The sequence below is a fragment of the Amycolatopsis ultiminotia genome (assembly GCF_039536925.1).
GTDB lineage: Bacteria > Actinomycetota > Actinomycetes > Mycobacteriales > Pseudonocardiaceae > Amycolatopsis > Amycolatopsis ultiminotia.
Genome location: NZ_BAAAZN010000021.1, coordinates 56,807 through 160,924 on the forward strand (window position 1 = coordinate 56,807; position 104,118 = coordinate 160,924).

The window sequence follows — 104,118 nt, forward strand, 5'->3', positions numbered from 1 at the left end:
AGAGGCGATCCTCTCCTACGTGCGGGGCCTATGCGCTCGCGGGCTCGTCGATCGCAGCCTGATCCGGACGTTCACCCTCCCGCTGCCGGACTCACAGATTGCGGGCCGCTTGCGTCGCCAGCTCCGGCAGCGGCAACTGAAGCTCATCAGGGCTGGGCAGGATGCGGGTGTGCTGAGGGCGGGTGTGGTTCCCGAAGATCTTCTTCTCGTTCTCCTGGCTGTGCAGCGCAGCATGGAGAGCACGACCGGAAGCGCTGCGTGGCAACGTACGCTGGCAATACTTCTTGCCGGGCTATCCGATGCCGCCACCGATCACGAGTTGCCGAGACCCCCTCGGCTGGACGACCTCATTCAACCTGCCGACGGTCCACGACCGGGGCGACGGCCCAGCTCGCTCTCGAAACCTTGACACCAAGGCGTGCCGGCTGACGCCCGCCCGGACGGCAGGCGGGTAACCGGCTTCCGGCGATCCCGACGGGGCCCGAACCGCAGGTCGGCGTCCGGAGGGAAGTCCAGTATGGGCCACCCGTTCCGGTCCCGGCCAGATCGTCGGTGAGAGGCATGTGCGAGAGCACCGTGATCCGCGCGTTCCGCAAGTTCTTCACTCGTTGTCTACGCCGTCCGGCATGAGGGTGGTATCCGTCGCTGGTTTGGCAGGGTCGGGGCGCTCTACTCCGCGGGGGACCGCACCTCCTGGATGGCTTCGGCGAACGTCCGTGGCGGGCGGCTGAGGGCGCGCTGCACGCCGTCCGATACGGGTGTGTCCTTTCCGGATCGGAGGGATTCGGCCACGTTGGCGAGCGCTTCGGCGTCGGTGGCCGGTACGCCCTGTCCCGTCAACTCGGTGATGTACTCCTGCGTCGAGAGCGGCACGTAGCGGATGGTGCGTCCGGTGGCTTCGGTGAGGGTGGCGGCCACTTCCGTGAGGGTCACGGCGCGGGGGCCGGACAGCTCGTAGATCTCGCCCGCATGGCCCTTTTCGGTGAGGGCGGCGACGACTACCGCGGCGACGTCGTCGGCGTCGACGAAGCTGGCGGCACCGTCGGCGGCGGGCAGCCGCAGCTCACCAGCGCGGACAGCGCCGGCGTAGATGCCCTCGGTGAAGGTCTGCGCGAACCAGCCGGGGCGGCTGATCGTCCATTCCAGCCCGCTGTCGCGTACGGCGGCCTCGCTGTCGAGTGCCGCGTCCTGGATCTTGCCGCTGCCTTTGATGTAGTCGGGATCGTCGAGGCCGCGGCCCGAGGCCAGGACGATGCGCCGCACTCCGTGGCGTGCCGCGCTGTCGAGGAACGGGCGGACCAGCCGGCTGCCGTTGAGCTGCACGAGGTAAACCGCGCGTACGCCGTCGAGCGCGGCGTCCCAGGTGCTGGGGTCGGTCCAGTCGAAGCGGTGCTCGCTGGTGCGGGATGCCGCGCGCACCGGTATCCCGCGGGTGCGTAGCCGGGCGACGACGCGGCGACCGGACTTGCCGGTGGCCCCGGTGACGAGGATCGGTTGTGCGTTCATGACCCGAGCCAACCGGTACGTGGCGGGAGGATCCATGTTCGGGACGATCCGGCCGATGTCGTGCCGTCTACACTCGGACCGGTGGACGTCGTGTCCGAGCTGCTGACGGACGTGTGGGGTCGCGGTGCGGTGTTCCGGCCGGCGGTCCTGCGAACGCCGTGGGCGCTGCGGATGTCCACCGGCGCCCCGCTGATGGTCGCCACGATGCTGCGCGGCCATGCCTGGGTGGTTGCCGACGGGCGGGATCCGGTGCGTATCGCCGAGGGCCAGATCGCCGTCGTGCGGGGTGACGTGCCTTACGCCGTGGCCGACGCCCCTTCGTCGGTTCCGACGTGGACGGTCACCGCAGCCGACTACTGCCCCGGCGGTACCGGGCCGACGCGTTCTTGCGGCAGACCGGTCGGCGAGGGCACCGGCGAGGGACCTGTGCTGCTCACCGGCGCGTTCGAACGCCGTGGTGGATTCAGCCGGCACCTGCTGCACGCCCTGCCCGCCGTCCTGGTCGCTCCGGCCGCCGGAAGCGCGGTCCCGTCGGCGGAAGCGATGGCCGAGGAGGTGACTCGCACCGGGCCGGGGCAGATGCTGGTACTGGAACGGTTACTGGATCTGATCCTCGTCTCGGCGTTGCGCGGCTGGTTCGACGAGGCCCCGGACTGGTGTCGGGGGATGGACGATCCGTGGACGGGCACCGCTCTGCGGCTGATGTACGACAGTCCGGCGTACCCGTGGACGGTGGCCGAGCTCGCCGCGAAGACCGGGGTGTCGCGGGCTGCGTTCGCCCGCCGCTTCACGGCGCTGGTCGGCGAACCCCCGATGACCCACCTGACGGGCTGGCGGATCGCCCTCGCCGCCGAACTGTTGCGCGACACCGACTTGACCGTCGACGCCATCGCCAGGCGGGTCGGTTACTCCGGGGCGTTCGCGTTGAGCGTGGCCTTCAAACGAGTGCGGGGGTCGCGGCCAAGCGATCACCGCCGACCACCCCTCGATGAGCGAACGGGGGAACGGTAGGCCGCGTTCCGCGGAGGCGGTCAGTGCGTGAACGCGACTGACTCGGCGAGCTCCTTCTGGGCTTCCAGCGCGGAAAGCCGCTCGGACAGTGCATTGTGGACGGCGGAGTAGCTGTCCGCGCCGAGGGTGATCCGCAGTGGCGGGTCCGGATCGAGGACGGTGTCGCGGATGGCTGCGACGACTTTGGCCGGATCGCCGGTGAAGACGCTGTCGTCCGCGGTTTCCAGCTGGCGGCGCATCCGGCCGACGGTGGTGTCACGGTAGGCGGTCGTTTCCTCGGTGTAGCGCAGTGCCGAGCCGAAACCGGTACGGGTGCCGCCCAGTTCGACGAGGGTGAGGTGGACGCCGAACTCGGCCACCTCTCGGGCCACGCTCTCGGTGAAGCCTTCGAGTCCCCACTTGCCCGCGTGATACGAGCTGTGCGTCGGGATGCCGAGCTGCCCGCCCATGCTGGAGATCTGCACGATCCGGCCGCTGCCGCGTTCGCGCATCGGGGCGAGGAAGGCGCGGGTGATCAGCATCGGCGCCAGCAGCAGGACTTCCACCTGGTCGCGGATCTGCTCGACAGTCATCTCCTCCGCCGCGCCGACGACCGCGTAGCCGGCGTTGTTCACCACGACGTCCACCGGGTCGGTCCGGGCGATGCGGCTGAGCACCTCCTGCACTTCGGCGGGCCGGGCGAGGTCGAGCAGTTCGACGGTCAGCCGGCCGGGGTGGGCCGCCCGCAGGTCGTCCAGTGCGCCGGCGCGGCGGACCGTGGCGGTGACGTGCTCGCCGTGGTGGAGGGCGTGTTCGGTGAGCTGCCGTCCCAGTCCGCCGGAGGCCCCGGTGATGAACCAGTGGCGGAGGTCCTTGCTGGTGGTGGCGGGCATGTGACCTCCGGGGCTAGGCTTTAACGGAATCTGTTCCGCTTACCAGTTAACCGGAACGTGTTCCGGAATGCAACCAGTGAAGGACCCGGTATGCCTGCCACACCCCGTCGGACCCGCAGTGACGCACTGGAGAACCGGGCACGCCTGCTGGAGGTCGCTGCGCAGGTCTTCGCCGAGGAGGGGCTGGATACCGCGCCGGCGGCGATCGCCAAGCGGGCCGGGGTCGGGGTCGGCACGCTCTACCGGCACTTCCCGACCCGCGAAGTGCTCGTCGACGCGGCCTACCAGCACCAGCTCAGCCGGGTGTGCGAGCGGGCGGCCGAACTGGTCGCCCGGCACCCGCCTGCGGAGGCCACGCGACGGTGGCTGGCCCACTTCATCGGCTACGCCACGGCGAAGCGCGGGATGTCCTCGGCACTGAACGCGGTGATCACCTCCGGTGTGGACCCGTTCGCGAACAGCCATGCATTGCTCGTCGAAGCCGTCGGCACCCTTCTCGAAGCCGGTGCCGGTGACGGCAGCCTGCGTGCCGACGTCCGCGCGGACGACGTCCTGCTTCTCCTCGGCGGTCTCGCCTACGCCGCCCAGCACGGCACCCGGAAACAGGCCGATCGGCTCGTCGATCTGACCATGGACGCGCTGACCGCGGGCGCAGGCTGAATGCTCTGCAGCGGACTGCCCGCCTCGGCCGATCGGCCGAGGCGCGGGCGCGGACACTGGCCATTCGGCTGTGTGCGGTGGTACTTCCGGGTGAGCCGGGCACGGTCCCGGCATTCCTAGCATCTGCCGCATGACGATCCTGCTGGCCGATCCCAGGGTGCATGCGATGCACGTGCGCGACAACGGCGACCCCCTGATCCCGCTGGAGTTCGCCCCTGCCGTCCGGGTGCGGGCCGGCCTGGCTGCGCGGCTGGCCGAGGCGAGGTCCGCCCTGCCGCCGGGAGTGCACCTGCGGATCATCGAAGGCCACCGGAGCGTGGCCGACCAGCGCGCCATCCTCGACGAGTACACCGGACAGCTGCGCGCGCTGCACCCTGACGCGGACGAGGCCGAACTGAACCGGCTCGCCAGCCGGTTCGTCGCACCGGTCGCAGTCGCTCCGCATGTGGCCGGGGCGGCAGTCGATCTCACCCTGGTCGACGACGCGGGCGAAGAGCTGTGGATGGGCACGCCGGTCGACGCCACTCCGGAACAGAGCGACGGCGCCTGCTGCTTCGCCGCCGAGGTCGACCCGACCGCCCGGGGCAACCGGACGCTGCTGGCAGATGCGCTCGGCGGAGCCGGATTGGTCAACTATCCCACCGAATGGTGGCACTGGTCCTACGGCGATCGGTACTGGGCGCTGCTCACCGGAGCCGGACACGCCCGCTACGGGCCGGTGGAAGCCGAGGCGACGGTATGAGCGCGGCAGTGCCGAACGTCAGCAGACTGCGAATCCCGGCGTCCGCACCGACTTTGGCAATCGACCTGGCCGCGATCGCCGCCAACACCCGCCGATTCGCCGAGACCACCCGCGGCGAGCTGATGGCTGTGGTGAAGGCGGACGGATTCGGGCACGGACTCGCCGACGTGGCCAGGACCGCACTCGGGAACGGGGCGACGTGGCTTGGCGTCACGTCGATCGAGGAGGGCGTCGCGGTGCGTGCGGCCGGTGTCGCCGCACCGGTGCTGAGCTGGCTGAACCCGGTGGACTGCGACATCGAGACCGGCTACCGGCACCAGCTCGACCTGGCCGTGCCGAGCGTCAGCCACCTCGACGCCATCATCCGCTCCGGGTGCCCGGTCCGCGTGCACCTCCAGCTCGACACCGGAATGGCCCGCGACGGCGCCGCTCCGGAGGAGTGGTTCGAACTCGTCGCCGCCGCACGGCGGGCCGAGGTGGCCGGGCGGATCACGGTCGTGGGAGTGATGGGGCATCTCGCGATGGCCGACCGTCCGGGGCATCCGGCGAACGCGGCCGGGCGGACGGCGTTGCTGTGCGGGGCGGAAATGGTCACCCGGGCCGGATTGCGCCCCAAGGTACGGCATCTGGCCGGCACCGCCGCCACCCTGACCGATCCCAGTACGCATCTGGACCTGGTGCGGATCGGTGTGGGGCTGGTGGGCATCGACCCGTCCGGCAGCACGCGTCTGCGGTCTGCACTGCGGCTCACCGCGCCGGTGGTCCAGCTGCGGCGAGTGCCGGCCGGAACCGGAATCGGGTACGGCCACACCGAAGTAACCGAACGCCCGACGACCTTGGCGCTGCTGCCGCTCGGCTACGCCGACGGACTGCCCCGCACCGCGTCCGGCCGGGCGGAGGCACTGGTGGCCGGTCGCCGCCGCCCGGTCGCCGGGCTGATCTCGATGGACCAGACCGTGCTCGACCTCGGGGACGAGCCGGTCGATCCGGGTACGGACGCGGTGCTGTTCGGTCCGGGCGACGACGGTGAACCGACCGTCGACGACTGGGCGGAGTGGGCGGGCACCATTCCGCACGAGATCGTGACCCGCATCGGTTCCCGCGTGCGGCGGTGCGTGCGATGAGCGGGCCGATCCGGGTGGCCGTGATCGGCGGTGGGCAGAACTGTGAACACGAAGTCTCGCTCGCTTCGGCGGCTTCGGTGCGCGCGGCACTCGACCCCAGCCGGTACGAGGCGGTGGGATTGACCATTCTCCGAGACGGCCGGTGGCTCGGTCCGATCGGCCGGCCGCTCGGCGGCTCGCCGTCGGAAAGCCTCGCGGCCGCACTCACCGTACTGGCCCGGTGCGACGTCGTGCTGCCGGTGCTGCACGGGCCGCGTGGGGAGGACGGCACCATCGCCGCACTGTGTGAACTGGCCGGAATCCCTTGTGCCGGCTCGCCCGCGCGGGCAGGTGCACTCGCGATGGACAAGTGGGCGACAAAACTGGTGGCGGAGGCGGTCGGCGTGCGCACTGCGCCGGGCCGACTGGTCACCGCGGCCGACCTGCCGATCGTTTTCGACGGGCCGGTGGTGGTCAAGCCGGTCGCCGCGGGATCGAGCTTCGGCGTCCGCCTCGTCGACACGGCGCGGGATTTCGAACCGGCTCTGCAGGCGGCACTGGAGCTGGACGAACGGGTGCTGGTGGAACAGGTGGTGACCGGCCGCGAAATCGACGTCGCGGTGCTCGACGACCCGGATCGCGGACGCCGGACTGCGCCACCGCTGGAAATCGTCGTCGACGACGGCCTGTTCGACACCACGACCAAGTACGACGGAAGTGCGGTGTTCGTGATTTCACCGCAGCTGGAGGAAAAAGAGGCCGATGCGCTGACCGATGCGGCCCTGCGCGTCTATGCGGCGCTTGGCTGCCACGGTATCGCACGGGTCGACTTTTTCCTGACCACGGACGGACCGGTGCTCAACGAGGTCAACACGATGCCGGGGATGACCGCCAATTCACAGGTGCCGAAGATGTTCGACGCCGACGGGCTGGGTTACCCGCAGCTGCTGGACCGGATCATCCGCTCGACCCCGGGAGTTGCCCTGTAACCGTCGCAAGTGGACGGATGGCCGGTCTGGACGTGGTGCGCGGCATCGCGATTCTGCTCGCGCCGCTACGGCAAGCGTTCCCCGACGAGCTCGTGGTCACCGCGGGGCGTCTGCGTGGCGACGTTGGTCTGGCTATGGCCCTTCGCCGACGGCGCATACTCGTTGCCCACTTCCTGGTTCGTGTTCGGTGTGGCGCTCCAAGACGCTTGCCGACGGCACGCTGCTGCCGCGGCCGGTCCGCTCGCGGCGGCACTGACCATCACGGATCCGGGCGGGAACGGCCGCCGGACTGACCTGGACGGACGTCGGCACCCCGTCCTCGGCTGAAGCCCGGCAAGAGGTCGTATCAAACAGAAGTCAACACGACTTTCGTTGGACTGTGCGCAGAAGTGTTGACTTCATCTGGTCGAGAGGTAACTCTTTGAGGGGTCGAGGAACGGGGTGGTTGCACGATGTCACATATGCCGCCGGAGCCGGTCGCGTCGCGGAGATCGGTCAGCCGCCGCGCTTTTCTCGGTGGCGGGGCCGCGCTGCTGAGCACCCTCGCCCTTCCGGCCACGCTCTCCGCACTGGCCTGTCCCGCCGCCGCGGCGACGAGGGGCTTGACCGCGCCGCCCAACGGTTTTCCCGAATGGAACAACAACATCGGGATCTTCGACGTCGGCAGTGAACCACCGCACGCCACCCTGATGCCCTACGCCGACCTCGGCCAGGCACTGGACGGTGACCGCACCCGCTCACCGTACCGGCAGGACCTCGACGGCGACTGGAAGTTCCGGCACTACGACCGGCCCGACGCTCGCGATCCGGACTTCTACCGCGAGGACGTCGACGACAGCTCGTGGGCCGAGATCCCGGTTCCGGCCGACTGGCAGCTGCACGGCTACGACTTCCCGATCTACGTCAACATCACCTACCCGTGGTGGGGCGCCAACGGGCAGAACGAGAACGCCCAGCCGCCGTTCGCCCCGACCCGGTTCAACCCGGTCGGCCAGTACCGGCGGTCCTTCCAGGTTCCGGCCGGCTGGTCGGACCGTCGCACGTTCCTGCACTTCGAGGGCGTGAAGTCCGGCTTCTACGTGTGGGTCAACGGCACGCTGCTCGGGTACCGCGAGGATTCACGCACCCCCGGCGAGTTCGACATCACCGAACATCTCCGCGCGGGGAGCAACCAGCTCGCCGTGGAGGTCTACCGCTTCCCGGACGGCGACTGGCTCGAGGACCAGGACATGATCCGGCTGTCGGGCATCTTCCGGTCGGTCTACCTGTTCTCCACGCCGGCCGTGCACCTGCGCGATTTCCGCCTCGAAACGCGGATGCGCGACAGCTACACCAACGCCGACCTCGCGGTCACCGCGAACGTCCGCAACTACGGCGCGGCGGACGACCGCGACTACACTGTGGAAACCCAGCTCTACGACGCGAACCGGAAACCGGTCTGGCCACAGCCGCTGCGTCAGCCGGTCGGCCTCGGTTCGGCGCCTGCCGGGCAGGACGTGACGGTGCAGGCGGCCCAGAGCGTGTCCGGGCCGAAGCTCTGGTCGGCGGAGCAGCCGAACCTCTACACCGCCGTGCTGGTGCTGCGTGATCCGGCGGGGAAGGTCGTCGAGACGCTGTCGGCCCGGGTCGGCTTCCGCGAGTTCGTGCTCGCGGACGGGCTGATGCGGATCAACGGCCGGCCGGTGTCGTTGCGCGGCACGAACCGGCACGAAGCCCATCCGGTCCGCGGTGGTGCGCTCACCCGAGCCGATCTCGTCGAGGACATCCGGCTGATCAAGCGGATCAACATCAACGCCGTCCGGACCTCGCACTATCCCAACGATCCCGGCTGGTACGAGCTGGCCGACGAGTACGGGCTCTACCTCGTGGACGAGACGAACCTGGAGACGCACGGCGTCCGCGATCAGTACCCCGGTTCGGATCCGGCCTGGACGGCCGCATGCGTCGCGCGCGCCAAGGCGATGGTGCACCGGGACAAGAACCATCCGAGCGTGGTGCTCTGGTCGCTCGGCAACGAAGCCGGTACCGGCAGCAATTTCGTCGCGATGCACGACTGGATCCACTCCTACGACGCGACGCGCGTGATCCAGTACGAGGGCGACGACCGGCCGGAGATCAGCGACATCCGCTCCGAGATGTACCCGACCCCGGAGACGATCGAGAAACGCGCGCTCGATCCGGCCGACCCCCGGCCCTACCTGATGATCGAGTACGCGCACTCGATGGGGAACTCCACCGGGAACCTCAAGGAGTTCTGGGACGTCATCCGGGCGCATCCGGTGCTGCAGGGCGGATTCATCTGGGATTTCGTGGACCAGGCACTGCACTGGCCCACCCCGAAGCGCAAGCTGCTGACCGAAACCGGCCCCGCGGCGCGCACCGCCGAGCTGGCCCCGTCCTCGACGTTCGACCGGGCGCACGGTCTCGCGGGCGCCGCGGTCTTGCCGCCCGCCCGAAGCCTTGACCTGACCGGTTCGCTGACCCTGGAGGCATGGGCCACCCCCGACGCGATCGGCGGCCATCAGCCGTTCATCGCGAAGGGCGACCACCAGTTCGCGTTGAAGCAGACCGAAGACAGCATCGAGTTCCACATCTACTCCGGCGATTGGATCGCTGCGAGTGTGCCGTTGCCCGCGGATTGGGTGGGCCGCGAACACCACGTGGCAGGCGTGTTCGACCACGAGGCGAAGAAGCTGACGCTCTACATCGACGGCAAGGCGGTGGCGCACGCGGACACCGACCGGGTCCCGGACAGCACCACCGTCCAGCTCACGCTCGGCACCGATTTCGAGAACGCCGAGCGGGTGTTCAGCGGGCACATCCGGGTCGCCCGGGTCTACGCGCGGGCGCTCAGCGCCGCGGAACTCGAGGCAGGCAACCGTGATCCGCACGAGGCGGCGGTCCGGCTCTGGTTCGACTCGGCCACCGCGGGCTACGTCGAGCAGCAGCCGGCCGAACGGACTTTCCTGTCCTACGGCGGCGATTGGGGGGACAACCCCAACGACGGCAACTTCAGCGGCAACGGCATCGTCACCGCCGACCGGCGGCTCAGCGGGAAAGCCGCCGAGGTCAAGCAGGTCTACCAGGCGATCAACGTCTCCGCGGGCGACGACGTGGCCGCAGGCCGGGTGACGATCACGAACGAAAACCTGTTCACCAACGTCAATTCCCACGACGGCGTTTGGGAGCTCAGCGCAGACGGCGAGGTCGTGCAGCGCGGGCGGCTCACCCCCGCGCAGCTCGACGTGCCACCCCGGTCGAGCCGGGCGATCACCGTGCCACTGCGCAGACCGGCCGATCCGGCCGGCGAGTACTTCCTCCGGCTTTCCTTCACCACCAAGGCGGCCACGGCGTGGGCGGAGCGCGGCTTCGAGGTGGCCAAACAGCAGCTGCCGGTCGACTTCGGCAGTCCGGCCGTCCGTCCGGTGCCGCTGGCACAGGTGCCGCCGCCGACCGTGCACGAGACCGATCAGGCCGTCGAGATCACCGGCAGCGATTTCGGCCTGTCGATCGCCAAGGACACCGGGCTCATCACGTCCTACCGGGCCGGTGGTGTGTCGCTGGTGACTTCCGGTCCGGTGCCGAACTTCTGGCGCGCGCCGACCGACAACGACGTCGGCAACGGGCAGTCGAGCCGCAACGCCACCTGGCGGTACGCGGGCGCCGACCGTCAGGTCACGAAGGTTTCGGTGACCGCCGGTGAAGCGGTGGTCGTCACGGTCAGCGGTACCCTGCCGACCACGGTTGTTTCGACTTACACCACCACGTACACGGTTTTCGGCAACGCCGAGATCAACCTGGACCACGTCGTGCATCCCGGTGCACCGGATCTGCCGTATCTGCCCGAGGTCGGCACGATCCTGCTTCTGCCCGGCGAATTCGGCACCCTCGACTACTACGGCCGTGGCCCGGAGGAAAACCACTGGGACCGCAACACCGGTTCCGACGTCGGCCGGTATTCCGCGACGGTGGCCGGTCAGTGGACCGGGTACCTCCGTCCACAGGAGAACGGCAACAAGACCGATGTGCGGTGGGTCGCGCTGACCAACGCGAGCGGCGCCGGGCTCCTCGTTGCGGGAGAGGCGCTGCTGGAGATCAACGCTTCGCACTTCACCCCGGAAGATCTCTCGAGCGGGGCACTGCACGACTACCAGCTCACCCCGCGTCAGGAGGTCGTGCTGCGGGTGAACCACCGGCAGATGGGTATCGGCGGCGATGACAGCTGGGGTGCGCAGACACACGACGCGTACAAGCTGTTCGCCGACCGGGACTACCGCTACAGCTACCGGTTGCGCCCGCTGCCGAAGCGGGAGCAGGCCCCGGAGCTGTTCCGCCGCCCGACCGCGATGCCCTGATTCTTGTCCGATCCACTTTTCGGCCGCCACTCCGCCACCCCGCCCATTCGCCCTGCCGACACGGCCAAATGGGATTCGGTCTTAGGATTGCGCCGTGGAACTGGAATTCGTGCGGACCTTCGTGGCCGTGGTGGACGAGGGGCAGTTCCAGGAAGCCGCGTTCGAGCTCGGGATCACCCAGCAGGCGGTGTCGAAGCGGGTCGGTGCGCTGGAACGTGAACTCGGCGTGCGGCTGTTCACGCGCACTGCGCGCGGTGCGCGGCTGAGCGATGACGGTCGGGCCTTCCTGCCCCACGCCCGCGCGCTGCTGTTGGCCGGAGAACGAGCCGTCGCCGCGGTCCGTCCGGGGCGACGGCCGCTGCGGGTCGACGTGCTCAACCGCCGGATTGCGCCGTCGGCGTTGCTGCGCAAGTTCCACCGCGCTTACCCCGAGGTGGAGCTGGACGTGGTGACCCTGCCGGAGCTGGACGCGGCGGGTGCGGTCGCCGCCGTCGCGGAAGGCGTGGTGGACGTGACGTTCCGGGCGGTGCCCGCCGGTGAACGGCCGGGTGGGGTGGTGAGCGCACGGGTGTACGACGACCGGCACCAGGTGCTCGTGGGCCCGCGGCACCCGTTGGCGTCCGCGGCTTCGGTGACTCCGGCGGACCTGGCCGGGTACCGGATCTGGATGCCGGGAATGGCGCCCGGCACCGAATGGGCGGCGTACTACGCCGAGCTGTCGGCCGCTTTCGGGCTTTCGATCGACGTGGCCGGCCCGGATTTCGGCAACGATGCACTGCTCGACGAACTTGCCGCGTCGCCGGACCTGGCGACTTTCGTGGGCATCGGCTCGCGGTACGTGTGGCCACCCGGCTACGCCCTGCGGCGAATCCCGGTCGTCGACCCGACGCCGGTGTACCCGCACTCGATGCTGTGGCGACGCGAACACGCACATCCGGCGCTGGCGAAACTGCGTGACCACCTGGTGCCCGACCGGCGACAGGACGCCGGGGTGTGGCTACCGGAATGGGCCCGCGGGTAGCGGACCGACGTCGGCCACCGCAAGGTTCGCGGCGACGCGGATGAAAGGGACCGGCGAGGTCAGCTGAAGCTGCGGCGGTAGGTATTGGGGCTGACGCCGGTGGTCTTCTTGAAGCGGTCGCGGAATGCGGTGGGCGAGCCGAAACCGACTTGGCTGCCGATGCGTTCCACGGAGTGGCGGGTGGTTTCCAGGAGATGCTGGGCCTGGCGGATGCGGGCGCGGTGGAGCTCCGGCGACCGGGCATCGGTGACTGTGTTCCGGTGGCCGTGGCGTGCCGGGTCCCAGCGAGCGGGCTCTGGCTACCGGTTCAGGTGAGCGGGTTCCGGTGCCCTGGTCCTGGCGACCGGATCCTGATCACCGGACCCCGGCGACCGGCCGCTGCGACCGGGCATCGGTGACCGGGTTCCGGTGGTCCCGGCGACCGGGCTCCAGCGAGCGGGTCCCGGTGACGCGGTTGCGGTGCGGGCCTCCGGTGGCGGTTGCGGTGGTCGGCCGGGGTGCCGCGGTGGGCACGGGTTGGCGGGCAGCTGTGCTGGAAGCTGCTTTCCCGGTTGTTGTCTAGCGGGCGGGCAGGGCCGGGCGGTGGCGGGTCAGTGCGGCCGGGTCCAGGGTTGCCCGGGTGCCTGCGCGGTGGCCTTCTCGGTAGCCCGTGCCGGAAAGACGGCGTGGGGTGGCGGTGCGGAGGTCGCCGTACTCGCGGTCGAAAGCCTGCTGTACCACCGCCGTGCGGTCGCGGATGATCAGTTCCGCCGACGGTTGTCCCGGGGCCGTCGGGCGGTGCGTGCGGGCGGCTTCCGCCTCGGCGTGGTCAAGGCGCTCGTGTACCGCGCGCGCGAAGCCGTGCAGCCAGGTGCGCCGGTAGGCGGCCAGTGACTCGTGGAACATGCGCGGCTCGGGACGCACCCGGTTGAGCTGGGTGCTCGCCTGCAGCAGCAGGCTGGTGAACAGCAGCTCGACTCTGGCGAGGTCGGAGCGGAAACCGAACACGGTGACGGATTCGACGCCCTGGCCCACGCGGTGCAGCAGGGTGCGGCAGCGCAGCGGGTACGCGATGCTGGTGAGCAGGCTCGCCTTGTCGCGGCTGTACGGGTTGTCGATCGGCAGCTTCAGCACAGTGATCTCGTCGCTACGCTGACCGGCCGCGGCGAGCACCGCGTCGTCGATGCCGTGGCGGGCGATCAGCTCCGCGGCCTTCGTGTTGTACAGCTCCGCTTCTTCCGCGGTGACCCCCGGGTCCTCGGCCTTCGCCAGCAGCTTGCGCACGCGCTCCAGCTGCGAGTCGTAGTCGGGCATGATCCCCCTCTCTGGCGGGTGCGGCCCGGGTGGGCCGGCGTGGGGTCCCACGGTAGGCGTGGGGTACGACAATATTCGATCAGGTGTTCGGCCACGGCACCGGGCACCCTCCGTCGCCGAAGGCCTACGCTCGGGGCATGTCGCGGACTCGCACACTGGACGCCGCTGTCGTGGGTTCAGGTCCGAACGGACTGGCCGCGGCGGTGTTGCTCGCCCGCTCGGGACTGTCAGTGGCGGTGTACGAAGCTGCTGTGGAGCCGGGCGGCGGCGCGCGCTCGGCGCGGTTGTTCGACGCCGACGTGGTGCACGACGTGTGCTCCGCGGTCCATCCGATGGCGGCTGCGTCGCCGTTCTTCCGGCAGTTCGATCTGTCGGCGCACGGCGTCGAGCTGTGCCATCCCGAGGTTGCCTACGCCCATCCGATCGACGAGCACCGCACAGCGATCGCGTACGCAGATCTCGAACGCACCTGTGCCCGTCTTGGCGTCGACAGTGCGCGTTGGCGCCGCTTCATGACGCCGCTCGTCGCGCACACCGATGAGGTCACCGAGGCGCTTCTCGGCGATCGCAGGCACCTTCCGCAACCCCGTACGGCGGCGTTGCTGGCTTCGCGCATTCTCGGGACCGGAGCGTTCCGGAGCACGGAAGCGCAGGCGTTGCTCGCAGGGTTGGCGGCACACACACTCGGCCGACTGCCGTCGCCAGTGGGCAGCGGAATCGCAGTCCTGCTAGGACATCTCGCACACACCACGGGTTGGCCCGTCCCGCGCGGCGGCTCCGAGACGCTCACCGACGCGTTGGTGGCCGACCTATGCGCACACGGTGGCCGCGTACACACCGACGCCCGCGTCACAGATCTCCGACAGCTCGCGCACGCACGCGTCGTAATGCTCGACCTCGCGCCACGCGGTTTCCTCGACATCGCGGCGTCGCTGTTGCCGGACGGATACCGCCGGGCACTGCAGCGGGTCAAGTACGGACCGGCTGCAGCGAAGGTCGATTTCCTCGTGTCGGAGCCGATCCCGTGGCGGGATCCGGAGCTGCACCACGCCGGAACCGTCCACCTCGGAGGAACGCGAGAAGCCGTGTACGCCGCGGAGAACGCCGTGGCCGCCGGGAGACGTGCACCCGATCCGTTCGTGCTGCTCGCCCAGCCGATGGCGGCGGACCCGTCGCGCGGGCTCCCGCAGAAACAGCCGATTTGGGCCTACGCCCATGTGCCGCACGGTGATCCGCTCGACGCCACTGAGGTCGTCCGGCGTCGCATCGAGCAGTTCGCCCCCGGTTTCGGCGATACCGTCCGCGCTTCGCGCGCTGTGCCGGCGAGCGAATTGGAGGCGTACAACGCGAACTACGTCGGTGGCGACATTGCGGCGACGGCTGTCACCGTGCGGCAGGCGCTCGCCCGCCCGATCGCGCGCTGGAACCCGCACCGCACTCCGCTGAGCGGTGTCTACCTTTGTTCCGCGGCCACCGCGCCCGGTCCCGGTGTGCACGGGATGTGCGGGTGGTACGCCGCGAAAGCCGCGCTGCACCGGGAATTCGGGCTCGACCTGCCGCCCGGCTACCGATTCGGCCGCACCAGCCCGGTCTCGTAGGCGACCACCACGGCCTGTGCCCGGCTGGAGATGCCGAGCTTGGTCATCAGCCGGTTGAGATGCGTCTTCACGGTCGCTTCGCTCACGTACAGCTCGCGCGCGATGTCCCCGTTCGGCATGCCGGTGCCGACCAGCCGGAGCACTTCCAGCTCGCGATCGGTGAGTCCGGCCAGTGCGGGGGCCGGTTCGTTCGGCGGGGTGTGCGTGTACGCCTCGACGAGCCGCCGGGTGATCGTCGGGCCGAACAGCATGTCCCCGCGGGCCACTGCCTGGATGCCGGAGATCAGCGTGTCCGGCGGGCTGTCCTTGAGCAGGAACCCGGCCGCGCCCGCGCACAGTGCTCGGTACACGTACTCGTCCAGGTCGAACACCGTGAGTATCAGTACTCGCGGCTTGCCGGTGCCGGGACCGGCAAGGATCCGGCCGGTGGCCGACACGCCGTCGAGGCCGGGCAGCCGGATGTCCATCAGGACCACCTCTGGCCGCAGCCGCACGGCTTCGGCCACCGCCTCGTTCCCGTCCCGTGCCTCGCCGACGACCTCGATGCCCGGCGCGGCGCCGAGCAGTGCGACCAGACCCGCGCGGATCAGGTCCTGGTCGTCCACCACGAGCACAGTGGTCACGTCGGTTCTCCGGCTTTCCGCCCGGCGGCCGGGTACGGCAGGGTCAATTCGATCGCGAACCCCGCCGGTTCGCGGGGGCCGATCTCGATCTCGCCACCGTACATACGGGCCCGCTCGCGCATGCCGACGAGGCCGTGCCCGGCAGGGTTGCCGACCGGTGCCGACGTGCCGCCGGTGTCGGTGACGCGCAACCGCAGTGCGTCCCCGAGGTAGTCCACACCCAGTTCGGCAGCGGCACCGGGGGCGTGCTTCAACACATTCGTGAGCGCTTCTTGTGCAACGCGGTAGGCGCACAGCTGTTGTCCCGAAGGGAGCGAACGTGGGGTGCCTGTGATGCATAGTTGCACAGTGAGTCCTGCGTCGCTCAGACGGTCGACCAAAGCGGGAAGGTCCTTCAACCCGGGTTGCGGTCGGTACTCACTTGCCTCTTGGTGCGGCGGCCGTAGCACGCTGAGCAGGCGACGCAGTTCGTCGAGCGCTTCGGTGGTGGTACCGGTGATTGTGTCGAGCGCGTCGCGCGCAGTGTTCGGTGCGGACCCGAAAACGTACTGTGCGAGGTTGGCTTGCACCGAGATCACCGACAGGTGATGGGACACCACGTCGTGCAGCTCGCGCGCGATGCGCAGCCGTTCCTCGGCAACGGCCTGCTGCGCTTCGAGCTCCACTTCGCGTTCCGCGCGCTCGGCACGTTCTGCAGTCTCGCGAAGGCGATTCGCGCGCACGTACACGGAGTGTCCGATCAGGACGGTCGCGGAACTCTGCAGGGCGGCGATCACGGTGTCGGTCAACGGGTTTGTCCCGTCACCGAGCAGCATGGTCACTTCGTACCCGGCTGCGGCGAACAGCGACGGTGGCCAAGCCGTTCGCACCGGATACCGCGCCCACACCGTGTACGCGGCGATGAGCAGATCCGGGCGGCCGAGCGTCGCCCGGAACCCGCACAGGGAGAACGCCCCGATCAGGACGGTGGCCGTCAGCAGCGCGCTGATCGGGTACCGCCGGCGCACCAGCAGCGGCAGAGCGCCGGCTGCGGCCAGCGCCAGCCCGAACGGGCCGGGCAGCTCGCCCAGTTGACCACGGTGGACCGCGGCACCGGCGAGCAGGAACAGCGCGACCGCGACGGCCAGCAGCGTGTCCGCCAGGACCGGCCGCGCCCGCAGTGCGCGCAGGACCCGTTCCCCGAACACCAGCACGCGCCGAAACTACCTTCCTGACCGGCACTTTCCCAACTTGCTACCGCAGCCGCGGTAGCGCGCATACCGCCAGGGTTTACGGCCGGATGCGGCTGCGGGTGGATCCGTACGGAGCAACGAGCCGCTATCTTGATCTGCGAATGGTCACCCATTCCCGCAGCTCGGCGGAGAGCCCCGGGGCGGGGAGAAACCCCGGTGCGGCTCTCTGCCGAGCCTCGAACGGCTACGAGCCCAGGTACGCATCGAGCGTCACGGCGAGCGCTGCTTCCGGCGAAGGCGCGAAGCTGGCTCCCGCCAATCCGCCCCACAGCCACAGCTGCGCCAGCCCGTGCAACGCAGCCCACAGCGAGGCCGCGACGAGCCGTGGATCTGTCCCCGGCCGTACGCGGCTCACGCTCGCCTCTTCGAGATCGAGGCGCACAAGTTCGGCGAAGTAGTCGAAAACGGCACTGCTGGCTGCGACAAGCTGTGGCTCGTCCGGATCGATCAGGTCGCGTCGGAACATCAGCTCGAACATCGCCGGGTTGGTGACTGCGAAGTCGACGTACGCATGGCAGGCCGCCGTGACGCGCTCGCGGGGGGTACCTGTCGGCAGGCGCGTGCCGCGGTCGAGCAACTGGTCGAAGCCGACCGTCGCGACGGCCGACAGCAGTTCGGCACGACCGGAAAAGTGCCGCAGCGGAGCGCCGTGTGACACTCCCGCCGCCTTCGCGATACCGCGCAACGTCACGGCCTCCACGCCGGAGCCGGTGAGCAGTTCCGAGGCAGTCCGGATCAACCGCTGCCGGGTAGTCAATGCGGGGCTCATCCTGGTGCTCTCAGACCGGTGCTTCGGAGAACGCCACCGGCTGCAGTTCGGGCCGCTTCGGCAGGAATCCGTCGCCGGGGGAACGGCCGGTCAGCCGGTTGCGCAGCCGGGTGAGCCCTACCGGCAGGACCTCCTGCCACAGCCAGCGAAGATCGGCGAGCGGGCTCGGCTGTCCCGGCGGCCCCGGCAGCGGCTGCAGCCAGGTGCCGTCGTGCGGCACGCCGAGCCGGTCGAGCACGTGCCCGGCCACCCGCAGGTGTCCCGCCTCGGACAGGTGCAGCCGATCCGGGCCGAAGTACCGGGCATCGTGCGCGGCCTGGTCCGGCCAGAGGTCCACGAGGGTCGTGCCGTAGCTGACCGATGCTTCGCGGATGGCGTCGTTGAGCGCGGTGACCCGCGGGCCCATCCGCCTGCCGAGCGGCATCCGGTGCGTGAGGTCGCTCAACGTGAAGGTGACGACGGCCGGTGCGATTTCCGCGCACTGGCGGATCGCGGTGTCCACGCGACGGGCGACCGTGCGCGCGTCCCAGCCGCGGCTCAGCACGTCGTTGCCGCCGCCGAACAGTGCGATCAGGTCCGGCGCGTGCCGCCGCGCGGCGGGCAGCTGCTCCACCGTGATCTGGTCCAGCCGCCGCCCGCGGATGGCGAGGTTCGCATAGCGGAACCCGGGTTCGTCCATGGCCAGCCGGTTCGCGACGAAGTCGGCCCAGCCGCGGTACTGGCTCCGGTCGGGATACGGGTCGTCCAGCCCCTCGGCGCAGCTGTCGCCGACGGCGACGAACGTGCGGTAACCCATGTCGAACTCCCCGTAACCTCTGATTCATCTGGTGGCCACTGTCTATCAAACTCAGGTAGACGCTGTCTACCTGAGAGGATCTTCGGCATGAAGATCCTGGTGGTGGGTGGCAGTGGCCTGTTGGGCCGGCACGTGCTCGACGAACTACGGACGCGAGGACACGAGACGACCGCAGTGGCGCGCACAGCGCGCGAGGACGTCGACAGCGTGGTCGACGTTGCGAAGGCGTCTCATGATGAGCTGCGTGCGCTGTCCGAAGGTCACGACGGCGTGGTCTTCGCGGGCGGGATGGACGACCGTGCGGTTGGAAAAGGACCTGTCGAGCCTCGGCTGTACGCGGGCAACGTCGCACCTGTCGCCGCGTTGTTGCGCGCGGCGCGCGAAGCGGGCTGTACGCGGGCAGCTGTGCTTGCGTCGTACTACACATACTTCGACCGGATACACCCTGAGTGGGGGTTGGCGGCGAAGCATCCGTACGTGGATAGCCGCCTGGAACAGGCACGCGTCGCGCGCGAGACGGCGGGCCCGGACTTGCCGGTGGCGATGATCGAGGTGCCGTTCGTCTTCGGTGCAGCGGCTGATCGGGTACCGCAGTGGGCAGTGCCGGTGGTGAAGTGGGTTCGCTCGGCCGCGCCGCTCTTCGCGCCTGTCGGCGGTACTGCGACCACGAGTGCGCGAGGCGTCGGCATCGCGGCTGCGGACGCGCTGGAGCAGGCGTCGGGCGCGGATGTGCCGGCGGCCGAAGAGAACCTGTCGTGGGAGGACCTGCTCGGCCGGATGGCCGGTGCGGCAGGGCGGCCCCGCCGGGTGTGGCCGGTGCCGTCCTGGCCGGTGCGGGCGATGTTCCGGCTCGGCGGGCAGGTCGGCCGCCTCAGCGGTAAGCAACCGGGGCTGAAAGTGGAGCATTTCGGCGGGTTGCTGCTGCGGGAGCTCTACGTCGAACCTGCCCGCGCGCGCCCGGTCGACGCTGCGATCCGGGAAACCGCCACGGCGATCCGGTGAAACCATGCGGCCGGTGCGCAATGCGCGATGCCGGAAATTCCGGGAAAACCTCGCACCGGGCCCGAGTGGAGCACCACTCGAAACTCCGGATCGGTAAGCGCAGTTCGACCACGCCCGGTTCATTCGAACGTTGCGTTCGCCCCGAACGGTGACCTTCTTGCCCAGTACGTGCCACGCCGAGTGATGATCGCCGTTGACGGGCCGACCACGCAGTGGAAACCCAGCCGCACCGGGCTCTTCTGCGTACCGCCGGTGCAGTCAATCCAGGCCGCGGTGGTCTGGTGGCGCGCAGTACCGCTCGTTCCGCGGCCGACGGAATTCGCCGGAGCACCGCGGACTCACCACCGGGAAGTAATCGAACCGCATCGCGAACTGCTCGGCGGCGGAGCCAGGCCGCTGCGATGGAGCGTCCAGCTGCGTTCGGTCGCCAACGGTGGCCGAGCATCGTCAGGCTGCGAAAGAAATCCGCACAGTCAGTCGAGCCGCGCGCGGTGGGCGCGTACCACTGCCAGCCGCGGGTCGGTGCTGGCGAGGGTGGTGCTGAGTGCTTCCAGGATCGCCAGATCGTCGGCGCCGCAGGAGGTCTCCCAGAACGACCACAGCGCGTCCGGGTCGCCGCTGTTGAGTGCCAGCTGGCGGACCTGTGCAGTGATCGACTCGCGTTCCTCGAGGATCGCCGGTGCCTCGGATTCGGGCAGCAGCGGTCCGCGGAAACAGCGCGTGGCCTCGCGGGCGTCGGTCCGGCGCAGTGCGGTGCGGGCGCGCAGGAAGTCCGCGTTGACCTCGGCCGCCAACCGGTACGGCCGGGTCTGCACGACGCCGGTGCCGAGCTGGGTGCGCAAGCGGTGGATCTCCGCGCGCACGGTGACCGGGTTGCCGCTCTCGCCGTAGAGCTGCAACGCCAGCTGCTCGGCCGACAGGCCCCGCGGACGCAGCGCGAGAAGTGTGAGCAATTCCGCGTGGCGCAAGGTGAACGGGATGTCCCGTCCGTCCACAGTGGTCGAACCGGTGCCGTCGGTGAGATATTCGAGGGTGAGCCGCCGCCGGGTGGGCGATCCTGCCGTGGCCACCCGGAGCAAGTAGCCCTCGTCGAGCGGGTCGAGGGTCGCGATCCGGCCGTCCGGCAGGGTCACCGTGCCACCGCCCCGCCGAACCTCCACTGTGGACGGGAGGAGGCAGGCCTCGGTGGCCAGCACCCGGCCGCCCGCGGAAAGCAGCGCGCCGGGACGGCCGCGGAGCGCCTCCAGATGGCGCATGTTGGCCCGCCGGACCTTCTCGTCCCGCACCGCCAGCTGGGCGCGCAGCCTGCCTTCGGCGAGCTGGGCGCTGGCGGTGACCAGCGCCAGCATCGCCGGATGCACGGTGTGCAGCGGACCGGTGACGTCGATGGATCCCAGCAGTACGCCGGTGTCCGGATCGCGCACCGGCGCCGCCGCGCAGGTCCAGTTGTGATAACGGCGGACCAGGTGCTCGGCGGAGTAGATCTGGACCGGGCGGCCGGTGGCGAGCGAGGTGCCCATCGCGTTCGTGCCGGTGGTCTCTTCACTCCATCGGGTGCCCTCGGCGAGCAAGAGGCTGTCCGCACGGCGCAGCACGCCGGTGGCCCCTTCGCGCCACAGGACCAGGCCGTCCGCGTCGGTCACGACCATCATGTGCTCGGCGTCGTCGGCGATGGTCACCAGCGTTTCGCGCAGCAGCGGCATCACCGCGGCCAGCGGGTGCTGCGCGCGCAGATCGTTCAGCTCGGCCGATTCGAAGATGAACGGGGCCTCGCTGTCCTCCGGGTCGACCTGCGCGGCGAGCGAGCGTTCCCAGGACTCGGAGACCACCGAACGCGGCGAGCGTGGTGCGGGCATGCCGGTGAGCACTGCGTCGTGGACACGTTGAAGTAGCCGCGCGTACGACTCCGGATCGCGCAACATGTCGTTCTCTGGCGGCTCCGCCACGTACTCCAGGGTAGAGACCCACTTCACAAAACTGCAACGTCCGTGCAACGTTGCCCGCGCTAGCTTCGCGATCGACCGTCACCGACCGCAACGAGGCAGGCAAAGATGGCCGTTTACGCCGCACCGAACACCGACGGCGCTGTCGTCGATTACGAAACCCGCTACGACCACTACATCGGCGGTGAGTACGTCGCACCGGCAGGCGGGCAGTACTTCGAAAACCCGACACCGGTGACCGGAAAAACCTTCACCGAGATCGCCAGGGGCACGGCCGCCGACGTCGAGCGGGCGCTCGACGCCGCCGAGGGCGCCGCACCGGCCTGGGGCCGCACTTCCGTCGAGGAGCGTGCCGGCGTCCTGCTCAAGATCGCCGACCGGATGGAACAGAACCTCGAGAAGATCGCGGTCGCCGAGGCGTGGGAGAACGGCAAGCCGGTCCGCGAGACCCTCGCCGCGGACATCCCGCTGGCCATCGACCACTTCCGCTACTTCGCCGGTGCGCTGCGCGCCCAGGAGGGCGGCATCTCGCAGATCGACGAGAACACCATCGCCTACCACTTCCACGAGCCGCTCGGCGTGGTCGGCCAGATCATCCCGTGGAACTTCCCGATCCTGATGGCGGTGTGGAAGCTCGCGCCCGCGCTCGCCGCGGGCAACGCGATCGTGCTCAAGCCCGCCGAGCAGACGCCGGCGTCGATCCACCTGCTGCTCTCGATCATCGGCGACCTGATCCCGCCGGGCGTGCTGAACATCGTCAACGGCTTCGGCGTGGAGGCGGGCAAGCCGCTCGCGTCGAGCAACCGCGTGCGCAAGGTCGCGTTCACCGGGGAAACCACCACCGGACGGCTGATCCTGCAGTACGCCAGCGAGAACATCATCCCGGTCACGGTGGAGCTCGGCGGCAAGAGCCCGAACATCTTCTTCGACGACGTGGCCTCCGCCAACGACGCGTACTACGACAAGGCACAGGAGGGTTTCGCGCTCTTCGCGCTGAACCAGGGTGAGGTCTGCACCTGCCCGTCGCGGGCGCTGATCCAGGCCGGTATCTACGACCAGTTCCTCGGCGACGGCGTGGCCCGGGTCAACAAGATCAAGCAGGGCAACCCGCTCGACACCGAGACCCAGGTCGGCGCGCAGGCGTCCAACGACCAGCTGGAGAAGATCCTCTCCTACATCGACATCGGCAAGCAGGAGGGCGCCAAGGTGCTCACCGGCGGCGCGCAGGCCGACCTCGGTGGGGACCTCTCCGGCGGCTACTACGTGCAGCCGACGGTGTTCGAGGGCGACAACAAGATGCGCATCTTCCAGGAGGAGATCTTCGGCCCGGTGGTGTCCGTGGCGAAGTTCGACGACTACGCGGACGCGCTCAAGATCGCCAACGACACCCTCTACGGACTGGGTGCCGGCGTCTGGTCGCGGGACGGCAACACCGCCTACCGTGCCGGCCGGGACATCCAGGCGGGTCGCGTGTGGGTGAACAACTACCACGCCTACCCGGCGCACGCGGCCTTCGGCGGCTACAAGGCGTCCGGGATCGGGCGGGAGAACCACAAGATGATGCTGGACCACTACCAGCAGACGAAGAACCTGCTCGTCTCCTACTCCGACCAGGCGCTGGGCTTCTTCTGATGGCCGAACGGGTGGATCTGACACCGGCTGCCGCGGACCTGCTGCGGCAGCTGGTGCCCGCCCACGGCCCGGTCATGTTCCACCAGTCCGGCGGATGCTGCGACGGCAGCGCCCCGATGTGCTACCCGGTCGGCGAGTTCAAGGTCGGCGAACGCGATGTGCACCTCGGCGATCTGGCGGTGGACGGGATCGAGGCCGTGCCGGTGTGGATGTCCGGACCGCAGTTCGAGTACTGGAAGCACACCCACCTCACCATCGACGTGGTGCGGGGCCGGGGCAGCGGGTTCTCCCTGGAAGCCCCGGAGGGCGTGCGGTTCCTGATCCGCTCGCGACTGCTCAGCGACGAGGAAACCGCGGAACTGAACGGCTGAGGTTGCGCCGAAGGCCGCCCGGTGCTCAGCGCCGGGCGGCCTTCCCGCGTTGCCCGAGTGCGTGGAACAGCGCGGTGGCGAGCACCAGCCCTTCGCGGGCGACCGGGGCGAGCAGGTGTTCGTCCGGCGCGTGTTGCAGGCAGCCCGGATAGGAGTGCGGCAGCCAGAGCGTGGGCAGGCCGAGCACGTCGGTGAACACGTGGTTGGGCAGGCCGCCGCCGAAACTGGGCAAGAGCGCGACCGGGCCGGTGACGACCTCGGCGAGCGTGCGGTGCGCCCACCGGGCCCACGGATCGTCGACCGGGGTCCGGCTGGCCGGAAAGGTGCTCTCCACCGTCACCCCGACCATGGAAAATCCCCGTGCGGCAAGGTGTTTCGTGATCGCCTCGGCTGCGCCGCCGACGTCGGTGCCGGTCACGTGGCGCAGCTGCAGCATCGCCCGAGCACGGCCGGGGATGGCGTTCACCGGACGCTCGATGTCGGCCGCGCCGAGCGACAGCACTTCCAGCGTGTTCCAGCCGTACAGCCGTTCCGCCGGGGTCAGCCCCGGCGCACCCCAGCCCTCGTCCGGAACCGGGTCGCCCGGGGAGTTCGCGACCGTGACGCCCTCGAGCGCGGTCCGGACGGTGTCCGGCAGTTCGGCGGGCAGCAGTTCGGGCACCTGGATCCGGCCGTGCCCGTCGACCAGGCACGAGATCGCCCCGGCGAGGGTGGTCGCGGGGTTGCGCAGCAGCCCGCCCCAGTTGCCGGAGTGGTAGCCGTCCGGGCGCAGGTCCACGTCGAGGGCGATCCGGGCGGCGCCTCGGGCGCCGAGGAACAGCGTCGGCGTCGCCGCGTCCAGGCGCGGGCCGTCGGAGGCGATCAGGACATCGGCACGCAGCAGGTCCCGGTGCTGTGCGGCGAATTCGGCCAGCCCGGGTGAACCGGTTTCCTCGCCGGTCTCGAAGAGGAATTTCAGGCTGAACCCCAGCGAACCCCGGTGCTCGAGCAGCAGCCGCAGCGCGGTGAGGTTGATCAGGTGCTGGCCCTTGTTGTCCGCGGCACCGCGGCCGTACCAGCGGTCGCCGTCCGCGCTCAACGTCCACGGGTCGCGACCTTCGCGCCACTGCCCGGTGTGCCCGTCGACGACGTCCGCGTGGCCGTAACACAGCACCGTCGGCAGATCGGGTGCCTCCTGCCGGATTGCGACGAGGAACGGCCCGCCGGCCGGATCGGGGTTCGGGTGGACCTCGGTTTCACAGCCGAGCTCGGTCAGCGCGGGGACGAGAGCCTGGTCGAGGTAGGCCTCGATGGCCGCGCGGCCGTCCGGGTGATCGCTGACCGTCGGGTACCCGACCAAGGCGGCCAATTCGGTGAAGAACCTGCCGGCATCGACGTGCGCGGTGGCCTCGGCGAGCAGGTCGGCTGGGATCACGCGGTTGCCTCCCGAGATGAACCGGATGTCCGGGCAGCTTAGGTCGCGCTGCCGACCTCGTCCGCCGGGCGGCCGGAAACCCATTTAAGTGTCCGAACGGTCGTGCTACTTTAGCGTCATGCTGTCGCTGGAGAACGTCTACGTGGGTCAGCCCGGTCTCCTCGGCTACCAGCGCGACCGGCCGGTGCTGAGCGCGATCAGGAAGGCCGAGGTCGCGGTGCCGGAGCTCGCGCTGTCCGAGCTGAACCTGGCGGGGGACCGGCAAGCCGACCTGACCGTGCACGGCGGGGTCGACAAAGCGGTCTACGTCTATCCGGCCGGGCACTACGCGGACTGGGTGGCCGACGGGTTCGCGGTGACCAGGGGTGATTTCGGGGAGAACCTGTCGCTGTCCGGCGCGGCGGAGGACGACGTGCGGATCGGGGACGTGTGGGCGTGGGGTGACGCGCTGGTCCAGGTCTCGCAGCCGCGGAGCCCGTGTTTCAAGCTCGCGATGCGGATCGGCCGCAAGGACGTCGCGCCGACGATGATCGACACCGGCCGCAGCGGCTGGTACCTGCGGGTGCTGAAGCCCGGCGCGGTGCCGACCGCCGGTCCGGTCGAGGTGGTCGAACGGGCAGCCGGACCCACCGTGGCCGACGTGGTGGTGATCGCGCACATCAACTACGCGCAGCTGCCCCCGGAGCGGGTCGACGCCGCGCTGGACCTGGCAGGCCGGGTTCTGGCCACTCCCGCGCTGGCCGAGTCCTACCGCCGCGGTTATATGTCCACAGTGGATCGCTGGCTGGCGCGTCGTGCCGGTTGACGGCCGGATCGCACGGGGAAACGCGACGCGCAGCCTGGTACTGCGCCGTGCGGTGGACGACGCTTCCGTGCACGGTCTCGCCGGGTTGTCGATCGGTGGGCTGGCCGCGGAACTGGAGCTGAGCAAGAGCGGTTTGTTCGCGTTGTTCGGCTCCAAAGAGGACCTTCAGCTCGCGACGATCGAAACCGCACAAGGGATCTTCCGCGCACACGTGGGCACGCCCGCGCAGGCAGTTGCCGCCGGGCTGCCGCGGCTGCGGGCGCTGTGCGAAAACTGGCTGACCTATTCGGAAAAGCGGATCTTCCCCGGCGGTTGCTTCTTCTTCAACGTCAGCGCCGAGTTCGACGCCCGGCCGGGCCGTGTGCGGGACGCGATCGCCGCGGTGGGCCGGGCCTTCCTGGCCGAACTACGCGAAAGCGCGGCCGAGGCAGTGGCTGCCGGGCACCTCGACGCGGATCCGGAGCTGCTCGCCTTCGAACTGCACGCGCTGGGCCGGGCGGCCAACGCGGACGCCGTGCTGCACGGCGGCGCCGAACCGTATCGGCTGGCGCGCCGTGCGTTCGCCGCCCGGCTGGATCAGGGCCAGTCGACCTGCGGGGACCGGTAGAAGCCGATGCCCTGTGCCTGCCAGCGTGAGGCCTGCTTCGCCAGCCGGGCGCGGTAACCGTCCCAGTTTCGGGCCGCCTGCGGTGACCAGCCGATCTCCGCGACTCCGGGCAATCGCGGGAAGGCCAGGTACTCGATGTCGGCACTGGTCCGGACGGTCTCCGTCCACAGCGGAGCTTCAACGCCTGCCACGGACTGCTCGCCGACGCCGGGCACCAGGTCCGCCGGGTCCCAGTCGTAGGCGTCGCGTACCTCGACCAGTCCTGCCCAGTCCTGGCCGAGTGGCGTCGAGGCGTCGTACTTCATGTCGAGGTAGGCGTGGTTGGCAGGCGACATCAGGATCTTCGTGCCCCGCGCGGCCGCTGCCGCGACGTCCTCGTCCGCGCCGCCCTGTCCCCAGTACTGCGGGACGGCCGAGCTCGGCGGTTCGGTCTTGACGATCTCGTGCCATCCGGTGATCAGCTTGCCGTACTTGGCGACCAGCGGGCTGACCCGGTCGTAGAACTTCCGGTAGTCGGCGTCGGAGGTGGACTGCGCCTCGTCGCCGCCGATGCCGAGGTACCTGCCGGGGGTGATCGCGGCGAGCTCGCGGAGCACGTCCTCGACGAACCGGTAGGTGGTCGGCGAGCCGATGCACAGCGAGCTGTAGCCGACCTCGGTGTCCGTGCGCGGCGGGACGGCCACGCCGTCGCAGTTCAGCTCCGCGTAGGTGGCCTGTGCGGCGTTCGTGTGGCCGGGCAGGTCGATCTCCGGCACGATCGTGATGTGCCGGGACGCGGCGTAAGCGACGATGTCGCGGTACTGGTCCTGGGTGTAGTAGCCGCCGGGATCGCCGTTCACCGCGCCCTTGCCGCCCTCGGTGGCCAGCCGTGGCCAGCTCTTGATCTCGATCCGCCAGCCCTGGTCGTCGGACAGGTGCAGGTGCAGGGTGTTGATCTTGTACTGCGCGATCTGGTCGACGTACCGCTTGACCTGCGCGGGCGTGAAGAAATGCCGGGCGAGGTCGAGCATCGCGCCGCGGCGGTCGAATCGGGGGTAGTCGAGCACGGTGCCGCCGGCGACTGTCCACTCGAGATCCTGCACCGTTTTCGCTTCGATCTCCGAGGGCAGCAGCTGACGCAGCGACTGCACCCCCTCGAACAATCCGGTGGCCGTGTTGGCCTGGAGCTGGACGCCGGACTTCGTGACGGCCAGCTGGTACCCCTCGGTGCCGACGCGCGGATCGGCCTGCCCCAGTTCGAGTGAGATCGCCGGGCCCCCGGCGCTCGCCGACGTCACCGGAAACGAGTAGCCGGTGGCCGGCTGCAGCAATCCGCGCAGATAGCCGGCCACGTCACCGGTGCCGTCGCCGGCCTGGATCACGGTCTCGGAGGTGAGCCGGAAATTCGCGTCCGGATCGGCGTGCGCCTGCACCGGGACCGGCACGATGTCGGTGACCTGCCGCTCCGGTGTGGCCACCTCCGTCGAAGCGGCCGAAGGCACACCGGTCACGGCGAGTCCGGCAACGGCGACCCCGACCGCACCCTTCGACCACGTCTTCCGCACAGCGCACCTCCAGAGAACCGGGTGAACGCTAAAAGGTATAGACCACTTGCGGGGGATGGGACAACAGCCGAACGGACGGGTTCCCGTTCACCGGGCCGGTCCGCTCGACGGGCCGGTGCACGGTGGCGGTCAGGGCCGCAGCACCGTGCGCAGTGCGTCCAGCACCCCGGGATCCTCGATGGTCGACGGGATCGGCTCGTCGCGGCCGTCGGCGATGCCGCGCATGGTCTTGCGCAGGATTTTCCCCGAGCGGGTCTTCGGCAACGCGGCGACCACGGACACGTCGCGGAACGCCGCCACCGGGCCGATGTCGCGGCGGACCAAGGCCACCAGCTCGTCCCGCAGCCGGTCCTCCGGCACGTCCACGCCTGCCTTCAACACCACGAATCCGCGCGGGACCTGGCCTTTCAGCTGATCTGCCACGCCGATCACCGCGCATTCCGCCACCGCCGGGTGCGCGGCCAGCACCGCCTCCATCGATCCGGTCGACAGCCGGTGCCCGGCCACGTTGATCACGTCGTCGGTGCGGCCCATCACGAACAGGTAGCCGTCCTCGTCGAGGTACCCGGAGTCACCGGTGAGGTAGTAGCCCGGATAGCGGGACAGGTACGCCTCGCGGTACCGCTCGTCGTCGCCCCACAGCGTGGGCAGCGAACCGGGCGGCAGCGGCAGCTTCAGCGCGATCGCGCCCTCCTGCCCGGCGCTGAGCTCATCGCCTGCCTGCCCGAGGATGCGCACGTCCCAGCCCGGCACCGGTTTCGTCGCCGAACCGGGTTTGGCCGGCAGCGGTTCCAGCCCACGCGGGTTCGCCGCGATCGGCCAGCCGGTTTCGGTCTGCCACCAGTGGTCGACCACCGGCGTGCCGAGGATTTCGTGCGCCCAGCGGTACGTTTCCGGGTCGAGCCGCTCGCCGGCGAGGAACAGCGTACGGAACTCGCCAAGGTCGTACTTCTTCAGCTCGGCCGCGTCCGGGTCGACCTTCTTCACCGCGCGCAACGCCGTCGGCGCGGTGAACAGCGCCTGCACCCGGTGCTCGGCGAGCACCCGCCAGAACGCGCCGGCATCCGGGGTGCCGACGGGTTTTCCTTCGTACAGCACGGTTGTTGCGCCCACGAGCAGCGGTGCGTAGACGATGTAGGAGTGCCCGACGACCCAGCCCACGTCGGAGGCGGTCCACCACACGTCGCCGGCGTGGACGTCGTAGATCGCGCCCATCGACCAGGCGAGTGCGACCGCGTGGCCGCCGGTGTCGCGTACCACGCCCTTCGGCTTCCCGGTGGTGCCGGACGTGTAGAGGATGTACAGCGGATCGGTTGCCCGCACCGGAACCGGGTCCACCGGTTCGGCGTCCTCCACCAGATCGATCCAGTCGAGATCGGTACCGGACAGCTCCGCGGCCGCTGCCTCGCGCTGGAACACCACCACGTGCTCCGGCTGGTGTTCGGTGAGCGCGAGTGCGGCGTCGACGATCGGCTTGTACTCGACGACCCGCGTCGGCTCGATCCCGCACGACGCGGCGAGGATCAGCTTTGGCTTCGCGTCCTCGATCCGTGCGGCCAGTTCCTTCGGCGCGAACCCGCCGAACACCACCGAATGCACCGCGCCGATCCGCGCGCAGGCGAGCATTGCCACCACGGCCTCGGGAATCATCGGCAGGTAGAGGATCACGCGATCGCCGCGTGTGACGCCCAGTGCCGCCAGCGCCCCGGCGAAGGTCGCGACTTCGTCCCGCAGCTCGCGGTAGGTGTAGCGGCGCTGCTGCCCGGTGACCGGCGAATCCCAGATCAGCGCGGGTTGTTCGCCGCGGCCGCCGTCGGCGTGCCGGTCCAGCGCGTTGTGCGCGGTGTTCAGCTCCCCGTCGGGAAACCAGCGGTAGAACGGCTCGTGTGCGGAATCCAGCGCCCTGGTGGGTGGCTTGGTCCAGTCGATCGCGCGTGCGGCCTCGAGCCAGAACTGCTCCGGATCGTCCAGGCTGCGCCGGTAGCTTTCCTCGTAAGCGCCCACGATGCCTCCTTCGGCTTCGCCCTCATGATGGCGCCGGTTCACCGGTCCCGCAGGTCAGTTCGGCCACAGCTTCGTGATCTGCTCGGAGATCCGGACGGTCAGCCCGGCGAACTCGGCAGCCCCGCCGAGCAGCTTCTTGACCTTCTCCCATCGGCTGACCGGCACGGCCGGATGCACCCCGTCCGGATCGTCCGCGGCGGCGACCAGCTCTTCGAGGCTGTCCTCGACCACCGCTTGCCTGGCGATTTCCCGGGCACGGACGAGAGCGAGGAGTTCGTCGACGAGCCTGCGCAGTTCGGCCGCAGGCACTGTGCCCTCGGGCGGGCCGCTGGTCCCGCCGGCGACGTCGCCGTGCACGACCCCGCCGAAGATCATCGGCCCGTTGTTCGGACCGGAGATGCTGATGTGGTTACCCGAGTCGGTCACGGTTGGCTCCCGTCGTGGTGGCCGCGGGCGCGGACCGGCCGCGGACGTCGCCGTGCACGGTCCCGCCGAAGATCAGCGGGGCGTTGTTGCTGCCCTCGATCGTCACATGGTTACCGGTGACCACGTTGATCTGCCGCTCGAACGCGACGCTGGAAAGGCCGTGCTCCCGCAGTACCTCGATCACGGCCGGCACCAGACGGCTTTCCAGCAGCTGCGGGTAACGCTGCGCGTCGACGGCCTGGAAGTAGTCGCGCGGCCGGGACATTGCGGCCAGTTCGCGCAGCGTCCGTGCGGTTCCGTAGCGGTCCGGGTTGAGGTGGAAACCGTCGAAGGGCAGCGGGAGCAGCATCCGGCAGGCGTTCACGAGCCTGCCGAACGCGGTTCCCGGCAGCAGTAGCCAGCGGAGCAGCCCCTCGCCGACCGGGCGCAGTCCGTTGTCCACCATCTTGTCGACGTTGCGGTACTCCTGCGCGATGGGCGGGAGCACACACGGCGTCGACTCCAGGTAGAGCGCGTTCCGGTCGATCGCCGCGTGCAGGAACGCCGAGACGACCAGCTCCCGGTCCCAGGTCTCCAGTTCCAGGCACAGGTAGTACCGCGACCACTCGCGGGGCTGGTGGAAGATCCGGTTGGCCTCGTCGTCGCGGAGGTAGGCCTCCGGCGCCAGGTCGAGGCGCTGCAGGTAGGCCGTCGCCGCCGGCAGGTGCAGGTGGTCGATGAGCTTTTCGGCGGGGACGAACGCCGCGCCGGCGATCAGCAGCCCGCGGAGGCGTTGATCGGGGGACAGGTCGCCGGTCTCGCGCAGATCTGCCATCTTGTCCGCGACGCTGTGGTAGAGCCGCTGCACGGTCAGCGGTTCCTCGGTCTCGGCGGTGCCGTCCGGCTCCAGCGGAATCGTCATCGACCACGGGGTGGTGCTTTCCCCCGCGCCCACGAACGGGTTCGTGCCGCGGAAGACGATCACCGGCATCCGCGCGTCCGGCGCGGAGGCCCGCCTGCCCAGCCGGTGGCGTTCGAGTTCCTGCCGGAATCGTTGCGGGGCAAGCGAAAGGGACATCCGATCCGCGGGCGGCGGGCCCACCTGGCCGGGCATGCGTGCCGCTCGGCCGAAGTACCTCGTGGTGACGTGCCAGACCGCCAGCCGGTCCGCGACCAGGATGACCAGCATGAGCAGGCAGCACAGCAGTGCGATCAGCCACGCCGCGCTGAACAGGGTTGCCGGCCCGGAGCTGTCGTAGTAGTCGGCGTAGCCGCGAGGCGTGGACAGGAGACCGAACGTGACCGCCCCGAACCCGGCGAACGCGAACAGGCCGAGTACCGCCGCCGCGAAGACGAGGACGCCGACCTTGACCAGTCTGATCAGCCGGTCCAGCCGGCTGCCCTTCCGGTTCCTCAGCCAGCTTCGCACGGCGTACCCGGCGGCGGCGGTGGCGAGCCAGCCCGCGGTCATCCCGGTCAGTGAGCCGAAGAAGAGGAAGATCAGGCCGAGCACGACGAGCGCGCCGTCGCGGTACTTGCGCCGGGTCCGCGCCGCGAGCGCCTCGGTGAGCACGGTGGCGGTGTCGATGCCGGGGGAGGGCGGGATCTGCCGGGTCGGCTCGACCAGGAACTCCCGGACGGCGTTCTCCGCGAACTCGCGGTCGAGGTGCGCGCCCGCGGCCAGGTAGCGGGTGCTGTCGTCGAGGGCGGTCGTGGAGTGCGGGGCGGGCTGGGTCACACCGAAGCTCCGAACGGTCAGGGACGGGGTTTTCGATCAGCACGGGGCGGCTCGGCGGCAGGTTCGGTGCTCGAGCGGGCACCGAAAGTAGCATGAACTGGATCACCTCCGGGTGAAAACGGACGAAATCCGGTGCCCGGCGAAAACCGCTCCGGTGACCGTTGCCGGGCAGCTCGAGACACGATTCGGCACGGCCGGTCGGTGGCCGGCGCACCGGCCGTGCGGCCCGCTGCCGACCCGGCAGGGGATCCGACCCGGCAACCCCCGCGAACCCCGGTGCGTCCTAAGCTGGGCCGAGGGGATCGGCCGCATGGCGGTACTCCGGCGGCACCGAGAGTGAGGGGGCACAGGCGGTGACGGGATTCGCGAGCGCGCTGCTCTCGTTCGCGCACACCCTGTTCGGACCGGGTTTCTGCCCTGGCGACTGGGTGTGGGCGACGACCACAGCGGGTGCGCTCGTCGCGCTCTTTCCCGCGCTGGGCGCACTGATCGTCGCGCTTGTCCGGAAGGGGACCGGCAACCGCTACGACGCCACCACACTCACCGTGTTCGGCCTGATCGGTGTGGTCAGCGTGCTGGTGCTGCCGTGGCTGCTGTCCAACGGCATCTCCGAGACCTTCCGGGCGGCCGCCACCGGCGGGCACACCGGGCTTTCCAGCAGCGAGACGCAGACGCTGAGCCAGGACTACTGCTCGTTCGTCGGGGTGCAGAAGACCTACCTCGGCAGTGGTTCGAACATCTACGAGACGCTGTTCTACCCGAGCGGCATCAAGCTTTCCTACGCGTTGTACCTGCTGGCCTTCACCGTGCTGCCGCTCGGCTCGCTGCTGTTCGTGATGCTGCAGGCGCGCACCGCGTTCCGGCGCGGCCCGAAGTGGCCGTCCCGGTTCTTCTGGATCCCGTTCGTGGTGATGGCGGTGACCAGCGTCGGTATGACGGCCAACGCCGCGGTGCACTTCTGGCTCGGCTTCCTGCCGTTCAGCGTGCTCGGGCTGATCCCGGTGGCGCTCGTCGGGCCGCCGTCCTGGTCGGTGATCAACCGGCCGGAGCCGCGCCGCGACCAGCCGCCCGCCGCGCCGCCGCAGGCGCCGCCACGGCACGATCCGCTGCCCCTGCCACCGGTGAACAAGCCGTACCCGGCCACCGCGCTCGCCCCGGAACCGCCGCCGCCTGCAGCGGGCATGCTTGCGGGTGCGCCGGGGCCGATCCCGCCGCCGCCCGGCTCCCGCGGGGCGGGCAGCAGCCGCTACCGGCGAACCCGCAGGCTCGGCCACGGTGGCTTCGGCACCGTGTGGGAAGCCGTCGACACCCAGCTCAACCGGACAGTGGCGTTGAAGATCGCGCATGCGCCGGACCGGGACACCGAGGAGCGCATGCAGCGTGAGGCGCGGGCGCTGGCCGTGGTGAACCACCCGAACTGCGTGCGGGTCTACGACCTGGCCGAGGAACCGGACGGGCTCGCGCTGGTGATGGAGTACCTGGAGGGCCGCCCGCTCGCCGATGTGGTCGACGGACAGGGACCGCTCGACGACGTCGCGGCCGGACGGCTGTGGGCCACCATGGCGGGCGCGCTCGTCGCAGCGCACGAGAAGGGCGTGCTGCACCGCGACATCAAGCCGTCGAACGTGATCCTCGATCCGGAGGGGCTGGCGCACCTGATCGACTTCGGCATCGCGCGCAGTCAGGGCGATGCGAAGATGACCGCCACCGGCATGATGATCGGCACTCCCGATTTCGTCGCACCGGAGCAGGCAATGGGCGCGCCGGCGAGTCCCGCGTCGGATGCCTGGCAGCTCGCCGCCACGGTCAGCTACGCGCTGGCCGGACAGCCGCCGCGCGGTACCCGCGAGACGCCGATGGCCGCGCTGATGGCGGCCGCTCGCGCCGATCCGGTGTCGCACCTGCCGCGCCGCTCCTCGCACGCCCGGATCCTTGCCGCGTCACTCGACCCGGAGCCGCGCCGCCGTCCGACGCTCAACGCCGTGCGGCGCGAGGTGGAGGGCTGGCTCGGCCGGGCAGGGAAATCGCCGGACGGCCCGGTCACCCAGATCGTGCCGCGCCGCTCACCCCGCTGACGGCTTCACCCCGGAGAACTCCACCTGCTTTTTCGGCTGGTGGCGTACGTCGACCTGCTCGAACCCCGCGGTGCCCAGCCGGGCGGGCAGCGCCGCGGCGTCGAGCACGTTCATCGTGTCGCCGAGGTGCAGCAGGCGGAACCCGAAGCTGAGCTGGCTGTCCACGCCTGCGTAGCTCCCGCCCGGCCGCAGTACCCGGGCCGCCTCGGAGAAAATGGCGTCCTGCAAGGCAATCGTCGGTACGTGGTGCAGCATCGTGAAGCACACGACGGCGGAGAACCGGCCGGACTCGAACGGCATTTCCGCGCCGCTGCCTTCGACCACGTCGGCGCGCTCGCCGAACTTCTGCTGCAGCAACCGGGTGGACGCCGGGTCGATCTCCAGCACGGTCAGCCGCGGTACGGCCTCGAGCAGCACCCGCGTGGTGGCGCCGAATCCGGGGCCGATCTCCAGCACGTCGTCGCCAAGATCGAACCGTGCCAGCCATTCCGGCAGCTTTTCGGCCACCGCCGCCGCCCACTTCTCCGAACTGCAGAGCTTGCGGTGCATGAGGTTCATCGGCATGCCCTCGACGCTAGGCCGCCCCGCGGGTGACCGGAAGGCGATAGGCTGTCAATTCGTGTTCTATTACGGTCACTCCGGTGCGATGCTGATCGGCGATCTCCCGTTGCCTGCCGGTGCCTGGTTCCCGTGGCACGACCATCCGGTCCACCAGCTGGTCTGGTCGGCCCGCGGGATCGCCGCGGTCACCGTGGACGACGCGCACTGGGTGCTGCCGCCGACCCGCGCGCTCTGGCTGCCCGCGGGCGTCTGGCACCGCACCGGCACGATCGGCCACGCCGATCTGCGCGGCATCTACGCCGCTCCGGACCGCTGCCCGGTTGACTGGCGGCAGCCGCGGCTGGTGGCCGTGCGGCCACTGCTGCGGGAACTGCTGGAGTACCTGTCCGCAGGAGGCCTTGCCGAGGAACCGCGCCGGCGCGCCGAGGCGGTCGCGTTCGATCTGCTTGACCCGCTGGAGGTCACCACGATCGTGGTGCCCGCGCCGTCCGATCCGCGGGCCCGTGACGTGGCTGCCGAGGTGCTCGCCGATCCGGCCGACGGCCGTGGGCTGGCCGAACTGGGCCGTGCGGTCGGAGCGAGTGAGCGGACGCTGGCCCGCGCGTTCGTGCGGGACTGCCGGATGACCTTCGGCACCTGGCGCACCCAGGTGCGGTTGCGCGCGGCCCTGCCGTTGCTGGCCGCGGGGCTGCCGATGACCACGGTCGCGCACCGCGTGGGATACGCGACGGCGAGCGCGTTCGTGGCCGCGTTCCGTCGTGCGGTCGGCGTACCGCCCGGTGCCTACTTCAGCGCCACGACGGCAGCCACATCTCCGCCTGCCAGTGGTCGTTCGTGATCGGGACACCGTTGAGAATCGGCCACAGCCAGGCGAAGTTGGCGACCACGAGTCCGGTGTAGAGCGCGACGACGAGCAGACCGGTGCCCCTGCGTTCGAGCCCGCGTCTCGCACTGCCGAGGATCTGGCCGAGCACCAGCACCAGCCCGAGGGTCAGGAACGGCGCCATCGGGGTGGCGTAGAAGAAGTACATCTGCCGGTCGATGTTGGTGAACCAGGGCAGGTAGCCGGCGAAGTAGCCGGCGAGCACCGCGACGTAACGCCAGTCGGCGCGGAAGAACGAGCGCCACAGTGCCCAGCCGAGCACCGGCGCGGCCAGCCACCACATCGCGGGCGTGCCGATCAGCATGGTCGCGCCGATGCAGCGGGACTCGCCGCAGCCGGTGACCGTGCCGTCGTAGTAGTAGAGCATCGGGCGCAGGCCCATCGGCCAGGTCCACGGCTTCGACTCCCACGGATGCGGATTGTCCTTGGGGGTCAGCAGGGTTTCGTGGAAGTGCAGCACGTTGCCGGTGTAGTCGCCGAGTGAGCGCAGCGCGGGCGGGATCCAGCCGAACAGGCCGGGGTCGATGTTCTTGATCTCGGTGTAGTGCCGGTCGGTGGCGGTCTCGCTGGCGAACCAGGCCCAGAACGAGGCCAGATACATCAGCAGCGGCACGGCCACGATCGCCCACAGCGCGGGCAGCACGTCGCGGCGGATGGTGCCGAGCCACGGCCGCGGCACGCCCGCCGCACGCCGGGCCGCGACGTCGAAGAACACGGTGAGCAGGCCGTATCCGGCGATGTAGTAGAGCGCCGACCATTTGACGCCGAAGGTCACGCCGATCATCAGCCCGGTGGCGAAGCGCCACCAGCGGAAGCCGAGTTTCGGGCCCCACTGCGATTCGTCCGCCCAGCCCTCGCGCACCGCCACCGCGAGCCGTTGCCGCACCTGGTCGCGGTCGCACAGCACGCACGCGAACGCGGCGAGCACGAACAGCGCGATGAAGATGTCGAGCATGCCCATGCGGGACTGCAGGTGCAGCACGCCGTCGCAGATCACCAGCACGCCGGCGATGCCGCCGAGCAGCGTCGAACGGGTCAGCCGCCGCGCGATGCGCACGGTGAGCAGCACGATCAGGGTGCCCGCGATCGCGGGCATCACCCGCCAGCCCCATGCGTTGTAGCCGAACAGCCACTCGCCGAACGCGATGAAGTCCTTGGCCAGCGGCGGATGGACGATCAGCTCGTAACCGGCGTTGTCCTCGTACCCGCCGTTGCGCAGCATCTGCGCGGCCTGCGGCACGTAGTGCTTCTCGTCGAAGACCGGCGCGCCCTTGTCGGTGGCCAGCCCGAGGTTCTGCAGCCGCACGACGGCGGCGATCGCGGTGAGCACCAGCGTGACGACCCAGCCGCGGAGCCGGTCGGTCGGCATTCCCCTGCCGAGCAGGGTGGCCTCACGGTCGGTCGGGGGACGGAGCGCGTCGACCGGGTCCGGCCGCGCACTGTCGTCGTCGGCACGGGTCAACAGCGCGGTCACGGGGCCCGATACTACGGGCTGCGGAGGTGGCCGAGGGCAGTGGCGGGATTAGGCTGGCGGCATGCTCTCCTCGCCCGGCAGGCTCGTGCTCGCCGCCACCCCGCTCGGCGATCCGGGGGACGCCTCCGCCCGCCTGGTCGAGGCGCTGGGTTCGGCCGAGGTGATCGCCGCGGAGGACACCCGCCGGCTGCGCACGCTGGCCGCTTCGCTCGGCGTGTCCCCGGCGGGCCGGGTGGTGAGCTTCTACGAGGACGTCGAGACCGCCCGGCTGCCGAAGCTGCTCGAATCCTTGCGTGCCGGGGAAAACGTCCTGCTCGTCACGGATGCCGGAATGCCGAGCGTGTCGGACCCCGGCTTCCGGCTGGTGGCCGCCTGCGTGGCCGAGGACGTGCCGGTCACCTGCCTGCCGGGGCCGTCCGCGGTGACCACGGCGCTGGCGTTGTCCGGATTGCCCTGCGATCGCTTCTGCTTCGAGGGTTTCGCGCCGCGCAAGCCCGGCGAACGTTCGAAGTGGCTGGCGGAGCTGGCCACCGAACGCCGGACCGCGGTGTTCTTCGAGTCACCGCACCGGATCGCGGCCACGCTCGCCGACGCCGCCGGCGCGCTCGGCGGGCAGCGCCGCGCCGCGGTGTGCCGGGAACTGACCAAGACGTACGAAGAAGTCAAACGCGGCACCCTCGCTTCGCTGGCGGAGTGGGCAGCCGACGGCGTACGCGGCGAGATCACCGTGGTGCTGGCGGGTGCGGTGCCGCCCGAGGTGCGCATTGCCGATCTGGTCGGCGAAGTCAGTGCACGCGTCGCGGACGGGGAACGGCTGAAGGTCGCGGCCGGTGCGGTCGCCGAGGCGGCCGGAGTGTCCAAAAAGGAGCTTTACGACGCGGTTGTCGCGTCGCGGAAGTGATCGTTCAGCAGCATCCGCACCGCGACGTGCGCCTTGTCCGCGTCCGGTTCCTCGCCGGTGATCGCGTCGGTGTAGATGAACGATTCGCCGACGCGGACCAGCAGGTACGCCAGATCGGCCACGGGCAGTGGCGTCCTGAGCCTGCCCGCGTCGACCTCGTCGGCGAGCAGTGCGCGCAGTGCGTCGATCGTGCGTGACTGCACCAGGCTGGCTTTCGTGGTCAGCAGCCGCAGTGCGCGTTCCGGTTCACGGCGGAGGAAGGTGCGGAACGGGGCCGAAGCGTTGACCGTGCGCACGAACGTGCCGATCGCGTCCGCGATGCCCTCGCTGCCGCGCCCGGCGAACGACACGTTGCCGAGCACTGCCGAGGTTTCCGCCCACAGGATTTCGCCGAGCAGGTGGTCGCGGCTGCCGATCCAGCGGTGCAGCGTGGCCCGGCTGACGCCCAGTTCGGTGGCGAGTTCCCGCATGTCGATGCGCCGGCAGTCGAGGAACCGGCCGCGGGCGAGCCGGAACGCCGCGACGGCGTCGGGGCGCGGTGTACGGGAGACGAACGGTGTGTCGATGGTCAAGACGTTATCACGGAGTGTTGCATTGGTGAGACGTCTGGCAGAATGTCTCATCAGCCGAGTCATGAGGAGGTCCGCGAGATGCGTGCTGTGCAGGTGACCGAGTTCGGGGGACCGGAGGTGCTGATCCCGGCCGAGCTGGCCGATCCGGTGCCCGGCCCCGGCCAGGTGCTGATCGAGGTCGACCGGATCGGGGTGAACTACGCGGACACGCACCAGGCGGAGAACTCCTACCTGGCACCGAGCAAGCTGCCGCTCGTACCGGGTGGCGAGGTGGTCGGGCACACGTCCGAGGGACGCCGGGTGGTCGCGCTGCTCGGCGACGGCGGCGGCTACGCCGAGCGCGCGGTGGCCGCGCAGGCGATGGCCTTCCCGGTGCCGGACGGCGTCGACGATCTCAACGCGTTGTCCATGCTGGTCCAGGGCGCGACCGCGTGGATCCTGCTGCGCAAGAACACGCACCTCGAGCCGGGTGAGTCGGTGGTCGTGCACGCGGCGGCAGGCGGGGTCGGTTCGATTGCCGTGCAGCTGGCCAAGGCGTGGGGCGCAGGTCGCGTGATCGCCACCGCGAGCAGCGAACAGAAGCGGAACCTCGCACTCGAACTCGGTGCCGACGTGGCCGTGGACTCCCGCGCGGAGAACATGACCGACACCCTGCGCGAGGCCAACGGCGGCAAGCGGGTGGACATCGTCCTGGACATGGTCGGCGGCACCACCACGGACCAGAGCATTGCCGCGCTCGCTCCGTTCGGCAGGCTCGCCTTCTACGGTATGGCCGGACGGGAGCAGCCGAAGCCGATCGAGCTGCGCAACCTGCTCGGCCACAGCACCACGGTCACCGGCATGTGGCTGCCGCATGCTTTCCGGCTGCCGGGCGAGGTCTACGGCACCGCGCTGACCGAGCTGTTCGACCTGGTGCGCGAAGGCAGGCTGCGGGCCATCGCGGGCGGCGAACACGCACTGGCCGACGCCCGAGCTGCCCACGAGGCGCTCCGTTCCCGCGGCACGGTCGGCAAACTGCTGCTCGACCCGCGCAAGTAGCCGCCGCGCGGCGGGCCGTCCGAATCAGCCGTGATCCAGTGCTCCGAGCAGGGTGCGGGTGACGGCTTCGCCGTTCTGGGCGAGGCCCTTGGCCGGGATGGTGCCGCCGCAGACGAGGAGGTTGCACTGCCGGTTGGGTGCGATGTCGCGCAGCAGCACGCGCGGATCGGCGTAGTTGGCGGGGTTGATGTCGAAATCCTGCGGCGGAGAAACGAAGGGGCCGGGATCGGGAAGGTGCCGGTCCTGCACGCCGCGCAGGAGGATGCGGAAGAAGTTGTAGTACAGGTCGGACCCGGCCGGGCTGGCGCTGACCAGGCCGGGCAGGTTGGTGGTCGTGTCGCCGAGCAGGCCGGTCCAGGTCACGGTCAGGTTGAGGCTGGGGATCATGAAGTTGTTCTGCTGGAACGCGCCGACCATCGCGTAGAGATCGCGCGGTGCGCTCGGAATCATCGGATGCCGGACGGTCTGGGCATCCGGGAAGTTGGCGCTGGTGCAGGGTTGTCCGGCGTTCGTCCAGAAGAGCAGCCCGTAGCAGCCGTTGGTCCGGCTGGGTTCGGCGACCTGGCGCACGTATCCGGCAGGGACGACCTGGCGGCCGTTCCAGCTGCCGTTGTTCTGCATGAGCAATCCGAGCTTGGCGAACTGTGCCGGGGGCAGGAACAGGTTGGCGTAGCCGTAGGTGTTGCCGGAACGGTCGCGCAGCCAGAAGTAACTCGAGCGCGGAATACCGATCGGATCGAACAGCCGCTGCTGGGCGTAGTCCTGCAAATCCTCGCCGACGGCGCGTTGCACGACGTACGCGAGCAGGTCGGGATCGCGCTGGCTGTATTCGAAATGCGTACCGGCGCGGTGGTTGAGCGGCTGGGCGAGGGCTTCCTGCGCGACATCGGGATCGGTGCCGAGCGTGGCGGCCTCGGCGATGATGGCCTCGTCGATCCCGGCGGTTTCGGTGAGCAGGTCGTGGATGGTGATGGCGCGATGCGCGGCGTCGCCCCAGCCGGGGCCGGTGGGCAGGTACTTGCCGATCGGATCGGTCAGGACCAGCTTGTGCTCGTCGGCGGCGATCCCGGTCAGCATCGAGAGAACGGACTTCGTCGAGCTCCACACGTTCCACGGCACCTGGTCGGTGACCGGGTCCAGCGGACCGGCCGCGACCCGGCAGTTGTTCCGGAAAATCTGCACCGAGCTGCGCAGATGCGTACTGGCGTATGCCACGGCCTGCTGCACCGCGCCCGGGTCGAGTGCTTCCTGTTCCGGCGAGGCCGGCGAGACGCCGGCGGAGTCCGGCAGCGCACAGTGCTTCGACGGGCCCGGTGGCGCCGGCGTGGCGGTCGCGGTGCCGCCCAGTGCGGCGACGGCTGCCAAGGTGAGGACGCCGGCGATCAGGGGTCGCAAACGTGTCCGATGCATCGTGACGCTCCACTCTGAGCAGGACAGTGCCGAAACGGCTTTACCGAGGAGTAAAGATCTAGCACGGTTTTACCGTGTAGTAAAGTTCTGGGGGTGCCTGCCGAGCGTGTCGATCCGGCTTCCGGGAAGCCGGTGTCCGAAGCTGCCGGCGGCGCGCGGCAGAGCACCGCGGCGCGGCCCTCCGATGAGCAGTTGCTCGAGGCCGCGTGCCGGGCGTTCGCCGAGTTCGGGCTGCTCGGGACCTCCATGGATGTGCTGGCCAAGCGTGCGAATACGACCAAGCCGACGCTGTACGCCCATTTCGGGAGCAAAGACGAACTGTACGAGGCGTGCCTGCGCCGCGAGGCCGCCAAGCTCACGCAGCAGCTGTTCACCACCTACGAGCAGGCGGCGGCACTTCCGGCCGGACAGCAAATCCACGCCGGTATGCGGGCGTTTTTCGACTACGCGGCCGAACGACCCGACGGATTCCGGCTCCTGTTCGACGATCAGACCCGCGGCAACGTGGGTGCGGTCCGGTCGGATCTCCTGAACGCGATCACCGAACGCGTCTCGGGGCGGGTGCGTGCCGTCGCCGTCCGGCACGGCGGCGCCACCCCGACGGTCAGCGCCGACCTGCTGGCCGCCATGGTCGTCGGCATCGCCGTGCACGGCATCCGCCACGCCCTCCGGTGCGGCTCGATCGACCTGGCGCAGCCAGGAGAACTGGCCTCTTCCCTGGCCAGTGCGGGCATGCGCCACCTCGACCCCGAACTCATGAAAACCCTCGACGAGGCGGACAGCTGATCTCCGGGAACCGGCGCGGCGACTCCGGCGACCGCCGAAACGCCGCTCAGAGCAGCAGGTCGGAGAGGGCGAACGGATACACCACCGCGTCCTGCGCGACCGAGCCGCCGATACCGGGCACGTCCGGACCGTAGCTGTGCTGGTGTACCCCGAGCCGCGCGTGGAACCAGCCGGGACGGCCGGGGATGCCGTTGTGCCGCACCAGCCAGAGCACGACCTCGGGATCCGCCCAGCGGTCCGGGCGCAGCCGGTTCGCCCAGCAGTCGTGCCCGGCGTACACGAGCACCCGGCGGATCCGCGCAGCATGCCGTACGTGCTTGATCCACGCCTTCACGAACCGGTCGTCCACGCTCTGCGCGTCCACCTCCAGCGCCGGCGCGAGCGAACCCGGTGCGAACGCCCCGAGCTTGCTCGCCGTGCGCACGAAGTGGTCGGCCTGGTCGTGCACCGCGCCGGGACGGGCGTAGTGCCGGGCGCCGGTGTGCAGACCGGCCTCCTGTGCGGCGTTCAGCATCCGCTCCGCGCCGGGGTCGCTCCAGTTCACGTTCTCGCTGACGGTCACGGACGCGAACCGCATGTCGGCACCGCGCACCGCGGCCCAGTCGAGCACGTGCTCACGATGGGTGAGCGTGAGTCCGCGCTCGGTCTCCGGTTCGGTCACTTCGCGCCCCTGACAAGCCCCACGACGGGTGAAAGGCCACCTTAGGCCCCTGCTCGGGGCACAAGGTGACCCTTCCCGGCGTGTCGGTGCGGTTGATCAGGCGTTTTCCCGCTGGAACGTGCGGGTTCCCCACCAGATCGCGAGGATCGCCATCACCAGCACCACCACGCTCCCGGTGAACAGCGCGTCCATCGAGAAGTCACCGCGGAAACTGTTGCGCTCCACGTCGACCACGTGCCGGAACGGGTTGATCTGCGAAATCGTGTACAGCCACTTCGGCGCCAGTCCTGCGGTGATCGGGATCAGGATCCCGGACAGCAGCAGCAACGGCATGAGCACCGCGTTCAGCAGCGCGGGGAACGACTCCTCGCTCTTCAACGTGAGTGCCAGCGCGTAGGAGCAGGACGCCAGGGTGAGCGCGAGCAGGAACACGATCAGCAGGCTCAGCAGCACCCCGCCGATCGGTGCGTCCAGGTCGAACACCAGGTAGGCGAGCACGATGATCAGCACCGACTGCACCACCGCCTGCAGCGCGTTCGCCAGCACCTTGCCGAGCAGCAGCGCGGCCCGGCTCACCGGGGTGACCCGCATCCGCTCGACCACCCCGGAGCGGAAATCGGCGAGCAGGGAGAAGCCGACGAACGAACTGCCGAACAACGCCAGCTGCGCGATCAGCGCGGGCGTGAGCACCATCCATCCGTCCACTTCGGACAGTCCCTGTGCGCTGAGCGTCTTCACCAGCAGCGGACCGAAGAAGAACAGGTACAGCAGCGGCTGCATGATGCCGATCAGCAGCCAGGCCGGATTCCGCAGCGCGGCGGTCATGTCCCGGCGGAAGATCAGCCACGTGTCAAGCAACACCGGACACCTCCGGCTCGCCGGTGACCGGCTGCTCGGCGTCGCGCAGCGAGCGGCCGGTGAGGGTGAGGAACACGTCGTCCAGCGTCGGACGGGTGACCTGCATGGAGGTCATCTCGATGCCGTTGGCGTCGAGCGCGCGCAGCAGTTCCGGCATGGCGGTGTCGCCGCGGGGCACCCGGAACCGGACTTCCCCGCCGGTCGTCTCGAAGTCGTGTGCGCCGTCCAGCCTGCGGGCCAGCTCGGCTGCGGCTGCGCTGGACTGGGGCGCCACCCCGATCACCACGCCGTCACCGGACACCCGCGACTTCAGCGAGTCCGGGGTGCCCTCGGCGACGATGCGCCCGTCGTCGATCACGATCAGCCGGTCGGCCAGCGCGTCCGCCTCGTCGAGGTAGTGCGTGGTCAGAAAGATCGTGACGCCCTGTTCGGCGCGCAGCCGCCGGATGTGCTCCCACAGGTTGGCCCGGCTCTGCGGGTCGAGCCCGGTGGACGGTTCGTCGAGGAAGACGAGCGCGGGCGAGTGGATCAGCCCCATCGCGATGTCCAGCCTGCGCCGCTGCCCGCCGGACAGCGTCTTGGTGAGCCGCTCGTCGAGGCCGGTCAGGTCGAGCTGCTCGGACAGTACCCTGCCGCGCGCGATCGAATCGGCCTTGCTCATCCGGTACAGCCGCCCCTGCATCGTCAGCTCCTCGCCGACGCGCACCTCGGGTGCGGTGCCCCCGCCCTGTGCGACGTACCCGATGTTGCGGCGCACCCCGAGCGGGTCGGCGAGCAGGTCGCGCCCGCCGACGGTGGCCGTGCCCGCACTCGGTTTCAGCAGTGTGGTCAGCATCCGCAGGGTGGTGGTCTTGCCCGCGCCGTTCGGGCCGAGGAACCCGACGAGCTCGCCCGCCTCGACGTCGAGGTCGACCCCCTTCACCGCGTGTACCTCGCCGCCACCCCGGCCCTTGCGGCGAAACCGCCGTTCGAGGCCACGTGCCGTGATCATCAGAACCCCTCTCCGCCCAGAGCTCGGCCGATCGAGCTCGACCGGCCGCGGAGCACCCGGCGCCGGATCTCGGCGAGGACCGTTCAGAGCTTGCGAACGCGGGTCGCCACGAAGCGGAAGCTGTCCTGTTCGGCCGCCCGGTACTCGAACTCGACCTGATCGCCCTCGTCCAGGGTACGAAAGCCGTCCATCTCGATGGCGCTGAAGTGCACCCACGCGTCGAATCCCGCGGGCAGCTCGGGGGAGGCGATGGCTCCCACGCCCTTTTCGGTCCTGAAGAACTTGACGGTGCCGCGTGCCACGGCAGCAGCATGGCGAACCGCCGGTGGCGGGGCAACCTCGTTTCGGGGTGCGGCGGCCCCGTCGGCGGTCGGCTGCACCACGTCCGGCCTCGGGGACAGCGGGCTCCCGGCTCTCCTACCGTGGCTGACAATGCCGTGGACCGCATCCGTAGGCTAAACAGGTATGAGCACCCCTGTGTTGACCGCGGTGGCCTGGCCCTATGCCAACGGCCCCCGCCACATCGGCCACGTGTCCGGATTCGGCGTCCCGTCCGACGTCTTCTCCCGCTACCAGCGAATGGCCGGCAACCGGGTGCTCATGGTGTCCGGGACCGACGAACACGGCACCCCGATCACCGTGCAGGCCGACAAGGAGGGCCTGACCCCGCAGCAGACCGCGGACAAGTACACCCGCCAGATCGACCAGGACCTGCGTGGCCTCGGCCTGTCCTACGACCTGTTCACGCGCACCTCCACCGGCAACCACGCCGAGGTGACGCAGCAGATCTTCCTGGCGCTCGAGCGCAACGGCTACGTGGTGCCGAAGACCACGCGCGGTGCGATCAGCCCGTCGACCGGCCGTACGCTGCCCGACCGCTACGTCGAGGGCACCTGCCCGATCTGCGGCTACGACGGCGCGCGTGGCGACCAGTGCGACAACTGCGGCAACCAGCTCGACGCCGCGGAGCTGATCAACCCGAAGTCGCGGATCAACGGTGAGACGCCGAAGTTTGTCGAGACCGAGCACTACTTCCTCGACCTGCCCGCGTTCACCAAGGTCCTCGGCGACTGGCTGGCCACCAAGACCGACTGGCGGCCGAACGTCCTCAACTTCACCAAGAACCTGATCGACGACATGCGCCCCCGGCCGATCACCCGCGACCTGGACTGGGGCGTGAAGATCCCGCTCGAGGGCTGGCGCGACCAGCCGCTCAAGCGGTTCTACGTCTGGTTCGACGCGGTGATCGGCTACTTCTCCGCGAGCGTCGAGTGGGCCCGGCGCAGCGGGCAGCCGGACGCGTGGCAGGAGTGGTGGACCAACGACGCCGCGCGTGCCTATTACTTCATGGGCAAGGACAACATCACCTTCCACGCCCAGATCTGGCCCGCGCTGCTGCTCGGCCAGAACGGCGACGGTGACCGCGGTGGCGAGCCGGGCAAGTACGGCAGGCTGCACCTGCCGGACGAGATCGTCTCCAGCGAGTTCCTCACCATGAGCGGCTCGAAGTTCTCCACCTCGCGCGGCACGGTCATCTACGTGCACGACTTCCTGCGCGAGTTCGGCCCGGACGCGCTGCGCTACTTCATCTCGGTGGCCGGCCCGGAAACCCAGGACACCGACTTCACCTGGGACGAGTTCGTCCGGCGGACCAACTTCGAACTGGCCAACGAGTGGGGCAACCTGGTCAACCGGTCCATCTCGATGGCGCACAAGAACGTGGGCGCGATTCCCCGCCCGGACGCGCCCGCGCCCGCGGACGAGGAGCTGAAAGCGCTGTCGCGCAAGGCGTTCGACGTCGTCGGCGGGCATCTGGCGCGGTCGCGTTTCAAGGCGGCGGCAAGCGAGGCGATGCGGGTGGTGACGGCGGCCAACCGGTACCTGTCGGATCAGGAGCCGTGGAAGCTCAAGGACGATCCGAGCCGCCGCGACAGCGTGCTGCACACCGCGCTGCAGGTGGTGAGCGACGCGAACACACTGCTCACCCCGTTCCTGCCGCATTCGGCGCAGAAGGTGCACGAGGCACTCGGCGGTACCGGCGTGTGGGCCGCGCAGCCGGAACTGCAGGAGGTCGAGGACCTGGACCTGCCCGGCCGGACCAGCCCGATCCTCACCGGCGACTACGCCGCCGAGCAGGCGAAGTGGGCGTCGGCCCCGATCGAGACCGGCCGTCCGCTGGCCAAGCCGACCCCGTTGTTCACCAAGCTGGACCCGAAGCTGGGCGAGGACGGCCCGGAATGGGCCCCGATCGTCCGCGACTGAAGCGCTGAGCTACCGAGATGCCGGCGTATTGAAGTGCTGAAGTACTGAGCGGCTGACGCACCGGAGAGGCCGGCCCGAGCAATCCGCTCGGGCCGCCTTTCCGCTGTCCGGACCGGCTCCGCGACCGCCCCCGGCCGGGCGGTTCCGGCAGCCAAGTAAATTCGCGGCATGGGTGAAGACAAGCGCGAACTGCCGCCGATCCCGGACCGTCTGCCGGTGACCGTGGTCGACGCACACACCCACCTGGACTCGTGTGGCGCGGTCACCGCGGCCGACGTGACCGCCATGGCCGATCGCGCGCAGCGGGCGGGGGTGGCGCGGCTGGTGACCGTCGCGGACGACCTCGCTGCCGCCAGGTGGGCGGTCGACGCGTCCACCTGGGACCCGCGGGTGTTCGCCGCGGTGGCGATCCATCCCACGCGCACCAAGGATTTCGGTGCCTCCGAACAGTCCGAAGTGGAGCGTTTGGCGCGCGAAGAGCGGGTGGTTGCGGTCGGTGAAACCGGCCTCGACTACTACTGGGACTACGCGCCCCACGATGCCCAGCAGGAAGCGTTCCGCTGGCACATCGACCTCGCCAAGCGGCTCGGCAAGACGCTGATGATCCACGACCGCGATGCGCACGAAGACGTGCTCCGCATCCTCGACGAGGAGGGCGCGCCGGAGACCGTCGTGTTCCATTGCTTCTCCGGTGACCAGCACCTCGCCCGCCGCTGCCTCGACCACGGCTACGTACTGTCCTTCGCCGGCACGGTCACCTTCAAGAACGCCCGTGGTCTGCACGAGGCGGCCCGGATCGCGCCACGCGGGCAGTTCCTCGCCGAGACCGACGCGCCGTTCCTCACGCCGCATCCCTACCGCGGACGGCCGAACGAGCCGTACTGCACCGCCTACACCGTCCGGCACCTCGCCGCACTGCGAGGCGAGGCGGTGCACGAGGTCGCCGACGCGGTCCGGACCACTGCCGAACGCGTCTACCGGCTTCCGGGTGCATGAGAGGAATTCGGTGTGTCACTTCGGGTTGTACGCATTGCGACGTTCGGAGTGCCCGTTCGTCCACTCAGATGAGTGACACAGGTCACGACACTCCAGGGGGTGTTTGCGCAACCCCGCCGCCGGACGTTACTGTCCCGTGATCGTGCCGGTCGGTACCGCGCAGCGGAACCGGCTGTTACGCCCACCAGTCACGTCAGTGCACGTCGGGGAAGCGGAACCGGGGTTGGTACGACCGGGACCGTGACGATGGCGCTGACTGGGGGTGTCGGACTTGAGAGGCACGCCTTCGGGCGTGTCGCGACGAAAGGACGGCTGCGGTGACGCACGCCGTCTTGGGAAAGGGAACGACCCGGTGACTGGTAGTCGGCAGGTTGACGCGCGCCTGGACATGGAGCACGGATACTTCTCCTCGGCTGGTTCGGTGGCGGTCCTCGACCGCGAGCTCGAGGACACTGCGTACGGGGAGCTGGACTTCTCCGACGAGCTGTACGTGACCGAGCAGGATGTGCTGACCGCACTCGGCCCGGACGCGGACACGCTGATGGCGGAGATCGACGTCGACGTCGACGAGCTGATCCGGCTGATCAACGCCGAGACCACGATGCTCCCGCCGCTGAACCTGCCGGACGAGCTGGCCGAGGACCGGACCGCCACGCCGCAGGCCAAGCAGGTCGCCGTGGAGGACGGGCTGCGCGAGGCCACCCGCACCTGGAAGCGCCGCTTCCTCAAGGGTGCCGTGCTCGCGGTCATGATCACCGTCGGCGGCGGCGGTGCCGCGGCGCTGGCGATGAACAAGAGCGTCACGGTCGACGTGGACGGTCAGCAGCGCACCGTGCACAGCTACGGCGGCACCGTGGGCGAGGTGCTCGAGGACGCCGGCCTGTCGGTCGGTACGCACGACTCGCTCTCGCCCTCCCCGCAGGCCGCGGTCGGCGACGGCGGCGTCATCAAGCTCGAGCGCGGCCGCCAGCTGAACCTGGTCGTGGACGGGGTCGCCCGGCCGTCCTGGGTGCGTGCTACCAGCCTCGGCGAGGCGATGAACCAGCTCGGCATGGGCAACCTGCTCTCCCACGGTGCCTGGACCTCGATGCCCGCCGGTGGCGATCTGCCGCTCGAGGGTTCCACCGTGCAGGTCAAGACCCTCAAGCACATCACGCTCTACGACGGCACCAACGCGCCGCGCCAGGTGTCCAGCAATGCGGTCACCACCAAGGAGTTCGTCTCCGACCTCAAGCTCAACCTCGGCCCGGACGACGCCGTCGACGGTGGTCTGGACGTCTCGCTGAAGGACGGCGCCGAGGTGCACGTCTCGCGGATGGGCGTTTCGATGCTCAACCAGAAGGAGACCGTCGACCCGGAGGAGCAGAAGGTCGACGACCCGACGCTGGTCAAGGGCGAGACGAGCGTGCAGGACCCGGGCACGGCAGGCGAGAAGATGGTGACCTACAAGGTCACCAAGCGCAACGGCGAAGAGGTTTCGCGCGAGCAGGTCTCCGAGAAGATCCTCGTGCAGGCCAAGCCGAAGATCGTCAAGGTCGGCACCAAGCAGCCGCCGCAGCCTGCGATCGGTGACGGTTCCGCGTGGGACCGCATCGCGCAGTGCGAGGCGACCGGCAACTGGGCCGCCAACACCGGCAACGGCTACTACGGCGGCCTCCAGTTCGACAAGCAGACCTGGAACGCCTACGGCGGCAGCCAGTACGCCTCGCTGCCGAGCCAGGCCACCCGTGAGCAGCAGATCTCGGTCGCGGAAAAGGTGCGCGACGACCGCGGCGGCTACAGCGCCTGGCCGGTCTGCGGCAAGAAGGCCTGAGCGGCATCCTCCTTCGCGGCACTCGGTAGGCTCATCCGGTGGTGGAACTGCTGGGGCCTGCCGAGATCCGCGGGCTGGCCGACGAGCTCGACGTCCGGCCGACGAAGAAGCTCGGTCAGAACTTCGTGCACGACCCGAACACGGTTCGCCGCATCGTCGATCTCGCCGGGGTACGCCCCGGTGACGTCGTGCTGGAAGTCGGGCCGGGTCTCGGCTCGCTGACCCTTGGACTGCTCGACGCAGGTGCGCGGGTCGTCGCGGTGGAAATCGATCCGGTGCTGGCCGCTCGGCTGCCGCGGACGGTGGCGGAGCGGGCTCCGGAGGCAGCCGAGCGGCTGTCCGTGGTGCAGGCCGACGCGCTGCGCGTGCGGGTCGGTGAGCTGCCCGCCGAGCCGGTGTCGCTGGTGGCCAACCTGCCCTACAACGTCGCGGTGCCCGTGGTGCTGCACCTGCTCGCCGAACTGCCTGCTCTGCGGCGCGGGCTGGTGATGGTCCAGACCGAGGTGGCCGACCGGATGGCGGCAGGCCCGGGTAGCCGTACCTACGGCGTGCCGAGTGTCAAACTCGCCTGGTACGGCCCGGCGCGGAAGGTGGCCGCGGTCCCGCGCAGTGTCTTCTGGCCGGTGCCGAACGTCGATTCCGCGCTCGTGTCGTTCGAGCGCACCGATCCGGTCGACGGCGTGGACCGGCGCCGGTTGTTCGCCGTCGTCGACGCCGCGTTCTCCCAGCGCCGCAAGACGTTGCGGGCGGCACTGGCCGGATGGGCCGGCTCCGCCGAACAGGCCGGAGACCTGCTGACCGCCGCCGGGATCGACCCGCGCAGCCGGGGCGAGCAGCTCGACGTGCATGCTTTCGCCCGGATCGCCGCCGCAACCCTCTGACGGACTCCGGACTCCGGACTCCGCAGCACCGAGACGGTCCAGCGACCGCGCCGGGTGGGGTGGTCGGGCCGGAACGGGGATGGGCCCGGGTGGTTTTCGCGCCCGGCGGTAGGCCCGGATGGTTTCCGCGCCCGGCGGTAGGACAGGGTGGTTTTCGCACGCGCCGGTAGGTCTGGGTGGTTTTCGCGCCCGGCGGTAGGCCCGGGTGGTTTTCGCACCCGGTGGCAGGCTCGGGTGGTTTCCGCACGCGCCGGTAGGTCTGGGTGGTTCCCGCGCCCGGCGGTAGGACAGGGTGCTTTCCGCATCGGTGGTAGCGCAAGGTGGTTCCGCAGGTTCCGGCGTCGGTCGTCGGGTGGGCGCTGGGTTCGTCGCTTTGGTGGTGGTCTGCGGTGTTCCGCTTCGCTGTGGTACTCGCCGGCATCCGGAAACGCGGTGACCGGGTGTTCCGGCGCGGGTGGAACCCTTCACCGGGCCGGGCCGAAGATCCGGTCCAGGTGGTAGTCGAGGGTGGCGAGCACCTCGGCGGAGCGCTGGCGTTCGTGCAGCACGTCGAAGCTGAGGCCGGTGATCCCGGAGACCAGCAGGTTCGCCTCGAACCGTGGCTGGACTCCCGGTGCGAGTTCGCCTTGTTCCAGCAGGTGGGTGACCAGGTCTTCGAGCGGTGTGTCGCCGTGCAGGAACACCTTGGCCAGCTCCGGGTCGCTGTGCGAACGGCTGAAGTAGGCGGTGTGCACCCGCAGCGCGAACTCGGTTTCCGGGTCGAGCGGGAGCAGTTCGGCGAGGACGCCGCGCAGCACGCCGCGCACGCTCTGGTCGGCCTGCGCCTCGATCCGTTCCCGCGCCCGTTGCTCGGTGTGGTCGTGCAGATAGCGCAACGCCAGCACGAGCAGGTTGTGCTTGGTTTCGAAGTAGTACTGCACCAGCCGCAGCGAGACGCCCGCCTCGGTGGCCACCTCGCGCATGCTCACCGAATCCAAGCCCCGGTCCGCGGCGATCCGCCACACGGCTTCGGCGATCACGCGGCGCCGCTGGTCGTGGTCCACTCGCTGGGGCACTCCCCGCCTCCGTTCCAGTTATGATACAAGTGTATCTGATACGGTTGTATCAACAAGGAGAAGATATGAACGAGGTCTGGTACCGGGTACTGGAGATCGCGGTGGCGACGGTGGGCATCCGAGCCGGGATAGCCCCGATTTTGTCCCGGTTGTTCGGGGACGGGAATCCGAGTTGGCTCGCCTTCGTGAACTATCTCGGGCAACCGTGGTGCTACCTCGCGGCGGTCGGCGTGCTCGTGGTCTCGGTGGTGGCCGTGGTCGTTCTCGAAGGAATGCGCAAGAAGTCCCTGTCGAACAGCGATTCCTGACTGTCCACAAGAGAGTTCAACGGGCCGCGGCGCGATCCGCGCGGTGGTCGCGAGCGCGCGGCGGAACACTTCGGTGACGGAACTTCCCGCTCCCGGGATTCAGGACGCGTTGTCCCGGCATTCGGCCGCCTCCACTCGTGTGATCTGCACCAACGTGCTTGCGTTCAGCCAGTGGGATCGGCTTTACTCGATGAGTCCATCCCGAGCGACTGAGAGACCTGGCTCGCCGAAGTCGCAGCAACCACCCCCACCGCGGGCAGGTGCTACCGCCAGGACCGATGGAGGCTGTTTCCGATGAAGAGGGTCACCCACCCGCTCCTGCTGACCCGCCGCCGCGTCGTCGACGAAGGTCGCCGCACGGTATGTGCCTGTCAGCGTTCCACGGCCATCGCCTGATCCGCTTTTTCCGCGAGTTCTTGCACCGTCCTGTGTGGACGGCAATTCGATGACGCCCGGCGCGCCCGGAAACGGTGCGGCGCCCTTGCCTGGAGCTCTCTCGTGATCATTGTCGAAAACGTGTCCAAGTCCTTTCCGTTCAACGGCCATCGGGTCGCCGCACTGCGTGACGTGAGCGTCGAGGTGCAGGCCGGCTCCCTGTTCGGGGTGGTCGGCCCCGCGGGCTCCGGCAAGTCCACGCTCGCCCGCTGCATCGCGCTGCAGGAGCGCCCCGACCGTGGCGTGGTGCGGCTCGACGGGCTCAACACCGGAACCCTCGACGGCAGGCGGCTGCGGGAGATCCGCCGTCGTCTCGGTGTCGTCGGCACAAAGCCGGATCTGCTGGCCGAGCGCACCGTCGCAGGCAACATCGCCACTCCGCTGGAGCAGCTGGGTGTCGACGGTCCGCAGCGGCGTAGCCGGGTCGGCTCGCTGCTCGACCTGGTCGGTCTCACCGCGCGGGCCGCGCAGAAGCCGGATGAACTGACCGAAGGTCAGCTCCGCCGCGTCGCCGTGGCCAAGGCCCTCGCCGCGGGACCGGCCGTGCTGCTCGCCGACGATCCGACCGCGGGCATCGCCCCCGAAGACGCCGGCGCGGTGCTCGCCGTGCTCGACCGCGCCCGCGCGGAACTCGGCGTCACGGTGCTGGTGACGACGCCGGACCCGAGCGTCGTCCGCCGCGTGTGCGACGACGTCGCCGTGCTCGACAACGGCGCGGTGGTCGAGCGGGGCACGCTGCTCGACTTGATCGCGTCGCCGGAGAGCTGGACGGCCAAGGCCGTGCTGCCTTCGATCGAGACCAGCCGTGCACAGGTCGCGAAGTACGACAGCTCGGCGGACATCGTCCTGATCGGTTTTGCCTCGGTCGGTGCACTGCTGCCGGAAGCGGCCGCCCGCTTCGACGTCGAACTCGCCACCATCGGCGGCGGTCTGACCCGCATCGGCGACACCCCGGTCGCCCGCTTCCGCGTGGGTGTCCGCGGCGACCGCGCGGACGCTGCACTGTCGTGGATCGCCGACCGCGGCGCCCACGTGACGCAGTCCGTGCCGCAGCTCGCCCGCGGTCCGCAGAGCGTGGCCGCCTGATCCGTTCCGCCCGCGAAAGCCGTCCGGTGTCATCCGGGCGGCTTTCGTCGTGTCGCGGACAATTCGGCCCGGTTCGCCGGTGGTCACGAACCGCAGTGGACCCAGGACGATGCGCAGGTCCGGACAGTCCACCCGACACCGGCTACCACGCGTCCGAAATATTGGGACACGTGTCCCGGGTGGTTCTCGGCGTCCGTGCCGCGGGGATGGGGCTCGCGTGCCGAAGTCCGACGTCCGGGCACGTAGGCTGGACGCGTGCTCGCCGTCGTTCCTCCACCAGTCACCGTCCGGGTTCCGGCCAAGGTCAATCTGCACCTGGCCGTCGGGGACCTGCGGGCGGACGGGTTTCACGAGCTGGTCACTGTGTTCCAGGCGTTGTCGCTGACCGACGAGGTGACCGTCGCGGTCACCGAAGACCGTGGGCTGGAGGTCTACGGCGAAGGTGAGCGCACGGTGCCCACCGACGCCACCAACCTCGCCTGGCGGGCCGCGTGTGCGCTCGCCGGGTACGCCGGGCGGCCGGACGCCGAGGATCCGAACCTGCGGATCGTGCTGCGCAAGGGCATTCCGATGGCGGGCGGCATGGCAGGCGGCAGCGCGGACGCCGCGGCGACGCTCGTCGGGCTCGCCTCGTTGTGGAAGCTCGACGTGACGCGGGACGAGCTGGCCACGATCGCGGGCAAGCTGGGCAGCGACGTGCCGTTCGCGCTCTACGGCGGGACCGCGCTCGGTACCGGCCGCGGCGAGCAGCTCGTACCGGTGCTGGCCCGGCACGTCTTCCACTGGGTGCTCGCGTTCGACGAGAAGGGACTGGCCACGCCGAAGGTGTTCGGCGAACTCGATCGGCTGCGCGCCGAGGGCAAGCCGCCGCGGATCGGTTCGCACACGCCCGTGGTGGAGGCGCTGGCCTCCGGCGATCCCCGGCAGCTCGCCCTGCTGCTCGGCAACGACCTGCAGGCCGCCGCCGTATCGCTGCGGCCGGGCCTGCGCCGCACGCTGCGTGCCGGGGTGAACGCGGGCGCGCTCGCCGGATGCGTGTCCGGGTCCGGGCCGACCTGTGCATTCCTGTGCGCGGACGCGGAAACCGCGGTCGAGGTGGCCGCCGAACTCTCCGGTGCCGGGGTCTGCCGCACGGTACGGGTCGCGCACGGCCCGGTCCCCGGTGCCCGCGTGGTCGGCGGGGACGATTCGCCGCGCAACGCGCCGCCGCGGGTGCACGCGTGAGCGGCAAGTACATGTCCACTGTGGAAAGGATCGGCTGAATCGGATGGCCAACCTGGTCAACCTGGAGTCGGTGAGCAAGTCCTACGGCGTGAAGCCGTTGCTGGACAAGGTCTCCCTCGGGATCGCGCAGGGGCAGCGGATCGGCGTGGTCGGCCTCAACGGCGGCGGCAAGACCACGCTGCTGGAAGTCCTTTCCGGACTGAGTGAGCCGGATTCCGGGCGCGTGAGCCATCTTCGCGACGTGCGGATGGCTGTGGTCACCCAGCGCACCGAACTGCCCGTTGGCAGCACCGTCGGCGACGTGGTGCTGCAGCGTTACGGTGCGGAGCACGAATGGGCCGCCGACGCGCGCGTGCGTTCTATTGTGGACGGTCTGGGGATCACCGCGATCGGACTGGACACGGCCACCGCCAACCTCTCCGGCGGGGAACGCCGCCGGGTCGCGCTCGCCGCGGCGCTCACCGGTGAACTGGACCTGGTGGTGCTCGACGAGCCCACCAACCACCTCGACGTGGAGGGCGTGCGCTGGCTGGCCGACCACCTGCTCGGCAGGCGGATCTCGGTCGTGGTCGTGACCCACGACCGGTGGTTCCTCGACACCGTGGCGAGCGTCACCTGGGAGGTCGCGAACGGCAGGGTCGAGCAGTACGAGGGCGGGTACGCCGACTGGATCTTCGCCCGTGCGGAGCGGGCCAGGCTCGCAGCGTCGGCGGAGGAGAAGCGGCAGAACCTGGCGCGCAAGGAACTGGCCTGGCTGCGCCGTGGTCCGCAGGCCCGCTCGTCCAAGCCGCGGTACCGCGTCGAGGCGGCCGAGGCGCTGATCTCCGATGTGCCGCCACTACGTGATTCCGTGGAGCTGATGGCCTTCGCGAAGCGGCGGCTCGGCAAGACCGTGCTGGAGCTGGAGGACGCCACGATCTCGGTGGGCGAGCGCACCCTGCTCGACCACGTGACCTGGCGGATCGGCCCTGGCGACCGGATCGGTCTCGTCGGCGTGAACGGTTCCGGCAAGACCACCGTGCTGAAACTGCTCGGCGGCGACCTCGGACCGGAGACCGGACGGCGCATCGAGGGCAAGACGGTCGCGCTCGCACACCTGCGCCAGGAACTCGACGACCTGCCCGGCGATCTGCGGGTGCTGCAGGCGATCGAGCAGATCGCCGGCCGCGTCGCGTTCGGCAAGCAGGAGATGACCGCCTCCCAGCTCGGCGAGAAGCTGGGCTTCCCGGCGGCAAGGCAGTGGACCCCGGTCGGCGACCTCTCCGGTGGCGAGCGGCGCCGTCTGCAGTTGTGCCGGCTGCTGATGGCCGAACCCAACGTGCTGCTGCTCGACGAACCGACCAACGACCTGGACATCGACACCCTGCAACAGCTGGAGGACCTGCTCGACGGCTGGCCGGGCACGATGGTGGTGGTCTCGCACGACCGGTACCTGGTCGAGCGGGTCTGCGACGCCACGTACGCGCTCTTCGGCGACGGCCGGGTCCGGCACCTGCCCGGTGGCATCGAGGAGTACCTCCAGCGGCGGGCGAGCATGAAGGACGCGGCCCCGCGCCGTGGGGCGGCCACCGCGGACAAGGCCGAAGCCAAGCGCGGTGCTGCGGAAATCCGGGCCGCGCAGAAGGAACTGGGCCGGTTGGAGCGCAAGCTCGACCAGCTCGCCACGCGCGAGGAGAAGCTGCACACGGCGCTGGCCGAGGCGGCCACCGATCCGGAGCGGCTGATCGAGCTGAACACCGAACTCAAGGCCGTGCTGGCCGAGAAGGACGAGATCGAGGGCCGCTGGCTGGAGACCTCCGAAGCGCTGGAATGACTCCCGATCGACGCTGTTCACGCCACCGCAGACGGGCGTTGACGACCAGCCAGTAATCTTGCGCCCATGAGTCGGTTCGTGGACACGCTCGTCGCAACGGCGACGAAGCGGGGTCAGCAGCGCGGCATGGTCACCGGTGAGCCGAAGGAGCCGGTCCGCCGGACCTGGGGTGAGGTACACGCGCAGGCGCGCAGCATCGCGGGTGGCCTGGTCTCCGGCGGGCTGGAGCCGGGCAGTGCGGTGGCGGTGCTGGCCGCCGCCCCGGTGCTGATCGCGCCCACCGTGCAGGCGGTGTGGCTCGCCGGTGGCAGTGTGACGATGCTGCACCAGCCGACGCCGCGTACCGACCTCGCCGAATGGGCCCAGGACACGGTGGCTGTGCTCGAGATGATCGGCGCCGGACTGGTGCTGCTCGGCGAACCGTTCGACCAGCTCGCCCCGGTGCTGGCGGAGCAGGGCATCCGCTACCGGCTGATCACCGAACTGGCCGGCGCCGAACCGCTGGCCGAGATCGTCGCGACCGCCGAGGACGACACCGCGCTGCTGCAGCTCACCAGCGGGTCCACCGCGGAGCCGAAGGCCGTCCGGATCACCTACGGCAACCTCTACACCAACGTCAAGGCGATGGTCGAGCGTGCGGAGTTCGACTTCGACGTCGACGTGATGGTCTCCTGGCTGCCGACCTTCCACGACATGGGCATGGTCGGGTTCCTGACCGTGCCGATGACCTTCGGCGTCGAGCTGGTCAAGATCACCCCGGTCGAATTCCTCACCGGTCCGCTGATCTGGCCGCAGCTGATCACCAAGTACGGCGGCACCACCACCGCCGCGCCGAACTTCGCGTACGCCATCGTCGGCAGGCGGCTGGCGCGGGTCGAGGAGGACGACGCCTACGACCTGTCCACGCTGCGTATCGCGCTCAACGGCGCCGAGCCGATCGACGAGACGGCGGTGCAGGCCTTCGTCGACGCCGGCAAGCGCTTCAAGATGCCGCCCGAATGCGTCTTCCCCGCCTACGGCATGGCGGAAGCAACCCTGGCGGTGTCCTTCGCGCCGCTGTTCACCGGCCTCACCCTCGACGTCGTGGAGGCCGACGCGCTGGAAGCGGACAACCGCGCGGTGCCGGTACCGGCAGGCGATCCGCGTCGGGGCACCGAGCAGGTCCGGTCGTTCGCGGTGCTGGGCCGTCCGCTGGACGGGCTGGCGGCGGACGTCGTCAACGAGGCGGGCATCCCGGTCGGCGAACGCGAGGTCGGCGAGATCCGGTTGCGCGGCGAGGCGGTGACGCCGGGGTACCTGACCGTGGACGGTCCGCTGGCCACCAAGGACGCCGAGGGCTGGATGCGCACCGGCGACCTCGGTTACCTGGTGGACGGCCAGATCGTGATCTGCGGCCGGCGCAAGGACGTGATCATCATGGGCGGCCGCAACCTCTACCCCACCGACATCGAGCGTGCGGCGACCTCGGTGGACGGCGTGCGCGCGGGCAACGCAGTGGCGGTCCGGCTCGATGCGGGCAGCCGCCGCGAGCGGTTCGCGGTGGTCGTGGAGTCCAAACTGGCCGGTGCCGCCGACGCCGAACGCCGGGTGGCCAAGGAGGTCGCGGCACGGGTGCGGGACGCGGTGGACATGCGCCCGTTCTCGGTCGTGGTGCTGCCCGCGGGCAGCCTGCCGAAAACCCCGTCCGGCAAGGTCCGGCGAGCCGCCACCGCCGTGCAGTACGCCGAACGGATCGCGAAGAACGCGGATTCCTGAACGCGGTGAAGGGCTCCCCGCGGGAACGGGGAGCCCGTCCCGGACTCGGTCAGCGACCGGGCAGCTGCTCGGCGGGGTCGACCGGGGAAGGCCGGGGTGCGCGTTCCGCGGTGGCCTCGGACCTGGTCCTGGCACCGGGCACGGTCGGTGCCCGGTGGCCGAAGCGGTCGGCCAGCTGGGACTCCACGACATCGAGGAACTCGTCGACCGCACGTTCGTCGTAGCCGCGCTTGCCGATCAGCGGCTTGGAGAACAGCACGTGGTGGACCTCCGCGGCGGTGAGGTCGTCCTCGTCGGCGATGGTCTTCGCGATCCGCCGCACGAAGTCGTCGACCTCGTGCTTGGCGTAACCGCGGCGGCCGATCGGGGCGTTACCGAAGGTGACCTCGGTGAGGTCCTCGGCGGTGAACGACATGGATCATTCTCCGATTCAGGGTCGGGGTGTGCGAACTCCTGAATCCGTCCTAACTGGTCCGGCGGATGCCCGGAAGGCCGTGCGGGCCGGGACGACTCGATCAGGGAGGCATAAGCCGCCCATCGAGTGAGAACGCGTGCACAGTCCGCCACGGCCGCTCACCCACAGAGAGCAACGGACCGGTCAGCCCGCGTGGAACTCGTTCTGCGCCGCGGCGAGCCCCTTCGCAACCAGTGCCTCGGTGGCGTCCGCGCACCGGTCGACCTCGAACGGGAGCTCCTTGCGCTCGACCGTCGAGAAGTCCTTGAGCACGAAATCGGCCGGGTCCTGGCGGCCGGGCGGGCGGCCGATGCCGAACCGCACCCGGTAGTACTCGCGGGTGCCGAGCGATTTCGTGATCGACCGCAGGCCGTTGTGGCCGTTGTCACCGCCGCCGAGCTTGAGCTTCAGCGTCCCGAACGGCACGTCCAGCTCGTCGTGCACCACCACGACGCCGGACGTCGGGACCTTGTAGAACCGGGCGGCGCCGACCACCGGACCGCCGGAGAGGTTCATGAACGAGCGCGGCTTCACCAGCACCACGCGGCGGCCGCCCAGCCTGCCCTCGAGCACCTCACCGCCGCTGCGGTGCGCCTTGAACTTGCCGCCGATCCGTGCGGCGAGCTCGTCGAGCACCAGGAACCCGGCGTTGTGCCGGTTGCCTGCGTACTGCGGCCCGGGATTACCGAGGCCGGCGAGCAGGATCAGCTCGCCGGCCCCTGGCAGGTCTTCACTCACGGGGTGAGCTTATTCGGCGTCTTCGGCCGGAGCCTCTTCGCCTTCGGCCTCTTCGTCCTCGTCAGCGGTGCCACGCGGGGCTTCGTTGACGGCGACGACCAGCGCCTCGGCGTCGGTGACCAGCTCGGCGCCCGCGGGCAGCGCGATCTGCGCGGCGGTGATCTGGGTGCCTGCTTCCAGCGCTTCCACGGAGACCTCGAACTGCTCCGGGATGTGCAGCGCCTCGACCTCGACCTGGACGGTGTCGATGTCCTGGGCGACCAGGGTGCCCGGACCGGCGGTGCCGGTGACCACGATCGGCACGTCCACGGTGACCTTCTCACCGCGCTTGACGACCAGCAGGTCGACGTGCTCGATGTAGTTCTTCAGCGGGTGCACCACGATGGTCTTGGTGAGCGCCAGCTCACTGGAGCCCTCGAGGTCGAGGGTGATCACGGCGTTGCTGCCGTTCTCGCGCACGACCCGGGCGAACTCGATGGCCGGCAGCGCGAAGTGCCGCGGGTCCGAGCCGTGCCCGTAGAGCACCGCGGGGATTTTGCCGGCGCGCCGGGTGCGGCGGGCGGCACCCTTGCCGAACTCGGTGCGCGGTTCGACGGAAAGACGTACCTCGGACACGGTCTAGCACTCCTTCAGCAACAAAGACATACAGCAGGGGCGGCGGGGATCGTCGATCTCTGCCCGGGGGCGGTTGTGCACGGCGGCGAGTTCACGGGCGTGGTCGAACCACGGGGCTTCTCGAGCCGCCGCGTCGATCACGCCGGGCACCACGCGGTGCGCCCGCCTCGCCGAGACAACTCACGAAGTGTAGACCAGCGCGGGCGCGCCAGGTCGCGGCGGGTACGCGAGCCGGTGCCGCCGGGTGGGTGACGACACGATTCCGGTTCCGCGGGGACCGGCCGCGGGGTGGCATGATGCCCGCGGGAAGAGGGGCGTGATGCGGGCTCGATGGACTGCGGTGGCGGCCGTGCTGCTGGGTGGGCTGCTCGCGGGCTGCCAGGTCGCGGTGGACGGCTCGGCCGGGCTGTCCGCGGCCGACCGGCAGACCGCGCACCAGCGGGCGGCACAGCAGGCGGCGGTGGACGCCGCGCTCCAGGCTCTGGAACAGGCGCCGGCGTTGCAGTACGACACGTCGGTCAAGGACGCCTCCGGTAAACCCGCCGATCTCGCCTTCCGCGTCACCCGCGGCGGAGACGGCCTCGGCGCGTTGCCGCTGGAGGGCCACACCGTGCACCTCGCCGAGCCGGCGGGCCAGCTGTACCTCTCGGCGGACGCAGACTATTGGAAGTCGCACGGGCTGGAGGAGAACAGCGCCCAGTTCGGCACCGGCTGGGTGCAGACCGTCGGCAGTGAGCTGCCGATGGACCCGGCCGCGCGGCTGGCCCCGCCGAAGCTGGCCGACGGGCTACGCAAGTCACTCGCGGCGCAGAACCAGGGCGGTCCGCCGCAGAAGCAGCGGCTCGCCGACGGCACCGAGGTCTACGAGCTCGGCGGTGGTCTCGGCGCGCTGCAGGTGACCACCGCCGAACCGCACCGCGTGGTCTCGTTCGCGCCGGCGTTGCTCGATCCGCGCGGCGGGCCGAAGCTCGGCGCCGGCTTCCGGGTGCGGCCGCTGTCGGTTGCCGAACTGAAGCAGTTCCACACCGATTTCGACGCCACGGTCGGCGGTCTCGGGCAGCCCTTCGACGGGCTGGCGCAGGCGAGTGTCACGGTGCTGAACGACAAACTGGACTGCAAGGACTACGTCGGTTCCTGCCAGACCACAGTGGACGTCGAGAACAACGTCGTCGGCAGCAGGCCGGGCAGCAAGCCGACCGTGCACATCACCCTCACCGTGGAGATCAGTGCGGACACGCTGGGCGCGCAGACCTGCAGCACTCAGGGTGACGCGGCCGCCGACTCGACCATCAGCATGTCCTGTTCGGTCAACTTCAGCCTGCCCAACCGCACGGCGAGCTACCAGGTGCTGGCGAAGCCGACGGCGGTCGGCGAGGTGCGCGCACCGCTCGACGTGAACGCCGTGAAGGCGAAGCTGGCCACCACGTTCGCCGCGCTCGGCGGCTGACCTGCACGCTCACCCACAGGTGCGTCGGTTTCGTTGAAGTAGCCGAAGATCCGTCTCTACCATCGGCGCCGCCGGAACGGATCTTCTGTCAGGAGTGGGATATGAGCAAGCTGGTGGTGTTCGGCGCGACGGGGTACGCCGGTGGCCGGATCACCGAAGAGGCGTTGCGGCGCGGGCATTCCGTGACCGGGGTGGCGCGCAAGGCCGAGGGGCTGCCCGATGGCGTCGAGGCGCGGGCTGGGTCGATGCACGACGCCGCGTTCGTCGCCGAAGTGACCAAGGGCGCGGACGAGATCGTGGTGGCGACCCCCGGACGGGCGGACGACCGGGGACTGTTGTTGCTGGACGCACTGCCGACGCTGACCGAGGCGGCCCGCGCGGCGGGTGCCCGGCTGTCCTTCGTCGGCGGCGCCGGTTCGCTCCGGGTGAGCGAGGACGGCCCGCGGCTGATCGATACGCCGGAGTTCCCCGAGGCGTACAAGTCGGAGGCGGGCAGCCACGCCGAAGTCCTCGAGGCGCTGCGTGCGCTCCCCGAGGGCGTCGACTGGTTCTACCTGAGCCCGGCTGCGGAGTTCGGTTCGCACAGCCCCGGCGAGCGCACCGGCAAGTACCGCGTCGGCGGCGACGTGCTGCTCAGCGCCGCGGACGGGCACTCTCAGCTCAGCGGCGCGGATCTCGCGATCGCCTTCCTCGACGAGATCGAGCAGCCGAAACACCGTCGCGTGCGGTTCTCCGTCGCGTACTGATCAGCCCGGCGACCCGGCCGTGCAGGCGAACTTCGCTGCATGTGCCGGGTCGAGTGCGTTCGTGACCAGGTGCCACACGTTGAGGTCGTAGGCCTCGCCGATGTGTCCCACCGGGTCCAGCGGGCAGGTGTCCTGTACGTAGGAGTTCACCACCCCCGGCTCACGCACGAACGCGGTGTCGGCCGGCGTGACGAGTTCGTCGAACCGAGAGGTGAGCACGGTGTAGTGCACGCCGGGCTGTGCGATCGGGCCGGTGTTGAGCGTCTTGACCGCGGCGCCGTCGGTGATCAGGTTGTCGCAGGCCGGGCAGCCGAGGGCGGCCAGAGCCTTGCCGACGGCTTCGCGCTCGCCCTGTCCCAGCAGGGAGGCGAGCTTGGCCAGTCCGGCGAAGGTGGTGCCGTGCGTCGGCGGGGCGATGGCGACCACCGAGCCGATCCGGTCCGCGATGCCCTGGGTCTTGGTGACGTAGAGGGACTGGAAACCGCCCTCGGAGTGCCCGACGAGGTCGACCTGTCCGGCGCCGGTCTCGGCCAGCACCTCGCCGATGAACTGCTTGATCTCGGCGGCCGAATCGGCGATCGGGCGCAGTCCGCCGACGACCGGGAACTGCGGGTAGCTGCCGTAGGTGCGGCTGAACGTGCAGTAGCCCTTGGCGGCGACCGAGTCCTGCAGGAAGTTGAGATCCTCGTAGGAGGTCGCGCCGAGGCCGTGCAGGAACACCACCGGACGGGGGTGCGCCGCGCTCGGCACGCAGTGCGGATCGTTGACGGCACCGGCTGCGGCCTGCGCGGGCGTGGTGAACGCGGCGGCCAGCAGTGCCGTACTCACGGCGAGGATGGCCAAGGGCCGGAAGAGCTTCCTCATCGGGCGGTTCCCTCCTTCCGCACCGGCGCCGTCGCCGGTGGGGGTGGCCTTGACACTGAATACCGCCGGGTATTGGATACCTGAAGGTATTGAGTGAGCTCCGGCACTGTCAAGTCCCGATCCGAGCTCCGATCCGGGAGGAGTCCGATGACTGACCGCACGCGCCCGACCCGGGCACAGACCCGGCGGCGCATTCTCGACGCGGCCTTCGCGGTCTTCGGGCAAAAGGGCATCGCAGCCGCGAAGCTGACCGAGGTCGCCGCCGCGGCCGGGCTCACCAAGGGGGCGGTCTACTCCAGTTTCGCGTCGAAGGACGAGCTGGTGCTGGCGCTGATGGAGGAGCACGCAGCGCACCGGCTGGAAGCCAGCCTCGCCGGTTTCGCCGAAGCCGGCGACGGTGGTGCCGGCCTGGCGAACGTGGCCGCGGTGCTGATGCACGAAATGCGCACCGACGCGGTGTGGCACCGCTTGCTGGCCGAGTTCTTCGCCATGGCGCACCAGGACGATCGCCGCCGGGCCGCACTGCGCGACCGGCGCCGGGAGGTGCGCGGCACCATCGCGCGGGCGTTGGAACGGCTTGCCGAGGGGTTGGACCTGCAGCTGCCGTTGCCCGCGGAGGAGTTCGCGGTGGTGTTGCTGGCGTTGAGCAACGGCCTTGCCGTGGAAGCGGACATCGACGACGAGGCGGTACCGGAGGGGTTGCTGGGGCAGGTGCTGACGTTGCTCGCGGGGGACGCGGTGGCGAAGGTGCGCGCGGCCGCGGTCAGCGACCCCGAAGCTCAGCCACCACCGGGGCGAACGTCTCCATCATCGGTTCGAAAACGGTGAGGTAGGAAAACCCGTACCGCTCCCGCCGCGAGACCAGCTGCGCCACGATCTCGTCCACCGTGCCGAACAACAGTTGCGGCGCGGTCAGCAGCTCCTCGATGCTCGCCGCGGTGCGCTCCTCGGTGTCGGCGTGCCATTCGGCGGCGGCCGCGCGGCGGTCGTCGGTGATCACCACGCGTTGTACGAGCATGTTGTACTCGATCGCACGTTTCCCTGCCAGCGAACGGAAATACGCCACCCGCTCGGCCATTGCCCCGGCGTTGTCCAGCACGAAGGTGCCGGGTGGACGGCCGCGTTCCTGGCGCAGTCCGGCGAATCCCACGATGTCCGCCTGTTCCGCGGCCAGCCGCAGGACACCGTCGCTGTTGCCGGCGATGAGCAGCCGGGGCATCCCGCCTTCGTCGGCGAGCCGCGTGCGCAGTTCGCCGAGTCCGTCGGCGAGGTAGGAGATCCGGTCCGCGGCCTTGTGCCACGGCAGCCCGGCCTTGTCGAACTCGTGCTTCATGTGCCCGGAGCCGAGGCCGAGGTCGAGCCTGCCGCCGGTGAGCTGGTTCGTGGTCGCGACCTCACGGGCGAACAGCGCGAGGTTGTAGAACGGCACATTGGACACGAGCGTGCCGACTCGTACCCGCTCGGTCACCGCGGCGGCCGCCGTCAACGCCGGGAACGGTGCGAGCCGCCCGGTGCCGAGATGGTCCGGCGCGGTGATGTGGTCGTACCCCAGTTCCTCGGCCCGGCGGCACTTCGCCGTCCAGCCGGTCGCGTCCCGCATGCTCACGCCGAAGGTGAATTCGTTCATGCCGCCGAAGCTAGTCAGCAGGCATCGGCGGCCGCACGCGATTTCGCCACCGGCGGAGCACCCTGGTTTTGTCGTATCCGCCCGGTAGCTTCGACGGCATGGCACTTTCCGTGGAAGAACGCGAGCAGTTCCTGGCCGAACCGCACATCGGCGCGCTCTCGGTGGTCGAGCGGCCGGACCGGGCACCGTTGACGGTACCCATCTGGTACCAGTACACCCCCGGCGGCGAACTGTGGATCCGCACCGCACCCGATTCCCGCAAGGGCCGCGCGATCGCGGCGGCAGGCCGGTTCTCGCTGCTGGTGGAGCGGACCGAGCCGACGATCCGCTACGTGTCGGTCGAAGGGCCGGTGGTGCGGACCACGCCGGACGAGGCGGAGCTCTCCTGGGAGATGGCCGCCCGCTATCTGCCGGAGGACAAGGTCGCCGGGTTCGTGGAGTACGAGCGGACGCAGCTCGGCGAGCACGCGGTGTTCTACCTGCGCCCGGAGCACTGGCTGGCCACGGACCTCGGAGCGCTCTGAGCGGGCACGCGGCAGCACCGCGCGCCCGCTCGGCATCGGCGGGCGCGCGGTGCCGCCCGGGGTCTTCTCAGGCGGCGCCGTCGAACAGCGAGGTGACCGAACCGTCCTCGAACACCTGCTGGATGGCCTCGGCGAGCATCGGCGCGATGGACAGCACGGTCAGTCCCGCGAACCGCTTCTCGTCCGGGATCGGCAGCGAGTTCGTCACGATGACCTCACGTGCCTTGCACTGCGAGAGCCGTTCGGTGGCCGGATCGGACAGGATGCCGTGCGTGCACGCGATCACCACGTCCGCGGCGCCCTGCTCCAGCAGCGCCTCGGTGGCCTTCACGATCGTGCCGCCGGTGTCGATCATGTCGTCGATCAGCACGCACAGCTTGCCCTCGACCTTGCCGACCACCCGGTTGGCCACGGCCTGGTTCGGCTTGTCCGGGTCCCGCGTCTTGTGGATGAACGCGATCGGCCGGTCGCCGAGCTGCTGCGCCCACTTCTCCGCCAGCCGCACCCGGCCGGAGTCCGGCGAGACGACCGTGATGTCCGCTTCGCCGTAGGTCTCCTTGATGTGGTCGGCGAGCACCGACTGCGCCATCAGGTGGTCCACCGGCCCGTCGAAGAAGCCCTGGATCTGCGCGGTGTGCAGGTCGACGGTCATGATCCGGTCCGCGCCCGCGGTCTTGAACAGGTCCGCGATCAGCCGCGCGGAGATCGGCTCGCGGCCCTTGTGCTTCTTGTCCTGGCGCGCGTACGGGTAGAACGGCATCACCACGGTGATCCGCTTGGCGCTGGCGCGCTTGAGCGCGTCCACCATGATCAGCTGCTCCATCACGTACTCGTTGATGGGCATGGTGTGCGCCTGGATGACGAACGCGTCGGTGCCGCGCACCGACTCCTCGAACCGCACGAACAGCTCGCCGTTGGCGAAGGTGTGCGCGGTCTGCGGGGTGATCGTCACGTTCAGGTTCTTGGCGACCTCTTCCGCGAGCTCCTGGTGCGCACGGCCGGAGAAGAGCATCAGATTCTTCTTCGGCGTCCCTGACTTCGGACTCATACTGGCGACTCCCCGTCGGTTCCTGCTGCTGACTCGGACACAACGGTGTCCTGCCGGGCGGCGAGCGCGGCCTCGGCCGCCTCCGCCGCGGGCGTGTCCGGCCTGCGCCGGATCGCCCAGCCTTCGATCACGCGCTGCGGACCGGCCGACACCGCCAGGGAGCCCGGCGGAACGTCGTCGCGGATCACCGCACCCGCACCACTGTAAGCGCCGTCGCCGATCCGCACCGGCGCGACCAGCGTGTTGTCCGCGCCGATGCGCACGTGGGAGCCGACCACCGTGGGGTGCTTGTGCACGCCGTCGTAGTTCACGAACACGCTGGAGCAGCCGATGTTGCTGTGCTCGCCGACGGTCGCGTCGCCGACGTAGGTCAGGTGCGGCACCTTGGTCCCGGTGCCGATGTCCGCGTTCTTCGTCTCCACGAACGCACCCAGCTTGCCCTTCGCACCGAGTTTGGTGCCGGGGCGAAGATAGGTGTACGGGCCGATCTGCACACCGTCGCCGAGTTCCGCGCCGGAACCGTGCACGCGGACCACCGAAGCGCCGGCGCCGACGGTCACGTCGGTGAGCGTGGTGTCCGGGCCGACCACGGAACCCTCGCCGACCGAAGTGGCGCCCTTGAGCTGCGTGTTCGGCTCGATCAGCACGTCGGCCGACAGCGTGACGTCCGCCTCGACCCAGGTGGTGTTCGGGTCGGTGATCGTGACGCCTTCGCGCTGCCAGCGCCGCACGATGCGGCGGTTGTACTCCGCGCCGAGTACCGAGAGCTGCACGCGGTCGTTCACGCCCTCGGTGACCCACGGGTCGTCGACGACCAGCGCACCGACGCCCTTGCCGCTCTCCCGCGCGATGCCCAGTACGTCGGTGAGGTAGAGCTCGCCCTGCGCGTTGTCGGTGGACAGCCGGGACAGTCCTTCGGTGAGCACCGCCGCGTCGAAGGCGTACACGCCGGAGTTGATCTCGGCGATCTCCAGCTGCTCCGGCGTCGCGTCCTTGTGCTCGACGATCGAGGTCACCGCGCCTTCACCGTCCCGCACGATGCGGCCGTAGCCGGCCGGTTCGGGGACGACCGCGGTGAGCACGGTGACCGCGTTGCCCGAACCGTGGTGCTCGGCCAGCAGTGCGGCCAGCGTCTCGGTGTCCAGCAGCGGCACGTCGCCGTAGCTGACCAGGACGGTGCCGGTGAGCCCGTCCGGCAGTTCGCTCAGCGCGCAGGACACCGCGTGTCCGGTGCCGTTCTGCTCCTCCTGCACGGCGGTGGCGACCTCGCGGCCCAGCGCCGTGCCGACCCGGGCCAGTTCGGCGCCGACCGCCTCGCGGCCGTGTCCGATCACCACCACCAGGTGCTGCGGTTCCAGCCCGGCCGCAGCGCGGACGGCGTGTTCCACCAGTGCCCGCCCGGCGATCGGGTGCAGCACCTTCGGGGTGGACGAGCGCATGCGGGTGCCCTCACCCGCGGCGAGGATCAATGTGCTCAGCGGGGCGGCCACGAGACTCCCAACGATTCACCGGACGGCTGACGTCAGGCAACGATCCTACGTGGGGTCTTCCGCGGCCCACGCGGGGTCGGCCGCCAGGCTGTCGGCGGGCCAGCTTCCGGTGCTCTCACCGGCCATCGAGTTGGCCGACGCGACCTGGTTGCCGCCGTCGCGTTTTGCCTGGTACATCGCGGCATCCGCGCGCGCGAGCACCTGTTCGGCCCGCTCCTGCGGGCGCAGCGAGACGAGCCCGATGGACAGTGTGACGCCGTGCGAGAGGTGGTGCGGCAGCGACGCGACGGACTTGGCCGCGCGGCCGAGCGCCATCTTCGCCGCGGAGGCAGGCGTGCCGGGCAGCAGCGCGATGAACTCGTCGCCGCCGTAGCGGGCCACCACGTCGTCCCCGCGCAACGTGTCGCGGAGCGTGCTCGCGACGACACGCAGCACGTTGTCCCCTTCGGCGTGCGACTGTTCGTCGTTCACGCCCTTGAACCGGTCGAGGTCGACCAGCGCGACGGCGAGCGGCTGGGCGTCGGCCGAGGAGGACAGTGCGCGCAGGCGCTCGTCGAGTGCGCGGCGGTTGGGCAGGCCGGTGAGCGGATCCTGCAGTGCCTGCTGGGTGATCGCGCCGTGTTCGGCGGAGAGCCGTTCGTGCTCGCGCCGGGCGTTGAGGGTGGCGATCTGCGATTCGCGCAGCGACCACATTTCGGTCTCCAGCGCGGTGGCGTAGTCGATCAGCGACTGGTTCGCCGCCTCCGGATCGAGCCGGGCGCGCTCGCGCGCGATGGTCAGCCGCATCGACGGCTGCGACGGCAGCTCGGCGAGCGCGTCGTGGGTCTCCCGCAGCACCTGCAGCGCGTCCGCGCGCCGCCCGGCCCGGTCGAGGCAACGGGCCAGTGCGATGGCGACGATCTCCTGCTCGTGCGGGAAATGGTGGCCCTCGTACAGCGGGCGCAGCCGTGCCACGTGCTCGGCGGCAGGCTGGTGCAGGGCGAGTGCCGCGGCCAGCACGCCGACCTGGTCCACCGCGGCGACGCCGGCCTTGCGCGGGAAGAGCGATTCGGCGAACGGCCCTTCGGCCGCCACCGCCATGGACGAGGCGGTGCGGAACTTCTCGGCCGCCTCGTCGTAGCTCTCGACGCGTTCGAGCCGCAGGCCCCAGCCGAGCAACATCTTGACCCGGTTCATCAGCTGCAGGGTGATCTCGTGCGGGCTTGCGCTCTCCCGGATCGCCTGGTGCGCGCGGCCGATCACCTCCTCGGCCGCCTCGTACACGCCGAGCTGGTTGAGCACGATCCAGCAGTCGATCAGCGCGTTGGACTGCATCCGGTTCCAGTTGCGCACGCCGACCTGGCGGTCCGGGATGGTGGAATCATCGAGGATGGCCAGCGCGCGGGCGATCTCGGTGAGTGCGGCGTCCTCCTGCGCGGCGAGCACGAGACGGCGCCCGCGCAGCGCGTGCGCGTCGGCGCGCAGCAGTGAAAGGCCGTGCCTGCGGGTGTGCGCGAGCATCTCGTCGAGCCGCGGTTCGGCCTCGGCCTCAAGGCCGCGGGTGACCAGCCGGGAGAAGGCGGAGGCGCGCAGCATCTGGGCGACCAGGGTCGGCTCCCCGCGGCGCAGAGTCTCCTCCAGCAGCTCGTCCATGATCGTGACGATCTCCAGCTGGTTTTCGTACTCCTGCCGCTGCACGGCCGCGATCAGCTCCCGCGCGCGGCCGACCAGCCATGCGTCGGACATTTCGGCCAGCGTCGGGCGCCGGGTACCCGCGGAGTCGCTCGCTTCCTCGCTCAGCCGCCCCCACTCCCCACGCTCGCCTGCTCGTGCACCCTGCTGGACAGCTCCGCCGCCAGGATTCGAACCTGAACTGTCAGAACCAAAATCTGAAGTGCTGCCGATTACACCACGGCGGATCGAACCTGGTCAGGATAGCGATGATCGGCGACCCTGGTGCCGGGAGGGTGAGCCGCCCGCGGGGCCGGTCGCCGGAAATGTCCGCGGAACCGGACATTCGGGGCCTCCCCAGGGCGCGGAACCTCCTGTACCGTAACTTACGACACCGTAGGTTAGGGCACCCTTTGCCAGTAGGGCTTTGCCAGCGCAAGACCGCAGGAAGACAGGAAGAAGTGAACGTATGACGGCCACTCTCGACCGTTCCCAGTCCGCCGGAAAACCGCCGAAGGGCGGCAAGCCGGTCATCGACGGGAAACGCGGCATCGGCGTGCAGATCTCGGTCTACCTCGGGGTGCTGCTGCCGCTGGCCGCCCTGCTCGTCGCGGTCCCGTTCGCCTGGGGCTGGGGCCTGAGCTGGCTGGACGTCGGGTTGTTCGTGGTCTTCTACGGCATCAGCGGGCTCGGCATCACGGTGGCGTACCACCGGCACTTCACGCACGGTTCGTTCAAGGCGAAGACCTGGCTGCGGGTGGTGATGGCGATCTCCGGCAGCATCGCACTGCAGGGCCCGGTGATCACCTGGGTCGCCGACCACCGGCGGCACCACGCGTTCTCCGACCGCGACGGTGACCCGCACTCGCCGTGGGCGTTCGGCAGCTCGCCGCTGGCCATCGCGAGGGGCTTCTGGCACGCGCACATGGGCTGGCTGTTCGAGCGGGACAAGAGCAACCAGGGCCGGTTCGCGCCGGATCTGGTGAAGGACCCGGCGATCCGCAAGGTGGACGACCTGTTCTGGCTGTGGTCGCTGCTCAGCCTCGCCCTGCCTGCCCTGATCGGCGGGCTGGTGTCGTGGTCGCTGTGGGGTGCGGTGACCGCGCTCTTCTGGGCCGGGCTGGTGCGGATCTGCGTGCTGCACCACGTGACGTGGTCGGTCAACTCGATCTGCCACATGATCGGCGAGCGCCCGTTCGCCGCCCGCGACCGGTCGGCGAACTTCTGGCCGCTGGCGATCTTCTCCTTCGGCGAGTCCTGGCACAACCTGCACCACGCCGACCCCACCTCGGCACGGCACGGCGTCAAGCGCGGCCAGATCGACATGTCGGCTCGGCTGATCTGGCTCTTCGAGAAGTTCGGCTGGGCGCACGACGTGCGCTGGCCGACCCCGCAGCGGCTGGCCCGCATCGCCGCCGAGGCCAAGTAGCCCGGCCGCTACCCTGGCGCGAATGGCGGGGAGACGACGGGCCAAACGCGAGGCGGTCACCGGGGCACGACCGGCCGCACCGGTGACCAGGGTGCGCATGACCGGCAGTGAACGCAGGCAGCAGCTGCTGATCGTGGCGCGGGCGCTGTTCGCGGAAAAGGGTTTCGACGGCACGTCGATCGAGGAGATCGCGGCCCGCGCGAACGTGTCGAAGCCGGTGGTCTACGAGCACTTCGGCGGCAAGGAAGGCATCTACGCGGTCGTGGTGGACCGCGAGACCCAGCTGCTGCTCGACCGGATGGTCTCCACCCTGCACGGCGGGCATCCGCGGGTGATGCTGGAGCAGGCGGCGATCGCGTTGCTCAGCTACGTCGAGGACTCGCACGACGGGTTCCGCATCCTGGTCCGCGACTCCCCGGTGGCCAGTTCGACCGGCACGTTCTCCACCGTGCTCAACGACATCGCCGGCCAGGTGGAGCACATCCTCGCCCAGCAGTTCGCCGCCCGCGGCTACGAGGAGAAGCTGTCCGCGCTCTACGCCCAGGCGCTGGTCGGCATGGTCGCGCTCACCGGCCAGTGGTGGCTGGACGCCCGCAAGCCCAAACGCGACGAGGTGGCCGCGCACTTGGTGAACCTGGCGTGGAACGGGCTGTCGCACCTGGAGCACAAACCCCGGCTGCTCGGCTGAGCGGTGGCGCGAACCGCCACCGGAATGGCGGGTTCTGCCACTGTGCCCGGCGGCTGCGCTGCCTAGCGTGGGGACATCATCGAATTTCCCGCGAGGAGTTGACGAGATGTCCTGGACACTGGCTGATGTTCCGGCGCAGCGGGGCCGGGTCGCGGTGGTGACCGGTGCCAACGGCGGTCTCGGCCTGGCGACGGCGCAGGCTCTGGCCGGCAAGGGTGCGCAGGTCGTCCTGGCGGCCCGCAACGAGGCCAAGGCCGCCGCGGCCCGAGACCGGATCACTGCGCACCACCCCGACGCGGCGGTGCAGGTCGTCCCGCTCGATCTGGCCTCGCTCGCGTCGGTGGAGCAGGCTGCCACCCGGATTCTGGCTGCGCACCACGGTATCGACCTGCTGATCGCGAACGCGGGTGTGATGGCGATGCCGGCGGGCCGGACCGCGGACGGGTTCGAAACCCAGCTGGGCACCAACCACCTGGGGCATTGGGCGCTGACCGCGCGTCTGCTGCCTGCGCTCGTCCGCACTCCGCATGCGCGGGTGGTCACGGTGACCAGCGGAGCCCAGCACGCCGGCCGTCCGCTGAAGCCGGCCGATCCGGGTCTGCTGCGCCATTACCACCCGTGGCGGGCGTACTCGAACTCGAAGCTCGCCAACCGGCATTTCGCACAGGGGCTGGACCGGCAGTTCCGGGCGGCAGGCCTGTCCGCCCGAGCGCTGACCGCGCACCCGGGGGCCACCGACTCCGAGCTGCAGGCCACCACGGTCGCCGCCGGTGGCGGCGGTGCCATGGGCCGGTTCTTCCTCGCCGTCGGCCACGGGATCGGGATGACCCCGGAAGAAGGGGTGTTGAGCCAGCTGCGTGCGGCCACTGATCCGCGTGCCGAAGGCGGCACCATGTACGGCCCGCGCTGGGGTACGCGGGGTGCTCCGGTCCGCCGACGGCTGGTCCGGCCCGGCACCGACCGGGCGATCGACGTGCTGTGGCAGATCTCCCGGCAGCTGACCGAACTCGACGTCGACGTGGACCAGGCGCTGGCGGTGTCCCGGAAGTGAGCGCGGGCAGGTTCATGCTCAGTCCGGCAACCGTCGCGGTACTGGCCGACGTCGGGGTGTCGACCGGCTCGATGCTGCGCACGGCCGGTCTGCCCGAGGACCTGTTCCTCGACCGGCAGGTGGCGCTGACCGCGGAGCAGTTCTACCGGTGCTGGCTGGCGGTGGAGGAGATCTCGGGCGACCCGGCGCTTGGCGTGAGCCTCGCCGAGCAGGCGCACGCGGAAACGTTCCAGCCCATCGTCTTCGCCGCACTGTGCAGTCCCGACCTCCGCCGGGCGGCGGAGCGGCTCGCCGCGTACAAGCGGCTGCTCGGCCCGTTGCAGCTGATCGTGGAAACCGAGGGCGACGGCCTGCGGGTCACCGTCCGGTGGCCGTCGGCTCCGGTGCCGCCGCCGGGTTTCCTCGGGTACGAACTCCTGGTGCCGGTCGCACTTGCCAGGCTGGGCACGCGCAGCCGGGTGAGTCCGCTGCGTGTCACGCTGCCCGATCCGCCGCAGGGCGCGGCCGCCACGGCGTACCGGAATTACCTCGGCACCCCGGTCGTGGCCGGGCCCGAGCCGACGGTGGCGTTCACCGCGCTCGACGCCCGCCGTCCGTTCCTCACCGCAGACACCGAGATGTGGCAGGTGTTCGGGCCCGAACTGCGCCGCAGGCTCGCCGACCTCGAACAGCGGGAGTCGACCGCCGGACGGGTGCGTGCGGCCCTGCTCGAGCTCCTGCCCGCCGGTCAGTGCGGTGCCGCCGCCGTTGCCCGTCGGCTGGCCATCAGTGTCCGGACCCTGCAACGCAGGCTGGCCGCGGAACAGACCACCTTCCAGGAAGTGCTGGAACGCACCCGGCACGCGCTGGCCCGGCACTATCTGGCCCGGTCCGGGATCACCGTCACCGAAATCGCGCTGCTGCTCGGGTACGACGAACCGAGTTCGTTCTACCGGGCCTTCCACCAGTGGTCCGGCACGACCCCGCAGCAGGCCCGCGGGCTGCTCGCCTGAGCTTCATCCACCCGACGGCGCAAGGCTCAGATCGACCACACAGAAGCGGTTGCCGTCCGGGTCGGCGAGCACCACGAAATCCGGTTCCGGCGGGTAGCTGTCCCACTCGAGGTGCTGTGCGCCGAGCCGGACCAGCCGTTCGATCTCGGTGTGCTGCTCCGCGCTGGTGTCGACGAGCAGGTCCAGGTGCAGCCGCGGACGCGGTTCCGGCGGGGACTCGCTGCGCATCAGTCCCAGTGCGTGCCCGCCGCCGGGATGGTCAAGGGTCCGCCACGTTTCGCTCGCCCATTCCGCAGTGGCGACGAGGCCGAGTGCTTCGGTCCAGAAACGTACCGCGCGCTCGAGGTCGGTGACGCCGACGACCGGGAATCCGAGCCTCAGCACGTGGCCAGCTCACCGCGTGCGTGCAGCTCGTCGAGGATCAGCCCGACGGCGGGGGAGACCTGGTCGCGTTCGGCGTGGGAGAGCCAGCCGATCGACTCGATTTCACTGCTCGCGCGCAGCTCTCCGGTGTACCCGGCGGTGTAGCAGGTCATCCGCACCAGCACCCCGTCTGCACGGCCGTGTGCCTGTGCCGCCCACACACCGGCGAGCCGGGCGGTGGACGGGACGAGCGCGACCGACAGTTCCTCGGCGATCTCCCGCACCAGTGTCTCGACGTCCGACTCCCCGGATTCCCGTTTGCCGCCGGGCAGGTACCAGGTGTCCTTGCCTGCCGAGCGGGCGGCGAGCACCCGGCCCTCGACCACGTGCAGCCAGGCCACCTTGTCGATCGCGGTCATAGGTCCGAGGGTAGCTCTCCGGCGGCCGCTCGCCGGTACTGTTGCCCGCAGCGATACGTGAGCAGTGAAGGGCACTGGGGATGAGCCGAGAAGTTGTGGTCACCGGTGGTGGCACCGGAATCGGGTACGCGATTGCCGCGGGATTCGCACAGGCCGGTGACACGGTCACCGTGACCGGGCGGCGGGCGAGCGTGCTCACCGAGGCGGCCGTGCTGCTCGGTGCGCGGGCGGTGTGTTTCGACGCGGCCGATCCGGCGGCGGTCGAACAGGCGTTGCCCGAGTTGCCGGACCAGATCGACGTGCTGGTCAACAACGCCGGTGGGAACACCGATTTCCTGCGGGACGACAGCCGTGACCTGAAAACCCTGGACGCGGCGTGGACGGCCAACTTCCGGGCCAATTTCTTCACCGCCGCGCTGGTCACTTCGGCGGTCCGCGAGCGCATTTCCGACCACGGCCGCATCGTCACCGTCGGCTCGATCGCCGCGCACACCGGTGTCGGTTCCTACGCCTGGGCGAAAGCCGCGCTGGAAGTGTGGAACGCCGACATCGCCAGGTACCTCGGGCCGCGCGGGATCACCGCGAACATCGTGGCCCCCGGTCTCGTCGTGGACACCGGGTTCTTCCACGGCAAGCTCACCGACGAGCGCCGGGAGCTGTTGATCGGCAACACGATGACCAAACGTGCCGGACGGCCGGAGGACGTCGTCGAGGCGGTGCGGTTCCTCGCGGCGCCCGCGGCGGGGCATGTCACCGGCCAGGTGGTGCACGTCAACGGCGGTGCCCACGTGGGCTGAGCTCAGGCCGGCGTCACCCGCAGCACCTTGTCGTCGCCGCCGTTCGAGGTGGTCACGTACAGCGAGCCGTCCGGCGCGCTGCGGACCGCACGCAGCCGTCCGAACCGGTCGTCGAACTCCGGCGGCAGCGTGACGCCGGTGACGTTCGCGTCGGGGCCCAGGTGCAGCAGCAGGAGTTTCTGCCCCTTCAGCGCCACCACGGCGAGCGCGCCTTCGTCGGCGCCCCACTGTTTTCCGGTGAGGAAGGCGTCGCCACTGGTCGCCTCGGTGATCGAGCCACTGGTCCACAGTGGACGCACGGCGTCCGGGAACCGTTGCGTGTCGGTCATCGGCACGCTCTCGTCGTAGCTGTCGTCGGTGCCGCCCTTCGACGGGTCCCAGCCGTAGTTCCCGCCGGGGCGCAGCAGGTTGACCTCGTCGTCGAACGTCGGCCCGTGCTCGGAGGTGACGATCTGCCCGGTGCCGGGCCGGATCGCGACGCCCTGCACATTGCGGTGGCCGTAGCTGTAGATCCGTCGCTCGTCTGGATCCGCGGACGACAGGAAAGGGTTGCCGGGCAACGGTTCCCCGGTCTTCGCGTCGATCCGCAGCACCTTGCCGCCGAGGCTGTGCCGATCTTGGGCCACGGTGGCGTTCGCGGTGTCGCCGGTGCCGACGAGCAGCGCGCCGTCCGGGGCGAGCGTGGGCCGGCAGCCGGAATGCCGTCCGCCCGGGTTCACCGGCAGGCCGGTCAGCAGGTCGCGCACCCTGGTGGCGCTCGCGCCGTCGGCGGCCAGCCGCCAGGTGACGAGCCGGATGTCCACCGCCCGGCCGTCCTCCTGGTGGGTCTGGCAGGTGGTGAACTCGCGCGAGGTCGCGAAATCCGCGGACGGCACCAGGCCCATCAGCCCGCCCTCGCCCTGCACGAGCACGTCCGAGAAGTCCGCCCGGACGTCGACCTTCGCACCGTTGCGCAGCAGGGCGAGCTTGCCGGGGCGCTGTGGGACGAGCAGGGAGCCGTCCGGCAGGAACGCCACGTCCCAGCCGTGTTCCAGCCCGCTTGCGATCTCCTGCACGTTCAGCGATCGGCCGGGCTCCGGCGTACCGGCGGTGCCCGAACACCCGGACAGCAGCACGGCCGGGACGAGCAGGGCGATCAGGTGCCGGCGCATGCCTCCAGCATGCCGCACGAATCGTGCGTTCGGCGCTCAACTGCCCGGCCGGATCAATCCGGACTCGTAGGCGAACACCACCGCGTGCACCCGGTCCCGCAGGCCGAGTTTGCCGAGGATGCGGCCGACATGCGTTTTCACCGTGGTCTCGCCGATGAACAGCTGCCGTGCGATCTCGGTGTTCGACAGACCGCGCGCGATCAGGCTCAGCACGTCTTTTTCGCGTTCGGTGAGCGTGTTCAGCCGCTCCTCGTCGAGCGGCGTCGGCTGATCCGCGAGATAGCGTTCGAGCAGGCGTTTCGTGACCGACGGGGACACCATCGAGTCGCCCCGCAGCACGCCGCGGATCGCCACCAGCATCTCCTCCGACGGCGCGTCCTTCACCAGGAAACCGCCGGCCCCGGCGCGCAGCGCGGAGTAGGCGTACTCGTCGAGGTCGAAGGTGGTGATCACGAGGACTGCGGTGTCCGGCAGTTCAGCGCAGATCCGTCCGGTCGCGGCGACGCCGTCGAGCACCGGCATGCGTACGTCCATCAGCACGAGGTCGGGCCGCTGCTGCCGCGCCAGCTCCACGGCCTCCGCCCCGTCCGCGGCCTCGGCGACGACCGCCAGATCCGGCTGGCTGTCCACGATCATCCGCAGTCCGACGCGCACCAGCTCCTGGTCGTCGCAGATCAGCACGGAGGCGCTCATGCGGCGTCGTCCGTCCGCAGCGTGGCGCGCACCCGGTAGCCGCCGTCGTCGAGCGGGCCGGTCTCGAGCCTGCCGTGGTACAGCTCGACGCGTTGTGCCATGCCGGTCAGCCCGCGCCCGGACCCAGGCAGCCCGGCGGCTGCCGGCACCCGGCCGCCGGTGTTGGTCACCTCGACGCTGAGCTCGGGGCGGGCGAATGCGACCCGGACCCGGCCCACGGCGTCGGACGGCGCGTGTTTGAGCATGTTGGTCAATGCCTCCTGGACGATGCGGTAGGCCTGCAGTGCGACCCCAGCGGGCAGCTCGGCGATGTCGCCGTCCACCTCGAGTGCCACTTCGCGGCCGGCCTGTTCGACCAGGCCACGCAGCCGGTCGAGCGTGGGTTGGGGGTCCCGCCCCGGTTCGCCGGCGTGCATTACTTCCAGCAGCCGGCGCAGTTCGGTGAGCGCGGTGCGGCCGGTGCGGCCGATGGTGTCGAGCGTGCGGTCCACCGCACCGGGATCCTGGTGCCGGGCCAGCTTCGCGCCCTCCGCGTTGAGCACGATCACGCTCATGCTGTGGGCCAGCACGTCGTGCAGTTCGCGGGCGATGCGGGCGCGCTCCTCGGCGACCGCGGCCCGGTCCTGCGCTCGCTGTTCGGACTCGACCAGCTCGGCCCGTAGCTGCTCCTGTTCGGCCAGCTGGTCCTTGGCGTGGAAGAACTCGCCGAGTGCCCACGCGGCGAGCTGCAGCGGGAGCCCGACGATCCCGGCGATCACCGCGTCCTGGGTGGCGGCGCCCCAGCTGAGGCTCCAGCCGAGGTCCAGCGCGATCACCCCGGTGGCCACTCCGGCGGCAAACCACCGGTCGCCTGCCCGGACGAGCGTGTACAGCGCCACTGCCATGGCGAGTTCGCTCCGGCCACGGTCGTAGGCCCAGACCTCGTTGGTGTACACGGCCAGCACGCCGGCCAGTACCAGCACCGCCGTGGTGCGCGGGAACCGGCGGCGGACCAGCAGGGGAAGCAGGAACAGCAGCGGGACCGCCCGGAAGAGCCAGTTGTCCGCGTTGGCGTTGGGCCCGAGGAGCACGAAGACGGCGTACAGCGGCAGGTCCAGCATCCACCGCTGGCTGCGCGCCCACCTGACCAGTCGCTCCACCTGCCGAACTTAACGCCGATCCGGTAGCCCGCACGTCGTACCGCGGTAGGTCCCGGGTCGTCCGATAGGACGATGTACCCGGGGCCGTCGAGCCGATGTGCGGCTATCCAGGTGGTTCATAACGTCGGTCTCATGTCGATCATCAGGGAGTTCCTGCGCCACCCGATGCGCACTGGCGCGATCGCCTCCAGCTCGCCGCAGCTGGCCGTCGCGATGACCGTAGGTCTGGGCGTCGAAAACGCACGCAGTGTGGCGGAGCTGGGCCCAGGAACAGGTGTGTTCACCGAAGCTCTGCTTCGCCGACTCGCGCGTGACGCCTCCTTCACCGCGGTAGAAATCAACTCTCGCTTGGCACGGGGGCTACGCAGTCGCTTTCCGACCTTGCACGTTGCTGAGGACTCAGCCGAACACCTAGCGACGTACGCGACTACACCGGTCGATGTCGTCGTCTCGGGCCTGCCGTGGACAGCCATGTCCGCCGTATATCAAGACAAGGCCTTAGCCGCCGTCACCGCTGCACTGTCTCCCGAAGGCCGCTTCACGACCTTCGCCTACGTGCACACTGCGTGGACCCCGCCCGCTCGACGCTTCGCGCGCCTACTGCGAAGCCGCTTCGCAGTCGTCGAACGCACCCGCGTGGTGTGGCAGAACCTTCCACCCGCGTACGTCTACCGCGCGGCCCTGCCAGTGCGGAAGGAACAGGATAGGTGTGGGCAGTCTGCTGCGGCCGCTTCTTGACGCACCCGCGCCGCTCATCTACGTCGTGTGCGCTTTGGTGATCATGGCGGAAACCGCCTTGCTGCCGGGCATCGTCCTGCCGACGCTGTCCACCTTGCTGCTCATGGGGTTCCTCGTACAGCGCGGAACGCTGACCTGGTGGCTAACCCTGCCCGTCGCTGTCGCTGCAGCCGTTGCAGGAGACCAGCTCGCCTACCTGGAGGGCCGCCATTGGGGCCCACGACTGCGTACCTCCCGCTTCGCCCGCCGGATCGGTCCAAGACGGTGGGAGAAGGCCGAAGCGACCGTGACCCGGTACGGAGTGCCGGCAGTCGTTCTCGGCCGTTGCCTTGCCGGCCTCCGGACCCTGGTGCCGCGGGTGGCCGGCTCCGTTGGGCTGCCGTACTGCCGTTTCCTGGTCAGCAGCCTTGGCGCCGCGGTGGTGTGGGCTGGGGTGGAGCTTTCGGTGGGACAGTTCGCCGGCTGGGTCGCGCCGTGAACCGGCACCCCGGCCGTCCCGCCGACGAGGCCACCGGTGGCTGCCCGGAACGGGGTCACCGGCCCGTTCGTGCGGGGAGCGGAATTCAGTCGGTCCCGGGACGTACTCTGGGACGGTGACCGACGCTCCACTGTCCGGACTCCTCCAAGCCATCCTTCCCGACCCGGCCCTTCGCGGGATCGTCGAGCGTGCCGGTGCGCCGCTGCTCGAACTGCAGGGCGCCGGCGCCACCCGGCAGCTCGTCGCCGCTGCGCTGGCCGCAGATCCCGGCCTCGGCGGCGCCGGGCGCCCGGTGCTCGCCGTCACCGCCACCGGGCGGCAGGCCGACGAGCTGACCGCGTCGCTGACCGATCTGCTCGGCCGCAGCCGGGTCGCCGACTTCCCGTCCTGGGAGACGCTGCCGCACGAACGGCTCTCGCCCCGCGCCGACACCGTCGGCAGGCGGCTCGAAGTGCTGCGCCGGCTGCACACCGGCGACGACGAGCTGCGCGTCGTCGTCTCGACCGTGCGCAGCCTGATCCAGCCGATGGCCCCCGGCCTCGGCTCGCTCGAGCCGATCGACCTCGTCGTCGGGCAGGAGCAGAGCTTCGAAGATCTGCTCGAACGGCTCGTCGAACTCGCCTACACCCGCGTCGACATGGTCGAGAAGCGTGGCGAGTTCGCCGTCCGCGGCGGCATTCTCGACCTGTTCGGGCCCACCGCGCAGCATCCGGTCCGGGTCGAGTTCTGGGGCGACGAGGTCAGCGAGATCCGCGCGTTCGCGGTGTCCGACCAGCGGTCCCTTCCCGGCGAGATCCAGCGCGTCACCGCACCGCCCTGCCGGGAACTGCTGCTCACCGCCGAGGTCAAGGCCCGCGCCGCCGACCTTGCCACCACCTACGAGGCGGACGCACACCTCGCCGAGATGCTCACCAAGCTCTCCGGCGGCATCCCGGTGGAAGGCATGGAGGCGCTGATCCCGGTGCTCTGCGAAGGTGAGCTGGAACTGCTCACCGACGCGATGCCGGCAGGCAGCCACGTCCTGCTCGCCGATCCGGAGAAGATCCGCGCCCGCGCGGCCGATCTCGTGCGCACCGGGCAGGAGTTCCTCGAGGCCTCCTGGACCACGGCCGCCGCGGGCGGGCAGGCGCCGATCGACCTCGGCGCGTCGGCCTACCGCGGGCTGGCCGAGATCACCGGCCACGCGCAGGAAACGAACCGCTGCTGGTGGACGCTCACCCAGCTGACCAGCGAGGACCCGGACGTCTACCGCGTCGGCATCGAGGCCGCGCCCGCGTACCGCGGCGAGCTGGAGCGGGCGATGACCGACCTGCGCGCGCACCTGGCGAGCGGCGGCACCGGCGTACTCGTCGTCACCGGGCAGGGCACCGCGAGCCGCGCCGTGGAGCAGCTGCTGGCCGCGGATGTCCCGGCGAAGCAGGCGGACGTCCTGACCGAGCCGCCGTCGACCGGTCTGGTCACGGTCACCTGCGGCGGTCTCGCCGACGGGTTCGTGTCGCCGGAGCGGGCGCTGGTGGTGCTGTCCGAGGCCGACCTCACCGGCCGCGGTGCCACCGCCGGAACGTCCACAAAGGACCTCAACGCCAAGATGCCGTCGCGCCGCCGCGGCTCGGTCGACCCGCTCGCGCTCAAGGCGGGCGACTACGTGGTGCACGACCAGCACGGCATCGGCCGGTTCGTGGAGATGGTGCAGCGCACCTTGAAAGACTCCGGCGGGGCCTCGGTGACGAGGGAGTACCTGCTGCTGGAGTACGCCTCGTCCAAGCGCGGGCATCCCGGCGACCGGCTCTTCGTGCCCACCGACCAGCTCGACGAGGTGTCCCGCTACGTCGGCGGGGAGCTGCCCACGCTCAACCGGCTCGGCGGCTCGGACTGGAAGAACACCAAGGCACGCGCGAAGAAAGCGGTCAAGGAGATCGCCGCCGAGCTGGTGCAGCTCTACGCGGCGAGGCAGTCCGCGCCGGGGCATCCCTTCGCCCAGGACACGCCGTGGCAGCACGAGCTGGAGGATGCCTTCCCGTTCACCGAGACCAACGACCAGCTCGCGGCCATCGACGAGGTCAAGTCCGATATGGAGCGCGGCGTCCCGATGGACCGGGTGATCTGCGGCGACGTCGGCTACGGCAAGACCGAGATCGCGGTGCGTGCGGCGTTCAAGGCGGTGCAGGACGGCAAGCAGGTTGCCGTGCTGGTGCCCACGACCCTGCTCGCGCAGCAGCACCTCAGCACGTTCGCCGAGCGGATGCAGTCGTTCCCGGTCACCATCAAGGGCCTGTCGCGGTTCACGAACAAGACCGAATCGGACCTGATCCTCGAACAGCTGGCCGCCGGTGAGGTCGACATCGTCATCGGCACCCACCGCCTGTTGCAGACCGGCGTTCGCTACCAGGACCTCGGTCTGGTGATCGTCGACGAGGAGCAGCGGTTCGGCGTGGAACACAAGGAGCACATCAAGGCGCTGCGCACGCACGTCGACGTGCTCACCATGTCCGCGACCCCGATCCCGCGCACCCTCGAGATGTCGATGGCGGGGATCAGGGAGATGTCCACCATCCTCACCCCGCCGGAGGACCGGCACCCGATCCTCACCTACGTCGGGGGCTACGACGACAAGCAGGTCGGTGCCGCCATCCGGCGCGAGCTGCTGCGCGACGGCCAGGTGTTCTACGTGCACAACCGGGTGTCCTCGATCGAGAAGGCCGCGCGGCGCATCCGCGAGCTGGTGCCGGAGGCGCGCGTGGTCACCGCGCACGGCCAGATGAACGAGGACAAGCTCGAGAAGATCATCCAGGGTTTCTGGGAGAACGAGTACGACGTCCTGGTCTGCACCACGATCGTGGAAACCGGACTGGACATCTCGAACGCCAATACGCTGATCGTCGAGCGCGGCGACATGCTCGGGCTGGCGCAGCTGCACCAGCTGCGCGGCCGCGTCGGCCGTGGCCGGGAACGTGGCTACGCCTACTTCCTGTACCCGCCGGAGGCGCCGCTCACCGAAACCGCGCACGACCGGCTCGCCACCATCGCGCAGAACACCGAACTGGGCGCGGGGATGGCCGTCGCGATGAAGGATCTGGAGATCCGCGGCGCGGGCAACATCCTCGGTGCCGAACAGTCCGGGCATATCGCCGGCGTCGGGTTCGACCTGTACGTCCGGCTCGTCGGCGAGGCGGTCGACGCCTTCCGCAGGCACGCGGGTGCGGAACCCGCGGAAGAGAAGGAGCTCGCCGAGGTCCGTGTCGACCTGCCGGTCGATGCGCACATCCCGCACGACTACGTCCCCGGCGAACGGCTGCGGCTGGAGGCGTACCGCAAGATCGCCTCCGCCCCGGACCCCGCGGCACTCGAGGCGGTCCGCGAGGAGCTGATCGACCGCTACGGACAGCCGCCTGCCCCGGTCACCCGCCTGCTCTCGGTCGCGACGTTCCGGCACGCCTGCCGGGCCGCGGGCGTCACCGAAGTCGCGGTGCAGGGCAGCACCATCCGGTTCGCCCCGCTACCGCTGGCCGACTCGCAGCTGGTGCGGCTGAAACGCTTGTACCCCAAGGCGTTGTACAAGGCGGTCACGAACACCGTCTCGATCCCGAAACCGACCGAGGGGCCGGCAGGCGGCCGGATGGGCGCGCCGGCACTGCGGGATCAGGAACTCCTCGACTGGTGCACGAAACTCCTGGCCCAGCTGACGAAGACGCCGGCCGCCGTGTGAGGAGGCGGATCAGCGGGCAGCCTTGATGGCCTTCGCCGGCGTCCGCGCATGGTCGGGGCTCACGGCGAGTGCCCTGGTGAGACAGCGGAGCACGGGAACGCGCTGAACCAGCCAGCAGACGGCGGGAACGGCGGAGACGGCCCACCCGGACAACGATGTGATCATGAGATACCTCCAGCGCGAGCTGTTCACCCGGGAGGTCTATTCCACCGCGATCAGCGCAGCCGAGCGCGGTCCGGCGGTCGGCAGGGCCACCGCGAACTGCCCGATCAAGCCTTGTGACCAGGGGAAATCCGGTCAGGTTGGCGGATGCTCGGCGTTGTCGCCGGTGCAGTACTTCGGAACCGGAAGCGGACGAAGTGTCCCGGTTCGGCATCCAGGGGCCGGCTGCCCGGCACTGCCCGCCGGATCGCTGCGACGGTGTTGCGTTTCCGGGGCGGGCGTATGAGAGGGTATGGCCTGTGATGCGGATCATGGGGCGCCCTCGTGCGCTGGTCGCCGTCGTTGCCGGAGCTTTCCTTCTCGCCGGATGCGGCAGCGGTCCCAGCCAGGTGAACACCGCCGCGATCGTCGACGGTCAGCGCACCACCATCGACCAGGTGCAGAACCTGCTCGACCGGGCGGTGCAGGAGCAGCCCTATGCCCGGCAGCTCGCCGCCAAGCACAAGCTCGACCTGGTCGGCAGGGAGATCGTCCGCCAGCAGGTGCTGCACGCGGTACTGGCCAAGGCGGCGAAGAAGGAGGGCGTTGCCGCCGATCAGGGGGCCATCACCGAGGCGTTGCAGCACGATCCGCTCGCCGGTCCGGTGCCCGCTTCCGTGTCGCAGGACGAAACCGCGGGCGTGACCCAGCTCGTGTGGCGGCTGCGTGATCACCGCGAGGCGGTGACCGACCAGTACCTGGAGCAGGCGCTGGCGGTGAAGACCCTGCCGACGCTGTCGGTCAACTTCGACTACACCAGCATCGGTGCACCCACCTCGGAAAGCCAAGCGCCGACCGTGGACGCGAAGACTGCGCGCAGCGAGGCCTTCGCGAAGGCCGAGGAGTACGCGAAGAACCCGAACGCGATCCGCGCCGAACTGCAGGCGGGAGCGCAGGGCAACGTCGGGCAGCAGGCGCCGGCGCTGTCGTCGCCCGAGGACGCGGCCACCGTGTTGTTCGGCGTGCCGGCGAACACCGCCATCGCGTTCCAGCCGAATCCGTCCAGCGCGCCGACCTGGTGGGTGGCCGCTGTGGTGCGGCAGCGGACGACGGACAAGCAGGTCGCCACCGACCAGGTGCAGCAGCCGACCTCCGGCCAGCTCAGCGCGATCGGCGTGCGCATGCTGCAGCCGTACCTCGGCGAGGTGCAGTACAAGATCAACCCGCGTTACGGCGTGTGGGATTCTGTCGGCATGAACCTCGCTCCCAGCTCCGCCGAACTCGCCGGTGTCGTGGCGCCCGTGCACGGTGGCGCTCCGGCGCAGCAGTGACCGGCTCCGTCGTCGTCCTCGTCCGCGGGGACGCGTTCCCCTCGGCCGCGCTTCCGCTGCTACGGACCTCGTCCGCGGTCTACGCAGGCACCGACGTCGATGCGGTGCGGCTCGGTCTGCCTCCGCTCGCCCAGCCACCGCTGGGCCGGGACATCGTGCTCGTCGCCGCCTCGCGCGCCGAACCGGCTGCGGCCGCGCTGCTCGACGCGGGCGCGCAGGTGATCGAGGCTCCGGTGCCGCCGCTCGTCGAGGCCGCCGAGGTGATGGACCGGCTGCGTTCGCCGGGCGGCTGCCCGTGGGACGCCGTGCAGACGCACGATTCGCTGCGCCAGTACCTGGTCGAGGAGACCTACGAGCTGCTCGACGCCATCGAGGAGAACGACCGCGAGGCGCTGCGCGAGGAACTCGGCGACGTGCTGCTGCAGGTGCTCTTCCACGCGAGGGTGGCTGCCGAGGACCCGCGCGACCCGTTCACCGTCGACGACGTGGCGCGTGCGCTGGTGGGCAAGCTCGTCAGCAGGCACCCGCACGTGTTCGCCGATGCGGACAGCTGGGCCGGCACTGAGCGGCAGGAAGCGCAGTGGGAAGAGCTGAAGCAGGCGGAGAAGCAGCGCAAGTCCATTGTGGACGGTGTCGCGCTCGGTCAGCCCGCGGTCGCGCTCGCCGGCAAGCTCGGCCAGCGCAGTGGCCGCGCGGGTATTCCGCTCGATCTCTTCCCGGACGCGGCTGACGCGGGTGCGCAGCTCTTCCGCGTCGCCGCCACCGCCCGCCGCGGCGGGGTGGATCCGGAAGGCGAACTGCGGGCGGTCGCCAAGCAGTTCGCGCGGGACATCCGGACGGCGGAGGCCGCCGCCCGGTTGAACGGGATCGAGCCGGCCACCCTGGAAGCCGAGGGCTGGCGGAAGTTCTGGCCGGCAGGCTGACCGCCGCGGTGAATGTGACACAGCACACTCCCGGGTGAGAACCGAGCGCGCAGTGTCGGCGTCTTGCCTGGTGTGAAGCACAAGCCACCTTCGGAGCCGGACGAGGAACAACTCGTCCGGCGCACTGCACGAGGCGACCGTGCGGCGTTCGAGGAGCTGTACCGACGCACGTCGCCATGGCTCGCGGTTCGGCTGCGTCGCCGTTGTGCCGACGAGCAGATCGTCGCCGAGGTGATGCAGGAGACCTACCTCGCCGTGTGGCGTGCCGCGGGTTCGTTCGCCGGCGCGGCCGCGGGCGGTTCCGCGGTGGGCTGGGTGTGGACCATCGCCGCCCGGCGCCTGGTCGACGCGTTCCGCCGCCGTGCGCACCACGCCCAGCCGCCGCCCGAGGTCTACACCCCGGAGCTCGCGCCTGCCGCCGAGGAAGAGGCACTGGCCGGCGCGGTCGGCGACTCGGTCGGCGACGCCCTGCGCACTCTCGCACCCGAGCTTCGGCAGGTCCTGCAGAGCATGGTCCTCGACGGTCTGTCCGTCCGGGAGACCGCCGTTCTGCTCGGACTGCCGGAAGGCACTGTCAAGACGCGGGCCCGCCGTGCCCGGATCGCGATGCGGGAGGCGTTGTCGTGAGCGAGATCCCGGTTCCCCGTCTCCGTGGAGGAGGTCAACCCATGAGTCACGTGCCCGACCGGCTGCTTGCCGCCTACGTCGCCGGTCGTGAACTGCCGGGCGACGAGGGGTGGGCGATCGAGGCGCACCTGGAGGGGTGCGCGCAGTGCCGTGCCCGGCTTGCCGGGGTGACCACCACGGAGGAGTCCGGCTTCCTCGACGCCGTGTGGGCAGGTCTGCAGCCGCGGCTCACCGCCGAACCGCAGCCGCTGCGCGGGCGGGCACGGGCCTGGCTGCACGGCTGGGCGACGCCGGTGATGGTGCCGTGGCTGGGCATGGTCGTGCTGGTGGCGGCGATCGCGGTCTTCCTCGACCAGGCCTCCGCAGGGGGGGTCTCGCTGGTGCAGCTGTTCGCCCCGGTGCTGCCGGTGTTCGGGGTGGCCGCGGCGTGGTCGCGGGGCCTCGACCCGGCTTACGAACTCACCGCCGGTTCCCCGCGCGCCGGGCTCGACCTGATTCTGCGGCGGACCGTCGCAGTACTGGTGCCGGTGGTGTTGGTCCTGCTGCTGGCGGGCTGGCTCAGCGGTTCGAACATCGGGCTGGTGCTGCTGCCTGCGCTCGCCTTCAGCGCGGGCACGCTCGCGCTCGGCACGTTCATCGGAGCCGGCTGGGCCGCGGGAGTGCTGGCCGGGGTGTGGCTGAGCGCGCTGGTACTGCCGACCGTGGCATTCGGCGGTTCGGTCGCGCTCCTGTCGGCCTCGCTGCCGGTGTGGGCCGCGGTGTTCGTACTGGCGGCCGGTCTCGTGGTGCTTCGCCGAGGCTTCTTCATGCGGCTCGCCGCACACAATTGAGGGAAGAGGGGAAACACAGATGCGGACAGTGGAAGCTGCCGAGGTCGCTCCGACGACCTACGCCTGGGAAATCCAGGCCGAACAACTGAAAGTACGGGTCGGCCGCAAACGGATGGCGGTCGACGGATTGGATGTCGCGCTCAGCACCGGGGTGCACGGGCTGCTCGGCCCGAACGGAGCGGGAAAGACCACGTTGATCCGGGCGCTCGCGACGGTGCTCCGCCCCGCCCACGGCAGCCTGACGCTGCTCGGCGATACGGTCGGCGCGTCCATCGACCTGCGGCGGCTGCGCCGTCGGATCGGGTATCTGCCGCAGACGTTCGGGTACTACAAGCGCTTCACCGTCCGCGAGTTCGTCGAATACATAGCGTGGCTCAAGGAAATGCCGAAGCAGGCGGTGCCGGAGGCAGTGCAGCGCGCGATCGAGCGCGTCGGCCTCGCCGACCGCGCGGGGGACAAGATGAAGACGCTCTCCGGCGGCATGGTCCGCCGGGTCGGCATTGCGCAGGCGATCGTGAACGATCCGCAGATCCTGCTGCTCGACGAGCCCACCGCCGGGCTCGATCCGGCCCAGCGGGTGCGCTTCCGCGAGCTGATGCAGGAACTGGGCAGGGACACCTGCGTGGTCGTGTCCACCCACCTGGTCGAAGACGTGGCCACCGCGTGCACCGACGTGATCCTGTTCTCCGCGGGGAAACTCGTCTTCCAGGGCACCCCGGACGACCTCGCCGGGGCGGGCAGCCCGGAGGACACCGGCGACAGCCCGATCGAGCGGGGTTACTCGGCGCTGCTGGGTGACCGGGTGGGGAGGGACTCATGGTGAGCATGCTGCGAGTGGAACTGCGGCGCACGATCGCGCCGTGGGTGGTGCTCGTGATGCTGGTGGTCGGCATCGGCTTCTTCGTGGCTTTCACCGGCCCGTGGATCAGAGGTTCCCAAGCCTGGGGGCTCGAAGCACTGTCGTCGGCGCAGTGGACGCGCTTCTTGCTCGTGTTCTTGTGGCCGATCATCGTCGGCGCGTCCGCGATCCAGGGCATGCGGGACAACCGTGCCGGTGTCCGCGAGCTGTTCACCTCGACCGCCCGCCCGGCAGGCCATCGAGCTGTGCAGCTGGGGCTCGCGATGGGGATTGCGGCGGTCGTGGGATACCTGGTGGTCCTGGCCGTCGGCATGGCGCAGGTGATCGCGAACGACGGGATGTTCACCTTCGCGTCGGTGGCCCCGGTCGTCCTCGGCCTGCTTTCGGTGGTCGCCGGTGTCGGGCTGGGGCTCGGGGTGGGCCGGTTGCTCCCGCATCCGATCACCGCGCCCGCCATCGCCGTGATCTCCTTGGTGGCCACGTTCTTCCTGCAGATTGCCAGCAACGGGGCAGCTTCGGTGAACCAGCAGGTGCCGAACTGGGTGCTCTTGCTGTCGGTGGCGCCGGACGATCCCCGCAGTCCCTTCGATGCCCCGTCGGCGGCGGTCGTGCTCGGCCAGATCTGCTGGCTGGCGGGACTCGCGGGTACCGGTTTCCTGTTGCTGACGGCCGGTTCGGTGCGTACCCGGTTGCTGGCACTGCTTCCGGTGGTGGCCGGGCTGGCGGTGGCGATACCGGTCTTTCCCGCTTCCGCGGAGGGCAACCTGACCGTGGACAAGGCCGCGAGCGCGCTGGTCTGCGACGGTCCGGTGTGCGTCACGAAGATGCACGAGGACTGGCTGCCCACGCTGGCCGGTCCGGGGAAGCAAGCCCTGCAGGCACTGCAGAAGCTGCCGCAGCACCCGGATCGGGTCGAGGAATCGACCGCGGCGGAACTCAGCTCCCAACCCGGTCCGCGCGACCCGGCGCGGCTGTTCGCGCAGCGGGACGACCTGCGGTACGCGGCGCACACCGGCGCGCCACTGACGGACAAGGCCGGCAACGACCTGGTGGCAGATTTGCTCGAGGGAGCAGGCGCCCCGAGGTGCGCCCGGCTCACTTACGCCGGTCCGGAGGAGAGCCACGAGGATGCGGCGCGGCGGGTGATGGAGTCCTGGCTCCTCGGTTCGGCCACCCCGCCACCCAGCCGGAAATACGACCAGCGGGACCTCGCGGGACTCATGCAGTCGACGTGGACCGCGTTGCACGCGCAGCCGGAGCAGGAGCAGATCGCGCGGGTCGCCGCCGCCCGGCAGGTCGAGCTGACCTGTCACGGCGACGCGCTGGCCGCGCTTACCGGAGGGGCGCACTGATGCGATGGTTCGCGTTGTACGCGCGTTCCCGGCAGCTGCCGGTGGTGGTGCCGGCAGCGCTGCTGTCGATCGTGGCGATCCGGTTGCTCGCGGCGAGCCGGTGGTCCCCGCTCTTCGCGGCGCTCGCCCTGACCTCGGCGGTGGCGCTCGCCGCGGTCGGGCTGAGCGGGCAGGACGTCGAGCTGGACCGCACCGCGGCGTTCGGCTGGCTGCGCCGCAGGTTCGTGCACATCCTGACCATCGGGGTGGTCGCCGGTGCGGTCCTGCTTGCGGTACAGAGCATCGGCGACTCTTCGGTGGACACCGCGCTGATCGTCCGGGACAGTGCCGGTCTGCTCGGCCTCGCCGGCCTTGCCGCGACCGTTTTCGGCGGCCAGTTCGGCTGGACCCTGCCGCTGGTCTGGACCGTGCTGGCGCTGTCGGTGCCCGCGGACAAGGCGCTGCTGAACCAGATCCTGATCTGGCCCGTGTCCCCACCGGAGGACACTCTCGCCTGGTGGCTGGCGTCCGGGTTGTTCGTACTGGGCACCGGGCTCTACTCGGTGGTCGGTGCCCGCCGCTGAGTCCGAAGCCCCGGTGCTGCTCAGACCGTGCGGTTGTGCGGGACGAGGTCGAGCGGATCGTGGTCGGGGTCGTCGATACCGAAGCTGATGATGCGCTCCGGGTGGATGCGGATGGCGGCGCCGTCCAGGTGGCCGTCGCCGGCGAACGCGTCGGGGACGGCCACCGCGTGGCCCCGGATTTCCAGGCAGCGCACGCGCATCGGGTCCAGGGACGGGCGGTCGTCGACCACGAAGGCGACCCGCCCGTTCGCTTCGACGTTGCGGTACTTGCGGCTCTTCGTGAGGTGGTAGCCGGTCACGTCGATTGCCCGGACCTGCGGGTTCCAGGCGAACCCGACCGGGCTGACCTGCAGGGTGCCGTCCGGGTGCTGGGTGGCCAGCCGGCCGAGATCGTGCTCGGCGAGGAAGGTGAGCTCTGCTTCGGTGAACATGTGCTCATCCTGCAAGTTCAAGTCAACTTGAAGTCAACCGCGCGACGGCACGAGTTCGCGCACCCGGGGGATCACCTGCCCGGCGAACCGCCGCATCTCCGCCTCGAACGGCTGGAACTGCAGCATGAACGTTTCGATGCCGAGGTCCGCCCACTCCCGGATCCGCCGGGCGACGGTGTCGTAGCTGCCGACCAGTCCCGCCGCGGTACCACCGTTCGTGCCGATGTGCGGGTACTTCGCGAAGGTCTGGAACATCACCGCCTTCGGGTCGGCGTCCGCGACCAGCGCTTCCCACCGGGCCTTCCCCGCCTCGGCCAGCTCCCACAGCCTGGCCAGCTCGGCTTCCGCCTCCGCGTCGGTTTCCCTGGCCACCACGAACGCGGACAGCCCGTACCGCACCGGATCGCCGGTCCGCGGCCGCGCGGCGACGTCCGCGAGCAGCCGGGCCACGTTCTCCCGTGGCTGGCCGTTGACGAACCACACGTCCGCCTGGGCGGCCACCAGCGCCCTGGCCGGTTCGGACTCCCCGCCGACGTACACCGTCGGCGGGGTTCCTGTCGGGCGCAGCCGGTATCCCTCGACCTGGAAGTGCTTGCCCTGAAAGGAGGTTCGCTCGCCGCTGAACAGCCCGCGGACCACGCTGAGCCATTCGCTGCCGTAGCCGTAGCGCTCGTCGTGCTCGGCGAACGGGATGCCCGCGCGTTCCAGCTCCGGTTTGAACCACGCGTTCACCAGGTTCAGCCCGAACCGCCCGCCGCTGATCTGCTGGATCTGCTGTGCCTGCTTCGCCAGCACCACCGGATGCACGAGATACGGCTTGATCGCCGCGATGATCTCGATCCGCTCGGTGAGCGCGGCCAGCGCTGCCGCGCTCGTCCAGGTCTCCAGCTGGTCCAGTTCGTCGCCGAAGGGGTTCACCACATGCTGTGCGATCAGCGTCGAATCGAACCCGAGCCGGTCGGCCTCGACGATCAGCGCGCGGTTGCGCTCCCAGGTCGCGTCCACCGGATCGTCCGGGTGGTCGAACGGTCCCCACGATCCGTAGACGACTGCCCACACCCCGAACCGCGGCTGAACCACTGCGACCACGACTGGACTCCTCACCTCGCGCGGATGGCCGCGGTCACTGTCGCGTGCCCGCCCGCGGACGGCAAGCGGTCCCACACACTGGCCCCTGGCCGGGATTCTGCGCGTTCAGCCGAAGAGCCCGTCGCCCCAGTTCGACGCCGGGGTCAGTCCCGGCGGGACCGCGAAGTGCGCGGATCCGGTGTGCTGCACGTACTCCATCATCGCGTCCTTCGCGGAGAGCGCCTGCTGCATCGGGATGTACTGCGTGCGGGTGTCCCGGTTGAACGCCAGGAAGAACAGCCCGGCCTCCAGGTGGCCGACGCCGTCCGAGCCGTCGACGAAGTTGTAGCCACGGCGCAGGATCCGGGCACCGGCGAGGGTCTGGTGCGAGGCGAGCCGGATGTGCGCGTCGTCCGCGATCAACGGCACCCCGCCCGCGCCGCCGACGTCGAGGTCGACCTGGTCGAACTCGCCGGTCTGGCCGAGTGGCGCGCCGGTTCCCTTGCTGCGCCCGACGATCTGCTCCTGACCGGACAGCGTTTCGCGGTCCCAGGTCTCGATGTGCATCCGGATCCGGCGGGCCACGAGATAGCTGCCGTCGGCCATCCACGCCTGCCCGTCATCCGGCTGCGCCCACACCTGGTCGTGCAGTACGCCGGTGTCCTCGGCCTTGACGTTGTTGGTGCCGTCCTTGAACCCGAACAGGTTGCGCGGCGTCTGCTGCGTGCGCGAGGTCGACGAGCTGCGCCCGAACCCGAGCTGTGACCAGCGGACCTCGGTGACGCCGAAGCCGAGCCGCACCAGGTTGCGCACCGCGTGCACCGCCACCTGCGGATCGTTCGCGCAGGCCTGGATGCACAGATCGCCGCCGCTGCGGGCCGGATCGAGCTTGTCCTTCGGGAACAACGGCAGGTCGACCAGTTGCGGCGGGCGTTTCGCGGCAAGGCCGAACCGCCGGTCGAACAGCGACGGCCCGAAGCCGATGGTCAGCGTCAGGTCGGCGGCGGGCAGGTCGAGCGCTTCCCCGGTGTCGCCGGGCGGCGCCTCCGCCGCGCCGCCGGTCACCACTTCCTGCCCCGCGGTCATCCGCCGGGCAGCGGCGGTCCAGGTGCGCAGCAGCGCACGCAGCTCGCCGACGTCCTTTGTGGTCACGTCCAGCGCGGCGAAATGCAGGTTCGGCTGGGTGGGCGTGACGATGCCTGCCTGGTGTGTGCCGTGGAAGTCCACAGTGGATGCGGTGGCCGGCGCGCCGGATCCCGGGTCGAGCCGGTCGACGCCGATCCCGGCCGCCACCCCCGCCCCGGCCAGCGCGACACCGGCGCCGGTCAGGCCGAACAGCTGCCGGCGGGAGACCCCGGTCATTTCGCCACGACCGCCGCGACCTTGCTCAGCGGCTCGCTCAATGCGTCGACCGCAGAGGCGAACGTCTTGATCTCGTCCGGCGAAAGCTGATCGTAGTACTTGAAGCCGTCACCGGAACGGGTTTTGTCCAGCAGTGCCTGCACGTTCGCGAACTCTTTGTCCAATGTGGACACCAGCGTCGCGTCGCGGGACTGCAGGACCGGTCGCAGTGCGGCGATTGCGTTCTTCGAACCGTCCAGGTTGGACTGGAAGTCCCACAGATCGGTGTGCGAAAAGGTCTCCTCCTCGCCGGTGATCTTGCCGGTGGCGACCTCGTCGAGCAGGCTTTTCGCCCCGTTGGCCAGGTCGAGCGCGCTCAGCCGGAGGGCCTTGGACTTGGCGAGAAGATCCTTGACGTCGGTGCGCAGCCGGTCCGCGATCTGCGGGCTGTCCGGCTGGAGACCGGTGCGCCACAGGTCCTTCTCCAGCCGGTGGAACCCGGTGAACTGCTGTCCGGGCTCGAGGTCGGCCTCCCGCGCGTCGATGGCGGGGTCGAGATCGCCGAACTTCTCCGCGACCGGCTCGATCCGCTCGTAGAACACCCGGGTGCGGGCGTATTCGGACTTGGCCTCGTCGACCTTGCCCGCCTTGACCGCGGCGGCGAACTTGTCCGTCTCGGTTTCGAGTGCACTGCTGTTGTTCGCCACGTAGGTCGCGTAGCTCTTGGTGGCCGCCGCCTTCTCCGCGTCGGCGTCGTTCTGCCGCGCGGCCCCGCCGGTCACCGTGAACTCGCCGCGGATGCCGTTGCCGACCATGCCGGGTTTGCACGCGGTCTGGTACTTGCCCGCGTCCGGCACCTCGACGATCAGCCGCCGGTTCAGCCCTGGCGCGATGTTCTCCACCTCGCCCATGATCCGGTCGCCCTCGGCGTAGAGGTAGAACTCGGTGACCTTGGTGCCCTTGTTGGCGATCTCGAAGGTGAGATTGCCCGCGCCGGCGGTGTTCGAGGCGACCGCGCAGGAGGTGTCCGAAGCCTCGACCTTGATCGGCCCGCCTGCTGCGCCGTCCGCGCTGCCCGCGCTGTCACAGCCGGCGAGTGCTACCAGGACACCGGATCCGGCAAGTGCGATCAGCGTGATTCTGGGGGATCGGGACACGGTCACTCCTCGACGGTGCCCGCGCCTGCCTGAGCCGGCACGGTGTTCTTGCGGGTGGGCTTGAGGAACAGCGGCAGCACGACCACGACGTAGGCGATCCACGCGACGGCCTGCAGTACGGTCGTCTGCTGCGAGTAGTTGAAGATCCCCTTGAGCAGCGCGCCGTACCAGGAGGTCTCCGGCAGCGTGCTCGAGGCGTCGAACGCGAGTGTGGTCAGGCCGGGCAGGAACTGCGCCTCCTGGAGGTCGTGCAGGCCGTAGCCGAGTACGCCGGCGGCGACGAAAACCAGCAGCACCCCGGTGACGGTGAAGAACTTCGCGAGGTTGAACCGCACCGCGCCGCGGTAGAGCAGGTAAGCGAGGATGACTGCAACGGCGATGCCGATCACAAAGCCGGTCAACGGCTGCACGGTGTCGGACTGCGCGGTCTGCACGGCGGAGTAGAAGAAGACCGCGGTTTCGAGGCCTTCGCGGCCTACGGCAAGGAAAGACAGCAACAGCACGGCCGCGGGACCGACTTTGAGCGCGTCCTCCATCTTCCCGCGAAGCTCCGCGGCGATGTGCCGGGATGCCTTGCGCATCCAGAAGATCATCGCGGTGACGAAGCCGACCGCGACGATCGACAGGCTGCCGCCGAGCAGCTCCTGGTGCTCGAAGCTGAGCTGCGCGGTGCTGTAGGTGAGGATCGCGCCGACAGCGACCGAGAGCAGCACTGCGGCGCCCACGCCCGGCCAGACGAACCGCAGCGCATGCCGCCGGTCGGTCTTCACCAGGAAGGCAACCAGGATGCTGACCACCAGCGCTGCTTCAAGGCCTTCGCGCAACCCGATGAGTGCGCTCGAAAACACCACCGTCTTCAGCCCTCCTCCGCGTACCTGACCCGATGTTTTTAGGTAAGGCTTGCCTGTATGTCCAGAGGTGTGGACCTCGCGGCGGCGGGACAAGAGCGGCAAAACGGGCGCCGACACCGGGTTAGGTTAGGATAACCGCAGGTCACGGCGGTCGGTGGTGGGCTGGATAACGAAATGAGTGATCTCGCCCGCCCGTGCGCGCAGTTAACCGTCCGCTTGCCAATCGCCCGATCCAGGGTCCCGCGCGGGTGTTCATCAGTAACCTGTCCGGGTGGCCGATACCACCCAGCAGACCGCCGCCGAGTCGTCCCCGGCGGGACCGCCCCGCCGTTACCGCGGCCGCATCGCAATGTCGCTGGGCCTCGTGCTCACCGGCGTCGTCCTGGTGGTGACGATCGGGGTCCGTGACCCGGATCCGCCGGCACCTGCGGCCGCCCCTGCGCCGCCGCCGTCGTCGGTCGGACCGGAGCAGGCCCCGAAGCCCGGCGCGCAGGCGCCGCGAACCGGCCTGGCCGCGCCCCCGGACCGGCCGACCGTGTCCGACCAGGCCGAACTGGACACGTGGGCAGCGCGGGTGGCGGGCAAGACCGGCCTGTCCCCGCGGCTGGTGTCCGCCTACGGCCGTGCGGAGATGTGGATGAGCCGCCAGAAGCCGACGTGTCACCTGTCGTGGGCCACGCTCGCCGCGATCGGGCACCTGTCCTCGGACGCCATGCAGATCGGGCCGGACGGAGTGGTGTCCGGCCCCTCGACCGGCCCCTCGGCCGGCCCGGACACCGACGGCGGTGCACTGGACGGCGACCGCGCGGCCGACCACAAGCTCGGCCCGCTGCAACTGGCCCCGTCCACCTGGCGAAAGTACGCACAACGCGCGAACGGCGACGGCAAGCCCGCCAACCCCCGCAACATCGACGACGCAGCCTTCACCGCCGCCCGCTACCTCTGCTCCGGCGCCGACGACCTGGGCACCCCAGCAGGCTGGTGGCGGGCAATGCTGTTCTACAACGCATCCGTCCAATACGGACAGAACGCTTTCGTGGCCGCAGACTCCTACGCGGCCGACAGCGTGGCACCCTGACGCTGGACGCGTTGGTGGTGCTGCGGTGAGGTGGTCGCCCCGCGTCGAATGCCCGATGACCAGGGGCCTTGCGCCATAGCAGGCGCGCAACGATGCGCTGCCCGTGCGGCCGCGAGCTTGGCCGGCGACGATCCACGGCAGCCGCGTGCCCGGCCCGGCCGCCTCCCGATGCCCAGGCACCCGTGCCCGGCCCGGCCGGTAGCGAAGCCCCCCCACCGCGGCGTCGAGCCGGAACGCTGATCTCCGGTAGCTTGCGGTGCCGGCAGCCCGTTCTTGCTCGCGAAGTACCCGTCGCTGTCGCTGTCGGAGTGCTGGTTGCGTGGGTTCTTGGTCTTGGCCGGGGTGCTGGTTGTGTGGCTTCTTGGTCTTGGCCGGGGTACCGATCGCGCGAGTTCTTGGCCGGGGTGCTGGTTGCGCGGGTTCTCGGTCTTGGCCGGGGTGCCCATCGCGCGGGTTCTTGGTCGGGATACTGGTTGCGCGGGTTCTTGTCCGGAGCGCTGGTTGCGTGGGGTCTTGGCCGAAATGCTCGTCGCGCCTGCTGTTCGTTGCGGAGTGGCCCCAGCGGGTCCGCTTTTGCTCGCGGAGTACCCGTCGTGCCTGCTGGCCACGGAATGCTCTTCGCGCCCGGTGTCTTCGGAGTCGCACTCCCCGTTCGCGGCGGTCAGCGGCAGCGCGCCCCCATGGAGCCCGGCGTGAAGGCAGCCGACCCGGCCACGGACCTCCTCCGCCGCTGCGGCTTCCTACGCCGTGGCGGGCCCAGCGTCCCGATGCCGGGCAAAAGTCTCCTGCGCGGATTTCTGGCCCGCGGAGCGTTCTCCGGTACGCGGAGCGTGTGCCGGGTGAGTCTCTTGTACGCGGAGCGTGCGACGGCAGCGTGGCCAATCTGGCGTGCGGACACCGGACGACCGGGGCGGCGCGCCGTCGAACGTGGCGTCGTACCCGGCACGTGGGCAGGCTTGGGCGGCGTGCCAGGTCCGGTGCCTGACCTGGTGGCGTGGTGCGTATGGTGTCTGGCAGTGGGCATGCCTTGTGGTGCCGGGCATGTGGCGCCTGGCAGTGGGTGGGCCTTGTGGTGTGGTGCGGGTGGTGGTGTCTGGCAGCGGGGGCCTTGTGACGTGAGACGTGTGGTGTCTGGCCGCGGGCGGGCCATGTGGTGTCGGGCGTGCGCTGCCTGCCAGTGGGCAGGCCATGTGGCGCTGGGTGTCCGATCTGGGCGGTAAGCGCGGTGGATCTGGTATGTCGATGGTGGGTCAGTGGGTCGGCAGTGCGGCGTTGACCCGCGCGGTGTGGGAAGCGGACTGCTTGCGCAGGGTCGCAGTCCGGACCGGCAGGTTCTGCGTGGCCGCGGCCGGTGTGCGTGCGGGCTGCTTGCGCGTCCCGGCCGGGAACCGCTCGTTCAGTTCCACCAGCACCGGCGCCAGAGCCATCAGTGCCAGCACGATGAGCCCGGCGGCGGCTCCGATCACGGTCAGTGCAGTCATGTCTGCCTCCTCGAGTCGTCCTCTGTGCTGACTCAAGCCTCCGTCCGGTGGCCCCAGCCACGGATCGGCCGGACGGCCGAGCACCGGCGCCAGATGGCCAGCACTCCGGCGCCAGACGGCCAGTAGCCCGGCGTCACCTCGGTCCGGTCGGCGTCGGCCGTGTTCGTGGAGTGCTGGTCCGACCTGCCGCGTCCGCTGTGCGTCGGCCGGACCAGCCGCGTTCGGGTCGCTGGACCTTGCCGCGTTCGTGGAGCGCCTGCCGGACCTGCTGAGTTCGCGATGCGCTGGGCGGACCTACTGAGTTCGCGGTGGGACACACTGTGTGCACGGAGGTAGGCGAGGCCTGCCGTGTTCGCGGTGCGCCGTCCAGGCCCGCCGCGTTTGCGGACGCCCCTGCCAGCGGTTTTGTCTCGACTTGTGCCGGTGGCTCCCCGCGCTTTCGTGGCAAGGTCATCCCGAGCGCCGAGCGCCGAGCGCCGAGCGCCGAGCGCCGAGCGCCGAGCGCCGAGCGCCGAGCGCCGAGCGCCGAGCGTGGGCGCGGCTGCGAGCCGAACCCCCAGCGCCCGCGAGTCGAAAGCCGTTGACCTGCGGGTATGGCGATCGTCCGGCCAGGGTGCGGGCGCTGTCGGCGTCTGTCCGGGGCCGCGGGTGCGCCGGCGCTCAGCTGTCGCTCAGTGCGATCCTCGCGCGGACCTCGCTGATCGCCTCAAGGTACTCCGGGATCGGGTTCATCGCCGAGGCCATCCGCAGCTGGCCGAGCGCCTCGGCCAAACGGCCGAGGCGCTGCAGCGTGCGACCGAGGACGAAGCGCGCGTAGTGGTCGGTCGGATCCTGCTCCAGTACTCGCGTGAACGCGCGTTCGGCGCGGCGCAGCTGTGCGGAGTGGAAGTACGCGCGCCCGGCCAGCAGTTGCACGCTCGGCTTGTCGGATTCGTTGTCCAGCAGGGGTTCGAGGGCTTTGAGCGCGTCGAGCGGGCGGCGCCGTCCCACGAGGTCTTCGGCCTGGCGGAAGGCGCGGACCCGGGCTTCGCCGGTGGGCTCGGGGGCTGGTTCGGCGTCCGTCATGGTCACTCCGACGATACCGGCGTGGAGGGCGTTGCACGACCGTCGTTGGCGACGTGGTGGACTGTTCTGTCATGAGCAGCGATGAGGAGCCCGGTTACTTGGGACTGGCGCCGTACCTCTACTACACCGACGCCACGGCGGCGCTCGCGTGGCTGACCAGGGTGTTCGGGTTCACCGAAGAGGTCCGGTTCGAGGACGCGTCCGGTGAGGTCTTCCAGGCCACGTTGTGTGCCGGGGCCGGACGGGTCCAGCTGGCAGGCGTCGGTCCCGAATACTGGGAGGCAAAAGGTGTCGAGGGCCCGGTCGGGCAGCTCAACATCGTCTACGTGACCGACGTCGACGCCCAGTACGAGCGGGTACGCGCCGCACTCGGCGACGAGGACGAACTGGAGCCGCCGCAGGACCAGCCTTACGGCGCGCGGGTGTTCACCGTCTCCGACCTCGGCGGCAACAGCTGGACGTTCTGGCAGCAGGTGACCGACACCGTCGAACTGCCGTCCGGATGGCGCGAGGTGCGGCCGGAGGAGCCCGCGGACCCGGACGGGGAACACTCAGCGGAACCGCCGGACGACGGCCGAGCCTCCAACGGGTGAACGCTCCGGACGGCTACGCTGGGCGGCGTCACCGCAGGCACGACGCACCAAGGAGCAGAGCGTGGCTCTCATCGAGCAGGTAGGCGCGCGCGAGATTCTCGATTCGCGCGGCAACCCGACCGTCGAGGTGGAGGTGGCACTCGACGACGGCACGCTGGCGCGGGCTGCCGTCCCGTCGGGAGCGTCCACCGGCGAACACGAAGCCGTCGAACTGCGCGACGGGGACACCGGCCGCTACAACGGCAAGGGTGTGGAACGCGCGGTCGCCGCGGTGCTCGACGAGATCGGCCCCGACCTGACCGGAGTCGACGCGGTGGACCAGCGGATCGTCGACCAGCGGCTGGTGGACCTCGACGGCACGCCCGGCAAGTCCCGGCTCGGCGCGAACGCCGTTCTCGGTGTTTCCCTTGCCGTCGCGAAGGCTGCCGCGGAGTCGGCCGAGCTGGACCTCTTCCGCTACCTCGGTGGGCCGAACGCGCACGTACTGCCGGTCCCGATGCTGAACATCCTCAACGGTGGCGCACACGCCGACACCGACGTGGACATCCAGGAGTTCATGATCGCGCCGATCGGCGCCGAGTCCTTCCGCGAGGCACTGCGCTGGGGCACGGAGATCTACCACGCGCTGAAGTCGGTGCTGAAGGGCCGCGGCCTAGCCACCGGCCTCGGCGACGAGGGCGGGTTCGCGCCCAGTCTCGGCAACAACCGCGAGGCGCTCGACCTCATCCTTCAGGCCATCGGCAAGGCCGGCTACACCCCGGGCCGCGACGTGGCGCTCGCGCTGGACGTCGCCGCCACGGAGTTCTACGGCGACGGCGCGTACACGTTCGAGGGCACGAAGCGCAGCGCCGAGCAGCTGTCCGCGTACTATGGCGAGCTGCTGCGCGACTACCCGCTGGTGTCCATCGAAGACCCGCTGGGCGAGGACGACTGGGACGGCTGGGTCCAGCTGACCGCCGAGATCGGTGACAAGGTGCAGCTCGTGGGCGACGACCTGTTCGTCACCAACCCGGATCGGCTCGAGGAAGGCATCAGCCGCCGTGCGGCGAACGCGCTGCTGGTGAAGGTCAACCAGATCGGCACCCTTTCCGAGACGCTGGACGCGGTCTCATTGGCCACGTCGTACGGCTACAAGTCGATGATGAGCCACCGGTCCGGCGAGACCGAGGACACCTTCATCGCCGACCTCGCGGTCGCCACCGGCGTCGGCCAGATCAAGACCGGCGCCCCTGCTCGCGGCGAGCGGATCGCGAAGTACAACCAGCTGCTGCGCATCGAGGAAACGCTGGCGGACGCTGCCCGCTATGCCGGCGACCTCGCCTTCCCGCGGTTCACCGTGGAGGCCTGAGGCGCCGATGGCCGACCGGGGGAGGGCGCGCAACCGCCGCGGCGGCCGGGTCGACGGGGGTGGGTCCACGAGGGCTCGCCGCCCCGCGTCGGCCCGCCGTCGCACCGGTGCCGCCGCGACGGAGACGACTAGGACCCGGCTGCGCCGTGGCCTGGCGGCGAAGCGCGCCTCCGGGGCGGCCAAGGTGCTCGGCATGTCGACGACCCGGCGTGCCGCCGTGGTGGCGATCGTGGTGTGCGCACTGGCCTTCACCGTGGCTGTGCCGCTGCGCACCTACCTCAGCCAGCGGTCGGAGGTGCGGGAGCAGGAGGCGCAGCAGGCCCAGCTCCAGCAGGAGGTCGCCCAGCTGCAGGACCGCAAGAACCAGCTGGGTGACCCCGCGCAGATCGAGGCGGAGGCTCGGCGCAGGCTCCGGTACGTGAAACCCGGGGAGACGCCGTACATCGTGCAGCTTCCGGAAGACCAGCCTGCCGCGCCGCCGCAGCAAACCGGACCGCAGGAGGTTCCGGAGGGCTCGTGGTATGAAAACCTGTGGAACCAGGTCTCCGGCGGCTGACCCGATAGCGCTCGCTTTCCGTTGTGGGTTGGGGATTTTCCGGTTCACCGTCGACCTCCTTCCAGTAGCCGGTGGGCTCGATGAAGTGAACGCTACGCCGTGAGCGGGTGCGGCAAGGCCGCTCGAACCGGGTTGTCCACGTGGCGGTTCAGTTGTGGACAACCAGGCCTTTCCGGCGGAGGTCGCGGCAGGCCGGGCGGACGTCGGCATTAGCCTTGGCACCGTGAACAGCAGCACGGAGACACCCCGTTTCGAGCCCGTCACCGACGCCGACCGGGAGGTCATCGCGCAGCAGCTCGGCAGGCCACCACGGGCCCTGCGAGCCGTCGCGGCGCGGTGCCCCGGCGGTCACCCGTCGGTGGTCCAGACCAGTCCGCGGCTGGAGAACGGTACCCCGTTCCCCACGCTGTACTACCTCACGTGCCCGCGGCTGTCGTCGCTGGTCGGCACGCTCGAGGCGTCCGGGGTGATGAAGGAGATGACCGAACGGCTCGGCACCGACCCGGAACTCGCCGCGGCCTACCAGCACACGCACGAGACGTACCTCGCCGAACGGGACGCCATCGAATCGCTCGGCACCCAGGTCACCGCAGGCGGCATGCCAGGACGAGTGAAGTGCCTGCACGTCCACCTCGCGCACACGCTCGCCGCCGGACCGGGCGTCAACCCGTTCGGGGACGAAACGCTGGCCTGGGTCCGCGAACAGGGTTGGCCGTCGGGCGACTGCGCCGGGTAGCGCCCCGGTCTCCGGAGTGGATGGCCCAGGCGGGAGTGCTTTTGCGGCGGGAATCTGCGCATCGGGTAGGCGAACATCGGTGTCCCGGTGGGAGCGCTGGGGAGGGGAGCGCGATGCCGGTGCCACGCAGACGGCGGCGCGAAGCCCGTCCCGGCCCCGCTTGAGCCAGCGGCTGCTGGGCCGTCTGGGGAGGAAGTCGCTGCTGCGCCGCCGGGTGTCGAGAGGCCTTGCGCTGGATAAGGGCTCCGGTGGCTCGGAATTTCCGGCTGTCGAGAGCCGATTGCTGGGGGTTGCAACTGACTTGTCCGGTGTTGCGGTGGGATCGGCTCGGTGTGGAAGGGCAACCTTACGTGGGGGAAGGTGGCCCGTCAGTGTTTCGGTGGAGTTGTCTGGCGTGAAGTCGGATCTTCCCGATGTGGAGGCGGAATTTCCTGTTGCGGGTGCGGAAACCGCTGGTGTGGGAGGGAATGCCTTGGTGCGGTTGCGGGATGTCTTGGTGCTGGGTTCGATTCGCTCGGTGTGTGGGTGCCGTTTCCTGGTGTCGAGGGTGAATTCTTTGCGGTAGAAGGGGAATCGGTGGAGGCGCTGAGCGCTCCGGTGCCCGGTCGGGTCGGGGGCGGAGCCGAGGGAACTGTTGCTCTGCCGGAGAAAGTGCCGAAAGAATGCGTGCCGTGGGAGCCGCTGTGGCAAGAGCATCTGTCGCCTGAAGGAAGCGCCGCCAGGGTAGACCTCCAGGTGAGAGGCGTTGCCACGGCGGGCGTCGCGGCGGGGGCGTCACCCGGGTAGGCGATGCGGTGGGGCGCCACCAGGGTGGGTGTTGTGGTGGGAGGGGCCGCCTGGGTGGGTGTTGTGGTGGGAGGGGCCGCCTGGGTGGGTGTTGTGGTGGGAGGGGCCGCCTGGGTGGGCGTTGTGGGGGAAAGCGTTGGCGGGGTAGGCGTCGCTGGGAGGTGTCGCGACGTAGGTCGTCGCGGGAGTGGTTGTTTCGGGGCGCTGTATCGCTGGGGTGGTTGTCATGAAATTGCTCGTTGCGCGAGCAGTTGGCGTCGCGTGGCGATGCACAGTTGGGGCGGTCGTCGCGGGGGTAATTGGCGGCGTGAGCCGCCGTCGCGGGGCAATACGTCGCGGGGGCGGTCGTTGCGTGCGGAGGTGTCGCAGAGGTGTCCGTTGAGGGGAGGGTTTGTTCTGAGTGGGGGTGTGGTGGTGGCGGGTGGGTTGTCGCGTTCGGGGGGGCGACAACCCAGCATTCGACGGTTGTTGTGGTGCTCGTCGGGGTGGCGGTCTTGGCTGGTGCCAGGGGGTTATTGCTTGGGCTTGGCGAGGGCGTTCCGTGGAGACGGCGCTTTGGTGCGCGGAGGGTGCTTGGATGGGGGGATGGCGTGCTGGCGGTGGGGGTTGAACGGGGCGCAGCCCGGCGGTGGAACCATCGGGGCCTGGTCGGCCTGTGTGTCGGCCTTGAGCACGCTGCGGTCGGGTACTCCGGGGGAGGAGTCTGCCTGGGGTGCTGCTGCGCGAACGCGGCTCGGGTCGGGTCCTGCGGCTTAGGGGGACCATCGGTGAACACGCACACAGCCGGGAACCCGGGGCAGTAAGGTCGGGGGCATGCCTCGGGTAGCTGCGATCGACTGTGGGACCAACTCCATCCGTCTGCTCGTCGCCGAGCTGACGCCGCGTCACGACGGCACGGTCGACTTGCGCGATCTGCACCGCGAGATGCGCATCGTGCGGCTCGGCCAGGGGGTCGACGCCACCGGGCGGCTCGCGCCGGAAGCGCTCGAACGCACCCGTGCCGCGCTCGCCGACTACACCGTCGCGGCACGGCGCAAGGGCGTGGAGAAGGTCCGGATGGTCGCCACCTCCGCAACCCGGGACGCGAGCAACCGCGACGAGTTCTTCGCGATGACCCGCGAGACGCTCGGCACCGAGGCCGAGGTGATCAGCGGCGACGAGGAGGCCCGGCTTTCGTTCACCGGAGCGGTCGGCGAGCAGGACCCGGACGACGGTCCGTTCGTGGTCGTCGACGTCGGCGGTGGCTCGACCGAGCTCGTGCTCGGCACGTGGAACGGCCGCGAAGCCGAAGTGCTGGCGGCGAAGTCGGTCGACATCGGCTGTGTCCGGATCACCGAACGCGCGCTGCCCGGCGACCCGCCGACCGCCGCGGAGATCGCCGCCGCGCGGAGCCTCGCCGGCGAGGTTCTCACCGAGGCGTTCGACGTCGTGGACGTCGCCAAGGCCCGTACCTGGATCGGTGTCGCGGGCACGGTGACCACGTTGTCGGCGGTCTCCCAGGAGCTGCCCGAGTACGACTCCGAGCGCACCCACCTTTCGAAGCTCTCGCACGCCGATCTCGACCGTCTGGCCGCGAACCTGCTCGCCGCCGACCGCGCCACCCGTGCCGCCAATCCGGTGATCCACCCGGGCCGGGTCGACGTGATCGGTGGCGGTGCGGTGATCGTGCAAGTGTTTGCCGAGCAGTTCGCCGCCCGCGGTGGTCCGGACCAGCTGGTGGTCAGCGAACACGACATCCTCGACGGCATCGCGCTCTCCCTCGCGTGATCGGCAGCGAACCTCACCTGGCCAACGCCGGACCTCACCGGGCCACGGCCGACCTAGGCTGAATCAACGCCGGACCTCGGCGCGCCACGGCCGGCCCCGGCGGATCAATGCCTGACCTCACCGGGGTTGATGCCTGGCCTCCGGGACCAACGCCGGCCCCGCCGGGCCGACGCCTGACCCCGGCAGACCTTGGCTGAGCACCGGGATCGGCAGCGGATCGACTGGACTGGACCACGGTTGACCGCACCTGGCGCGACGGTCCCGGGCCACGCCGCGACGGGCCGGGCTGGGTCGCGACGGGCCGGGCTGGGCTGGGTCGCGACGGTCCCGGGCTGCGACCGGCTGCGTTGAGCTTCGACCCGGCTGGGTCGGGTCAGGTCGCGTCGGGCTGCGACCGGCTGCGTTGAGCTTCGACCCGGCTGGGTCGGGTCAGGTCGCGTCGGGCTGCGACCGGCTGCGTTGAGCTTCGACCCGGCTGGGTCGGGTCAGGTCGCGTCGGGCTGCGACCGGCCGC

General features: G+C 70.1%; 95 protein-coding genes, 1 tRNA gene, 1 pseudogene and 1 riboswitch (1 of these 98 running past the window's edge). Of the genes and pseudogenes, 53 read left to right on the forward strand and 44 right to left on the reverse strand.

What is annotated here, in order from left to right; genetic code table 11:
* Nucleotides 1–409 carry the 3' portion of a TetR/AcrR family transcriptional regulator gene (locus ABD793_RS35030; RefSeq protein WP_344867626.1) on the forward strand. It extends 245 nt beyond the left edge of the window, so 409 of the gene's 654 nt are visible here — the last part of the coding sequence; its start codon lies beyond the left edge, outside the window; the stop codon is at nt 407–409.
* A 260-nt stretch (nt 410–669) separates the two neighbouring features.
* Here the strand turns inward: ABD793_RS35030 and ABD793_RS35035 are convergent, their stop codons facing one another.
* Nucleotides 670–1,506: an NAD(P)H-binding protein gene (locus ABD793_RS35035; protein ID WP_344867627.1), complete on the reverse strand. Its 837-nt coding sequence runs from the start codon at nt 1,504–1,506 to the stop codon at nt 670–672.
* A gap of 81 nt (nt 1,507–1,587) precedes the next feature.
* On the opposite strand from ABD793_RS35035, the gene ABD793_RS35040 reads away from it, so the two are divergent.
* Nucleotides 1,588–2,517, forward strand: coding sequence for an AraC family transcriptional regulator (locus tag ABD793_RS35040; RefSeq protein WP_344867628.1), 930 nt, complete (start codon nt 1,588–1,590; stop codon nt 2,515–2,517).
* Nucleotides 2,518–2,537: 20 nt separating this feature from the next.
* Here the strand turns inward: ABD793_RS35040 and ABD793_RS35045 are convergent, their stop codons facing one another.
* Entirely contained in the window at nt 2,538–3,389 is an 852-nt protein-coding gene (locus ABD793_RS35045) for an SDR family oxidoreductase (RefSeq protein ID WP_344867629.1), read from the reverse strand.
* A gap of 90 nt (nt 3,390–3,479) precedes the next feature.
* Here ABD793_RS35045 and ABD793_RS35050 point away from each other — a divergent pair, with 90 nt between their 5' ends.
* The 6 genes from ABD793_RS35050 to ABD793_RS35075 all read left to right on the forward strand — a co-directional run bounded on the left by ABD793_RS35050 (nt 3,480) and on the right by ABD793_RS35075 (nt 12,259).
* Nucleotides 3,480–4,049, forward strand: coding sequence for a TetR/AcrR family transcriptional regulator (locus tag ABD793_RS35050; protein ID WP_344867630.1), 570 nt, complete (start codon nt 3,480–3,482; stop codon nt 4,047–4,049).
* Between the two features lie 130 nt (nt 4,050–4,179).
* Nucleotides 4,180–4,791, forward strand: a complete 612-nt coding sequence (locus tag ABD793_RS35055) for a M15 family metallopeptidase (protein ID WP_344867631.1) — start codon at nt 4,180–4,182, stop codon at nt 4,789–4,791.
* Nucleotides 4,788–5,915 carry an alanine racemase gene (alr, locus tag ABD793_RS35060; protein ID WP_344867632.1) on the forward strand — a complete coding sequence of 376 codons (1,128 nt, stop codon included), beginning with the start codon at nt 4,788–4,790 and terminating at the stop codon, nt 5,913–5,915. Before ABD793_RS35055 ends, alr begins: the two co-directional genes overlap by 4 nt.
* Nucleotides 5,912–6,883, forward strand: coding sequence for a D-alanine--D-alanine ligase family protein (locus ABD793_RS35065; RefSeq protein ID WP_344867633.1), 972 nt, complete (start codon nt 5,912–5,914; stop codon nt 6,881–6,883). Before alr ends, ABD793_RS35065 begins: the two co-directional genes overlap by 4 nt.
* A gap of 461 nt (nt 6,884–7,344) precedes the next feature.
* Nucleotides 7,345–11,238 (forward strand): glycoside hydrolase family 2 TIM barrel-domain containing protein, encoded by a 3,894-nt coding sequence (locus ABD793_RS35070; RefSeq protein ID WP_344867634.1) that lies wholly within the window; start codon nt 7,345–7,347, stop codon nt 11,236–11,238.
* 94 nt (nt 11,239–11,332) lie between these two features.
* On the forward strand, nt 11,333–12,259 hold the full coding sequence (locus tag ABD793_RS35075; protein WP_344867635.1) for a LysR family transcriptional regulator: 927 nt from the start codon (nt 11,333–11,335) through the stop codon (nt 12,257–12,259).
* 59 nt (nt 12,260–12,318) lie between these two features.
* On the opposite strand, the pseudogene ABD793_RS35080 reads toward ABD793_RS35075, so the two are convergent.
* Together ABD793_RS35080 and ABD793_RS35085 are read right to left on the reverse strand one after the other, a co-directional pair.
* Nucleotides 12,319–12,486: pseudogene (locus ABD793_RS35080) on the reverse strand (helix-turn-helix domain-containing protein); the annotation flags it as partial.
* Between the two features lie 331 nt (nt 12,487–12,817).
* Nucleotides 12,818–13,552 (reverse strand): DUF2786 domain-containing protein, encoded by a 735-nt coding sequence (locus ABD793_RS35085; protein ID WP_344867636.1) that lies wholly within the window; start codon nt 13,550–13,552, stop codon nt 12,818–12,820.
* Nucleotides 13,553–13,689: 137 nt separating this feature from the next.
* Between ABD793_RS35085 and ABD793_RS35090 the strand changes: the two genes are divergently transcribed.
* Nucleotides 13,690–15,150 carry a phytoene desaturase family protein gene (locus ABD793_RS35090; protein ID WP_344867637.1) on the forward strand — a complete coding sequence of 487 codons (1,461 nt, stop codon included), beginning with the start codon at nt 13,690–13,692 and terminating at the stop codon, nt 15,148–15,150.
* Here the strand turns inward: ABD793_RS35090 and ABD793_RS35095 are convergent.
* The 4 genes from ABD793_RS35095 to ABD793_RS35110 all read right to left on the reverse strand — a co-directional run bounded on the left by ABD793_RS35095 (nt 15,117) and on the right by ABD793_RS35110 (nt 18,570).
* A complete protein-coding gene (locus ABD793_RS35095; RefSeq protein WP_344867638.1) occupies nt 15,117–15,773 on the reverse strand; it encodes a response regulator in 657 nt (218 codons plus the stop codon). The genes ABD793_RS35090 and ABD793_RS35095 overlap by 34 nt on opposite strands.
* Nucleotides 15,770–16,966, reverse strand: a complete 1,197-nt coding sequence (locus tag ABD793_RS35100; RefSeq protein ID WP_344867639.1) for a sensor histidine kinase — start codon at nt 16,964–16,966, stop codon at nt 15,770–15,772. Before ABD793_RS35100 ends, ABD793_RS35095 begins: the two co-directional genes overlap by 4 nt.
* 223 nt (nt 16,967–17,189) lie before the next feature.
* Nucleotides 17,190–17,762, reverse strand: a complete 573-nt coding sequence (locus tag ABD793_RS35105) for a TetR/AcrR family transcriptional regulator (RefSeq protein ID WP_344867766.1) — start codon at nt 17,760–17,762, stop codon at nt 17,190–17,192.
* 22 nt (nt 17,763–17,784) lie between these two features.
* Nucleotides 17,785–18,570, reverse strand: a complete 786-nt coding sequence (locus tag ABD793_RS35110; protein WP_344867640.1) for an SGNH/GDSL hydrolase family protein — start codon at nt 18,568–18,570, stop codon at nt 17,785–17,787.
* An 87-nt stretch (nt 18,571–18,657) separates the two neighbouring features.
* Here ABD793_RS35110 and ABD793_RS35115 point away from each other — a divergent pair, with 87 nt between their 5' ends.
* On the forward strand, nt 18,658–19,572 hold the full coding sequence (locus tag ABD793_RS35115) for an NAD-dependent epimerase/dehydratase family protein (RefSeq protein WP_344867641.1): 915 nt from the start codon (nt 18,658–18,660) through the stop codon (nt 19,570–19,572).
* A gap of 473 nt (nt 19,573–20,045) precedes the next feature.
* On the opposite strand, the gene ABD793_RS35120 is transcribed toward ABD793_RS35115, so the two are convergent.
* On the reverse strand, nt 20,046–21,494 hold the full coding sequence (locus ABD793_RS35120) for a helix-turn-helix domain-containing protein (protein WP_344867767.1): 1,449 nt from the start codon (nt 21,492–21,494) through the stop codon (nt 20,046–20,048).
* 129 nt (nt 21,495–21,623) lie between these two features.
* On the opposite strand from ABD793_RS35120, the gene exaC reads away from it, so the two are divergent.
* Complete coding sequence (exaC, locus tag ABD793_RS35125; protein WP_344867643.1) at nt 21,624–23,147, forward strand: acetaldehyde dehydrogenase ExaC; 1,524 nt, start codon at nt 21,624–21,626, stop codon at nt 23,145–23,147.
* A complete protein-coding gene (locus tag ABD793_RS35130) occupies nt 23,147–23,518 on the forward strand; it encodes a DUF779 domain-containing protein (protein WP_344867645.1) in 372 nt (123 codons plus the stop codon). Before exaC ends, ABD793_RS35130 begins: the two co-directional genes overlap by 1 nt.
* A gap of 25 nt (nt 23,519–23,543) precedes the next feature.
* Here ABD793_RS35130 and ABD793_RS35135 read toward each other — a convergent pair whose 3' ends face one another.
* Complete coding sequence (locus tag ABD793_RS35135) at nt 23,544–24,932, reverse strand: M20 family metallopeptidase (protein ID WP_344867647.1); 1,389 nt, start codon at nt 24,930–24,932, stop codon at nt 23,544–23,546.
* 118 nt (nt 24,933–25,050) lie between these two features.
* Between ABD793_RS35135 and ABD793_RS35140 the strand changes: the two genes are divergently transcribed.
* Both ABD793_RS35140 and ABD793_RS35145 read left to right on the forward strand, forming a co-directional pair.
* The gene (locus ABD793_RS35140; protein WP_425548823.1) at nt 25,051–25,737 is read left to right on the forward strand and encodes an MOSC domain-containing protein; all 687 of its coding nucleotides are present in this window, start codon (nt 25,051–25,053) and stop codon (nt 25,735–25,737) included.
* Nucleotides 25,727–26,344: a TetR/AcrR family transcriptional regulator gene (locus tag ABD793_RS35145; RefSeq protein ID WP_344867649.1), complete on the forward strand. Its 618-nt coding sequence runs from the start codon at nt 25,727–25,729 to the stop codon at nt 26,342–26,344. Before ABD793_RS35140 ends, ABD793_RS35145 begins: the two co-directional genes overlap by 11 nt.
* On the opposite strand, the gene ABD793_RS35150 is transcribed toward ABD793_RS35145, so the two are convergent.
* The 4 genes from ABD793_RS35150 to ABD793_RS35165 all read right to left on the reverse strand — a co-directional run bounded on the left by ABD793_RS35150 (nt 26,314) and on the right by ABD793_RS35165 (nt 32,035).
* The gene (locus tag ABD793_RS35150; protein WP_425548824.1) at nt 26,314–27,888 is read right to left on the reverse strand and encodes a beta-N-acetylhexosaminidase; all 1,575 of its coding nucleotides are present in this window, start codon (nt 27,886–27,888) and stop codon (nt 26,314–26,316) included. The genes ABD793_RS35145 and ABD793_RS35150 overlap by 31 nt on opposite strands.
* A gap of 129 nt (nt 27,889–28,017) precedes the next feature.
* Nucleotides 28,018–29,892 (reverse strand): propionyl-CoA synthetase, encoded by a 1,875-nt coding sequence (locus tag ABD793_RS35155; protein ID WP_344867651.1) that lies wholly within the window; start codon nt 29,890–29,892, stop codon nt 28,018–28,020.
* A gap of 54 nt (nt 29,893–29,946) precedes the next feature.
* Nucleotides 29,947–30,318, reverse strand: coding sequence for a hypothetical protein (locus ABD793_RS35160; protein ID WP_344867653.1), 372 nt, complete (start codon nt 30,316–30,318; stop codon nt 29,947–29,949).
* On the reverse strand, nt 30,302–32,035 hold the full coding sequence (locus ABD793_RS35165) for a hypothetical protein (protein WP_344867655.1): 1,734 nt from the start codon (nt 32,033–32,035) through the stop codon (nt 30,302–30,304). The genes ABD793_RS35160 and ABD793_RS35165 overlap by 17 nt, the downstream gene beginning before the upstream one ends.
* Nucleotides 32,036–32,388: 353 nt before the next feature.
* On the opposite strand from ABD793_RS35165, the gene ABD793_RS35170 reads away from it, so the two are divergent.
* Nucleotides 32,389–34,110: a protein kinase domain-containing protein gene (locus ABD793_RS35170; protein ID WP_344867657.1), complete on the forward strand. Its 1,722-nt coding sequence runs from the start codon at nt 32,389–32,391 to the stop codon at nt 34,108–34,110.
* On the opposite strand, the gene ABD793_RS35175 is transcribed toward ABD793_RS35170, so the two are convergent.
* Complete coding sequence (locus tag ABD793_RS35175) at nt 34,099–34,674, reverse strand: class I SAM-dependent methyltransferase (protein ID WP_344867659.1); 576 nt, start codon at nt 34,672–34,674, stop codon at nt 34,099–34,101. The two genes, ABD793_RS35170 and ABD793_RS35175, sit on opposite strands and share 12 nt — an antisense overlap.
* An 82-nt stretch (nt 34,675–34,756) precedes the next feature.
* Here ABD793_RS35175 and ABD793_RS35180 point away from each other — a divergent pair, with 82 nt between their 5' ends.
* Nucleotides 34,757–35,509: an AraC family transcriptional regulator gene (locus tag ABD793_RS35180; RefSeq protein ID WP_344867770.1), complete on the forward strand. Its 753-nt coding sequence runs from the start codon at nt 34,757–34,759 to the stop codon at nt 35,507–35,509.
* On the opposite strand, the gene ABD793_RS35185 is transcribed toward ABD793_RS35180, so the two are convergent.
* Nucleotides 35,460–37,028: a dolichyl-phosphate-mannose--protein mannosyltransferase gene (locus tag ABD793_RS35185; RefSeq protein ID WP_344867661.1), complete on the reverse strand. Its 1,569-nt coding sequence runs from the start codon at nt 37,026–37,028 to the stop codon at nt 35,460–35,462. The two genes, ABD793_RS35180 and ABD793_RS35185, sit on opposite strands and share 50 nt — an antisense overlap.
* A 61-nt stretch (nt 37,029–37,089) precedes the next feature.
* Here ABD793_RS35185 and rsmI point away from each other — a divergent pair, with 61 nt between their 5' ends.
* Nucleotides 37,090–37,929, forward strand: a complete 840-nt coding sequence (rsmI, locus tag ABD793_RS35190) for a 16S rRNA (cytidine(1402)-2'-O)-methyltransferase (protein ID WP_344867663.1) — start codon at nt 37,090–37,092, stop codon at nt 37,927–37,929.
* On the opposite strand, the gene ABD793_RS35195 is transcribed toward rsmI, so the two are convergent.
* Nucleotides 37,899–38,501 (reverse strand): QsdR family transcriptional regulator, encoded by a 603-nt coding sequence (locus ABD793_RS35195; protein ID WP_344867665.1) that lies wholly within the window; start codon nt 38,499–38,501, stop codon nt 37,899–37,901. The genes rsmI and ABD793_RS35195 overlap by 31 nt on opposite strands.
* A 78-nt stretch (nt 38,502–38,579) precedes the next feature.
* On the opposite strand from ABD793_RS35195, the gene ABD793_RS35200 reads away from it, so the two are divergent.
* Nucleotides 38,580–39,539, forward strand: coding sequence for a quinone oxidoreductase family protein (locus ABD793_RS35200; RefSeq protein ID WP_344867667.1), 960 nt, complete (start codon nt 38,580–38,582; stop codon nt 39,537–39,539).
* A 24-nt stretch (nt 39,540–39,563) separates the two neighbouring features.
* On the opposite strand, the gene ABD793_RS35205 is transcribed toward ABD793_RS35200, so the two are convergent.
* The gene (locus ABD793_RS35205; RefSeq protein WP_344867669.1) at nt 39,564–40,949 is read right to left on the reverse strand and encodes a serine hydrolase domain-containing protein; all 1,386 of its coding nucleotides are present in this window, start codon (nt 40,947–40,949) and stop codon (nt 39,564–39,566) included.
* A gap of 93 nt (nt 40,950–41,042) precedes the next feature.
* Between ABD793_RS35205 and ABD793_RS35210 the strand changes: the two genes are divergently transcribed.
* Nucleotides 41,043–41,735, forward strand: a complete 693-nt coding sequence (locus tag ABD793_RS35210; RefSeq protein WP_344867671.1) for a TetR/AcrR family transcriptional regulator — start codon at nt 41,043–41,045, stop codon at nt 41,733–41,735.
* Nucleotides 41,736–41,781: 46 nt separating this feature from the next.
* Here ABD793_RS35210 and ABD793_RS35215 read toward each other — a convergent pair whose 3' ends face one another.
* From ABD793_RS35215 to ABD793_RS35230, 4 genes are all read right to left on the reverse strand, one after another.
* Complete coding sequence (locus tag ABD793_RS35215; protein ID WP_344867673.1) at nt 41,782–42,396, reverse strand: glycoside hydrolase family 25 protein; 615 nt, start codon at nt 42,394–42,396, stop codon at nt 41,782–41,784.
* A 96-nt stretch (nt 42,397–42,492) separates the two neighbouring features.
* Nucleotides 42,493–43,257: an ABC transporter permease gene (locus ABD793_RS35220; RefSeq protein ID WP_344867675.1), complete on the reverse strand. Its 765-nt coding sequence runs from the start codon at nt 43,255–43,257 to the stop codon at nt 42,493–42,495.
* Entirely contained in the window at nt 43,247–44,245 is a 999-nt protein-coding gene (locus ABD793_RS35225; protein ID WP_344867677.1) for an ATP-binding cassette domain-containing protein, read from the reverse strand. Before ABD793_RS35225 ends, ABD793_RS35220 begins: the two co-directional genes overlap by 11 nt.
* A gap of 83 nt (nt 44,246–44,328) precedes the next feature.
* Nucleotides 44,329–44,547, reverse strand: a complete 219-nt coding sequence (locus tag ABD793_RS35230) for a cold-shock protein (protein ID WP_344867679.1) — start codon at nt 44,545–44,547, stop codon at nt 44,329–44,331.
* Between the two features lie 163 nt (nt 44,548–44,710).
* Here ABD793_RS35230 and metG point away from each other — a divergent pair, with 163 nt between their 5' ends.
* The 4 genes from metG (at nt 44,711) to rsmA (ending at nt 50,197) form a co-directional block, all read left to right on the forward strand.
* Complete coding sequence (gene metG, locus ABD793_RS35235; protein WP_344867681.1) at nt 44,711–46,507, forward strand: methionine--tRNA ligase; 1,797 nt, start codon at nt 44,711–44,713, stop codon at nt 46,505–46,507.
* Between the two features lie 168 nt (nt 46,508–46,675).
* Nucleotides 46,676–47,503 (forward strand): TatD family hydrolase, encoded by an 828-nt coding sequence (locus ABD793_RS35240; protein ID WP_344867683.1) that lies wholly within the window; start codon nt 46,676–46,678, stop codon nt 47,501–47,503.
* A gap of 388 nt (nt 47,504–47,891) precedes the next feature.
* A complete protein-coding gene (locus ABD793_RS35245; protein ID WP_344867771.1) occupies nt 47,892–49,316 on the forward strand; it encodes a resuscitation-promoting factor in 1,425 nt (474 codons plus the stop codon).
* Nucleotides 49,317–49,354: 38 nt separating this feature from the next.
* On the forward strand, nt 49,355–50,197 hold the full coding sequence (gene rsmA, locus ABD793_RS35250) for a 16S rRNA (adenine(1518)-N(6)/adenine(1519)-N(6))-dimethyltransferase RsmA (RefSeq protein WP_344867685.1): 843 nt from the start codon (nt 49,355–49,357) through the stop codon (nt 50,195–50,197).
* Nucleotides 50,198–50,661: 464 nt separating this feature from the next.
* Here the strand turns inward: rsmA and ABD793_RS35255 are convergent, their stop codons facing one another.
* Entirely contained in the window at nt 50,662–51,252 is a 591-nt protein-coding gene (locus ABD793_RS35255) for a TetR/AcrR family transcriptional regulator (protein WP_344867687.1), read from the reverse strand.
* 65 nt (nt 51,253–51,317) lie between these two features.
* Here ABD793_RS35255 and ABD793_RS35260 point away from each other — a divergent pair, with 65 nt between their 5' ends.
* From ABD793_RS35260 to ABD793_RS35280, 5 genes are all read left to right on the forward strand, one after another.
* Nucleotides 51,318–51,560 carry a hypothetical protein gene (locus ABD793_RS35260; RefSeq protein ID WP_344867689.1) on the forward strand — a complete coding sequence of 81 codons (243 nt, stop codon included), beginning with the start codon at nt 51,318–51,320 and terminating at the stop codon, nt 51,558–51,560.
* Nucleotides 51,561–51,753: 193 nt separating this feature from the next.
* Nucleotides 51,754–51,861: riboswitch (SAM riboswitch) on the forward strand.
* A 197-nt stretch (nt 51,862–52,058) separates the two neighbouring features.
* On the forward strand, nt 52,059–53,081 hold the full coding sequence (locus tag ABD793_RS35265) for a methionine ABC transporter ATP-binding protein (RefSeq protein WP_344867691.1): 1,023 nt from the start codon (nt 52,059–52,061) through the stop codon (nt 53,079–53,081).
* A gap of 255 nt (nt 53,082–53,336) precedes the next feature.
* Nucleotides 53,337–54,305 carry a 4-(cytidine 5'-diphospho)-2-C-methyl-D-erythritol kinase gene (locus ABD793_RS35270; RefSeq protein ID WP_344867693.1) on the forward strand — a complete coding sequence of 323 codons (969 nt, stop codon included), beginning with the start codon at nt 53,337–53,339 and terminating at the stop codon, nt 54,303–54,305.
* Between the two features lie 43 nt (nt 54,306–54,348).
* Nucleotides 54,349–56,118 carry an ABC-F family ATP-binding cassette domain-containing protein gene (locus tag ABD793_RS35275; protein ID WP_344867695.1) on the forward strand — a complete coding sequence of 590 codons (1,770 nt, stop codon included), beginning with the start codon at nt 54,349–54,351 and terminating at the stop codon, nt 56,116–56,118.
* Nucleotides 56,119–56,184: 66 nt separating this feature from the next.
* Nucleotides 56,185–57,873: a fatty acyl-AMP ligase gene (locus ABD793_RS35280; RefSeq protein ID WP_344867697.1), complete on the forward strand. Its 1,689-nt coding sequence runs from the start codon at nt 56,185–56,187 to the stop codon at nt 57,871–57,873.
* A 49-nt stretch (nt 57,874–57,922) separates the two neighbouring features.
* On the opposite strand, the gene ABD793_RS35285 is transcribed toward ABD793_RS35280, so the two are convergent.
* The 3 genes from ABD793_RS35285 to ABD793_RS35295 form a co-directional block, all read right to left on the reverse strand.
* Nucleotides 57,923–58,288: a DivIVA domain-containing protein gene (locus ABD793_RS35285; RefSeq protein ID WP_344867699.1), complete on the reverse strand. Its 366-nt coding sequence runs from the start codon at nt 58,286–58,288 to the stop codon at nt 57,923–57,925.
* A gap of 183 nt (nt 58,289–58,471) precedes the next feature.
* Nucleotides 58,472–59,065 carry an aminoacyl-tRNA hydrolase gene (pth, locus tag ABD793_RS35290; RefSeq protein WP_344867701.1) on the reverse strand — a complete coding sequence of 198 codons (594 nt, stop codon included), beginning with the start codon at nt 59,063–59,065 and terminating at the stop codon, nt 58,472–58,474.
* Nucleotides 59,066–59,074: 9 nt separating this feature from the next.
* Nucleotides 59,075–59,680: a 50S ribosomal protein L25/general stress protein Ctc gene (locus ABD793_RS35295; RefSeq protein ID WP_344867703.1), complete on the reverse strand. Its 606-nt coding sequence runs from the start codon at nt 59,678–59,680 to the stop codon at nt 59,075–59,077.
* Nucleotides 59,681–59,999: 319 nt separating this feature from the next.
* Between ABD793_RS35295 and ABD793_RS35300 the strand changes: the two genes are divergently transcribed.
* Complete coding sequence (locus ABD793_RS35300) at nt 60,000–61,127, forward strand: hypothetical protein (protein ID WP_344867704.1); 1,128 nt, start codon at nt 60,000–60,002, stop codon at nt 61,125–61,127.
* Nucleotides 61,128–61,228: 101 nt separating this feature from the next.
* Nucleotides 61,229–61,873 (forward strand): NAD(P)-dependent oxidoreductase, encoded by a 645-nt coding sequence (locus tag ABD793_RS35305; RefSeq protein WP_344867706.1) that lies wholly within the window; start codon nt 61,229–61,231, stop codon nt 61,871–61,873.
* Here ABD793_RS35305 and ABD793_RS35310 read toward each other — a convergent pair whose 3' ends face one another.
* Nucleotides 61,874–62,737 (reverse strand): esterase/lipase family protein, encoded by an 864-nt coding sequence (locus ABD793_RS35310; protein WP_344867708.1) that lies wholly within the window; start codon nt 62,735–62,737, stop codon nt 61,874–61,876.
* Between the two features lie 147 nt (nt 62,738–62,884).
* On the opposite strand from ABD793_RS35310, the gene ABD793_RS35315 reads away from it, so the two are divergent.
* Nucleotides 62,885–63,565 carry a TetR/AcrR family transcriptional regulator gene (locus tag ABD793_RS35315; RefSeq protein ID WP_344867710.1) on the forward strand — a complete coding sequence of 227 codons (681 nt, stop codon included), beginning with the start codon at nt 62,885–62,887 and terminating at the stop codon, nt 63,563–63,565.
* Here the strand turns inward: ABD793_RS35315 and ABD793_RS35320 are convergent.
* Complete coding sequence (locus ABD793_RS35320; RefSeq protein WP_344867711.1) at nt 63,501–64,364, reverse strand: TIGR03621 family F420-dependent LLM class oxidoreductase; 864 nt, start codon at nt 64,362–64,364, stop codon at nt 63,501–63,503. The two genes, ABD793_RS35315 and ABD793_RS35320, sit on opposite strands and share 65 nt — an antisense overlap.
* Nucleotides 64,365–64,462: 98 nt before the next feature.
* Here ABD793_RS35320 and ABD793_RS35325 point away from each other — a divergent pair, with 98 nt between their 5' ends.
* The gene (locus tag ABD793_RS35325; protein ID WP_344867713.1) at nt 64,463–64,888 is read left to right on the forward strand and encodes a pyridoxamine 5'-phosphate oxidase family protein; all 426 of its coding nucleotides are present in this window, start codon (nt 64,463–64,465) and stop codon (nt 64,886–64,888) included.
* Between the two features lie 67 nt (nt 64,889–64,955).
* Here the strand turns inward: ABD793_RS35325 and ABD793_RS35330 are convergent, their stop codons facing one another.
* The 4 genes from ABD793_RS35330 to ABD793_RS35345 all read right to left on the reverse strand — a co-directional run bounded on the left by ABD793_RS35330 (nt 64,956) and on the right by ABD793_RS35345 (nt 69,324).
* A complete protein-coding gene (locus tag ABD793_RS35330) occupies nt 64,956–65,936 on the reverse strand; it encodes a ribose-phosphate diphosphokinase (RefSeq protein WP_344867715.1) in 981 nt (326 codons plus the stop codon).
* On the reverse strand, nt 65,933–67,426 hold the full coding sequence (gene glmU, locus ABD793_RS35335; RefSeq protein ID WP_344867716.1) for a bifunctional UDP-N-acetylglucosamine diphosphorylase/glucosamine-1-phosphate N-acetyltransferase GlmU: 1,494 nt from the start codon (nt 67,424–67,426) through the stop codon (nt 65,933–65,935). The genes ABD793_RS35330 and glmU overlap by 4 nt, the downstream gene beginning before the upstream one ends.
* Before the next feature lie 45 nt (nt 67,427–67,471).
* Entirely contained in the window at nt 67,472–69,151 is a 1,680-nt protein-coding gene (locus tag ABD793_RS35340; RefSeq protein WP_344867717.1) for a GGDEF domain-containing protein, read from the reverse strand.
* Between the two features lie 101 nt (nt 69,152–69,252).
* Nucleotides 69,253–69,324: transfer RNA gene (locus ABD793_RS35345), tRNA-Gln, on the reverse strand.
* A 221-nt stretch (nt 69,325–69,545) separates the two neighbouring features.
* On the opposite strand from ABD793_RS35345, the gene ABD793_RS35350 reads away from it, so the two are divergent.
* The 4 genes from ABD793_RS35350 to ABD793_RS35365 all read left to right on the forward strand — a co-directional run bounded on the left by ABD793_RS35350 (nt 69,546) and on the right by ABD793_RS35365 (nt 73,236).
* Entirely contained in the window at nt 69,546–70,505 is a 960-nt protein-coding gene (locus ABD793_RS35350) for an acyl-CoA desaturase (protein WP_344867718.1), read from the forward strand.
* Between the two features lie 97 nt (nt 70,506–70,602).
* Nucleotides 70,603–71,193 carry a TetR family transcriptional regulator gene (locus ABD793_RS35355; protein ID WP_344867772.1) on the forward strand — a complete coding sequence of 197 codons (591 nt, stop codon included), beginning with the start codon at nt 70,603–70,605 and terminating at the stop codon, nt 71,191–71,193.
* 106 nt (nt 71,194–71,299) lie between these two features.
* The gene (locus ABD793_RS35360; protein WP_344867719.1) at nt 71,300–72,244 is read left to right on the forward strand and encodes an oxidoreductase; all 945 of its coding nucleotides are present in this window, start codon (nt 71,300–71,302) and stop codon (nt 72,242–72,244) included.
* Nucleotides 72,241–73,236 carry an AraC family transcriptional regulator gene (locus ABD793_RS35365; protein ID WP_344867721.1) on the forward strand — a complete coding sequence of 332 codons (996 nt, stop codon included), beginning with the start codon at nt 72,241–72,243 and terminating at the stop codon, nt 73,234–73,236. Before ABD793_RS35360 ends, ABD793_RS35365 begins: the two co-directional genes overlap by 4 nt.
* 3 nt (nt 73,237–73,239) lie before the next feature.
* Here ABD793_RS35365 and ABD793_RS35370 read toward each other — a convergent pair whose 3' ends face one another.
* Complete coding sequence (locus ABD793_RS35370; RefSeq protein WP_344867722.1) at nt 73,240–73,620, reverse strand: VOC family protein; 381 nt, start codon at nt 73,618–73,620, stop codon at nt 73,240–73,242.
* Entirely contained in the window at nt 73,614–74,018 is a 405-nt protein-coding gene (locus ABD793_RS35375) for an NUDIX hydrolase (RefSeq protein WP_344867723.1), read from the reverse strand. Before ABD793_RS35375 ends, ABD793_RS35370 begins: the two co-directional genes overlap by 7 nt.
* 74 nt (nt 74,019–74,092) lie before the next feature.
* On the opposite strand from ABD793_RS35375, the gene ABD793_RS35380 reads away from it, so the two are divergent.
* On the forward strand, nt 74,093–74,815 hold the full coding sequence (locus ABD793_RS35380) for an SDR family NAD(P)-dependent oxidoreductase (RefSeq protein WP_425548827.1): 723 nt from the start codon (nt 74,093–74,095) through the stop codon (nt 74,813–74,815).
* Nucleotides 74,816–74,817: 2 nt separating this feature from the next.
* Here the strand turns inward: ABD793_RS35380 and ABD793_RS35385 are convergent, their stop codons facing one another.
* The 3 genes from ABD793_RS35385 to ABD793_RS35395 are packed head-to-tail and all read right to left on the reverse strand — an operon-like array spanning nt 74,818 to nt 77,798.
* Nucleotides 74,818–75,966 carry a PQQ-dependent sugar dehydrogenase gene (locus tag ABD793_RS35385; protein WP_344867726.1) on the reverse strand — a complete coding sequence of 383 codons (1,149 nt, stop codon included), beginning with the start codon at nt 75,964–75,966 and terminating at the stop codon, nt 74,818–74,820.
* Nucleotides 75,967–76,002: 36 nt separating this feature from the next.
* Nucleotides 76,003–76,659 carry a response regulator gene (locus ABD793_RS35390; protein WP_344867727.1) on the reverse strand — a complete coding sequence of 219 codons (657 nt, stop codon included), beginning with the start codon at nt 76,657–76,659 and terminating at the stop codon, nt 76,003–76,005.
* Nucleotides 76,656–77,798 carry a sensor histidine kinase gene (locus ABD793_RS35395; protein WP_344867728.1) on the reverse strand — a complete coding sequence of 381 codons (1,143 nt, stop codon included), beginning with the start codon at nt 77,796–77,798 and terminating at the stop codon, nt 76,656–76,658. The genes ABD793_RS35390 and ABD793_RS35395 overlap by 4 nt, the downstream gene beginning before the upstream one ends.
* A gap of 132 nt (nt 77,799–77,930) precedes the next feature.
* Between ABD793_RS35395 and ABD793_RS35400 the strand changes: the two genes are divergently transcribed.
* From ABD793_RS35400 to ABD793_RS35445, 10 genes are all read left to right on the forward strand, one after another.
* A complete protein-coding gene (locus ABD793_RS35400; protein ID WP_344867729.1) occupies nt 77,931–78,536 on the forward strand; it encodes a class I SAM-dependent methyltransferase in 606 nt (201 codons plus the stop codon).
* Nucleotides 78,508–79,014 carry a DedA family protein gene (locus ABD793_RS35405; protein ID WP_344867730.1) on the forward strand — a complete coding sequence of 169 codons (507 nt, stop codon included), beginning with the start codon at nt 78,508–78,510 and terminating at the stop codon, nt 79,012–79,014. Before ABD793_RS35400 ends, ABD793_RS35405 begins: the two co-directional genes overlap by 29 nt.
* Before the next feature lie 130 nt (nt 79,015–79,144).
* Nucleotides 79,145–82,720, forward strand: coding sequence for a transcription-repair coupling factor (gene mfd, locus ABD793_RS35410; protein WP_344867773.1), 3,576 nt, complete (start codon nt 79,145–79,147; stop codon nt 82,718–82,720).
* A 473-nt stretch (nt 82,721–83,193) separates the two neighbouring features.
* Nucleotides 83,194–84,192, forward strand: coding sequence for a SurA N-terminal domain-containing protein (locus tag ABD793_RS35415; protein ID WP_344867731.1), 999 nt, complete (start codon nt 83,194–83,196; stop codon nt 84,190–84,192).
* A complete protein-coding gene (locus ABD793_RS35420) occupies nt 84,189–85,115 on the forward strand; it encodes a nucleoside triphosphate pyrophosphohydrolase (protein ID WP_344867732.1) in 927 nt (308 codons plus the stop codon). The genes ABD793_RS35415 and ABD793_RS35420 overlap by 4 nt, the downstream gene beginning before the upstream one ends.
* Before the next feature lie 72 nt (nt 85,116–85,187).
* Nucleotides 85,188–85,742: an RNA polymerase sigma factor gene (locus ABD793_RS35425; RefSeq protein WP_344867774.1), complete on the forward strand. Its 555-nt coding sequence runs from the start codon at nt 85,188–85,190 to the stop codon at nt 85,740–85,742.
* Nucleotides 85,743–85,783: 41 nt separating this feature from the next.
* Nucleotides 85,784–86,572 carry a zf-HC2 domain-containing protein gene (locus ABD793_RS35430; protein WP_344867733.1) on the forward strand — a complete coding sequence of 263 codons (789 nt, stop codon included), beginning with the start codon at nt 85,784–85,786 and terminating at the stop codon, nt 86,570–86,572.
* Nucleotides 86,573–86,591: 19 nt separating this feature from the next.
* On the forward strand, nt 86,592–87,395 hold the full coding sequence (locus ABD793_RS35435) for an ABC transporter ATP-binding protein (RefSeq protein ID WP_344867735.1): 804 nt from the start codon (nt 86,592–86,594) through the stop codon (nt 87,393–87,395).
* Entirely contained in the window at nt 87,389–88,783 is a 1,395-nt protein-coding gene (locus ABD793_RS35440) for a hypothetical protein (RefSeq protein WP_344867736.1), read from the forward strand. Before ABD793_RS35435 ends, ABD793_RS35440 begins: the two co-directional genes overlap by 7 nt.
* Nucleotides 88,783–89,346, forward strand: coding sequence for a hypothetical protein (locus tag ABD793_RS35445; protein ID WP_344867737.1), 564 nt, complete (start codon nt 88,783–88,785; stop codon nt 89,344–89,346). Before ABD793_RS35440 ends, ABD793_RS35445 begins: the two co-directional genes overlap by 1 nt.
* Nucleotides 89,347–89,366: 20 nt before the next feature.
* Here the strand turns inward: ABD793_RS35445 and ABD793_RS35450 are convergent, their stop codons facing one another.
* From ABD793_RS35450 to efeU, 5 genes are all read right to left on the reverse strand, one after another.
* Nucleotides 89,367–89,777 (reverse strand): PPOX class F420-dependent oxidoreductase, encoded by a 411-nt coding sequence (locus ABD793_RS35450; RefSeq protein ID WP_344867738.1) that lies wholly within the window; start codon nt 89,775–89,777, stop codon nt 89,367–89,369.
* 33 nt (nt 89,778–89,810) lie between these two features.
* Complete coding sequence (locus ABD793_RS35455) at nt 89,811–90,866, reverse strand: LLM class flavin-dependent oxidoreductase (RefSeq protein ID WP_344867740.1); 1,056 nt, start codon at nt 90,864–90,866, stop codon at nt 89,811–89,813.
* A gap of 105 nt (nt 90,867–90,971) precedes the next feature.
* Complete coding sequence (gene efeB, locus ABD793_RS35460; protein ID WP_344867741.1) at nt 90,972–92,207, reverse strand: iron uptake transporter deferrochelatase/peroxidase subunit; 1,236 nt, start codon at nt 92,205–92,207, stop codon at nt 90,972–90,974.
* A complete protein-coding gene (gene efeO / locus ABD793_RS35465) occupies nt 92,204–93,343 on the reverse strand; it encodes an iron uptake system protein EfeO (protein ID WP_425548825.1) in 1,140 nt (379 codons plus the stop codon). The genes efeB and efeO overlap by 4 nt, the downstream gene beginning before the upstream one ends.
* 2 nt (nt 93,344–93,345) lie before the next feature.
* Nucleotides 93,346–94,194, reverse strand: a complete 849-nt coding sequence (gene efeU, locus ABD793_RS35470) for an iron uptake transporter permease EfeU (protein WP_344867743.1) — start codon at nt 94,192–94,194, stop codon at nt 93,346–93,348.
* A gap of 271 nt (nt 94,195–94,465) precedes the next feature.
* On the opposite strand from efeU, the gene ABD793_RS35475 reads away from it, so the two are divergent.
* Nucleotides 94,466–95,272, forward strand: a complete 807-nt coding sequence (locus ABD793_RS35475) for a lysozyme family protein (protein ID WP_425548826.1) — start codon at nt 94,466–94,468, stop codon at nt 95,270–95,272.
* Between the two features lie 1,250 nt (nt 95,273–96,522).
* On the opposite strand, the gene ABD793_RS35480 is transcribed toward ABD793_RS35475, so the two are convergent.
* Both ABD793_RS35480 and ABD793_RS35485 read right to left on the reverse strand, forming a co-directional pair.
* Nucleotides 96,523–96,753, reverse strand: coding sequence for a hypothetical protein (locus tag ABD793_RS35480; RefSeq protein ID WP_344867745.1), 231 nt, complete (start codon nt 96,751–96,753; stop codon nt 96,523–96,525).
* A gap of 660 nt (nt 96,754–97,413) precedes the next feature.
* Nucleotides 97,414–97,818: a tetratricopeptide repeat protein gene (locus tag ABD793_RS35485; protein ID WP_344867747.1), complete on the reverse strand. Its 405-nt coding sequence runs from the start codon at nt 97,816–97,818 to the stop codon at nt 97,414–97,416.
* 71 nt (nt 97,819–97,889) lie between these two features.
* Between ABD793_RS35485 and ABD793_RS35490 the strand changes: the two genes are divergently transcribed.
* From ABD793_RS35490 to ABD793_RS35510, 5 genes are all read left to right on the forward strand, one after another.
* Nucleotides 97,890–98,411, forward strand: a complete 522-nt coding sequence (locus ABD793_RS35490; RefSeq protein WP_344867749.1) for a VOC family protein — start codon at nt 97,890–97,892, stop codon at nt 98,409–98,411.
* A gap of 61 nt (nt 98,412–98,472) precedes the next feature.
* Nucleotides 98,473–99,759 carry a phosphopyruvate hydratase gene (gene eno / locus ABD793_RS35495; RefSeq protein ID WP_344867751.1) on the forward strand — a complete coding sequence of 429 codons (1,287 nt, stop codon included), beginning with the start codon at nt 98,473–98,475 and terminating at the stop codon, nt 99,757–99,759.
* Between the two features lie 193 nt (nt 99,760–99,952).
* On the forward strand, nt 99,953–100,315 hold the full coding sequence (locus tag ABD793_RS35500) for an FtsB family cell division protein (protein WP_344867752.1): 363 nt from the start codon (nt 99,953–99,955) through the stop codon (nt 100,313–100,315).
* A 223-nt stretch (nt 100,316–100,538) separates the two neighbouring features.
* The gene (locus ABD793_RS35505) at nt 100,539–101,051 is read left to right on the forward strand and encodes a DUF501 domain-containing protein (protein WP_344867753.1); all 513 of its coding nucleotides are present in this window, start codon (nt 100,539–100,541) and stop codon (nt 101,049–101,051) included.
* Between the two features lie 1,599 nt (nt 101,052–102,650).
* Nucleotides 102,651–103,604: a Ppx/GppA phosphatase family protein gene (locus ABD793_RS35510; RefSeq protein ID WP_344867754.1), complete on the forward strand. Its 954-nt coding sequence runs from the start codon at nt 102,651–102,653 to the stop codon at nt 103,602–103,604.
* Nucleotides 103,605–104,118 lie beyond the last annotated feature (514 nt).

What these genes read in the sequence shown, in the direction of transcription:
- ABD793_RS35035 (WP_344867627.1), bottom strand. Translation starts at nt 1,506, where the DNA reads ATGAACGCACAACCGATCCTCGTCACCGGGGCCACCGGCAAGTCCGGT.
- ABD793_RS35045 (WP_344867629.1), bottom strand. Translation starts at nt 3,389, where the DNA reads ATGCCCGCCACCACCAGCAAGGACCTCCGCCACTGGTTCATCACCGGG.
- ABD793_RS35050 (WP_344867630.1), top strand. Translation starts at nt 3,480, where the DNA reads ATGCCTGCCACACCCCGTCGGACCCGCAGTGACGCACTGGAGAACCGG.
- ABD793_RS35055 (WP_344867631.1), top strand. Translation starts at nt 4,180, where the DNA reads ATGACGATCCTGCTGGCCGATCCCAGGGTGCATGCGATGCACGTGCGC.
- alr (WP_344867632.1), top strand. Translation starts at nt 4,788, where the DNA reads ATGAGCGCGGCAGTGCCGAACGTCAGCAGACTGCGAATCCCGGCGTCC.
- ABD793_RS35065 (WP_344867633.1), top strand. Translation starts at nt 5,912, where the DNA reads ATGAGCGGGCCGATCCGGGTGGCCGTGATCGGCGGTGGGCAGAACTGT.
- ABD793_RS35070 (WP_344867634.1), top strand. Translation starts at nt 7,345, where the DNA reads ATGCCGCCGGAGCCGGTCGCGTCGCGGAGATCGGTCAGCCGCCGCGCT.
- ABD793_RS35085 (WP_344867636.1), bottom strand. Translation starts at nt 13,552, where the DNA reads ATGCCCGACTACGACTCGCAGCTGGAGCGCGTGCGCAAGCTGCTGGCG.
- ABD793_RS35090 (WP_344867637.1), top strand. Translation starts at nt 13,690, where the DNA reads ATGTCGCGGACTCGCACACTGGACGCCGCTGTCGTGGGTTCAGGTCCG.
- ABD793_RS35110 (WP_344867640.1), bottom strand. Translation starts at nt 18,570, where the DNA reads ATGGGTTACCGCACGTTCGTCGCCGTCGGCGACAGCTGCGCCGAGGGG.
- ABD793_RS35115 (WP_344867641.1), top strand. Translation starts at nt 18,658, where the DNA reads ATGAAGATCCTGGTGGTGGGTGGCAGTGGCCTGTTGGGCCGGCACGTG.
- ABD793_RS35120 (WP_344867767.1), bottom strand. Translation starts at nt 21,494, where the DNA reads ATGTTGCGCGATCCGGAGTCGTACGCGCGGCTACTTCAACGTGTCCAC.
- exaC (WP_344867643.1), top strand. Translation starts at nt 21,624, where the DNA reads ATGGCCGTTTACGCCGCACCGAACACCGACGGCGCTGTCGTCGATTAC.
- ABD793_RS35130 (WP_344867645.1), top strand. Translation starts at nt 23,147, where the DNA reads ATGGCCGAACGGGTGGATCTGACACCGGCTGCCGCGGACCTGCTGCGG.
- ABD793_RS35140 (WP_425548823.1), top strand. Translation starts at nt 25,051, where the DNA reads ATGCTGTCGCTGGAGAACGTCTACGTGGGTCAGCCCGGTCTCCTCGGC.
- ABD793_RS35175 (WP_344867659.1), bottom strand. Translation starts at nt 34,674, where the DNA reads ATGCCGATGAACCTCATGCACCGCAAGCTCTGCAGTTCGGAGAAGTGG.
- ABD793_RS35180 (WP_344867770.1), top strand. Translation starts at nt 34,757, where the DNA reads ATGCTGATCGGCGATCTCCCGTTGCCTGCCGGTGCCTGGTTCCCGTGG.
- rsmI (WP_344867663.1), top strand. Translation starts at nt 37,090, where the DNA reads ATGCTCTCCTCGCCCGGCAGGCTCGTGCTCGCCGCCACCCCGCTCGGC.
- ABD793_RS35200 (WP_344867667.1), top strand. Translation starts at nt 38,580, where the DNA reads ATGCGTGCTGTGCAGGTGACCGAGTTCGGGGGACCGGAGGTGCTGATC.
- ABD793_RS35205 (WP_344867669.1), bottom strand. Translation starts at nt 40,949, where the DNA reads ATGCATCGGACACGTTTGCGACCCCTGATCGCCGGCGTCCTCACCTTG.
- ABD793_RS35225 (WP_344867677.1), bottom strand. Translation starts at nt 44,245, where the DNA reads ATGATCACGGCACGTGGCCTCGAACGGCGGTTTCGCCGCAAGGGCCGG.
- metG (WP_344867681.1), top strand. Translation starts at nt 44,711, where the DNA reads ATGAGCACCCCTGTGTTGACCGCGGTGGCCTGGCCCTATGCCAACGGC.
- ABD793_RS35240 (WP_344867683.1), top strand. Translation starts at nt 46,676, where the DNA reads ATGGGTGAAGACAAGCGCGAACTGCCGCCGATCCCGGACCGTCTGCCG.
- ABD793_RS35245 (WP_344867771.1), top strand. Translation starts at nt 47,892, where the DNA reads ATGGAGCACGGATACTTCTCCTCGGCTGGTTCGGTGGCGGTCCTCGAC.
- ABD793_RS35260 (WP_344867689.1), top strand. Translation starts at nt 51,318, where the DNA reads ATGAACGAGGTCTGGTACCGGGTACTGGAGATCGCGGTGGCGACGGTG.
- ABD793_RS35275 (WP_344867695.1), top strand. Translation starts at nt 54,349, where the DNA reads ATGGCCAACCTGGTCAACCTGGAGTCGGTGAGCAAGTCCTACGGCGTG.
- ABD793_RS35280 (WP_344867697.1), top strand. Translation starts at nt 56,185, where the DNA reads ATGAGTCGGTTCGTGGACACGCTCGTCGCAACGGCGACGAAGCGGGGT.
- ABD793_RS35285 (WP_344867699.1), bottom strand. Translation starts at nt 58,288, where the DNA reads ATGTCGTTCACCGCCGAGGACCTCACCGAGGTCACCTTCGGTAACGCC.
- ABD793_RS35300 (WP_344867704.1), top strand. Translation starts at nt 60,000, where the DNA reads ATGCGGGCTCGATGGACTGCGGTGGCGGCCGTGCTGCTGGGTGGGCTG.
- ABD793_RS35305 (WP_344867706.1), top strand. Translation starts at nt 61,229, where the DNA reads ATGAGCAAGCTGGTGGTGTTCGGCGCGACGGGGTACGCCGGTGGCCGG.
- ABD793_RS35310 (WP_344867708.1), bottom strand. Translation starts at nt 62,737, where the DNA reads ATGAGGAAGCTCTTCCGGCCCTTGGCCATCCTCGCCGTGAGTACGGCA.
- ABD793_RS35315 (WP_344867710.1), top strand. Translation starts at nt 62,885, where the DNA reads ATGACTGACCGCACGCGCCCGACCCGGGCACAGACCCGGCGGCGCATT.
- ABD793_RS35320 (WP_344867711.1), bottom strand. Translation starts at nt 64,364, where the DNA reads ATGAACGAATTCACCTTCGGCGTGAGCATGCGGGACGCGACCGGCTGG.
- ABD793_RS35325 (WP_344867713.1), top strand. Translation starts at nt 64,463, where the DNA reads ATGGCACTTTCCGTGGAAGAACGCGAGCAGTTCCTGGCCGAACCGCAC.
- ABD793_RS35330 (WP_344867715.1), bottom strand. Translation starts at nt 65,936, where the DNA reads ATGAGTCCGAAGTCAGGGACGCCGAAGAAGAATCTGATGCTCTTCTCC.
- ABD793_RS35340 (WP_344867717.1), bottom strand. Translation starts at nt 69,151, where the DNA reads ATGTCCGACGCATGGCTGGTCGGCCGCGCGCGGGAGCTGATCGCGGCC.
- ABD793_RS35350 (WP_344867718.1), top strand. Translation starts at nt 69,546, where the DNA reads ATGACGGCCACTCTCGACCGTTCCCAGTCCGCCGGAAAACCGCCGAAG.
- ABD793_RS35355 (WP_344867772.1), top strand. Translation starts at nt 70,603, where the DNA reads ATGACCGGCAGTGAACGCAGGCAGCAGCTGCTGATCGTGGCGCGGGCG.
- ABD793_RS35360 (WP_344867719.1), top strand. Translation starts at nt 71,300, where the DNA reads ATGTCCTGGACACTGGCTGATGTTCCGGCGCAGCGGGGCCGGGTCGCG.
- ABD793_RS35375 (WP_344867723.1), bottom strand. Translation starts at nt 74,018, where the DNA reads ATGACCGCGATCGACAAGGTGGCCTGGCTGCACGTGGTCGAGGGCCGG.
- ABD793_RS35385 (WP_344867726.1), bottom strand. Translation starts at nt 75,966, where the DNA reads ATGCGCCGGCACCTGATCGCCCTGCTCGTCCCGGCCGTGCTGCTGTCC.
- ABD793_RS35390 (WP_344867727.1), bottom strand. Translation starts at nt 76,659, where the DNA reads ATGAGCGCCTCCGTGCTGATCTGCGACGACCAGGAGCTGGTGCGCGTC.
- ABD793_RS35400 (WP_344867729.1), top strand. Translation starts at nt 77,931, where the DNA reads ATGTCGATCATCAGGGAGTTCCTGCGCCACCCGATGCGCACTGGCGCG.
- ABD793_RS35415 (WP_344867731.1), top strand. Translation starts at nt 83,194, where the DNA reads ATGGGGCGCCCTCGTGCGCTGGTCGCCGTCGTTGCCGGAGCTTTCCTT.
- ABD793_RS35430 (WP_344867733.1), top strand. Translation starts at nt 85,784, where the DNA reads ATGAGTCACGTGCCCGACCGGCTGCTTGCCGCCTACGTCGCCGGTCGT.
- ABD793_RS35435 (WP_344867735.1), top strand. Translation starts at nt 86,592, where the DNA reads ATGCGGACAGTGGAAGCTGCCGAGGTCGCTCCGACGACCTACGCCTGG.
- ABD793_RS35440 (WP_344867736.1), top strand. Translation starts at nt 87,389, where the DNA reads ATGGTGAGCATGCTGCGAGTGGAACTGCGGCGCACGATCGCGCCGTGG.
- ABD793_RS35445 (WP_344867737.1), top strand. Translation starts at nt 88,783, where the DNA reads ATGCGATGGTTCGCGTTGTACGCGCGTTCCCGGCAGCTGCCGGTGGTG.
- ABD793_RS35450 (WP_344867738.1), bottom strand. Translation starts at nt 89,777, where the DNA reads ATGTTCACCGAAGCAGAGCTCACCTTCCTCGCCGAGCACGATCTCGGC.
- efeB (WP_344867741.1), bottom strand. Translation starts at nt 92,207, where the DNA reads ATGACCGGGGTCTCCCGCCGGCAGCTGTTCGGCCTGACCGGCGCCGGT.
- ABD793_RS35480 (WP_344867745.1), bottom strand. Translation starts at nt 96,753, where the DNA reads ATGACTGCACTGACCGTGATCGGAGCCGCCGCCGGGCTCATCGTGCTG.
- ABD793_RS35485 (WP_344867747.1), bottom strand. Translation starts at nt 97,818, where the DNA reads ATGACGGACGCCGAACCAGCCCCCGAGCCCACCGGCGAAGCCCGGGTC.
- ABD793_RS35490 (WP_344867749.1), top strand. Translation starts at nt 97,890, where the DNA reads ATGAGCAGCGATGAGGAGCCCGGTTACTTGGGACTGGCGCCGTACCTC.
- ABD793_RS35500 (WP_344867752.1), top strand. Translation starts at nt 99,953, where the DNA reads ATGTCGACGACCCGGCGTGCCGCCGTGGTGGCGATCGTGGTGTGCGCA.
- ABD793_RS35510 (WP_344867754.1), top strand. Translation starts at nt 102,651, where the DNA reads ATGCCTCGGGTAGCTGCGATCGACTGTGGGACCAACTCCATCCGTCTG.